Origin of the sequence: Bacillus mesophilum (assembly GCF_008923265.1) — a bacterium.
Taxonomy (GTDB): Bacteria; Bacillota; Bacilli; order Bacillales; family Cytobacillaceae; genus Cytobacillus; species Cytobacillus mesophilum.
The window spans coordinates 57,672-173,014 of sequence record NZ_WBOT01000006.1; the positions used below are offsets into that span (position 1 = coordinate 57,672).

Consider the following 115,343-nt stretch of genomic DNA (forward strand, 5'->3'; position numbering starts at 1 on the left):
ATAGTCTACATCATTCAGCATGGTGCTTTCTGTCAATTCCAATGTTAAGTATTTGGCTTCGAGCTCAGAATTCAATAATGCCTGTTTTACTTGTTCTACAAAATTTGGCTGCTGAAATTGATTTGCTGATACATTCACAGAAATAGAGAGCATGCCTAAGCCTTGCCGCTGCCATTGTTTATTTTGAACACAAGCCGTTCGTAAAACCCAAGCTCCAATTTCTTCAATTAGACCTGTTTCTTCTGCAAGCGGAATAAAGTCGGCTGGTGACACTACTCCTAAAATGGGGTGATTCCACCTGATCAGTGCTTCACTTCCATATACATTCCCTGTTTCAAGATTGATCAAAGGCTGATAGCATAAGTGAAATTCATTCTTCTGCAATGCTTTCCGCAAATAACTTTCCAGTTCAAGTCTTGCCATTGCATGACTGTCCATTTCCATCGAAAAAAAAGTGATGCGATTGCCTCCTTGCTTTTTTGAACGATTCATCGCAATGTCGGCATTTTTTATTAAAGAATTTTGATCTTCCCCATCATTCGGATATAAGCTGACACCAATGCTTGCCGTCAGGAAAAATTCTTTTCCCTTATAATAAGCTGGCTTTGCAATTTCTTGAAGGATGTATTTCGCTTTTTTCATTACATCTTCCATATCCTTTGTCCGCGAGAAAACAAGAGTAAATTTATCCCCGCCAAAGCTGCTTAGATAAGTGCCGGCAGTTAACACTTTCTCAATTCTTTCTGATAGTTCTTTTAAAATCAAATCTCCTGCATCATGTCCAAATCCGTCATTAATAAATTTGAAGCGGTCAATATCAACAGATAGTACTGCAAGCATTCGATTTTGATTTTCCGCTTTTCGCGTAAATTCCTCCAGCTGTTCAATAAACTTCACTCTGTTCGGAAGACCGGTGAGTGTATCAAAGTATGATAATTCAGTCACTTTTTCTTCAATTTTCTTTAACTCTGTGATATTTTTCCCGATTCCATATACACCAACGGTCTGACCATTCACTTTAACCGGTATATTCTTAATTTGATATAAGTTATTTTCACCAGATTTAGTTGTTAATTCAATATTATAATGCTGATGCTGACCTTTTAGCGCACGTGCATAGTGTATTCGAATTCTTGGAATATCAGCAGGAGTTATATAGTTTAAAGCAGATGTTCCTACTACCTCATCTTTACTGTATTCAAAGGTTTTTTCAAATGCTGTGTTCACACTCGTAAAAACGCCGTTTAAATCTGTAGAATAAACGATATCTGCATTATGATCGAACAACGAGCGATAATGCTGTTCTGACAGGGATAAACTGTTATTTAACTCCTCAATATCCTTAAGTGATGCGCGCATTAAATGTGTTAAAGAATCAATCGTTTTAATGTAGTGAGGAATCTCATAAACAAACGATTTTTTTTCTGCCCTTTTAATAATTCCTTCTGAAAGTGCTAAGCAGGAAAAGGAATGACCAAGCATTTTAGGCTGCCGGCCATTTGTATACCCAATTTCACCATGCAGGAAAACCCCGTTTGAAGGAGCAATACTTTGCAGCATGGCAAGCTCTATCTCAGCAAAATCATGAGAGTAATTCTTTTTTGCAATACAATTGTATACAAAAATGGATTGAGGATTTTGCTGGCTCAGTTTCTCCATACAGTCTGATGTATGATGAATCATATTTTGGATATTTGTATAAGCAAAACTTAGCTGATCGCCTTCCTTTACTGGCCGGCTAACTTTAATGCTGCCATCCTTCTGAATCGAAGTAATAAAGACAGGCAATTTTTCTCCCTTATATTCGTGCAGAAAAGGAAATTCCATGCTTGCTTCACTTAAATGGGAAGCGTTTTCTTCACCAAGATAATGCTTTATTAGCTGCAGAGGATCTTTCCCATCAATTTCGTAAATCGATGTTTCTTCCGCCCTGGTTACAGTAAATGGCCTGCCAATTTCCTCAAGCTGATAATTTACGTAAGAGTGGACATTTAAATACTCGCCCTGTAAGGCGACAGCCGTAACGCCATTTGATATAATACGATCTTGGTTAAAAACCAATGAATCATCTGCCGTTTTTAAACAACCAGCCATCCCTCCTGCTGTGATGATCTCAGGGTGCTTTTCATGCAGCACTTCCAATACAGACTGTACACTCGTTTCATAGCCTGCAAAGAATAAAATCAGTGCTTTCGTCCTTTCTTCTGCAAACTCACTTAGAGCTCGGCCGATTTCTATACTATTATTATTTTGATCTGTTTCTATATAGATGGATTTAATTTGTGATTTTTCAAAAATGGTGAACGTTAGAATAATGTTATATTCCGATAGTTCCCCTTGAAATATCTCACCGGATGCAGTGCAGCCTGTAACTATTGCAAGAGGAACATACTTACGCAAAGCAGGCAGCAGCTGCTCCAGTTTTTCCTTATCAGTAGTGCCTGAAAAGACTTGAACAAGTACATTTGGATATGTAGTTAATTCATGATCTTCTATAAAACTATACAGCTGGTCATCGTTTGTATACATGCAAGAATATGTTTTAGCCATCATAACCCACCACTAATAAAGTATTATTCTAGTTAATAAGAGCAGGAAAAGTTATTATAAGCTTTTCCCTTATCTTTTTAAAAATACCATATTTATAGGACTATTGATATGAAAAAAATAAAAAAGCTGTCGATTTGACAGCTTTTTAACAGCGATTTACATAAAAGGAGTAAAACCTAGTGGAAGCTTTAATCCTAAATAAATGACAAGAACCAAGGAAATACCAAGCTGCGCCCAGAGAATACCTGTTTTCTTGCCTTTAGCAGTGCGAACAAGAACCATCTCAACCGCAGCAATTACCCAAATGCCTACTAACGATTTCAAAATGTACATCATATCAATATTGCTTATTGATGTTAACATCCAAATGCCTGTCCCAATGATCAGCAAATAAAAGAGTCTTAATACCATATGTACAATTTTTGCACCTTTTGCTTTGCCGCTCTTTTGAAGACTAAGCACAACAAAAAATAGGATTAATGCAACTACCCATGTTGTAATATGAACATGTGTCATTCCTAACTGCCCCCTCTACTCAAGTTCGTTTACATCATATCATATTGACATTGAAAATCCTAAGGTTAAGATAGCCGCTGGAATTTCGCCGATACAATATGTGTCAAATTTTTGACAAATTAATAAAATAATAGACGCAGCAAAGTGAACATGGTTAATGTTTGTTTAACTTTTTGATTTTAAATACCCCATATCCCTTTTAACATGCAGGAATAACTTTATCCTACTGTATTTTTTAACGTCCCAATTCCTTCAATCTCAATTTCAACTGTATCACCCTTCTTTAAGAAACGAGGCGGTTTGAATCCTTTTCCGACACCAGCCGGCGTTCCTGTAGCGATCAAATCGCCTGGCTCTAGTGTCATCCCGGATGAAAGAACCGAAATTAATTCATCTATCGGAAAAATCAGCTGATCTGTTGTGGAATCCTGCCTAACATCTCCGTTTACACGAGTTTGAATCCTCAATTGAGACGGGTCTTCCACATAAGATGCAGGAACAATCCAAGGACCGACTGGACATGTGCTATCCAGACTTTTGCCTAAGAAAAACTGTTTATGCTGCTTTTGAAGATCCCTTGCTGTAACATCATTGATAATGGTGTATCCAAACACATAATCCATTGCCTCTTCTCTGGGAATTGCTTTTCCTGTTTTCCCAATTACTATAGCAAACTCTCCTTCATAATCCAGTTCAGATGTTATCGATTCGTGTGCTTCAATTGGTTGCTCATGGCCAATGACTGTTGTCGGTGCTTTTGTAAACACCATGATATGCTCTGGAATATCATCCTTGCTTCCCATTTCAATAGCATGCTCTGCATAATTTTTGCCGATACAAAATACATTTTTTAGCGGTCTTGGGATCGGGGCAAGCAGTTGAACTTCTTTAAGTTCATATATGGCTTCCCTTGCGTTTTCCTCATTGGCTGCTGCCCACTCTGTTAATGTCTCAATATCATCTATAATTTGATTTCCGGTCTTAATACAGTCCAAAAGTGTCTTTGGAAAAGGGTCTTGTCCGCTTAATTCAGCAGCTTTAGCCAGATCTAATACAAAATGTTCGTCTTCCATTAAAACGCCGGCTAAGATTTGATTCTCTTTTTTAAAGGTAAGTAGTTTCATAATGCCACTCCTATTTTTTCATTTTTGGAATTTCCCAGTACGTAAACGATCTCCATACCCATTCAACAGGACCATACAAAAACCTTTTAGCATAAAACCTGCTAAACAATAGCTGGATGAAAAAAATAATGATTACGAGCACAGTACCTGTCACTACGGATATCTCGCCAAATAATCCAAAACCATAACCATAAAAAAGAATACTGCAAAGCAAAGATTGAAATAAATAATTGCTTAAAGACATTTTGCCTATATAAGCAAGTGGTTTTAAAAGTTTAAGCAAATGCATGCTGCCCACCGCCCAGGCAATAAAACTTCCATATGCAACCGCGAGCAATGGGCCGCCAAACGTATCCTGAACATAATCAAGAGCCAATGATCTATTCATGATGTAAGGAAGAAGTTTTATAACCAGACCAAGAACGAAAGTAATGATGGCCATATTTCGAAATAATGACCGCCGCTGACCTGCATTCTCAAGCAGCTTCAGCTTTGCAGCACCTCCGCCAATAAGAAATAATGGCAAAATGGAAATAAGCATAACCGGAAATCCGCCTACATTATTTGCATACCAATCTTTTATTCTTTCAGAAGTTATTTCTGTGAAAGTACCTGTATGATACACAGCCGCTGCTTCTTCGGCTAAGCTGTTATCATACAATGTAAGATCATCCGGCGGAAAGATTAATTCAGCAGCAAATAATAAAAGACAAAGAAGCAGATTCGGAATAATATAAATCACCAAACCTGTAATAAGCATGTTTTTTCCATTCATTTTGACAAATAAAAGAAAGATAAAGGCCAAAACAGCATACATTGCCAAAATATCCCCAAACCATAGAAAAAAGGCGTGTCCTAAACCCAATAACAATAAAAACGAAAACCTTCTTACTGCAATAACATTGAAGGACAATTCCTTCTTTAATACTCTCTCCCTCAGCATGATTACACTATAGCCAAAAAGGAGAGCAAATAAAGGATAAAAGCTTGCTTGCACAAGAACATCAATCACACTGTAAACGGTTTGATCGCTGCTGTCTGTCCACCAGCTGAGCGGATCAATATAGAGAAATGGCGAATGAAAAGAGAGCATATTGACGAGGAAGATGCCTAATATCGCAAAACCTCTCATAATATCCAATGATATAATTCTTTCTTTTTCTGTAACTGAACTCATCCCTATCTCCCTTCATGTTTATCTCCTTTCATCATAGAAGATTTTGGATATGTTTGTCTATTGAAAAACTAATAAATTTAGGCGAATGTATCACACAATATACTCTGTCACATAGGATGATATTATTAACTACCCGCCTACTTTCTTAAGGCGGAGAAAAACGATTAAAGGGTGTCTTATATGCCAGCAATAGTCGGTGTTGTGCAGGTCATTTCGGTTGGAAGCAGTTCTATCTTTAATATAGGGGACGTATACAAAATGATGCCTATTTCTACAGCTAAAACTTTTTCTGGATCAGGCTCTTTTAACACCGGAGACGGTTTAAAGGTCACCAATCATTATAGTACAACAAACACCTATGATTCCGATGGCATCGATCAGGCAAATATAATGAATTTATAAAGTAATAGGTGATGTTAATGAATTTTTATATTCAACAATCCATACACATTAATATGATAAAAATCGGAGGAGTTTCAAACTCTTCTGTTCTGCAGATTGGCAGTGCAGGGATTATTAAGCCCGCTTCCTACTTGTATAATACAGGCGGCTTTACAGAGCCTGCCCCAGAAGTGATTGATGAAGATGAAAATATGCCAGTCACGGATCCTTTAATAAATTCACCAGCTGTTCCTCTTGTCGCTCCTTCTAATGCTTAAGGCCACATTACATGCTGCAGCTTCCATTAAAATTTTTTAGAAATGAGGTGGAGCCGTTGAGCCAAGATCTTTATTCCTATCTGCAAGGTTTGCAAGGCTATATTCAAACGCTCGAAAAGCGGATCTCCAAACTTGAGAAAAAAGTTGCGGAGCTTGAAGATGAAACACGTCAGCTGCAAAAACGCCCACCTGTGCATATTGATACAATTGAATATAAGTTTGACCAATTAAAGGTGGAAACATTGGAAGGAACGTTAAATATCGGATTAAACCCAACAGACCTGCAGGAAGAGATTGAAGAATTTTCTATCGATAACAAGGATGTTTACGCACCTAATATTAAAGACACCTACGCTCCACCTTCTCCAAAAGATTTCATGTATCATAGCATGGGCGTGGAAAATGAAATGTACCGCTATTTAGAACAAGACCTTCCAGAAGTGATCGAAGACGTTCAAGCCGAAACAAATGTTTCATTAGATGAATCTTATATCAATTTTATCAAGGAAGATATTTTAAAACAGCTGCCGAAACGGATTGACTATTACTTAAAAAAGGAACACGCAGCGATTGCTGAAGGAGAACTGCAAGATCATGTAACCAGTATGCTAAAACAAGAAATACGCAATGGTGTCTCCATTTTTGCCAATAACTTGCCCGAAAACATGAGAGGAGATAAAAGAGAATGATCTTTCAAGTCTATAATCGCGATTTAAACGTTGGAAATATTAGAGTAATTGGTGTTTCCAGCTCCTCCATTTTATTGGTTGGTGACGCTGAAACTATACAGCTGGCATCTACTTTTGATACTCCGGCTGAATCACTAATTATTGGGCCGTTTGTGCCTTTGTCGCCGGAGTAAGCTTATGCTGCATAGAACATCCATAGTAGATCATATCCGTATAAATACACTATCCTTTTCTTCCATTTTTGAAATTGGTGATGTTTCATATATTCAAGGTTTTTCAAGGGCAATTGCCGATCAGCGGCAAAAACCGATTTTCCGAAGTGATGAAGGCAGTTTTAGAAGATATCCAATCTTTAGAGAACCCATTCCTTTGCCTTCCATTGATGAAGCAGTCACAATGGAGGTTACACAATTAAATCCTGGCATTAAAGTTCATGATATTGATGTCCTTGGTGCATCCTCATCGTCGATCGTTCAGCTCGGGAACACAAAAAAAATATTCATGGAATCCAGAATTAAACATATTCGCCACGTTACCTCAAACGGTAATCCGCAAAATTCGGATGTAAGCAGTTAATAAAATAAATTCATTTATTCAGGAGGTTGCCACATGCCAGCCATCGTAGGTCCTGTGCAGGTTGTTAATAACTCTGATGGAATTGTACAATTTGGAGACTCATTGATCATTTCTCCAAAAAGCACAGGTAAATCAAATTCGGGTTCAGGCGCAGCTAATACAGGCGCTTTTGTTATCACTAATAATGGTTTAAGTGCAAGTAATGTGCTTGATACCAACCTAGTTGACCAGCCAATGATCGGGAATAATTAAAACAAACCTATAAAAAAAGCCGGCAATCGAATGTTTATCGAGCCGGCTTCTTTTCTATATCATCTTTATAGTTTAATCGTAAACCGGCCATCAAATAAATATAAATACCTCTCATTGACCGTCCGATTCCATATATGTTCTATAGCAGCTGTATACAAATTGAGCTGTGTTTCATAACGTTTGGCAAGCTCGGTGATTGCTTGTTCCTGACCCCCAGGGAACCGCCCATCAACAGCATCAGATTTATAATCTACCAGCACAAGACCATCTTCATCCTCAAATAAACAATCGACAATTCCCTGTACGATAACGTTTTCGTCACTAGCATCCCAGTTCGGATATACCTCACTAGCAGGAAGGGCAAGACTAAACGGAACTTCCCTGTAAATGTTTCTAGCCTGCTGCATCCTTTGCGCAATATCACTATCAAAAAAAGGCAAAATCTGCTCTGGATCAATTCCATCACTCTGTTCGGCTGTCAAAAGTTCTCTTTGCACGAGATCATCTATTAAAACTTGAATACTTTGAATGGTCGGTTTTGTCCTTAAATCTATATGCTGCATCAGCATATGCATGGCCGTTCCTCGTTCAGCAGGCGAGAGCTTTTTCTCCTGCATAAATTTTGGACGGTTAAAAATCGGTTTGCTAAGCTTGCGGACAAGTTCGATTCCGCTTTCCTCAGCAGCAAAAATTTCCTTCTGACGTTTAATTTCTGAAACAGACTGCTTTGATCTATGCTGTGCTGCTTCTTTGTATTCATAAGTCCAGTCCAGCTGTGCCTGAAGCTGCTGCTTATATGGCGATTGGACCGGCACCCGTCTTTTGGCATATACATCATCGAGGAAGGATTCTCCTTGGTCAGTTTCATTCTCTCCAAGAATAACGACCTCGGACTGATTGATCACATCGATCTTCCAGCTTGAAGGATGGTTCAGCAGCTCTTCAGAAACAGTATCATCGTGTTTTAGCGGACCGCTATCTCGATGCCTGACCATTGCCGGAGCAATCCAGTCCATATATCCAGAAGCTGCAGCACGGTCATACTCACGTAACAGCCAATCTCCGTCTGAAGCAGCCTGCTGCCAAACCTTTATTTTCTTCTCTGCATTTTTAACAGATCCAATCAAATAAAGCTTTTCTTTAGCACGTGTTAATGCCACATATAAAACACGCATTTCTTCAGCAAGCATCTCCATCTTCTTTTTCCTCTTTAGTGCGAGCTGCGGCAATGATGGGTAGGTAATGCGTTTTTCCGCATGAACATATTTTGCTGCAAAGCCATAATCCTTATCAAAAAGGTAAGATTTCTTAAGATCCATTGTATTAAAATTTCGCGCTAGTCCAGCGATAAATACAAACGGAAATTCGAGTCCTTTGCTGCTGTGAATGGTCATAATGCGGACAACATCCTCTTGTTCTCCCAACGCTCTGGCCGCACCTAAATCATCGCCTCTTTCGCGCATTCTATCAATAAATCTCAAGAAACGGAAAAGCCCTCTAAAAGAGGTAGCTTCATATTGACGGGCACGATCATAGAGCGCGCGAAGATTTGCCTGGCGCTGCTTCCCGCCTGGCATCCCTCCTACAAAGTCGTAAAACCTTGTTTCACGGTACAAATGCCAGACAAGGTCGGACAATGATCCTTGCCGGGCCATGGTTCTCCAGCCTGTTAATTTTTCTAGAAAAGGAGCGATTTTTTCATATAATTCTTCCAATTCACCAGCAGGTTTTTGAAGACAGATTGCGGTTAACGCTTCATAAAAAGACCCTTTTTTATGATGTATCCTGATCTTCGCAAGCTCTCCTTCTGTTAATCGGACAATTGGAGAACGCAGCACAGCAGCAAGCGGAATATCCTGGTATGGATTATCAATTACTTTTAAAAGAGACATCATAATCGATACTTCTGTTGCTTCAAAGTAACCTGATGATAAATTCGCATATACTGGAATTCCCTGCTGCTTGAACTCTTCCATAATTTGCGGAGCCCATGTCATTGAACGCAGTAAAATTACTATGTCACGGTACATCGCTGGACGATTTGCCTTAAGCTTTGGATTGTACACTTCTTTGCGATTTTCAATTAGGTCTTTGATTTTTGCCGCCATAAATCTGGCTTCTACTTGCGATTGTGCGAGCTCAGCCTGATCAAATTCATCTTCTTCCGTTTCAGTCGGCTCATCACCTCCAGATTCCATATCAATAAGAGCTACCTCAATTGGATGTTCCTCATCTGTTGGGTAAGGAGCACCATTCACAAGCTCTGCATCCTCATCATATTCAATTTCGCCGACTTTTTCACCCATAATCTGCTTGAAGATATAGTTGGTTCCATCCAGCACTTCTTTTCTGCTTCTAAAATTCCGCGCTAAGTCAATCCTTAAGCCGCTTCCTTCTCCAGCAGACAGAAACCGATTATATTTTGTCAAAAACAGGTTTGGTTCTGCCAGCCTAAAACGATAGATTGATTGTTTTACATCTCCGACCATAAACAGGTTGCCCTCTTGCTCAGAATCCTTTGTGACAAGCTGAAGGATTGCTTCCTGCACCATGTTTGTGTCCTGATATTCATCTACTAATACTTCTTTAAATTGCTTTCGGTATGCTAAGGCAGCGTTAGAGGGCTGCAATCTTCCTGCCTCATCCTTCACAGCTAATATTTGAAGACAGTAATGTTCAAGATCCGCAAAATCTACGATTCCTTTTTCTGCTTTTACTAAGGTAAAGCGCTCTTCAAACTGTTTGACGAGGTACGTCAGAAGCTCCATATGATGCTTCATTTCACGAATATCCTTTAAGAAGCTTTCTGGTTTTCTGGAGAATAGTTCAGTCTGAAGATCCTGCAGAATTTTCTTAGTTTTGTCTCTGAGCTTTTTCGCCTGATCTACTAATGCTGTGTCATACTCATCGCCTTTAACCGTTTTGGCACGTCCAAATTTCCAGGAGTTCATGGCCTCATAAAGAGTTGCCCATGAATCATTTTTTGCGGCTATCAGCATATCAACCACTTGAATATCATCAATAAAGTTTTCCGCCAGCGGAGCAGGTCCTCCTGGCTCCTTGGCTAATTTCAGCGCCTGTTCCAGCATTTTTTTCGCGCCATTCAGCTGCAGTTCAATGTCTTGCAGCAAAAAGTGCGTGAAAGGCAAATCCTCTATGACTCCATCTTCTTCCATGCTATACATGTCAACAATTGAATTCAGATAGGATTCTGGCGAAGGATTGGCCATAGCAAAATCGTATAAATGACGAATGATATCCTGCAGTCCTGTATCACTCCGGTCGTTGGAGTAAATATCGACAAGCTCAAAAAACTGCTCGTTTCCTTCCTTGCCATATTCATCTTCGAACAGTTCTTCGAGCACTTCATCTCTTAACAGCTGTGCCTCCGTTTCATCTGCAATCCGAAAACCAGGATCAATATTAATTTCGTAATAGTTCTTACGAATCGTATCCAAGCAAAAGGAATGCAAAGTAGAAATGGATGCTTTATTTAGCGTGCTAATCTGTTTTCTTAAGTGAAGAGAAGCAGGATCAGCCGTAATTGCCTTTTCAAGTGCTTCTCCGATTCGGTGTCTCATTTCTGCTGCTGATGCATTTGTAAACGTCACAACCAGGAGTTCATCCACATTTAGCGGTTCATTCTCATCAAGGATTTTATTGATAATTCGTTCTACCAGGACAGCCGTTTTCCCCGACCCGGCAGCCGCTGCAACGAGAATATCCTGGCCCTTTGCCATAATGGCTTTCCATTGATCATCCGTCCAGGTCGCTTCTGCTGGTTTAGGCGGTATCATTGTTTTCATGCTCCTCCACCTCCTTTTTAATACGATTCAGTACTTCTTCTTTTGACTGTGTGTTTAAAAGTCTGAAACTATTACTTTCAATTGAGTCGTCAAATTGGCACACCGACTTATATTCACAGAAGGTACATGGTGTTTGCTCTTTTAATTTATAAGGAGAAATATGGACATTTCCGCTCATAATTTCATTGCCTGAGTGAATATACTTCTGCCGGACGAAGGTTCTTAAAGAATCAAAATCCTGCTTGCTGGCAATTTTGGACCTTTTCGAAATAGAACCATCTGTCTTAAAGCCAGCGGATACAATGGAAGAATCCCCTTTTTCAAGCGATTGGTCCATCAGGCGAATTACATTTTCTTCACCGAGCATAAGACCTTGCATTTTAAACTTCTTCATGAATTCCTGTTCCAGATCTTCTTCTTTGAGCATTTTACTGACTGCCAACATTGGGTTATGCACATGGAAATATAACACCCCTGCAGGGAATGCCTTATTTCCGACCAGTGTTTCAGAATGAGCAATGATGATATCTAAATAAGTGAGCATTTGCATGGCAAGCCCATAATACACTTCATTGACATTTAAATCTTTACTGCTTGATTTATAGTCTATAACTCTTAAAAAGAGGCCCTGATCATCCTCTGCTTTATCAACACGGTCAATTCGGCCGACAAGCTCCATCTTCACTCCGTTTTTAAGCGGGAAGGTCATGGATGGCAGTTCAGCCTTTGGACCAAATCCTAATTCCAATCCAACAGGCGCAAAGCCGCTTACCTTCGCATGTTCTCCTAAGATAAAGGAAGCTCTAGTAATAATCTGTTCTAGCTTTCTTTTTATATAGTAATGGCGGTTGGAGCTTAAGAGAATTTCATTCTGAAGTTTTGGAGCAAGGAGCTCGACTGCTTCCTTGGCCAAAATTTCGAATTGATCCCGAGTCAGCTTGTCCCATGCCATCTTTTTCACACTGATGGTTTCAGCAATATATTTAAGTGCAGCATGAAATAGCTCCCCAATATCTGGCGCATCCAGACGGAAGATCTGACGTTCTCTCAGCTTTAAACCATGCTGCGCAAAATGAGAGAATGGACAGCTATGATACAGCTCCATTCGTGAGACACTTGCGAGAATATGATCTCCATAAAGCTCTTTCGTCATATCCTCATTTAAATTTTGTGTCCTATTTTCATAGGTTAAACTCTCTAATACATGTCCTGCTGTTTCTCTCCATTGGTCATTTTCCATATAGAGATTATAAACATCCCACCATAAATCATAGATATGGTAGCTTCTTTTCTTCAGCTGAAGCTGTGATGTTAAAAAGGTTAATGCGGTTTGATAGCCTGCCGCATATTCAGCCTGCTTCTCTTCAGGCAATTCAAACGGATCTGCCATGTAAAAATCTTCCTGCATCTCCGGAAATGTATCATTGAATTTTTTAATATAAGGAGATGGCAGCAGTGCTTTTCCTTCTTCTGTTGCTAATGGATAACTGATATAGAGCTCTTCTGAAGAAGATACAAACGCTTTATACGCAATAAATTCCTCATCCAGCAGCTTCGTTCTTGTGCTTGGAGCTATTTTCATGCCAGCTGCAAGCAGTGCTTCACGGTCTTGATCAGCTAAAACGCCATCTTCAGGAAACTTGGCAGGAAGAACTCCTTCATTTAGACCAATCACAAAAGAAGTTTTTATATTGGATAAGCGCGAACGTTCCATATCTGCGACTATTACCTGATCAATAGCAGGCGGAACAAGTGAAAATTGGAGTGATTCCATTCCTGCTTCTAAAATAGAAGCAAATTTTTGCAGCGCCACTTCCTCATTACCAAGCATCTCAACAAATTGATCCAGCAGTTCAATGACCGCACTCCATGCTTGATTATGTTCTCTTGCTTTTATTAAATTCCCTTTTTCTTCTTCAATGGCTGCCCATTTTTCCAGCTTTTCTGGAACAGCTAGTTCTTCAAGATATAAATAGATTGCCTCACAATAACCGCGGCCATCTGCTGCCTTCTTCATTCTCTTTCCCATTCTAGCTATTGGCTGTGCGATATAATCACGCAGCTCATTCAATTCCCGTTCTATTTGCTTTTCAGCGTCTGTCTGGGCAATATTTTCAAGTTCAAGGCCGCGGAATCTGCGGTAGGTCCAGTCTGATTTGCCTGTCCATTTAGAGCCTTGAATTCCATATGCCAGCACATAGTTTTCTAGCCGGTCCATTTGTTCACGCAGCTTTTGCTGGTTCAACTTAGCCGGGAACAGCAGCTCTGTTTTAACGGCTCTAAAAACGGGTTCATACCGCCAGTTCCCATACAGAACCTCTAAGCTTGAGCGGATCAGCTCAATAAGAGGATGATTTAACATCGTTCTTTTTTGATCAATAAAAAAAGGAATTTCATAATCAGTAAAAACGGTTTCCATGATATCGTGATAATCATTTCCGTTTCGGACAAGAACCGCCATATCTTTGTAACGCTGGCCTTTTCTTGCCAACTGCTTCATGCGGCGTGCAACACCTTCGATTTCTGCTCTCCTATTGACAGCTTGAGCAAGGTGCACATCAGAAGACCCCGAGAAGGGCATGTTTGGCCGGGTTTCAAATTGAGCTTCTACATGCTGAATTGCTGGTGAAATCCAGCGTTTTTGCTGGGATAGCACTACTTTCTCAACATCCAGCCCTAAACGATTCGATATATCCTCAATGGTTTCATACGTTTCATTGCTCATTCGGAATAAACTAAGCTCCGAACGAAAATGGGATTGATGATTGTCCATTGTCATTGTGATTGTTACCTTTTTACAATGCTTCATCAGCTGTTCAAGCACTAAATATTCCTGAGGTGTAAAACGATAGAAACCATCAACATATACTTCACTATTTTTTAGATAGTCTGATTGTGCAGCCTTCTCTGACAGCAAAGAAAAATAATCCTCTGAATCAACGTATTTTCCGCTCAATGATTCTTCAAAACTTCTATAGATTACTTCCAGATCGTGAAGTTTATCATTTAAAGCCTTGTTAATTTCATTATTTTCCTGCAAATGCTGCCTTCTTGAGGATAATTCTTCAGCATTGATGCAATAGCGTTTAAACTCTGTCATCATCGTTTCCATTTGTTTAATAAATCCATTTTTATCAGCAGCTTTTTGGAAAATATGAAGCTCCTCTTTATGATCTTCAATCAGCTTTCGAATCAGCATGCTTATGCCCGTGCTGTTTAAATGCTGACGGCTGATTCCTCCGGTCTCCTGCAGAATTCTCCAGGCCAGCCGTGTAAATGAATACACTTGTGTACGGATCATTCCGTTAATGTTAGGGTTTGCTAATATATTATATTCAGATTGAAATGTCATTTGTTCTGGCACTAAATAAATGATCGGATTTCCTTCTGGATTACTCTCCAACTTTTGACGGATTTCACTCAGACATAATTCTGTTTTTCCGCTGCCTGAACGTCCCATTATCATACGTACGGACATTTATTCTACCGCCTTTCATTCGAAACTAGCATATTTTATTATTTTATCATAGAAATTCAAGAGCATAGCACTTCAGAACTTGTAAAATTCTTGAAGTCATCATTTTTTCATACTGTCTTTCCCTCTGCTGATTTTTTTAAAAATAAGTTGTTGTTTCCTTAAGCGACCATCAATTACGAAAGCTGGTTTTATTCCACTCATAGCTCTTTTGCCCAGAAAAAAAGCACACTGCCAAACTTCGGCAGTGTGCTTCATAACTCATCTTATAGTGATGCATCCATTTCATTTAAAGGCCAATATTTCACATCAACCTTCCCGACCACCTGCTCAATTGCAATAAAGCCAAAATGCCTGCCATCCCAGCTGCCGGCACGGTTGTCTCCCAGCACAAACAATTTACCTTCAGGCACAACTTTAGAGCCAGTTACTTCTTCTAATGTGAAATCACCTGTTAAATGGCCAAAAGGATCGACTTCCTTGTAGCTTTCCAGAAAGGGCTCGTCTATTTTTTGGTCGTTGACATAAAGAAGATCATCCTGATATTCAATCTTATCACCTGGAAGGCCAATTACTCGTTTAACAAAATCTTCTTTGTCATTATGATGAAAAACAATTACATCAAATCGATCAAAATCACTAATCTGATAACCGATTTTATTGACAATTAATTTGTTGCCGTCTTTGAGGGTTGGCATCATTGATTCCCCTTCAACCACGTAATTGGATAAAAAGAATGTCCGTATGAATGCAAAAATAATAACCCCAATCAGAAGTGCTTTAAGCCATTCTGCACTTTCTTTCTTAAGTTCCTCTTTCAAGACAGTCCCCTCCAAAGGCTGAAGTATATTTGCAGCAGCTGTAATTTCGCTAAAAAGAAAACGGGGATGAACCGAGAAACCACAGCCCCAGCAGACATTTTATTTCTGCTGCTGGTTATCTACTCTCGTATTTAACTTAAGCTCAATTCTTTTTCCAACATACCATAAAATAAAGATAACCACCGCCACGATGGCTGTCCTGATTGGCTGTGTTATGAGAGCGCGAATATCATAGCCTACAAAACTCATTGTAAAAATCATAACAATTTTTCCGGCACCGACTGCCAGCATATATTGATAAACGCTGATTTTGGACAATCCAGCAACAATATTGACAATAGCAGATGGCGTAAAAGGAAAACATAATAGAATAAATAAAGGTCCAAATCCATGGCGTTCTACCCAGCTTACAAGCTTTTGGACTTTTTGGTGTCTATTAATAAATCCCAACACTCTTTTTTGCCCAAATTTCCGTATAAGTAAGAACACCAGCAGTGCACCTGCCGTCGCTCCCACCCATGAAAAAAGGAAACCAAACCATAAACCAAATGCATTTGCATTTGCCATAACAAATAAGAAAAGCGGCAGGAATGGAAGGAAGGCTTCCAGTAATGGCAATAGAATGCCCGGAAGCGGACCAAGTGACCGATACTCTTCAATTAAATCCATAACATTTTCCATTGTAAACCAATCTCTAAATAATTCTAGATCCAAATGAAATCACCTTTTCTCTCCTAAAAAAACAGCATAATACTCTCTATTCTTTCTCTTTACCTCATTTTCTGCCCTTCTACACTCTGCTTATTCTGTTTGAGATAAAAACTCGCGAATCGCTGTTTTATTCTGCTCTAAATCCACTGTAAGAACTTGTGCCCCATTGATTGTCGTTTCTTCAAATGCCCCATCAACAGGAACCCGCATAGTTTTGATATCAGGCGCACCGCCTGTCAAAACATCTTTTCCCATGTATAACATATTGCCTGTCCCCATATTCGTATTAATATAAGGCGTTACCACACCAACTAATTTTGGAAGCTTTGTTAGTGTCTGCAGGCTCGTAAACTGATTCGCAACCTCTTTAAGAACCGTTTGCTGGCGTTCGACACGGTTAAAATCACCTCTGGCATCATGACGGAAACGAACATAACCAAGTAAATGCTTTCCATCCAATCGCTGCAAGCCCGGCTCAAGTGTAACACCGATTTTTTCACTCATCGCTTTTTCTACTTCTATTTCCACTCCGTTCGGAAAAGCTTCATCAATAACATGAACAAAACCATCAAAATCGATAATGGCATAGTATTGTAAATCGATATCGAAATTTTCTTTAATGGTTTGTCTTAATAACTCGGGACCGCCTTGAGCTAGTGCTGTATTAATTCTGCTTTCACCATAACCCGGAATATTTACATACATATCCCGCATAAAAGACATCAGCTTATATGTACCGTTGTCAGGATGATATTGAGCCACCATAATGGTATCTGCTCTTGCATTTTCTTCCCCGCGTGAATCACTTCCAAGCAGTAATATATTTGTTCCGCCGTATTGGTCCTCTTCACCATTAAATTCATATTCTTCTTCCTGCACTTCTGATTGCTCTTGCGCTGCTGACATACCTTGCTTAAATTGATAATAGGAATAAATAAGTACAGCGGCAATAATCAGCAATAGTATTGCAACGATGGATTTCCATCTTCTCTTTTTTCTTTTCTTCACCATTTGGTGTCTTTCAGATCTCATGATATAAAATCCTTTCTGAATACAAAATACAACAATCTGATTAATCTATAAGAAGAGAAATCAATTTCTCTCGAATAGTAAGACTGCATTTTTATATAAAAAGTTTCCTTAAAAATGTGGTATTTTCTGCCTTCCTCTTCTATTTTGCCTCTATTATCATTTTTTTGCAATTCACATACTTCTAATAATGATATATGTGCTTATTAACTTTATTAGTAATATCGGAATGTTGACCTACCTTTATAAAGCCGGTTCTGCTTGTCCTTTAAAGAGGCCGGGACAAAACGATATATTTCTAAACACGAATATATCTTAGCTTGGTATTTAAACAAGTCCGTTCCACTGCGCTGCGGACCCTCGCTTTCCGTGGGGAGGAAGCTGAGCCTTCTCGGCACGCCTGCGGGGTCTCACCTTTTCCTCTATTTCCTTCCGGAGCCTGAGGGCCCTCCGCTCCATTTCACGCATGTTAATAAAATAATTTTATAATTATAAATAAAAAAACGATTACTTATTAAAATATTCTTCCTAAACATTCGCTTGGTGTGTTAAATACTTATGTACCAGCGTTTTTATTCATTTACCAAAAATGACTTTAATTTCTACAGTATCGGCATTAACCATTTAATACTATGCTTTCTGGAATTATAAAAGATTAACATCCACTTCATATAATGCAAAATCATCTATACTACACACACTGTAGCAAAAGAAGACCGGGTTACGGTAACGACATTAGTCACAGTTATGCTAACTGGTGGTTTCTCAAAAGGTACAAATATTCTAGATAGACTAATAAAGATTTATAAAAAGAAAGGTACTACGGGACTAAGAAGGTTTATAAAAAATTTATATTTTAAAGGGTGGGTCATTTGATAGGTAGCATAATTGCTTATTCTATAGGTGCATTTATACTGATCTTTGGTATTTTATTTACCAAAGATCAATATGATAGATATATTGATAATGCAGATCAATCACTTAGTTCAACAGGCTCAATAATAGTTGATATTTTATCAAGTATCATAGTTTTTTTGTTTGGATTTCTCCCATGGTATGTTATGAAGATATTGCTAATTCTATTGGGCTTAACTTTAATTATTTTAGTTTATTTATATTAATATAAATAGTTCCTAAGTTTTAAAAACACAAATTGATTTAAAAGTACCGTTATTTTGCTTGGTCAAGTGTAGAAAAAATGGAGGTTGGAAAGGCACCATTCAGTTTAGTACTCCCATTCAATCGTTATTGTATCTCAAACTTTGGCCGCCTGAGTCATTTACCCTGCTGCTAGTTTATCTTATCCATTAGAAAAAAAGAAAACACCGCAGTGCCAGTTTATTAAGGCAACACGGTGTTTTTTTAGTTTTTTTATAAGTGGTCATTAAACCAGCCTGTAATATAGTTTAATCTGTCTATTCTCAAGTTTGGCTTTCCGCTTCTTGATAGTTCATGATTGGCTTCTGGGAACCTTACGAATTTAGTCTCCTTTTTCCGGTGCTTCAGTGCAATAAATAATTGCTCAGCCTGCTCAATTGGGCAGCGATAATCCTTTTCGCCATGCAAAATAAGCAGAGGTGTTTCTATGTTATTTACATAAGCAAGCGGAGAATGCTTCCATAGTTTCTCAATATCATTCAAGTCGGCTTGAATTTGCCAGTCAGTGAAATAGTAGCCGATATCACTTACACCATAGAAGCTGATCCAATTGGATATGGATCTTTGTGTTACAGCTGCTTTAAAGCGATTCGTATGACCAACAATCCAGTTTGTCATAAATCCGCCATAGCTGCCCCCAGTAACACCAAGTCGATTTTCGTCAATAAACTCATAGTTAGCCAGGACATGGTCGACTGCTTCCATAATATCCTCGTAGTCCTTGCCGCCATAATCTCCTCTTACTGCATCAACAAACTTCTGTCCATATCCATGACTTCCCCGCGGGTTGATAAATAGAACTGCATTTCCTTCTGCTGTAAGGCATTGGAACTCATGAAAATAAGAATTAGCGTACATTGCATGTGGCCCGCCATGAATCTCCACAACTAGAGGGAGCTTATCTCCTTCTTGATATCCAGCCGGCTTCATGAGCCAGCCATGAATATCCCACTGATCGGAAGACTTGAACTGCAGCGGCTCTGCGTCAGCTAAAATAACTTCCTGTAAGAACTCAGCATTGACACTTGTAAGTCTTTTTAATTCACCTGTTGTGATTGTTAAATGATATAGGTCACCAGGCTCTGACGGTTTACTGATTGCAACCACGGCTTTGTTAAGACTTCCTCCGGTTGTCAGTCCATATACATGCTGACGTTCATGAAGGGCTGGATACATTTCTCCATCAACAGAACCATAGTAAACAGCTGTACTGCCATGATCCGTTGTAATGAAATAAAAGCTGCGGCTGTCTTCTCCCCAAAGAATGCCCGGATTAACCGCCCCCTGCTGAAAATCACCAATGGCAAAATCGCCAACAAGAGTATCCCATTCTTCAGTCAGACATGTTAAGGATCCTTCTTCCAGTTGATAGAGCCAGACTTTTGTTAATGTGGCATTTTCATATTCACGCGTATGTCCTGTCATTCCTAAATATTTACCATCTGGAGAATAAGATATGTTTCCAAAAAAACCTGTACCATTGGTTAGATTTTTCAGTTCTTTGGAAGATACATCTAATAAAAAGACATCATTCTGAAAAGAGAAATCTTGATCCTCTGCTAAATCTGCAGTCACAATTAGTTTTTCTCCATCAGGCGACCAGCAATGTACATGATAATCATGCTGCCCTGACGTGACCAATTCAACTTCTCCTGTATTCACATAAACAATAGCAGCATACTTGTATTTGCCATCCCAAAAGCCTGCAGCATCCGACTTATGCTTCATCTTATCAATTTCTAAAGGAGCCGGCTTTTCCTTTTTATCTTTTTCAGGCTGATCTGAAACCGTCTCTCCCTCTTTTAAAGAGGTGTTAAAAGCAATTTTTGTTCCGTCTGGTGACCAAATTGGATTTGACGCACCATGAAGGCATGATGTTACCTGACGAGCTTCACCACCATCTTTATTCATTATGTATATTTGTGATTTTTCATCACGGTCAGACACAAAAGCAATCCTCTTTCCATCAGGCGACCAGCGCGGAGAATGGTTTCTTGCCTTTCCGAATGTCCATTGTATTTCTTGTCCTTGCTCTGTATTCATATAATAAATATTGGAGCTATACCCGTTTTTCTCTTCGCTGGCAATCGTTTGAGTATAAACTAGGTCACTGCCGTTAGCAGCAAGCTGAGGATCCACAACCGACTTTAAGTTATATAAGTCCTCAGCCTTTATATTGCGCAATTGCTTCTTTTCCATCTTTTCATCCCCTTATTTAATATCCACCCCCAATATTTCGACATCTGAAATAAATCCCCTTCTTATTTCTACAATTTTTTTTATTGAGATAGACATATTAAGAATAGGAGCATTTGGCGCATCATCACTAAATAAGAAAAAATGATTTTTTGGAAACAGTTGCGATGTTAAGAAAACCATTGTAGAATAAAAACAAGAACAAGTGTTCTATTTTAAGTGAGGGAGCAGGAAATCATGACGAGAATTCCAGAAGCAGATCGGGACATCATGGAGCAAGCCATCTATTTGCCGATGGTCTTAACAATATTAAACCGCGATCTTCAAGTCATCCAAAAGAGCCCTTTTAAATTGAAGCAGCCTTATTTAAATTTAGTGGAAGAAACACTGAAGGTTATCCAGAGGGAACTGGCTGAGGTGAAACAGTATATGAACAAAAATCGCCTGAAAGTACAGCAGATCAAGAGTGATGATGCGTTCACCATGTTTATGTTTCTATACAAAGGATATGAAGAGCATCATAATTACTTTAATCCGCGGATCCGCAATAAAGTTCAGGAGCTTCTTGAATATTATTTATTCAAGAGATACATGATCCAGCTAAAAATTTCTGAACGGAAACGCTCTGAAGCATAAACATTTAAAAAGTGAGGAAATAGAATTTGTCACATCAGCAAACTAGCAGTTCCAGGTGTCTTTCCATGACCTCACCTGCTCAGGTAACACTATTGGCTGCCTTTGGTTCTCATCCTTTTTTAGCCGCCGACATTCTTGGTCTATTTTCACTTACAAAATAAATGGTTTTTCTTTCTGATTCTTCAATTCTGCTCATTAAGGTTGTTTTTAATAGTGCCGTACGCAGGAGCTGATTTGTAAATGTATTGTATGAAACAGGCAGCCTGAGACTAAGCTTATTTCTGAACGTGATCTCTGTTTCCCCGCCTTCAATACGCTTATGTGAAAAAATATGCTCAGCTGAAATCCAAGTACAATCAATATTATGGGCAGATGCGGTAGGGAAAAAGTAAATATAGTTTGTGGAGTCAATGGTGATTGGTGCCTTATGAGTAATTCCAGTCAATTGCTTTGTGCCTTCTTTACGGCCTTCATAGCTTGATCCAAAGAACCTGCAGCCTTCCTTTATAATATCCAATGGTTTAAACGGGGAAGTCACTTCCTCATCTAATTCAAAAATTTGGGAGTATGTTTTACTGCCATATTGAATAGGGCGAATTAGCATGGTGTTAGGATTGATTTCATATTCCTCAATAATTGATTTACCCATTCCTTTCAGCTCCTTTTACATAATATCCCTTCAAGTATAACGAATTGTACAAGGCATGAGGCTGAATTGTGCCAATATTCCTAAAATGTTCACATTTCCATCCTTATAATATTTATTTTCTAAAAATTCAAAAATCTAATGATAGCACATGCTCTCCGTACATACACTATTAAAAAGCAGCTGAGGTGATTTTCTTGAAAGATCAATCCAACACCGAACTGATGAAGGCTCGCGCGATGAAGAGAAAAAGATTGAAAGAAGATTTTATTTTAGAGCTGTATATTGACATGCTCGTGTATGAAGCTGAATTGCTGCATAAAAAAGAATTACTGGTGAAAAAGATTGATCGTGCCATCGATCAGCGTGACAAGTCCCAGTTTATGACGCTGGCAAAGGAATACGCAGGGCTCACCAAACAATTTGGAACGTAAAAGAAAAACCTCTCCTGCTAACGATAGCGGAGAGGTTTTTCTTTTACAGAGGAACGGGCATGGTTTATTGACTCTGCTCGTTTTTTTCTTGATTTCTTTTTTCGATTTCGAATTCCTCGAGCATGGAAATCCGCTCAAGCATGGATGGATGTCCATATCGGAAGATCTTTACTAGAAGCGGCGGGTTCACTTGACTTCGTCCTGCACGAGTCAGCTCTTGAAAAGTGGCAATGGCTGCATCCGTATTTTCAGTCATCTCAATCGCATAAGTATCTGCCCGTGTTTCCTGATATCGGGACACCAGATTTTCAAAAGGACTTGCAGCAAATAGCAGCATTGAGATAATCATCAAAAATAATGGAAAAGAGCGAATATCATGAACCGCTGGAATTCTCAGCGCTCTGCCAAAACGGGCAACAACCGCTTCCATTATTTTCGCAGCTAAAAACAAGCCAATTAAGGTGAGCAGCAAATAACCAGCAATGCCAATATAAATATGCTTTTCGACATAATGAGCCATTTCATGTGCCATGATGAAGAGAATTTGCTCATCATCCAGTCTGTTTAACGTCGTATCCCAAAGCACGATTCTTGAATTAGAACCGATGCCCGTCACATAAGCATTCAGAGCATTTGTTTTCTCAGCCATATTTACTTCAAAAACGTGCTCAGCAGGAATATTCGCCTGATCAGCAAGCTGTAAGATTTTCTCTTCAAGTTCTTGATTTTTTAACGGGTAAAAGTCATTGTACAGTGGATCAATAATCACTGGCTGCAAAAACATAATAAATAGTGAAAATGGTACAGATAGAAGCCAGGCGTACAGCCACCATCGTTTGAGACTTTTTTTCATGAGCCAATAGAGGACGGCTGCAATGACAGCCATTGTGCCAAAATTAATCCAAAAATCGATTAGCTCATCCTTCATCCAGCTGCTGAAGCTTTGTGTTGAAATATTATAGGTTTTAGATAAGGAATAGCTGATATAGCTTAAAGGCAATGTTGCTGCAAATGCGATAAATGAAAGCCATGCCACATATATAATGGTTTGCACAAATTTATATGTTGAAGATTGCTCTGCCCATTTTTTAAAAACGCCTGAAAGGCCAAATAATAAGATAAAAAGGTAAAGGAGCCATTCAAATGGCGTTGACAAAAAGAAAAGCAGATTTCTAATTTTCGAATATTCCTCACTCAGCATCAGCTCTCTGCCATTTAAAAACGTGGCAGGGTCTGCGCGCGAACCTTCATATTCAAACGGAAGACTTGCATCCGCAAAATAAAATAAATACCAATAAAAAAATAACCCATATAAACAATAGGCTAAAATTCCATATAAGCCAATTTTCCTTGCCATCTCATCCCCCCTTGTACAAACTTGTCATTATTAGTGTAGTATAAAACACAAAAATTAGAACTGTTAATTTGGACAATCTGAAGATGAGGTTACATTTAAAAAATAAAAAAGACTAAATCAAATATGAATAGACTGCTAAACAAGCAATTGATCCAAGAACCACAAAAATGACATTCACCCCTAAATACGCCAATAAAAAGGCTGCACTGGCTCCAAGCAGACCAAACCAAAGGTCTTCCCCGATAAATAAAACGCCAGGAAAAATTAATGCGCCTAAGGTTGCATAGGGAACATTTTGCAGAACACCTTGAACAAAGGAAGGCAGCTCTGCACCTTTAAAAAGAAGAAAAGGAAGCAGGCGCGGAAGATATGTAACAACACCCATTCCAATGATCATCCACATGATTTCACTGCTCATTGTACTTCCTGCCTCCTTCTTTAATATATTGTACAGCCTCAACCACTACTGCAGAGATAAGTGTAGCTGCAACAATCGACCACCCTGTAGATAAACTCTCAGTAACTGTGAAAATACTATTCAAGCAGGCTGAGGTTGCCGCAAGAATGACCACTTTCACACCTTTTTTCATAGAAGGCACAAGCAGTCCAATAAACATGGCATAAAGAGCGACAGACATGCTGTCTTGTAAAACACCTGGGATGCTCGCACCAATCACATGGCCAACTCCTGAGAAGACAACCCAGCTTGCATAGGCAATCAGATTAACACCCAGCATATAGCCTGCCGTAATCTTTCCTTCCTTTACAGCAGCTATAGAGAAAGTTTCATCCGTAATGCCAAACGAATAAACAGCTTTCAATAAGGTTGAATCATCCTCTGCTTTTTCATTTAGAGCTGCTGACATTAGAAAATGTCTGATATTCACAATAAACGTTGTCGTAATGATCTCAAAAATACTCGTTCCTAATGTAAGCATGGTCAGCGACATATATTGAGAAGCACCAGCAAACACAATCAAACTCATCATAACCGTTTCCACAAGCGTTAAACCTGTCGACTTAGCTAATAGACCAAACGTTAACGCGATCGGTGCATAGCCGATTGCGATCGACAGCCCTGAATGCAGCCCTTTTTTAAAATCAGAAGGAGAAGTCTGTTCTTTCATTGCAATTTCAGTCATACTGTAACCACCTTACTAAAAGTGTATACAAAGCGTAATGCTTTTTTCACTGAATCTTCTATAACACATATACATATTCTAACATTTCTATTATATTATACATATGTGCGTTATACCATACAACTGTCTTGGGGGTAAAAATGGAAAATATTCAAAAAAACATTGGCAGTAATTTAAAGGATATCAGAAGATTACGCGGACTTTCATTAGATGGCTGTTCAGCACTCACAGGAGTCAGCAAAGCGATGTTAGGACAAATTGAGCGTGGAGAATCGAACCCGACAGTTACAACATTATGGAAAATTGCCAAAGGGCTGCAAGTATCTTTTTCCTCTCTCATAACAGAAGATCCATCTGAGATCCAGCTGATTGAATTAAAGACAATCGAACCAGTGGTGGAAGCAGATGGAAAGTATCGGGTTTATACGGTGTTTCCTTTTGATCCACGCAGGAAGTTTGAAGTCTTTACAATTGAACTAGAGCCTGGATACACACATTGCTCCCAGGAACATTCAAAAGGTGTGGAAGAGTATATAACCGTCATGTCCGGAAGGCTTGAACTAGAAGTAAACGGGCAGATATTAACCATAGAATCAGGAAACTCTATTAAATTTGCTGGAGATCAGCACCATGCATATAAAAGTGCAGGTCATAAAGTTACTCGCTTTCAAGCCATTATGTATTATCCATAAGCACTATTTATTCATGCAAAGGCAGGATCATTCAAGTAGCTGATCCTGCCTTTGCACGAAAATATCATTAAATTAAAATAGCTTGGTCATTTGTTAACTGTTCACCGCGAATACGCTGGAATTCTTCTAGAAGACTTGTGACAGTCAGCCCTTGCTTTTGCTCTTCATTTGCTTCCATGATAATTTGGCCTTTATCCATCATGATCAGTTTATTCCCAAGATCAAGTGCCTGCTGCATATTATGGGTCACCATTAAGGTTGTAAGTCCAAAATTAGCTACGATGGTTTTCGTCAGGTCTGTAATCAGCTCGGCTCTTGAAGGATCAAGTGCAGCCGTATGCTCATCCAGCAGTAAAATTTTCGGTTCAGTAAAAGTCGCCATTAATAAGGACAATGCTTGACGTTCTCCTCCTGATAAAAGACCAACCTTTGCCTGAAGGCGGTTCTCCAATCCTAAGTGAAGCATTTCAAGCTTTTCCTGAAAGAAACTGCGTCTGTTCTTTGCTACTCCCATTTTCAATCCGCGCCGGCGTGTTCTACTGTATGCAATAGCCAGGTTTTCTTCAATTGTCATGGAAGGAGCCGTACCTGCCATAGGGTCCTGAAAGACTCTTCCGATAAGCTCTGAACGTTTATGTTCTTTCCAAAACGTTACATCACTTTCAGCGATCCTGACTTCCCCAACATCGGGTATCATTTTTCCAGAGATTACATTCATCAATGTAGACTTGCCTGCACCATTGCTGCCAATGACGGTCATAAAGTCACCAGGTGCAAGATGAAGATTGAGATTTTTGAGAGCCGCCTTCTCGTCCGCGGTTCCCTCATTAAACACTTTATGAATCTGTTTTAGCTGCAGCAAGCTGTTCACCACTCTTTTCCATCAGGTTTCTGCTTACCTCTGCCATTCTTCTTTTTCGCCGCTTCCTTTCACGCTGATTTTCAATCAGCTTCGGAACGACAAGGGCACCAATGACAATTAAAGCAGTAATAAGCTTCATATCTCCTGTATCAAGAAACTCAACACGAAGTGCCAGTGTTACAATAATTCGATATAGAATTGCTCCGCCGATGATGGCAAGTGTTGCTCTGATAATTGTTTTTGCCCCAAAGACGGCTTCACCTATAATAACCGAAGCAAGCCCAATTACAATCATTCCTATTCCCATGCCTACATCACTAAAACCATTATATTGGGCGATTAATCCTCCTGAAAGAGCAACGAGTGCATTGGATAATCCAAGGCCAAGCACCTTCAATAAATCAGTATTGGCTGAGAAGCTTCGAATCATTGTTTCATTATCTCCTGCCGCGCGAATGGCCAACCCGATATCTGTTTTTAAGAACCAGTCAATCAGGAATTTAAACAAAAAGGCAAGCAGCAGCATCAGGACAATAATTCCCCATGTTTTTGGGATAAATCCTGGCATCATGCTCTCCAAAAACTCATCTATCCCTAAGCTTTTCCAGAATGAAGTAAGCTTTGTCATCATCGTTTCTTCAGATAGTAAAGGTATATTTGATTTCCCCATTATTCGTAAGTTAATTGAATATAAGGCAATCATCATAAGAATCCCTGATAATAAAGGATTAATTTTTCCTTTTGTATGAAGCAGACCTGTTAAGCATCCTGCCAGAAAACCGCTGAGCATTGCGGCGGCAGTGGCGATAAATGGATTTACTCCTTCGACGATCAGCACCGCAGCCACAGCTGCACCAGTCACAAAGCTGCCATCGACCGTTAAATCAGGAAAATCAAGGATTCTAAATGATAAATACACGCCCAATGCCATCAAAGCATATATCGCACCTGCCTCTATAGAGTTAAAAATTGCAATAGGCATACAAGCTCTTCCTTTCTAATTGCCGCTATTATTCTTCAAACTCCGCAATCTCTTCCCATTCTGTTTTTAGTTCTACACCCATTTCAGCTGCAGCGTTTTTATTGATTAATAGCTTTAGATTTTGAGGATATTGAACGGGAAGCTCTGAAGGCTGTTTTTCTCCCTTCAATACTTGTGCTGCCATGACGCCTGCTTCATAGCCAATATCATCATAATTAAATCCATATGCTGCAAAGCCCCCGCGGCTGACAGAATCCAGTTCCCCAACAAACAGCGGAAGGTCCTCATCATTTGCAACTTGAATAACAGACTCAAGCGCAGAAACAACGGTATTATCTGTAATAATATAGAACATATCTGCTTTTCCAATTAGAGATTCGGCAGCCTGCTTTACTTCTGATGAATTTGAAACCGTCGCTTCTACAAGTGATAAATCTGTAGACTTCATTGCCTCTTTTACCAGATTGATTTGCGCAACAGAATTTTGTTCACCAGCATTATAAACCACTCCAACACTGTCACCATCCATCTCTTCGTCCATAAACTTAACCGTGTTAGGAATAGCATCTGGATGATTATCGATCGTACCAGTAATATTTTCACCTGGCTCATCCACTGACTTTACCAGCTCAGCGCCGACAGGATCTGTTACAGATGTAAAGATAATCGGAATATCCTTTGTCGCATTCAGAGCACTTAATGCGCTTGGAGTTGAATTAGCAAAAATCAGATCCACACCATCTCCAACAAAATTGTTTGCAATGGTTTGGTTATTATTTTGATCTCCCTGTGCAATTTGCACATCATATTCAACTTCAAGACCTTCCTCTTCAAGCGCCTTTTTAAAACCTTCAAACGCGGCATCTAAAGATGGATGTTCAACCAATTGTGTTACACCTATCTTATAAGCATCCTCACCACCGCTATTACTGTTTGCATTATCACCGCTTGCAGAACTTCCGCAGCCGCTGAGCAGCAGCATACTTAAAAACCCTGCACCATAAATTAATTTTTTCATTTCTTGCTCCCCCTCCACTTTAACGCTTTTATGCTTTTATTCACTAAATTATAAATCCGAAGCAAAACAAACACAAGAGATTTTTTGAAATTGGGAGATAATTTTGAAATTTTTATGTCATGAGTTATACATTTAAAAATGAGGCTGAGAAGTACTGAAGATTAAAGCTTAGTTAAATTGGTGGTTTATCAGGTGAAATTCTATTACTTTATGATTGAATTTGCATTTTTCCATTCTAAAAATAAGGTATATTCCCTTTTAATCGAAGTTTTCAAAGCATATTTATGGAGATCCTATCAAAATTTTCAAGTTTCCTATCAAAATTATTGCTTTTCCTATCAAACTTCCGCGCTTTCCTATCAAAATAAAAGCTTTTCCTATCAAATCTGCAAATTTTCCTATCAAATACTATCTCCCCCTCTTTCCGAACTGGCTAGACAGAATATTCTCCTCTTCTCCTATCTTTATCTTTTAAACAGAAAGAAGCTGGGACAAAACGAAATTAATATTTCTAAAACACGAATATTCAATATCTTGGTTTCGGTATTTAATCAAGACCGTTCCATTGCGCTGCGCACCCTCGGTTTCCGCGGGGAGCAAGCTGAGCCTCCTCGTCACTTCGTCCTGCGGGGTCTCACCCTTTGCTCTGCAGCTCGCAGGAGTCGAGGGCCCTCCGCTCCATTTCACTCATGTAAATAAATATATTTTATAGTTATAAATAAAAAACCGAATGATTAGAAAGACGATCTTCCTAACCATTCGGTTCAATAGGTGTGTTAAATACTTATGTCCCAGCCTCTAACGTCATTGACTGTATTATTCCCCTATAAAAACAGGTGCTCTTTTTTCCGAAAAGGCAGCCAGTGCTTCTATCCTGTCTTTCGTCGGAATTGTTACTTCATATGCTTTTCTCTCTATCTGTAATCCTGTTTGCAGGTCTGTATTCATGCCTTGTTTAATCGCAAATTTCGCCTGCTGAAGGGCAATAGGGCCGTTTTTGAGTAAGAGCTCAGCAAACGCATGGCATTCATCTAATAACTGCTGCGGCTTTTCGGATACCCCTGTCACTAGTCCCCATTCCAGTGCTTCTTCTGCTAAGAATCGCTTCGCCGTTAAAATGAGTTCTAGTGCTTTTGGTTCTCCAATAATCCGCGGAAGCCTTTGTGTCCCGCCGGCCCCTGGAATAATCCCGAGACTTGTCTCCGTTAATCCCATTTTGGCCTCTCTCACAGCAAATCGAAAATCACATGATAAAGCCATTTCCATGCCGCCTCCAAAGGCAAAACCATTAATCGCCGCAATGGTAGGCTGGGGAAGTGTGTCTATTGCTGTAAACACCTCTCCAATTTTATAAATATTGCGGCGTACTTCCTCCTGAGACAATGTTTTGCGTTCTTTAAGATCAGCACCCACACTAAATGACTTTTCACCCACTCCCGTAAAAATAACGGCTCTGACATCCTTATCTATCCGGATTCCTTCTATTACGCTTTGAAGTTCATTTAGCATTTCATAATTAAAGGCATTTAAAGCATCTGGGCGATTTAGACGGATCACACTGATAAAATCAAACTTCTCTACTAAGATACAACTCATGACTGCCCCTCCTCTATTATCTATATAAATACTATTCAAGAACAAACATTGTAAACCCTTTCAATCTTCTGAATAAAAAAAAACCGCTATACAGCTCATGTAGGAATCACATAAACCTTCAAGCGGTCTGCTCGGCATATTATTTTGCTGCCAGTTTATTTCGTAATGCTCTGCGCAATATTTTTCCAGTTGTATTTTTCGGGAGCTCATCAATAAATTCAATTGAAGTTGGAACTTTGTATTTTGCCAGATGCGCACTGCAATAACTTAACAAGTCTGTTTCCGTCAGCTGCGGATTTCTGCTGACAATAAAACAGTGCACCGCTTCTCCTAAATTAGCATCTGGAACTCCAAGCACAGCTGTTTCAATCACATCTGGATGATCATATAAAACTTCCTCTACTTCCCGCGGATATACATTGTAGCCGCCGACAATGATCATGTCCTTCTTTCGATCCACAATATAAAAATACCCTTCATCATCCTGTCTGGCTAAATCTCCCGTATACAGCCATCCTTCTCGCAGAGCTGCTGCTGTATCCTCCGGTGCTTTGTAATAGCCCTTCATCACATTCGGACCGCGGACAATTAATTCACCGACTTCACCGAGCTTGACTTCTTCACCAAGTTCATTCACAATTTTATTCTCAACATCAATGATGGACTTTCCTATAGATCCGGGCTTTCTCGGGGAATCTAACGGATTAAAACAGGTCACTGGAGAAGCCTCAGACAATCCGTAACCCTCCGAGATTACAACATTAAACTTCTTTTCAAAGCTGGTTAAAAGGGCTACAGGCATAGATGCACCGCCAGAAATACAGAGACGCAGGCTTTCTAGTGCAGCAGCTTCACCTTCTTCATATTGAAGAAGAAAATTATACATCGTTGGTACCCCTGCGAAAACAGTCGGCTTATATTCCTTAGCCAGCTTAAAGATTTCTTTTGGACTAAACTTCGGATCAATTAGAATGGTTGCTCCATTCAAAAGGGGAGCATTTAAGGCAACTGTTAAACAAAACACATGAAACATCGGCAGTGTGGTAATCACAATATCATTTTCATTCATATGAAGAAAATCGCTGACACTTTTGGCATTGCTGTATAAATTCCCATGTGTCAGTATGGCACCTTTAGGTTTTCCAGTTGTTCCTGACGTATACAGAATTACAGCCGCATCATGATCTGCTGTATCAGGACCTTGATAGTGAGGACTTCCTTCAGAAAGCAAACGTGTAAACGATTTCATTTTACTAGACTGTGATATGGAAGAATCACCCTGTTGGGCTGCCTGTCCATTCAATGTTTCACATACGATAAAATGTTCAACTGTCGGCAGCGACTGATGCATTTTTTCGGCAAGCGGCACAAGTAAATCAAGCATAATTACAACCTTCGCATCGCCATTATTCACAATATAAGCAATTTCATCCGGTGTGTAAATTGGATTAATGGGGACTACAGTAGCCCCAAGTCTAAGAGCACCATGCAGGGAGATCACAAAATGCGGTGAGTTCCCAAGCAGCAAAGCAATATGATCGCCTTGCTTTACCCCTAAATCAGCCAGTGCAGACGCAAACTTTGTAACAGCTCCATCTAATTCACCATATGTGCAGCTTTCTCCCATAAAATAATACGCCGTTCTGCTTCCATTTTTTAAAGCTGTCTCATGCAATTGCTTTGTCAGATTCATCCTTTCATCCCCTTTGTATGACGAAATGAATGAATAGTCATTCATTTCATAATTAAAAATTTTCTAAATTTATTATATTAAAAGATCTTTCCTGCCGCAATAGATGAAGCAAAAAAGAAGTGCAAAATACGCACTTCTCTCTGTCTTCCCTCAATATATTAATTGTAAAAAGTCTTCCATCGTAATATTTCCAAAATAATGCTTGATGTCTGTATCTTTTAAAGCTTCTTCAATCGCAGCTCTTTCATAGCGCTGACCAGTCAGTTTTTCTTCAATTTCACCAACATCACCTACACCAAAAAAGTCACCATATATTTTGCATTCTTCAATGATGCCTTTATTGACATTTAGTCTGATATCAATTGAACCAACTGGAAAGCGGTGAGAATGCTGCAAATCAAATTTTGGAGATTTTCCATAATTCCAATCCCAGTTCTGGTATCTTTCTTTAGAAAGCTGATGAATTTTTTCCCAATCTTCCTCTGTCAGGACATATTCAGGGATATCCTCAATATCACCAAAGATATTTTTTAATAGAAGTGTACGGAATTCCTCAATTGTTACCTTTTCATGCAGGAATTCTGAGATATTTGCCACTCTGCTTCGAATTGATTTAATTCCTTTAGATTCAATTTTATCCTTCTTAACTCTTAAGGAAGATACAACATGATCAATCTCAGAATCAAACATTAACGTGCCATGACTAAACATTCTGCCTCTAGTCGAAAATTGTGCGTTGCCGGAAATCTTGCGGCGCTCAACCGTTAAGTCATTGCGGCCGCTAAGCTCTGCATTAACACCAAGCTTTTTCAATGCGTTAACAACAGGCTCGGTAAATTTACGGAAGTTATGAAAGCTTTCACCATCGTCTTTTGTAATAAAACTAAAATTTAAATTTCCAAGATCATGGTAAACCGCTCCGCCGCCAGAGAGTCTGCGCACAACTGTAATCCCATTCTTTTCAACATACTCCGTGCTGATTTCTTCAATCGTATTTTGGTTTTTACCGATGATGATGGAAGGAGCATTAATGTAAAACAATAAATATGTTTCATTGATGTCCAAGTTTTTTAATGCGTATTCTTCAATCGCAAGGTTAATTTGCGGATCGTTAATGCCTTTGTTATCTATAAACAACATTTCAATTCACTCCTCAAATATGTAAGCATTCACCTGTTTTTGCAAGCGATATAGGGCCTTCGAACACTTGTCCAGCCTCTTCAATCAGCATCTCAAGTTTACCATAATGGGGTAAATGAGTTAAGACTAAGTGCCCAGCATTCGCACTATTCGCGAGCTTCCCTCCATCAAAACTATTCATGTGCCCTGCATTTCTGCCATCCTGATCTCCATAAAAATTACACTCAGCTACTAACAAATCAGCACCTTGACTAAAGCCGGCCAATTCATCCTTGTAGGCAGTATCTGCCGTGTATACCAGCACTTTTCCGCCAGCTTCAAAACGCATGGCATAACAAAGCACAGGATGAACCGTTTCCATAAAGGTAATTTTAAATGGTCCTACTGTTAACGGCTGATTAGGATTATACTTTATGCCTTTTGTAATATTTTTATAAGTTAACTTTTTAAATTCAGTTCCATCTCCATCATGAGCGTATATAGGCAGTTCCGGCATGTCTTTTCCTAGGAATCCCTGAATTAATCTGGCATGCTGCAGAACACCGATATCTGCATTATGATCAGGATGATAATGTGAAAGAATAACAGCATCCAGTTGTTCCGGCTGAATATACTCCTGCATTTTCGAAAGCACACCGCTGCCGCAATCTACAAGCATTTGAAAACCTTCATGTTCTAAAAGATAGCCAGAACTTGCTTCGTTCATCTTTGGATAGCCGCCCCAGCAGCCAATAATCGTTAGTTTCATCCGATAACCTCCAAATTAAATTTCTTAATTCCAATATACTTTATCATGTCCATAAATTCACTGTTTTGATATTGGCATATTAAATAAATACTATAGTGTTCTGGAAATTGGCACCTCTCTCTATTAAAACATTTTTTTCAGCAACTTGAAGTGTGTATTCTCACTGCTATAGGCAGCAAAAAAACCAAACAATCCTGCAGAGCATCAATGAAAGGATCTGCTAATTGCTTGGGCTTTCCTTGGCTTACAATTTTTGATTCAGCCTCACTATATCTCAAAAAAAAATAGTGGGTAAAGTCATCCGTCAATGACCTTCCCCACTAATTCTTAGTATGTTAATTACAATCAATGTGTTAAGGATTCTGAACCCCCGTGCAATCGTTTATATAATAATTGAAAATACAGCATGCTTCCCATTATGAAAACAATCATATATCCTGCTAAGAAGCTTGCATTATGCCACATGAAGCTGAAGTCTCCGCTAGAAATGACTGCTCTAAAGCCAGCAACAGAATAAGTCATTGGCAGAAGGGCGTGAATTGGCTGTAAAACATCTGGAATTAACTCGAGCGGGAATGTCCCTGCACTAGTTGTGAGCTGCAGAATTAAGATGATTATGGCGATAAAACGGCCAGGATCTCCTAAACTTGTAACCAGGAACTGGATGATTGCTATATAGGTTAAGCTTGTGATGATCGCAAAAAGAATAAACAAGCCTACATTTTGCACCTCAAGGTTTAATCCTGCCAGCATCACAAACGAAGCAATCAGTGCTTGAATCACACCTACACCTGCAATCACGCCAAATTTGCCGATAAACCAACTGAATGCATTTTTAGGCTCTGCAGCAGGTTCTTTCACCGGAAAAACAATTGTAAGCAATAAGGCACCGACAAACAATCCCAGTGATAAAAAGTAAGGCGTTAAGCCAGTTCCGTAATTTGGTACATCACTGATGCCATCAGAGTCGAGTTCTACTGGACTCGCCATCATATTAACTGTTTGGTCTGTAGCGTGAACGGAACTAGCTTGATCTGCACCTTCAGCTAAACTGTCTGCAAGCTGGCCAGAACCGTCAGACATTTTGGCGTTTCCATCTGCAAGCTTTGTTGAACCGTCCGATAATTTTTTGGTACCATCTGCAAAACTAGCAGATCCATTCGTAAGCTCACCAACACCTCCAGATAATACACCTGCTCCTTTAGCAAGCTCAGCTGCTCCTGTCTTTGCTTCTGTAAATTTAGCAGCAAATTGCTCCATGCCTGCTTGAAAGTCTGAATGTCCTTGCACAAGTGAGTCAGATCCGCTTTTTAAAGCGGAAGCCCCTTCTGCAAGTTTTTGTATTCCTTGCTGTAATCCTGTTTGACCTTCATGTAAGCCCGTTAGTCCAGCAGCAAGCTCGGTCGCACCAGCAGACAAATCGGAAGCAGAGTCTGCAAGCTGTGTTGTTCCAGCTATAAGACTTTCTAAACTTGATTCTAAAGCAACTCTTTCAGGTGAATCTTCTGGAAGCTGGGAGATCATTGCCTGCAGATTAGCCTTTAAATCTTTAATACCATTACTTACCTTTTCAGCACTAGATTCCCACTGTACTAAAGATGATGATAGTGTTTTTGCACCAGACTCTAATTCTTCTGTGCCGCCTGTTAAAGCAGGAAGTTTTTCGTCAACAGCATGGATCCCTTCCTCAGTCTGCTGAATGCCTGATGCTAAATCACTTTGACCGGCTGCTAGCTGTCCTGCTGCTCCTTCAAGCTGTTTATGTCCTTCCTCCAGCTGCTGCATGCCGCTGGCCAAATTTCCGGCACCATTTGCAATCTCTTTTGAACCACTATTGATTTCACCTACTCCATTATTAAATGCAATGGATTTTTCTGCTAATGTGACTAGATTCTTATGCAGTTCTCCTGACCCCGTTTTTAAATCTTTGGCAGCTGCATCAAGCTCAGCAGCACCATCACTTGCCTCGCCAAGACCGTCAGCAACCTCTGTCATTTTATCAAACATCTTTTCAGCGTAAGTTTCCGTAATTTTTTCTGATAGAGATGATTTAATCTTTTCGATTGCTGAATCTCCTATTTTTCCGGATAAAAAGTTGTAGCCTTCGTTCGTAACATACTTTAAATCTAATTTTTCCGGGTGATCTTTCAGCAAAGTTGTCGCGTTTTCAGAAAAATTTTGAGGAATCTCAACGAGCAAATAATATTGTTCATTTTTAAGATCCTCATAAGCTTTGTCTTTCGCTAGAAAATGAAAGGAAAAATCAGCGCTTTCCTTTAAGTTTTCCACCAGATCATTTCCCAGCTGCAGTTCTTCACCTTCAAAATCAGCACCTTTGTCGTCGTTTACAATCGCAACAGGCAATTGATCTAAATGTCCATATGGATCCCAAAATGCCCAAAGAAACATGCCCGCATATAAGATGGGGATAAATAAAATAGCCATAATTGGAATCAGCACTTTTTTATTGCCGAAAATGGATTTAAGTTCTGCTTTTAGTAAACTTCCCTTCATAGATGTCCTTCCTCCAGTACTGTTGACCATAATGTTCAATTGGTCATTTTAATGAAAAAATGGAGGATTATCTACACAGATAATCCTTTAAATACGTATTGCTCAAATATTTTTGCTATCCTCTCCTTTTCGAGAGGTTCGTGCCCTTTCTCCCAATCAAATATGAGTGAGACATACAGTTTTAACATAATAAAGGCGGTCAATTCTGGATCACATGCTTGTATCTCACCTTTTTTAATTGCCTCAATCACCTTTTCCCTCACATAATGGATAATGGCAGCCTCCAGCCTCGTCATCACCTCTAATACAGCAGGTGTGCCCATTTCCTTTTCTTCCTGAAAGAGCTTGATTGTCAGCTGATGCTGTTTGCGGAATTCCAGGATTTTGTAAAGTGCCCGATGGACATTTTCGTGAAAAGGCAGCTCAGGATCAATCGCCTCGTCGGCTTCCCTTTTCATTTCAGAAATTAATGTTGAAATGATTTCATCAAAGAGCTCCTCTTTGTTTTTAAAAAAAGTATAAATTGTTCCTTTACCTACATTTGCAATTTTTGCTACCTGATCCATCGTTGTTGCTTTGTAGCCAAATAAAGAAAAGCTCTTTGTTGCTGCCTCAATGATTAATCTTTTACGATCAACAGACATTCCTTCACCTCATAACTGACCAAATGAACAAATCGGTCAATTTTCATAAAAATAATTTAGCATGATTCTTATCGGTTTGCAACCATCAAATATTTTCCTGCATAATCTCACCAAAACAAAGAAAAGCTGCCTTAATTAAAAGGCAGCCTGCTTCTCTCTATATTGTAAAAACTCTAACACCTTATCTACCGCTTCTTCTCCCTGATCTATACAATCAGGCATGCCCAAGCCATCATAAGAGCTTCCCGCAAAGAATACACCTGGCATTTTTGCTGACAGCTGTTCTTGTGTACTGCTTACTCGCTTTTTATGACCAACTGTGTATTGCGGCATTGAATCCTTCCATCTTGAAACAACCGAAAATTCAGGTTCCATCGTGATATCCATTGTTTTTCTTAAGTCTTCTAAAACACTTGCAATAATGGCATCATCTGATAAGTCGACGATTGTCTCATCGTTTGCGCGGCCAACATAACACCTGAGCAGCACTTTTCCTTTTGGAGCTGAATGCGGCCATTTTTTATGTGTCCATGTACAAGCTGTTATGGTGTAATCACTATTTCTTGAAACGACAAATCCGCTGCCATCTATATCTTTAACAATGGCTTTTTCCGGAAATGCTAATGCAACTGTAGCAACGGATGTGGAAGGCATTTCTTTAAACTCATCCATTATCTTTGTTTCATTAAGTATTGATGCAGCAGCGTGATGCGGAACAGCCAGGACAACGCTATCAGCGATAATCTCCACTCCGCCATTCATTGATATTTTGTAGCCTTTTGAGAGTTTAGTTACGCTCTCTGTTCGGAGACCTTTATAGACAGAACCACTTTCAAGCTTTGATTCTATAGCATGAATAAAAGATTCTAACCCGGATTTAAATGTTAAAAATGCACCTTGTTTCTCTTCTTTATGCTGCTCCTTTTTTGGAGCTGCTGGCGCTGCTTTTTTCATTCCGAGAATTAAGCTGCGATGTTTCTGCTCTACTTGGTAAAACTGAGGGAATGTTGACATTAAGCTTAATTGATCAATGTCCCCAGCATAAATTCCTGATAATAAAGGCTCTATCAGATTTTCTACAACTTCATTCCCAAGCCTTCTGCGGAAAAATCCGCCGAGAGACTGATCTGAAACTGGAGCTGACCGAGGCAGCAGAAAATCTGCTGCTGCCCGCAGTTTGCCTCCTGGCGAAAAGAGGGCTGTTGTGATAAATGGAGCAATCTCAGTAGGGATACCCATAATAGAGCCGCCTGGCATAGGATGCAGGCGCTCCCGTGCAAGAACAAATGATTTGCCTGATGTGCTTGTAACAAGTTCTTTTTTCATTCCAACTTCCTCTGCAAGCCGATAAGCGCTTCTCTTACGGGCGAGGAAGGAATCCGGACCTCTTTCAATTACATAGCCATCTCTCTTTACGGTATGTACCTTCCCTCCAAGGCGATGTGTTGCTTCAATCAGCTTTACATCAAGGGACTTTCCTGATTCCTTTGCAGACTTCTGCAAATAGTAAGCAGTTGCCAAACCAGTTATGCCGCCTCCAATAATTACCACCTTGTAATTGTCTCCTTGCACGATTCTCGCCTTCTTTTCTTTTCCTATTATTTTTCTTTCAGTTTATTTAAAACAACAGCTGCCATTGCATCAATAAATTCTGGTTTCGCATTTGGCATTGCTGGACGATAATAGCTCGCACCAACTTCATCCGTGACTACCTTGCACTCATAGTCATTGTCATATAATACTTCAAGATGCTCAGCAACGAAGCCAACAGGAGCATATACAAATGCTTTATAGCCTTTTTGTTCGTATAAATCTCTCGTTAAATCTTGAACATCAGGTCCTAACCAAGGCTCTGGCGTATTGCCGGCACTTTGCCAGCCAATTTCATAGCTCTTGATTTGCGCAGCTTCTGCAATTAAGTCAGCCGTTTCTTTGAGCTGATCTGGATATGGATCTCCCATTTGTATAATTTTTTCTGGCAGGCTATGTGCAGATACAACTAGCACAAAGTCATTCTTTTCATCCTCTGGCATTGAATCTACAACCGTTTTTAGAGCGTCTGACCAATATTGAATAAATTTCGGCTCCTTATACCAGCTTTCAACGGATGTTATCGTTAAACCGCCAAGTTTCTCTGCTTCCTCTTTTGCTCTGCCATTGTAAGACTTTATGCTAAAAGTCGAAAAATGTGGTGCAAGCACAATGCTAACAGCTTCTGTAATGCCATCTGCATGCATCTGCTGTACAGCATCCTCAACAAAAGGTTCAATATGCTTTAATCCGATATACATTTTAAATTCATATTCGTCTTGGATGGCATTTAAATGCTGCTCTAATCCCTCAGCCTGTTCTTTTGTAATTTGTGCAAGCGGTGATATGCCGCCAATTGCCTCATATCTGCTGCGCAAATCCTCAAGCATTTCGTCAGAAGGCTTTCGTCCGTGACGAATATGTGTATAGTACCTTTCAATATCTTCCTCACGATACGGTGTTCCATATGCCATAACTAATAATCCAAGTTTCTTTCTTTCCATGATGTTCACCTCTAAGTTTCTTATCTTACTTGCTTAATTTTTCTGCAGAATATTCATGAACAAATGCTGTAAGTTTTCTTAATGTTTCCGGATTAACTTCAGGAAACACACCATGCCCTAAATTAAAGATATAACCTGGAGTTTGCAGTCCCTGATCAAGAATTTCAATCGTTCTTTTCTCGATTTCGCTCCAAGGAGCGAGTAAGATGGCCGGATCCAGATTTCCTTGCACCGCTTTTGTGATTCCGAGCTCTCTCGCTTCTTTAATTGGAAGCCGCCAATCAAGACCCACTACATCAAGCGGCAAATCATGCCATTCTAATGCAAGATGGCTCGCACCGACACCAAACATAATTAATGGCACATTTTCTCCCTTTAATTCCGTAAAGATTCTTGTCATGACTGGCTTAATAAAATGACGGTAATCCGCTACATTTAATGCACCAACCCATGAATCAAAAATCTGAATAGCTCTTGCTCCAGCTGAAATCTGAGATTTCACATATGTAATGGTCATGTCAGCAAGCTTGTCCATCAATGCAAACCAAGCAGCTGGCTCAGAATACATAAATGCTTTTGTTTTGTTGTAATTTTTTGAAGGGCCGCCCTCAATCATATAGCTTGCAAGAGTAAATGGTGCCCCCGCAAAACCGATTAGCGGAACTGACAGCTGTTCTTGTGTCAGGAGCTTAATGGTATCAAGCACATAAGGCACATCTTCTTCTGGATGGATTTCCCCCAATTTATCAACATCTGCTTTGGATCGAATAGGGTTATCAATCACAGGGCCGATTCCAGATTTGATTTCAACATCAACACCGATGGCCGGCAATGGTGACATGATGTCTTTATATAAAATAGCTGCATCATTGTTGTACTGATCCACCGGCAGCTTTGTTACATAAGCACAAAGCTCAGGCTGATGCGTAATTTCAAATAAAGAGTATTTCTCCTTAATCGCTCGGTATTCCGGCTGAGATCTGCCAGCCTGGCGCATATACCAAACAGGCGTATAGTCTGTCTTTTCCCCTTTTGCTGCTTTTAGAAATGTTTCATTGATTAGTTTTGTCATTTACATTATATCCACCTTTCAAAACCTGTCTGCCTTACATTGTAATATATATAATTTAAAAATAGAAATTTGAAGGTTAGCTTCTTTGTGATTGCTTACAATATATCGTTTTTCCTCGTATTTTGTATAGAAAATCAGACAAAATGTCAAAAAATATTCTTTTTTAGCGACACAAATGAAAGCGTTCTATATTATTAGGAGATTCATTTTTCAGCATGTATAATAGTACTGTACATTTGAATTTGAAAGGAGTGTTGAAGAATGTTTATGTATTTTACTTCCGGCACCTATGATTTCTTAAAGAATATTAAAGAAAAACATACAAATGAACAGCTCGTCCTGCTGGAGAATGAAAACAATGCACTGCTAATCCATGAATCTTCTGGCAGCACCTTTTTTAGTGCACCAAGATCCTATGAAATCTTTGAAAGTGCTGGCGAGTTCTCAGAACCAGGCTTTGCCGTATTAAACAATATCCCTGTTACAGATGAAGGGAGACCGCTTTTTGAATATCGGTTTAAGAATCGGAAAGGCAAAATTGAAAATGAACCAGGTTTTATCGGTCTGCGCGTTTTGCGTCCCCAAAAAGATCATACATATATCGTTTTAACCTTTTGGAAAGATGAAAAATCGTTCAACAACTGGCAAAACTCAAACAGTTTTAAACAGGCGCACAGCAAACCAGACGGACAAAAAGAAGAACAGAGCAAACCGCCTCAGATTTTTGCCGGTGCTTCCTACATTACCAAATACTATCGTGCAAATGAAGATGAATAAATGATGTAAAGCGGAATCACGAGGGGTTTTATTCCTTTGTCATTCCGCTTTTTATTTTGTTCTCTATTTACATTTTTCAATAGTCGTCACTCATTGCAGACCTTTCATTATTCAGCTATTCCAGCACCCTCTTACAGCTATGCCACCTTTCTCTTGCTTCGTGTTATGAATCTAGTAACTCCATTTATTCATTTAATTTCGCCAGTCTATTAGCCCGATTTTAATTTCATTCACACCTGCTCTCCTTTTTCATAATCTGTATAACAGGCGATAGCCTAATGTTTTATGAAAGGGGAATTTCCTTATGGGGGTTGAACTTACTTTACTTCATTGGATTTATGTCCTGTTTATCATAGCAATAATCGGATTTATGGTGATGAGAAGAGATACAACCATAGTTTGTATCGTTGGCATATTCCTAATTGCTATTGCAGCCTCTGGTTCCTTAAGTGCATCCGTCAGCAGTATTTTTTCCAGTTTTATTTATGCCATCACTGAGCTATTGCCAACCATTCTCATTATTTCTATTATCGTTGCCATGAGTAAAACACTGACAAAAACAGGCATTAATGATGTGATGATTTCTCCTTTTGCGAAATTTATTAAAACACCTGCATTAGCTTATTGGACAATTGGAATATTAATGATGGTTATTTCTTACTTTTTCTGGCCATCTCCCGCTGTTGCTCTGCTTGGAGCTGTCCTGCTTCCAGTAGCTATTCGTGTCGGTTTACCGGCATTAGGCGTTGCTATGGCAATGAACCTATTCGGCCATGGAATTGCACTTTCAGGAGATTTTATTATTCAAGCTGCACCAAAGCTTACAGCCGATGCGGCAGGGCTGCCTGTTTCTGAGGTCGTTTCCGCAAGCATACCACTTGTCATTGTCATGGGTGCAGTGACAACGATCACTGCGTTTTACTTTATTAGAAGAGACATGAAAACCGGCAAATTAACTGCACAAACCGGCAAGTCAAAAGAAGAAGTTTCAGAAAAAGAAGATCGTGTTCAAGAATCACTGCTAACACTTGGCCAGAAGCGATTTTTCGCCTTGTTCATTCCCCTCCTGCTTATTGCCGACGTGGCAGCGATGTTTGCATTAAATCTTCAAGGCGGAGATGCTACGGCACTGGTTGGCGGGACCTCAATCTTTATCCTTCTGATCATTTCCATTGTCGCTCATAAAAACAAAGGGCTTGAAAAAACAACAAGCTATTTAATCGAAGGCTTTCAATTTGGGTTTAAAGTATTTGGTGCTGTCATCCCGATTGCTGCGTTTTTCTATCTGGGCGATGCTGGATTCACTGCCATTATCGGAGAATATTTACCAGAGGCTTCATCTGGCATTGTCAATGACCTCGGGCTTGCACTTGCCTCAATTGTTCCATTATCCGCAGAGGTTGGAGCCATTACTTTAACAGTTGTTGGTGCCATCACCGGTTTAGATGGTTCTGGCTTTTCAGGTATTTCTCTCGCTGGATCAATTGCCAGCTTATTTGCAGCTGCCATCGGGTCAGGTGCAGCTGTATTAACAGCTCTTGGGCAAATAGCTGCCATTTGGGTAGGCGGAGGAACTCTTGTCCCTTGGGCGCTCATTCCTGCTGCAGCCATTTGTAATGTCGACCCTTTTGAATTGGCACGCAGAAACTTGATTCCAGTAATAATAGGACTTACAGTGACAACCATTGTTGCAATGTTTTTAATTTGAAGCAATAATGGATCAGGTAGTTTTCCAGATAGAGATTTGTTGATTTCATCCAGTGAGGTTAATGTCTTTTCGTGGTATTTACTTAGCTGAGTCTCCTCGATGCTCTGTACCTTTTGGGTCTCACCCTTTTCACTATTCTCCACAGGCGTCGAGTGTTCTCCTCTCCATTTCTATGTGAATTTTAAAATAACAGTTAAAAAAGAACCGAATGGTTAAGAAGATTTACTTCCTAATCATTCGGTTCTATGGTCTTGTTAAATTCTTATGTTCCAGCCTCAATTCCCTTTTCGGTAACCTTGAGGAAGCAAAGATTTGATTATTATCGCCTGCTGCTTACCCTTTCAATTTCCTCCGCTCTCCTAAAACGCCATGCAAAAGCTCATACAAGATAATGCACAGAAACACCCATATAAAACCAAATGTGTAGCCTGCAGCAACATCTGTTGGGTAGTGGACACCTAATACAATTCTGCTGATGCCCATGAGAAGGATCATCGTTGCTGCCAATACTCCAACAAGCCACCGAGTTGCACTTTTCTGAAGAGACATAATGATTAAATAGGCCATCATAAAATATAAGATCATGCTGATCATCGCATGCCCGCTCGGAAAACTCAAACTGTTGACCTCTACTAAATGTTCAGCATCGGGGCGTTCTCTGCCGATCGTGTTTTTCAGCCACTTATTGACTTCATTTCCTACTGCCACTGCAAATACAAAAACAGCAATTCCCACAAAGTCCTTTTTGAAGAAACCAAGCCAGAGAATAAATATAATGGCAACTACGCCTACTCCCATTGTATTGCCCAGCCAATTCAGACCAATAAACAACTGATGAAGCAGCTCGCCCCCAAAAAGCTCGCTTGAAACTGATGTAATCTGGACGTCGAACCTCAAGCGCTCACCTGTTTGGACAGCCATGACAAGCAATATAGTAAAAATAATGGCAGTGGCTAAAAAAACATAAGATAATTTAGACTTTCGTAGACTCATAACCTCTTCTCCCTCTAAATAAAGGCTTCATTTAAAAACTTCTTCACAATGACAAATGCCGATACTTATTTTACCATCATTTTCATATTCTTTTTTGTACTCTTAAAAAATTTTTCTACTGAGTAAACCCTATTGTGCACTTAAATAATTCTTGTATGAGGAGGTGTATCCAGCAATTTATTTCGGAAACAGAAAAAAATTCTCTTATATAATTTTAAAAATGTTCATAATATTATATAATATAGTACAAAAAAGAAGTTAGGGGAGATTTTTTTGCTAGAACAGCTCTTTAGCTCTTTAGAAAAATATTATGATGAGATGGTTTCCATTCGCAGGTATCTTCATCAGCATCCAGAACTATCATTTAAAGAAGAGAAAACAGCATTATATATTAAAAACTATTATGAAAACCTTGGCATTGATGTGCGCGCTAATGTCGGCGGCAATGGTGTGGTTGCAACCATTAAAGGACAAAAGCCTGGCAAAACAGTTGCTTTGCGTGCCGATTTTGATGCACTTCCCATTCAAGATGAAAAGGATGTACCTTACAAATCTCTTGTACCAGGTGTGATGCATGCTTGCGGTCATGATGGCCATACTGCAACTTTACTTGTATTAGCTAAGGCGCTTCATGAAATGAAAAATGATTTGCACGGTACATATGTCATGATTCATCAGCATGCAGAGGAATATGCCCCAGGCGGTGCAATTTCCATGATCGAGGATGGCTGTCTGGATGGTGTTGATGTTATTTTCGGAACACATTTGTGGGCATCTGAACCAGTTGGAAAGATTCAATACAGAGTCGGGCCAATTATGGCAGCTGCTGACCGCTTTGAAATAACAATTCAAGGGAAAGGCGGCCATGGTGCACAGCCTCATCGCACAAAAGATGCTATAGTTACTGCTTCTTCTCTCGTTGGGCAGCTTCAGCAAATTGTCAGCCGTAAAGTGAACCCTATTGACTCGGCCGTTGTAACAGTTGGCTCATTTGTTGCCGAAAATGCGTTTAATGTCATCGCAGACAAAGCAAAGCTGACTGGAACAGTTAGAACTTTTAATGAAGAAGTGAGAAGTTCAATTGAACAAGAAATAGAAAGAATTGTTAAAGGCATTTGCTATACTTCCGACAGCTCGTACAGCTATGAATTTGAAAGAGGCTATCCTGCTGTCGTGAATCATGAGGAAGAAACAGATTACCTTGTTAATTGCGCACGCAATATCGCAGAAGTAACAGCCGTTGAGGAAACAGAACCGCAAATGGGCGGAGAAGATTTTGCCTACTATTTGCAGCATGTGAAAGGAAGCTTCTTCTTCACTGGAGCAAAACCAGATGGCAATGAAAACTACCCCCATCACCACCCTATGTTTGATATCGATGAGAAGTCCATGCTGATTGCGGCCAAAACATTAGGCTGTGCAGCCCTAAATGTTCATAACCAGGAAAATGCTTTGGAAACGGAAAGTGCTCAAGTATAAGATCAATAAAATAAAAAAGCGTTCCTCTCGTTATTGAACGGGAGGAACGCTTTTTATTAACCTTAACCTGTAGGCATTTTTTGCGGTAATTCCTAACGCATCCAGCAGATTATAATTTGCATAGGCTCCTATTGCAGCACCTACTCCAGGGACAAGCTGCAGCATTTTCACAAAATCAATGTGATCGCGGTACTCCTGCTGGAAATCCCGCCAATCCATATCCTGCAGTTCGCCTTTATACTGATCCCAATTTTCAATGATCGGCAGCACCTGCCTTCTTTTTTCATCACTTGAAAAAGCCAGCTGGAATATATGAAGAATAAAGAGCCGTTCTTCATACTTGGATGTGTCATAACCATAAATAGATGCTGCCTCAAACAACAGTTTCATTTTAATCGAGAGCAGAAGCGGAAAATCAGCAAGTCCTAAAAGAATTCCTCCCGCACCAGTTCCTGCCCCCTCCACTGTTGCTGTTCTTCTATAAAAGGTCATTTTCTCTGCGAATACGGCGTCACGTTCCTTTAGACTTAAACCAGTTGACTGAGAACGTTTCGTTGTAAAGTCAGAACCAGTTAATGTTGCTTTGACCATTTGCTTAATGCTGCTGGTAATCACTTCGTGCGCTTTCTCAGGAATTAACGAATTAACTCTTGTTTGAGCTTTTTTCGATAATCGGCTGATCAGACTTGAGCGCTTTAGCAAACCTCTTTTCCACTCAACAATCTCTTCATATACCTGCAGTTCATATTCATTCATAGAAAACATTCCTTTCGTCTTGCTATTTTATACGAGACAATAACGAAAAATGTTTCCTTTTTTTAATCCTTCGTCTGCAATCGCTTCGGCATATAGAGAAAAACATAAAGATAAGAAAAAAGGAGACCAGCTGTCAGTGTTAAGATAGCAGTTGTAAACTCTCCTTTTAATAGGACTGTCAATGCCAATAGAAACGCCTGCAATGAAAGAATACTTCCCATCAATTGTTTAAAAGATGTTTCCTTATTTGCATCCCCAGTTGGATATAGTTTCACCCATAATTTGTTTTCATGGTGATAGAACAGTGGAAGAAGCTGAAAGGCCGTTAAATACATGAATAGGATCGCCAGCAGAATTTGACCATACCCATATGAAATAAAATAAATAACAGCTGCACCAATAAGCGTTAAACGAACAAATAGCCCTAAATAATCACCTGATCTTGAAAATGTCCGAATATACAAATGAGCATATATTTTTTCCTGTAAATAGGGAACACCTGAGTACAGAGGGTCCAGCCACTTTCTTCTTTTGACTGCATTTTTTAATTTTGGAACATCTGTAAACATATTGGCAATCCGATAGAATGCTGTCATTCTTCGTTCTTCTTGTTCAATTAAATATTCCCATTTCAAACCTTTCGTTTTGATTTTGCCATTAAAAAAGATGAGCAGCAAAACGAAGAGCAAGCCAACAGGAACGATATATAAATAAGAAGCACTAGAAAAAAGCAAGTACAAAAAGCCGACATTAACAGCAAACCTTACGGCAGAATCAGATCTCAGCACATTTTGCTCTGTGTAATACTGAATTCTCCAGCGGATCTCCAGATTCAGCCATTTTACTAAAAGCAAAACGGCTAATAAGGGGAAGAAGCCCTGAAAGCTTCCTCCATTCACCTTTGCATACATCGGCATAAACAATGCCAGCAGCATCAGAAGTAAATATGCCTGAAGAAAAAAACTGATCATTAAGGATTTTCGGAAATACCCGTGTAATTTTGTTTCAAGCGGCAAAAGAAAAATTCGATCAGCCTCCGTTAAAAACGTAAAAATCGGGCTATATGTAAGCAATATTCCCAAAAATACAGCCATGATGGCTGGGACAGGATAATCAAGCGGCATCTCTTTTACCCAGCCTTGATAATAATAAGCTCCAGTTCCAAGGAGAAAAACGAGCACGATCACTAGATGGCCGTTAAATATGTACCGCAGATAAGAACTTAGCTCTTTGCTGGTGCGCGCCAGTCTTTCTTTCCATAGTATATTCTCATTAAACATAATCTTCTTCCTTTGTGAGCTGTATATATAGATCATCAAGAGTCGCATCCGGCATATTAAATTGCTGCTGAAGCTCCTGTAATGTCCCCTTCGCCCTTACCTTTCCTTCATGTAAAATCACAAAACGATCGCAATACCGTTCAGCGGTAGCAAGAATATGAGTTGACATTAAAATGCCTGCTCCCTCTTCCTTCATTTTTTTCATTAAATCAAGCAGAGATTGAATCCCAAGCGGATCTAAACCAACAAAAGGTTCATCTACAATATAAAGGGATGGCTGCACCAAGAATGCACACATAATCATGACCTTCTGCTTCATCCCTTTTGAAAAGTGAGCAGGAAACCATTTTAAGCGCTTTTCCATCCGGAATTCTTTTAACAGCTTTCCTTTTCTTTCTTTAAAATCCTCACTGCTGATTCCATATGCCATCGCTGTCATCTGAAGGTGCTCGTCTAAGGTCAATTCATCATATAAGATCGGAGTTTCTGGAACAAACGTGAATTGTTTCCGATACTCTTCCTTATTTTCAAGGAAAGATTTTCCAGCAATCGAAATTTCCCCCTTATGAGGCTCCATTAAACCAATCACATGTTTGATGGTAGTACTTTTACCTGCCCCATTTAGTCCAATTAAACCAACAATTTCATTTGCTTTTACGTCAAAACTCACATCTTTTAATACAGGATTTCTTGTGTAGCCGCCTGTGACATTCTTTATCTCCAATAGAGCCATCTTAAAACGTCCTCTCTATATATCATGATTTCATTGTAAAAAAGGGTGAGTGCATTGTCCAGTGTCGTCATTTTTCGCAAACATTGCTTGATATAAACAGTTCTCTATTTAAAGAATTTTTTCTCCAAAAAAAAATGTATATAAGCTACTTATGCGGGCATTCTAATTCTTGAAGGGGAAACAAATCATTAATTGAACATCTAACCGATATTCAAAATTTGAAATGAGGTGCTTGTCGCAGACAGCAATCTTTCAATAAACGTGATTTAACCTGAAACGTTCCTAAGATAAGGGGATGGTTGCATTGCACGAAAGTAATGAAAACCGCAGATCTTAAACACTAAGGCCGTATCAACCGTATATTGCCTTCCATCATTTACTTTAAAATGAGGTGTTTATCAAAGACTAACATCACTTTCTTTATAAGTTGTGAAACATATAAAGACAAATAGGGGATGGTTAGCTTGAACAAAGATCGAATGTCTCTATTGTAAACACAATTCATTAACAAATGAGGTGTTTGTTAAAGAGTACTTCCCGTTTTAGAACAGTATTCAGAAGTTTCTCCTTCACGAGGCAGGATTCCCAAGCGGGATCCTGCCTTTCCTGTGTTCTAATGATCGACAAATTTCGTGGTGTTTCGGGGCGTTTCGTGTCGTTTCGGGGCGTCACTGTGACGTGTCGAATTTCTAGCACCCCGAATTTGACTCCCATCGCATCGAATTTTCATCCATTATATGATAAAATTCAAACAACATAAAAATTTGATTGGAGCTGTTTAAATGAGTAATTGTATTTTCTGCAGCATTGTTAATGGAGATATTCCAGCTGCTAAGGTGTTTGAAAATGAGCATTGTTTGGCATTTTTAGATATCAGTCAGGTAACAAAGGGACATACACTTGTGATCCCAAAGGTACATAGCGAAAATGTTTATGAATTAGATGAGGAAACAGCCGCCAATTACTTTAAGGCAATTCCAGAAATTACCCGTGCCATTAAAGCTGCCTATAATCCCATTGGATTAAACCTGCTGAATAATAACGGAGAAGCTGCTGGACAATCTGTATTCCATTATCATATGCACCTCATCCCCCGTTATGGTCAAGGAGATGGAATGGGTGTCGTATGGAAATCCAATCAATCAGCTTACACGCCAGCAGATTTGCAGGAGATTGCCTCTTCTATTAAAGACCAATTATAAAGAAAAAATGCTTCTCATTTAGAGAGGCGTTTTTTCTTTTTAATTTTTCTAAATATTCTCGTTTAGCCTCTGTACAAATCCACAAAGTCTGTTAACATATATGTATCTTTAGCTCTTTACAGTAAGATCGTATTACAGCATAACGGAGGTTATTGAAATGAAGCGAGCGCTAAACTTTAATGCTGGCCCAGCTGCAATGCCAGCAGAAGTCTTGCAAAAAGCCGAAAAGAATTGGCTTAACATAGCTGATACCGGCATGGCTGTCATGGAATTAAGCCATAGAAGCAAAGAATATGAACAAATTCACGAGAACGCCATACAAGGACTGAGAAAGCTGCTTTCCATTCCAAATGACTATGAAGTTTTATTTATTCAAGGCGGTGCAAGTCTCCAATTTTCAATGATCCCCATGAACTTCTTACATGAGAACACTTCAGGAAATTATGTTTTAACAGGATCATGGTCTGAAAAAGCGTTAAAGGAAGCTCAAAAAATCGGCATCACCGCTCCAATAGCTTCCACTAAAAAAAACTCCTATCGTTCAATCCCGCAACTATCAGATATCAACACAACTGAGAATGCAGCCTATTTGCATATTACGAGCAATAACACTATTTACGGCACACAATGGCATACTTTTCCTACACAGCTGCCTATGCCCTTAATCGCTGACATGTCCAGTGATATTTTAAGCAAGCAAATTGACATTCGTCAGTTTGGGATGATCTATGCTGGCGCACAAAAGAATCTTGGACCATCTGGAGTAACAGTTGTGATTATTCATAAAGATCTCATTTTACAGGATAATGATCACTTGCCGACTATGCTTCAATATAAAACCTATGCTAATAACAGTTCTTTATATAATACACCACCTACTCTTGCGATCTACCTGCTGTCTCTTGTTCTGGAATGGGCAGAGGAAAAAGGAGGACTGCAAATCATTGAAAAAACAAATGAAAACAAAGCGAAATATTTATATGATGCCATAGACGAAAGTGACGGTTTCTATTTAGGACATGCAGAAAAAAACAGCCGTTCATTGATGAATGTTACCTTTAATCTAGCTGATAAAGAGAAAGAAGCTTTATTTTTACAATCGGCATCTGATGCAGGTTTTATTGGGCTAAATGGCCATAGATCAATTGGTGGCTGCCGCGCCTCTATTTACAATGCAGTACCTGAAGATCATGTATATAAGCTTGCTCAATTTATGAAAAGCTTTAAGCAAAATTCTTAAAAAGCAAAAAAACATGCTGACAAAAATCATTCTGTGGTATAATGAGTGAAAGTTTTTCGCTGCAGGCAAAGAGTGCACTGCAGGAGAGACAAAGAACAAAAAAGAGAACAGCAGAGCAGAGGAGAGATTAGAAATGAATAGTAAGAATCTTGTAGCATTGGCGCTACTCGTTGGAATGGGTGCCGTTTTGCACACAGTTGTACCTGGATTTGTATTTGGCATGAAACCTGATATGATGTTAACCATGATGTTTCTTGGAATTTTATTATTCCCTGATGTAAGAAGCGTTTTATTATTAGGCATTGCCACTGGGGTAATTTCTGCTTTAACTACATCATTTCCATTAGGGCAGATCCCAAATATGATCGATAAACCGATTACAGCCTTTTTATTTTTCGGTATCTACTTAATCATTAAAAAATTCAATAAACCTACCTTATCTGTTGCAATATTAACAGCAGCTGGCACGCTGATTTCAGGAGTTATTTTCTTAACAGCAGCCTATCTGCTAGTCGGCTTGCCTGGTGCATTTGCTATCTTGTTTACCGGGACTGTACTGCCTGCAATAGCAATCAACACAGTGCTGATGGTCGTGCTTTATCCGGTTGCACAAACAATCGGGAAGCGGACAAAGTTAATACCTGCAAGCAACTAACCACAAACTCCAGGTCCAAATCAACTGATTTGGACCTTTTTATATGGATATTTTTAAATAAGTGCAGCTGTGTCCTCTTTCATTCAAGTTCAGCGACTACTCATTTCACCGATGATTTCAGCCAGTCTTATTAAGCCCTTCTCAAGCTGTGCAGGCTCTGCATATGAATACGATATTCGGATATGTGAAGAATCTTTATGGTCATATATATTGCCTGGATTAATGAGAATCCCTGCTTTTAACGCTCTTTTAAATAATTTATCCATTGATATTGCTTCTTGTAGTTTCAGCCAAATATAAAATCCACCTGCAGGCGTTTTCCATGTCGCAATTCCTCTATAATACTTTTCAAGAATTTGAAGTGCTGTATCTCTCTGGAACATTAATTTTTTCCTCAGCTGAAAGATATGCTCATCATACAAACCGCTTTGAAGCCAGTGTGCAGCAGCAAATTGTGACAGTGTACTTGATCCATAGTCCGTTTGCATCTTAATGTCCGCCAAACGGTCAATTACTTGCTCCGGACCAACGAGCCAGCCTATTCTTAAGCCTGGACCTAATGTTTTTGAGAGGCTGCCCATATATAAAACAAGTCCTTGCCGATCATTTGCTTTTAAAGGTTCAGGCGGCGGTTCCTCAAACCATAAATCTCCATAAACATCATCTTCAAGGATAGGCAGTCTTTCATGGCTGCAGACCTGAAGCAGTTCTTTCCTTCTTTGCTCTGGCATTGTATGACCGGTAGGATTATGGAACGAAGGAATGGTATAAAGCAAGGCTGCATGATGCTGTCGTTTTATTTTCGGTAATAGCTCAGTTTTTAGTCCCTCTTCCCCCATAGGCACACCAAACAAATTCATTCCCGCAGACTGAAAAACATGAATAGAAGTCACGTAGGAAGGAGATTCATGAAAAACGACCGATCCTTTTTGTAACAAGCCCAGAGAAATCAATTGAAGTGCCTGCAGCCCTCCTGAAACGATTAATACAGAGGAAGGACTTGTTTCGATCCCTTTTCTTTTTAAGTAATCACATATAGCTGTTCGTAATGAATAACTTCCTTTTGGCTCAGTGTAGCTGAGAGATAGCTCTTGAGCCGTATTCTGCTGAAAAATGCCTTTCATTTTTTCTGTTGGCAAAAATTTTGGAGAAAGTTCACCTGTTCCGAGACGAATGATATCCGGTCTAAACTCAGATCTATTAATTTCCTGAATAATAGACTGATTTGATTCGTGCACACCTGATTCAACATATGTTTTCCAATCTGGTGCTGCACCTGAAGATATAATGCTCCAGGTATTGTTCGCAACAAATGTCCCATAACCAACCTTTGAGCTGATAAACCCATCTGCAGCTAAATCCTCCAGTGCTGTCACCACCGTACTGCGATTCACATTGAGTTGTTGTGCGAGTATCCTTTGCGGTGGTATTTTAGCTCCAACTGTCCATTCTCCATTTAAAATTTTCTGTTTTAAATATTCGTATATTTGCAGATGCAAGGGATTTTGAGATGAACGATTTGGCTTCCAATCCGGTTGATGCATATGATAAATACTCCTTTTTTTCTCTCTATTATACCGTATTGGTTGGTACAATTCCCAACCAATTGGATGGATACATTTCATAGATCTTTCATTAGAATAATCCTATCAGTATTTAGGAGGACATCATAATGATTGAAGCTTTTATTCATGGAACCGCACTGGCATTCGGCCTAATTTTACCGCTTGGCGTTCAAAACGTCTTTATATTTAACCAAGGAGCCATCCATAAAAATTTCGCCCGCAGTATACCTGCCATTGTAACAGCAGCACTTTGTGATACTCTATTAATTCTTTTAGCAGTCACTGGAGTATCTTTAATCATTTTCCAATTTGAATGGCTAACCACTCTCATTTATGTTATAGGATTTATATTTCTAGTTTATATGGGGTGGACAATACTAAAAAGTGATTCAGCAGCCGACGACCAAAATGTAGAAGCTCATTTTACACCTAAAATGCAAATCACATTCGCAGCTTCCGTTTCGTTACTCAATCCTCATGCCATTATTGATATTATAGGAGTAATCGGTCCAAATTCATTAGCTTATAAAGGGTATGAGCTAGTTGTTTTTACATTTTCCTGTATAGGCATCTCTTGGATTTGGTTTTTCGGTCTGGCCATAGCGGGAAGAATTTTGGGGAAGGTTGATGCAACCGGCAGCTTGGTCAAAAGGTTTAATCAAGTATCAGCCTTTATCATCTGGGGAATTGCCATTTATCTTGCTGTGAAAGCTTTTAGCGGATAAGCTAGGAGCTCATGTAGCGATTAAATTATTTTTGGCAGCTTCACCTTTCTGCCAGCAGGAAGTTAGCTTAAATTCCATGCTGTTCCTAAAAATAGAGTGTGACGATCCCTAATAATAGGAGCACGCCTCCCCCTGCTCCAAGGGTGGCTGCTCTTTTTTTCAACAAATATTTCGGGGGATACATGCCTGGCTTTTTGATTAAAAGAAAACAATAACCTGCACCAGCCAGCATGGTAAAGCCTAAAATAAGTAAAATACCTGTCATCTTTGCCACCACTCCTTCTTAGCCTTGTACCAATATATGCCTGCCTCCGCTCTCTTATGAAACACAAAAACGTTTATAGAAGGCAATATTGTGTTAAATACATAAAAAGGTGTTTATTGATCGTAAAAATTTGTGTAAGATAAAACTATGAAAACGTTTTATCTGGGGAGGTTATCATGATGAAGGCTAAATCATTTCTATTAGGTTTGATTGCTGGAGGAACAGCTGCTGGCATTTCTGCCCTTTTAACAGCACCTGCTTCCGGAAAAGAAACTAGAACCGTTATTCATACGAACGGAAATATTGTTAAACACCGATTAGATTATTTAAAAGAACAGCTTCTTGATATAAAACGGGCAACCACAACAGTTACAACAGAAGGAAAAAATGCTTTTGCTGAACTGTCAAAGGATCTGAAAGGTTCGATTAACGACTGGAAAAACGAAATTCGTCCACATGAACAGAACTTAAAACGAGAAATCCAGGAGATTGAAACAGCTATTCAAGAATTAGAGACCACACTAAATCAAGGGAAAAATTCCAGGTAAGATCAGCATCTTTCCAAGAAATAAATTTCTTTGGAAAGATGCTTTTTATTGCTTTATTATATTTTTAAGTTTTATACATTAGAAAAGAAGGATTTTGCCTCCTTCAGAACGAAAACTAATATATTATAAAAATGGTTTTATAAATAGTAAAGCGTATACAATTTCGTTCTTTTGTTCTGTAAATCGATTAAAACACATAACAAGCAACTTCCTAAGAAATAATTTCTAAAAATTTCGCAAATTAATACCTTTATTAATTTTTGTTTTATTGGCATAATGATAATATGAAATGTGGAAACGGCTTGCTCATCCCCGACAAGCATAAGGCAAGTCATTTAGAAGGTTGTTCTTTAACCTTCTGGATGAATTGACTTATGACCTCGAGGGGCTAGCCGTTGGAACTGGACTTCTTGAAATGTGGAAGGCGCTCGCTCAGGGGCGACAAGCTTAAGACAAGACGGCTGGAAGGTTGCATTTTAACCTTCTGGACGGATTGGCTTAAGACCTCGAGCCCCTAGCGCCAGGAACTGGACTTCTTGAAATGTGGAAACGGCTTGCTCAGCCCTTAAAATCAAAAAATCGAAATCTTAATTTCCTTATAAAGCAGGTGAATAAGTGTATGTCGAATAAAGAATATACAATGAAAGAGGCATTACTTTTCAGTCAGAGAATAGCTCAGTTAAGTAAAGCCTTATGGAAAGCCGTTGAGAAAGATTGGCAGAATTGGATTAAACCGTATGATCTTAATATTAATGAGCACCATATTTTATGGATTTCCTACCATCTGAATGGAGCCTCTATCTCTGATGTTGCAAAATTTGGCGTCATGCATGTTTCTACCGCGTTTAACTTTTCAAAGAAGTTAGAGGAACGAGGCTATTTACGATTTTCAAAAAAGGAAAATGATAAAAGAAATACGTATATTGAACTTACTCAGGAAGGTGAAAATGTTTTACTAAGTATGATGGAGTCCTATAATCCTGAAGAGAACTCCGTGTTTTCAGGAGCCTCCCCATTGAGAGAATTATATGGAAAGTTCCCAGATGTGATCGAGGTAATGACAATTGTTCGAAATATTTATGGCGATGATTTTATGGAGATCTTTGAAAAATCATTTGAGAATATTGAAAATGAATTTACAGATAACAACGGAATCATCGAAAAAAAGGATAAATCAGAAAAAGAACTCGTCTGATACAAACAACGCTTTGACTTCCCTTCACTTCTGTAAAAATTTTATTCTGTCCAGCTGTTGCATAATCAAACAGCAGCTGGACCATTTAAATCTTCCTTCCTTAATCTCCATGTTATTTGTTTACTTTAAAAAATTCCTTTGCATATCCCCAGAATAATCTACATAATAATTCATCAAGATGACTACAAAAACACTTCTCATTTTTTCTAATATTAACCATAAAAATACCTATTGATTTTTCATGTTATTCATCGTAAAGTATCTTAGTAAGTTTTGGATTTAACTAATACTTTCTCCCTTTGGAGGTCTAACATGATGAACTGCTGGAAGACGATTAATTTCACTAAACAATATAGACCCGAGCGGCTTTTTATATTGTCTTCCTTAACAATGCTACTTACTTTTATAATAGTGTATGTACCAGCTACTTATCTTTTTGTTCCGAACTACTTTTATGATAATTATTTTGTTTGGTTTGTGGCAGGAATGTGGATTCTTTATCCGCTTCATAAGATTCTTCACTTTATTCCATTAATACCTTGTGGGAAAAAGGTGAAAAAAACTGCAGAAATAAGATTTGGCATTATGCCGATTCTGCACTTTATTGTAACGGAACCAATTACGCGTTTTACCTTTTTAATTGCCCTTTGCACACCTTTTATTGTGATTAATACGCTGCTGGCTGCTGGATGTTTTCTTTTCCCTCATTATGTTCACTATTTTGTTATTTTAATAGCTTATCATACAGGGATTTGTTTTTTTGACATGATTATCATGAAAGATGTCATGAAAGCTCCTGCTCAGTCCTTTATAGAAGAAAATGAAGATGGTTTTGAAATATTATTGCAAAGAGAAGGTTAATACTGGGGACATGGTACTCCTTTATCAAACTAAATTTTTGACAGATTCTGCTTCATTCAGTTATTCTTTAAAAGACATCTCATAATGGATGTCTTTTTTTCATAAGCTAATTTAATTAGAAAAGAAAATCCTGTTACAATCTTAAATACTATCTTTTTTATTTAAATTTTGTTATTGTAATTAAGTAAGAAAACTTCGCCGATGGGGAGGGAATCTTCGTTGATCTCCATTTTTATTGTGTTTGCTATATTTATTTTATTCTATATTAACAAAATGACATATTCCCTTTGTCTGCAAAAGGAAATACCTGAAGAACGCCAGCCAAAGGTTTATAGGACAATTAATGTTCTGATCACGATTCTTCTTATTTCTTCTTTTGTAGAAATTTCATTTACGTAATGCCAAATAACCAGGCTGTAATTCACAGCTTGGTTATTTTTGTTTCATTTTTTATAAATGATATAAAAATATGAATTGCATATGCAAAGGACGCTTTATGGCGTCCTTCACATTTTCCCGGGTAAAGCCGGGAGATACTCATACTGATTTAGTACCATCAGCATTCCTTATATAAGAAAGTATCCTTCATTTACAAGGTACGGTCTTCTAAATTACAGCCAAGAAGCTCCGATGATAATTAACAGAATGAAAAGAACTACGATTAACGCGAAACCTCCACCATAACCATATCCGTTTGCACCAGACATTCAAATTCCTCCTTTCTCGTTGGGACAAAGGGTTCAGAGAACCCAATGTCTTTTTAAATTAAAGCCATGCTGCACCAACGATGATCAATAAGATGAACAACACAACGATTAAAGCGAATCCGCTGCCGTATGCACCGCCCATGATAACACCTCCCTCATAGGTTGCTACCATATACTATTCAAAGCCTTCTGTTTTCGAGTAGGCATATTCACCAGGAATCTGAAATTTCTTTCCTGGCTGTTTTTCAAAACCGCTTATCGCAGTTTCTATGTATCATATGTAGCAAATCAAATTTCGGGATGGGCAAATACCCAATTTTTTAAATTGACTATGTAGTTTTATTTTTTTTATTAAATACATTATGGTATAGTAATGGATGTGTACAAAAATAGGCTTTTTCTAAATGTTGTTGTTTTTAATAAGTTGAATGCAAGGCAAAGAATATAAGCTTTTGTCATCTGTAAAGTCGGCCATTCATTAGATTCGTGTGGAAGAAACCGTCACCTTATGAACAACTGCGTTTTGAAAGCAGCCAATTGAAATTAACGATTAGGAGTGTTCAACATGAAAAAATGGGTTATTTCCTTCTCCCTTGCTGCCGGAGTTTTAGGATTAAGTGCTTGTAGCAATGGAGGCTCTGACGCTGTTGTTGAAACAGGAAATGGCGATATAACGAAGGACGAGCTATACGAAGCGATGAAGGAAAAATATGGTGAGCAGACACTTCGAGAGCTTGTATACGAAAAAGTTTTATCCGAAAACTATGAAGTTACGGATGAAGAGTTAAATGAACAGATGGATGAATTAAAGCAGCAGCTTGGTGCAAATTTTGAGCTAGCATTGCAGCAATACGGTTATGAAGATGAAGATCAGCTTAGAGAAACACTGCGTGCAACTTTATTGCAGGAAAAAGCTGCAGTTAAAGATGTAGAAGTGTCTGAAGAAGAAGTTCAAGAATACTATGATAATTATCAGCCTCGCATTAAGGCTCGTCATATCCTTGTAGAGGATGAAGAAACAGCTAACGAAGTGAAACAGAAGCTTGATGATGGCGGAAACTTTGAAGAATTAGCTACTGAATATTCCAAAGACCCTGGTTCTGCTGCAAATGGCGGTGACTTAGGCTGGTTTGGACAAGGTCAAATGGTTGCAGAATTCGAAGAAGCAGCATATGCACTTGATGTGGATGAAATCAGTGAGCCTGTTCAGTCTCAGCACGGCTTTCATGTTATCCAAGTGACTGAAAAAGAAGAGAAAAAGTCTTTTGATGAAATGAAAGAAGATATGGAACATGATCTTAAAGTAGCTAAGCTGCAGCAGGATCCAACGATTATACAAGCAGCATTGGACAGAGAACTGAAAGATGCAAATGTAGATGTTAAGGATGAAGATTTGAAAAGCATCATCAGTGACAGCTCTGCAGCAGGTGAAGATGCTGGCACAGAGAACACTGAAGAAGAAAGCACTGAAGAATCAGAAACTGAAACAGAATAAAGAAAAACGGGCTCCTGAAAGGGACCCGTTTTTTTATACTTTAGCCATTCTCATCCAAAGGAGCGTTCGCCTGCCTTCTTCTCGTCTTTCTTCTCCTCTAGCCGCTGCATATATACTTCGCCTTCACGCTCAATCATTTCATTTTCCTCACGTCTTTCATCCCTGCCTGTTTTAATCGCCATAATTGCACAAAAAACGATTCCTGCCGCAATAAAATACACCCATACTGGAATCAAGTTAATCCCCCATCTCTTCTTAGTTTGTCCTATTACCTATTAAAACTTTATGCAGTTTTCATAGATTTATGCTATTTTTATGTAGACTTCGTGACAATGTAGAACTCCAATTTTTTTGAATAGAAAAAGACCAAGATATCAAAAGTCTTGGTCTTTTCATTGTTTTATTTATGAAAGGTTGGCTTATAAAAGGATCGATTATCGAGTGCAAAAACTCGTTCTGTAAATTCACCAGGCTTTGTGCGATCAAGCGCACGGTCTAGCATATTCATTTTTGCGTCTAAATTATCAATATAATGAAGAATTTCAGCTTCTTTAATCATTGGCGGTTTCGGGCTCCCCCACTCTGCCTTTCCATGATGGGACAGAACGAGATGCTGAAGAACCATAACTTCTTCACCGCTAATAGAAAGTTCCTCCGCTGCCTTGCCAATTTCATTCACCATAATTGTGATATGTCCAAGCAAGTTACCTTCAACGGTATACACAGTTGATATAGGACCGGATAGCTCCGTAACCTTACCTAAATCATGCAGAATCACACCTGCATATAAAAGATCTTTATCAAGACTAGGGTAGAGTCCCGCGATCGATTTTGCCAAGTCAAGCATAGATACCACATGATAGGCAAGGCCGGATACAAATTCATGATGATTCTTTGTTGCAGCCGGAAATTCCAGAAACGCTTTTTGATGTTTCTTCAGCAAATGTCTGGTTATTCTTTGCACATTCGGGTTTTTCATTTCAAATATATATTGAGTGATTTTACTCATCATTTCATCTGTACTTACTGGCGCAGTTTCAAGAAAATCTGCTAGTTTTACTGGATCTGTAGGAGACGCTGGTCTAATTTGGCGAATACGAAGCTGATTACGTCCACGGTAATTTAAAATATCACCAGCTACTTTTACAATCGTTTCAGGACTGTAGCTTTTTTCATCTTCATCTGATACATCCCAGAGCTTCGCTTCGATCTCTCCGCTCTGATCCTGAAAAATTAAGGTTAAAAACGGCTTGCCGTTGCTGGCAATCCCTTTTGTTGCGTTTTTGATCAGCAGAAAAACTTCTATTTGTTCTCCAACTTCGTAATATACAATTCCTTTGCTCATACGTGCACCGACGCTCCCTTCTATGAAAATAGTATAACATAGAAAGCGATAGTTTCGAAGTTCAGGCAGGAACTGACAGCCTTATACGTCCAATAGCAATTAGCTTTTAGTCAGCAATGGGGCTGTCAATTCAATAATTTCCTTATCATAAAATTGGGAAAGCAAATGCTGATGACAGGTAAAGAATAGTATTTGCCTGTTTGTCAGTGAACGAAGAAGCTTCATCATTCGCTCTGTCCTGTTATGATCAAAATTAACAAAGCTATCATCGATGATTAGCGGATAGTTCTCTTTTTCATATGCTGTTTCCGCCAGGGCTAATCTAAGAGCAACATATACCTGTTCCTTTGCAGCTTGGCTAAGCTCATAGACTTCAAAAGAGGTTTTTCTTTTATTTTGAATATAAAAGCCGCTTTCTTCCTGCTTTGGCCAAATTCGAACATATTCTCCATCCGTCAATATGCTCAAATGTTCCTCTGCTTTTGCAATGATCTTTGGAAGGCGTTCATCTTTAAAAGCAGCAATCGTTTTTTTCAAGATATGCTGTGCTGCTGCATATTTAGCCCATTCTTTTGCATCCCTATCCAACTCTGCCTTGATTAGCTTATACCGATGCAGTAAATCTGCATGTGTACCGCCTTCTTCAATCAGTTTCGCTTCATATTTCAACTCTGCCAACTTTTTTTGGCAGTCAGGAATTGAATTTTCCAGTGAGTCAACAAGCCCTTTTAAATCTTCAAGCGTTTGTTCTTCTTTTTTTTTACCTGCCAAATATTCCATTTCTTCGGCCGATAACGTTGTCATTTGCAATTGCATCTGTAAGGCATTTTTTCTCGCTTCTATCTGCTCTTTTCGTTCTGCTTGTTTTGCCAGCTCTCGAAAATGCTCTTGATCTGCAGCATTTCCTTGCTTCATTAGCTCTGAAAGCTCCTCTTGATACTGACTGATCTCAAGCAGATAGGTGTGCTCTTCCTCTTCCAGCTTCTTAAGTTCGCGAGCAGCTTCCTCTTCCTCCCCTTTTTTAGCTATTTCATCTTTTAACATTTTTCTTAATTCATAAACCTTCTCTGCATAACTTAACTCATGATGAAGGTTAAATCTTTCTGCCAGTTTATCTATTTTCTCTTGCAGCATTTTTAGACTTTCAGATGTTTGAGCATGCTCTTGAACAATATGTCTTTTTCCTTTTACAGCAGTTTTCAATTGTTCAAGCAAACGATAGGCTTCACCTAATTGCTCAAGCGTCTCTTCATTATGCAAAGGAAGATGAAGATGAGCGCAATGCTCCTGCAGCTTCTTTTTGCATTGCTGAAAGGCAACTTCCCAACGTTCAAATCCCGAAATGATCTTTTCATTTGAGAGAATCTCCTGCTGCAAATAGATCTCCAGCTCTTTAAGTTTCTGTTTTCGTTCGTCGTTTTGTGCTTTTAAAACTGCCATATTATTTATATCGTGCTCTGGAAGCTGTTCAAGGCGCTTTTCTATGTCTATCAGCCGCTGCTCTAAGCCGGCAGTGTCTCCTTCATCCATTTTTGCCTTAGACTTTAATATGAAATGGTATATAACAAATAGGAGACCTGCAGCACCTATAATCCCTATGAGCCATTCTTGCTGAAGCAGCGACCAAACACATAGAACGAGGAACAAACAGGCTAATAAAATGGCTGGCATTGTATCGTTTTTCGGTTTTCTTTGCTGTCTCTTTCCCGTTCGACCCGAATTCTCTGCCTTTTGCTTTTTCCTCATTTCATCAAGTTCTTGCTGCAGCTTGTTTCTTTCCTCAATCTCATCCTGTTTCTTCTGCAATTCATTCTCTTCTTTAGGAGACAGCAGCAGAGCTTTGAGCTCGTTCACTTTTTTCTCGAGCAGATCCAATTCCCTTGTACTCTCATTAAACTGCTCATCCAAATCCGTTTTCTTGGCAACTAATCTTTTATATTCATCTTCAGCTTCTGATACTTGCTTCTTTTTATGAATGCTTGTATCAATAGAGGCAATTTCGTCATCAGATAAGGTTATATTTAACCTTTCGTTTAAATCTTGAATATCACTTTCTATGTTTGCACATTTTAAAGAAAGCGTTTTTTCCTCTTCTCTAAGTTTTTGCATAAGCGGAAGCTGTTCTGAAATACTTGTTATTTCTTTTTCTGCTGATAATATTTCTTTATTTGCCTGGCTTGCTCGAATCTCCTCGGATAATTGTGTAATCTGCTTCTTTAAAGCAGATTGCTTTGCGAGGAGCGGTCGCTGCCCCTCAAGAAGCCGTTCGTAGCGAGCTAAACCATCGATTGGAAATACGAGGTCTTTATACATATACCATTCTTTCTCAAGAAGCTTATTTTCCTTAAAGACTGGCTCTATCTGCTGCCAGGAAGTAAGAGTATGAACATTCTCTTTGCTTTCAGCCAGGTCTTTCTGCATTCTCTTAATCTGTTCCTCAAGCTTTTCTATTTCTTTTATAAAATGCCAATATTCCTCGTTTTTTTGCTCTGCCATTTGAAGCTTTTTGTACAGTTCTTTTACTTCAGAAATTTTTTGATTTAATGCTGGCTTCTTCCCATTCGGTTTAAAACGGGATTCCAGCTCTTTTTGAAGCGTTTGCTCTGCCAGAAGGAGCTGATCTGTGCCAAGTGCCCCAGCAGAAAAGAGAAGCCTGCCAAGATCCTCGCCATTCATCTGGTGGATATTCTGCAATCCATGAACATTAAAAGAAAAGATTGATTGAAACATTTTTTTATCCATGTCATGCAACAATTCTTTTAAGAGCGCTTCAGAACCAGCAGTTCCATCTTCCATTCTGACCGAAACATTCCCGGCTGACTTTCCCTTCACCCGCTCAATAACTGCTTTGCCTCTGCCCGGAAATAAAACGGTCAGCTTGCCTCCATACTTGCTTCCTTCTTTTGGTTCATACCTCGATTCGTTTTGCTGTTTGGGCGGGAAACCAAAGAAGATAGCATGAATAAAGGCCATGATCGTTGATTTCCCTGCTTCATTTTCACCGTAAAAAACTTGAAAATCGCCAATTTGTGAATAGGTCTTATCCACTAGCTTGCCGTAGCCATAGATTTGTATTTCTATAATTTTCAGGATGAGCACCTCCTTAACTTTGATATAGTAACTGCATTAATAGATTTTCCGCTTCTTTTGAAATGGAATCCAGCTCATCTTCACTCTGTTTTTGTAAAAACCTTCTCGCTTCCGGATGCTTATATAAAAGTTCTAAGCTTCCACCAATTCCTTCCAAATCAACAGCCGCATGAAACATTTCTGCAAAAAAAGCTGATTCGGACATCAGTTTCTCTTTGTTCCATTTTTTTCTTTCATTTACAAGAAGGTCAGCAATCCATATAAAGCCATCTTCCCCTTCTGCTTCATGCTCCTTCAGCAAGTCGAGCAGCTCCCCCTCGCGAATAGCAGCAGCATCTTTTGGAGGCAAATCTGTATTTTGCAGAGTCAGGATTAAAATTTTTGCTTGGCCGGTCATTTTTTCTTCATCTATAAGATCCAGGCACTTTGAATAGATTTCCTGAAAAGAATCAGCTTCCTCACAATTTAATTCTCTTTCAGACCACACAACTGGAGCTGTATTTATAAAGGTCATTTCTGCACCTTTTTCTGAAAGCTGAACGAGATAACAGCCTTTATCTCCTGTTTCCTTCACATGCCGGCCTTGGGTATTGCCAGGATAAACAATTGGCGGTTCATTTTGGATCACATTTCTTTTATGTATATGTCCGAGTGCCCAATAATCAAAGTTCTTAACTGCCAGCTCAGAGATGGTAAAAGGAGCATAGGCTCCATGCTCACTTTCTCCTTCAAGCTGACCATGCAGAATACCGATGTCAAAATCCGCTCCATCTCTTTTTTTATAATGCTGAATCATCCGCTCATATACATGCCTGCTATGATAGCTAAATCCATATAAATGAACAGAAGTTTGTGACTCTGTTATAAATTCCACCGTTTCAACTTGGTTTGAGAAGAGATGAACATTCTTCGGGAGAGGCAGATGAACCCAGCTGCCCTCCATGTGATCATGATTCCCATGTACAGCGAAAACAGAAATACCCTTTTCGGCGAGCCGCTCCATTTCTTTTATAAAGATAATCTGGGCACGAATACTGCGGTCTTCTGCATCAAATAAATCACCAGCTAACACGACAAAATCTACACTATGTGCGATCGCTGCATCCACTATGCTTGAGAGCGATTCAAATGTACTCTCTCTCAGTTTTGAAAAAATAGGCTGAGGCAAATGGCGCAGTCCAGCCATTCCGCTGTCTAAATGTAAATCCGCCGCATGAATAAATGTTACTTTCTTCATTCCGATCCCTCTTTAATTAGGTTTTATGCACTTATTGTACATGAATTCAAAAGCGAATGCACGTTCTGCATATATCGTATAATGTAAAAAAACATACAAAAGGCCCCCAGAAGGGAGCCGTGGACATTTTATTTTTTATTGGACAGCTGCAATGCTTTCTTAATGTCTTTAAACGAAGAGGACTTGCCGTATAATAATACGCCGCCTTTGTATACTTTTGCTCCAAAGATCGCAAGTACAATGATTGAAATCAGCAGGATTGCGATTCCTAAAATCGGTTCCCATGCTGGAAGAGTCAGCATTCCTACCCTCATAAACATAATCATTGGAGTGAAAAATGGGATGTAAGATGTGATCGTTACAAATGATGCTTCAGGATCCGTCAATCCAAACATGGCAATTAAAAAGGCCGCAACAATCACCATTGTCATTGGTGTAATCATCTGTTGCACATCTTCAATTTTGCTGACAAGTGATCCTAAAAATGCAGCAAGAGTCGCATACAGGAAATATCCTAAAATAAAGAATACGACAGCATAGGTGATCGTGATTGCCGGAACATCGCCAAAGCCAAAGAATTCAAAAAAGCCTCCCTGCATTGAGTCAAGATTCTGTTTTACAAAATAATATCCAACAGCAAGGATTACCAGCATTTGCGTCAAGCTTAATAGCGCAACACCCAATATTTTGGCAAACATCTGGCGGATCGGAGGCACACTTGAAATCAGAATTTCCATAACTCGGGAGGATTTCTCTGTTGCAACCTCCATCGCAATCATATTTGCGTACATAATCACCGCAAAATAAATAACGAAGAGCAGAACATATACGAGTCCTCGTGCTTGATTCAATTCCTCTGCTGATTTTGCATTATCTTCAAGTGCAGCTGTATTAAACGAAACTGGATCATAAAGCTGATTTAATTGCTCTTGTGTTAAGTTAACTTCTGAGGCTGCCATGACCGTCTTCAATTGCTGAAGTGCACCCTGTAATTCTCCGGAGATTGTTGAATCTGCCACACTTCTTGCTTTATATAATCCTTCCGGCATATTATCACTATTCATCGATAAAAGCAGCAAACCGCTATACTCGCCATTTGTTACTGCTTCCTCTGCCTCTTCTTCTGTTCCAGTGAACTGCTCAACAATCAGTTCACTTTCTGCAAGCTCTAGTTGTTCTGCCAAAGGAGCATATAATCCTGATTCCTGACCCATTACCAGCACTTGATCTGCCGCTTCATCTCCTTCGAAGAAGCTGATGATATTGTTCATATTTGCCAATCCTGCTACAAGCAAAGCTGTTATGATGGTGGTAATAATAAATGATTTCGTTTTCAGCTTAGAAAAGTAGGTATGAGATAATATAATCCAAAAACTATTCATATGCCGCACCTGCTTTCTCAATAAAGATATCGTTTAATGAAGGCTCTTCTAGTTCAAATTTGCGGATAAAGCCTTTCCCGACTATTTCTTTTAAAATTGCTTCCGCATCCTCTTCTTTTGAGATTTGCAGGTGTGCACCCTCTGCGGTTAGCTTCGCCTTTAGAACAAGAGGATGTGTTTTGAAAAACTCCATTGAAAAATCGCCATGAACAATTAAATTTTTGCGGCCAAATGAACGTTTAATTTCTTTAAGCGCTCCATGCACAATCGGCTTTCCCTTTTGCATAATGCAAAGGTGCTCACAAAGCTCTTCAACATGTTCCATTCGGTGTGAAGAAAAGACAATAGTTGTTCCTTTTTCTTTTAGATCGACTACAGCTTCTTTTAATAATTCAACATTAACAGGGTCTAGCCCGCTGAACGGCTCATCTAAGATTAATAGCTCAGGTTTATGTATAACAGCTGTGATAAATTGAATTTTTTGCTGATTGCCTTTAGAAAGCTCTTCCACTTTCTTGTCAGCATATTCTGGCACCTTAAATCGATTCAGCCAATAATCAAGCTCCGACAAAACATCCTGCTTTTGCATTCCCCGCAATCGTGCTAAATAGACAATCTGATCCTTTACCTTCATCTTTGGGTATAGGCCGCGTTCTTCGGGCAGATAACCGATAATATGACTTGTCTTATAATCAATCCTGTTTCCTTTCCATGTAATGGTTCCATCGGTAGGATCAATTAATCCAAGGACCATGCGAAAGGTAGTTGTTTTACCTGCACCGTTTGCACCAAGAAAGCCAAACATCTCTTTTTCCGGGATTTCCAGTGATAAATCATCAACGGCTGTAAATGAACCAAATCTTTTTGTGACTTGGGCCAGCTTTAATACCATATAATCTCCTCCTTTAAACGGCCATATCTTATATACGAATGAGGAAAGAAAAAAGTTCCATTAAAAAAATTGCGTTCATTCTCTTCGTATGATTGAATAGTGGTAACAGTCAGAATTCTTTATGAAAAGGAGAATCCTCATGCAAACATATAAACTGACAGTCTTTGAACAAGACGGTGAAAAAATTCTGGATGAAGCCTTTCAGGCACAAAATGACCAAGAAGCTAAAACAAAAGGAGAGAACCTGCTGCTCGAAAAAGCCATGCATGAAAAGACGCATCGCTGTACCTCTCCTGCTGGCAAACTCATTCTATTCCACCGCTGATTATGTGGATTGATCATCTGGCTCTGTCCAGCCATATTTCATAGCATTTTCTTTTTAATGTAAAACATCCTTTTTACAAATGGATTTATGAAAGAATAACAGTTTACAAAAAGGAAGGCGGGCTATCCATTTTGCGTACAGCAACATTGGACAGTCCCGCCTAACTAGCACTATTTCCCTTGAAAAACTGGCTTTCTTTTTTCGATAAAAGCCTGTATCCCTTCTTTATGATCCTGTGTTTCTCTCATTTTGGCCTGTCCCAGCTTTTCCAGCTCAAGCACCTTTAAAAGCAATGGCCGGTTTTTATCGGATAGTATTTTTTTCGTTTTGATCATAGCTTGTACAGGACTGCTCAGCCATTTATTAATCTTCGCATCAAGGGCCTCTTCCAGCTCTCCAGCAGCTATTTCATGAATGATGTTTTTGGAAAACGCCTCTTCTGCACTTAAGATCTTCCCTTCCCAGATCAGCTGTTTTGCTTTATCTTCACCAATTCTATTTTCAAGGAAGAAATGTGCCCCTCCATCAGGGATCAAGCCGATGCCAATAAAGTTCATCGCCAGCTTGCTAGCAGAATCAGCGATAATATAATCGGTTGCAAGAGCTAAACTAAGCCCTAGACCAGCAGCTGCCCCTCTCACTGCACTAATTGTCAGCATAGGCATACTGTAAAGAGTTACAACCAATTCGTTAATACAGTCCATCACCTGATAGAAATCGCTTTCATTTTTAGCCGACATCATTGTTTTTATATCCCCGCCAGATGAGAACGCTCTGCCTTTACCAAGCAGGACAACAATATCAATTCCATCCGAATTGCTCACATCTTTTAATACACTCAATAATTCTCTCAACATCTCAACATCAAGTGCATTTAACGCATCAGGCCGGTTTAGCTCGACCGTTGCAACTCGGTCGTTTACACTCAGATTTACTTTTCCCATTGTTATTCCCTCCTTTTCCATCTCTCTTCCATTATAAAGAGAACATCATCATTTGAGAAATATTTTCAGAATAATTCATCAAAATAATATTTGACATCATGGATCCCTTGTTAATGATCAAAGCAACAGGCTTTGAAAAAGGGAACATTTGAATAAGCGCTTGGACAAAATATCCCAAGCGCTTAGGTCCACAACTTATATTATTTCAGCTCCGAACTCATTGTTCGAACCTGATCTCTTAATCTCATTTTCAGAAACTTCCCGACAGACGTTTTCGGTATTTCCTCCATGAAAAGAATGTCATCAGGCAGCCACCATTTCGCAAACTGCGGCTGTAAGAAGGTGTATAACTCTTCTTTCGTTACAGTTCCTTTGTATCCTTCCTTTAAAACCACACACGCAATCGGTCGTTCCTGCCATTCTTCATGCGGAACAGAGACAACGGCCGCTTCAAATATGGCTTCATGTGCCATCAGTGCATTTTCAAGATCAACCGAGGAGATCCACTCACCGCCGCTTTTTATTAAGTCCTTTGTACGGTCTACAATTTTCATAAAGCCCTCTTCATCAACAGTCACAACATCACCGGTATAAAGCCAGCCATCCCGAAACGCTTCATCCGATCGTTCATCACGGTAATACCCCGATGCAATCCACGGTCCCCGTATCGCTAATTCGCCCATTTCCTTGCCGTCCCATGATGCTTCTCCATCTTTTCCGACAACCTTCATTTCCAATCCAGGGACGAGAATGCCTTGCATTGCTTTAATATTTAACTTTTCTTCTGAAGAAAGTTCTTCCTGATAGCTTTTTAATGAAGAAATAACAACAAGCGGACTCGTTTCTGTCATTCCATAAGCATGCATAAACGGAATGCCATGCTTTTCTTCAAATGCTTTAATCATCCCGCGCGGTGCTGCTGATCCGCCGCAGAGGACACTTCGCAGTGAACTCATGTCATAGTTGTTTTCATCTAGTTCTTTTAACAATCCAAGCCAAATGGTAGGAACGCCGGCAGTAATGGTCACCTTTTCAGCCTCTATTAGTTCCGCTATTAATTTTGGTGTAAAGTAAGGACCAGGCAATACTAAACTTGTGCCAAACCATACCGCTGCAAAAGGCAGTCCCCAGGCATTGACATGAAACATTGGCACGACTGGCAGTGCAATATCCTTTTCACTGACAGCGGCGCTATCTGCCATTCCAAGCGCCATACTGTGTAAAACAATGCCGCGGTGAGAATAGACAACTCCTTTTGGATTACCTGTTGTTGCTGATGTATAGCACATCCCTGCAGGTGCATTTTCATCTAAATCATCAGGATATTCATAGTTTCCGCTTGCCTCCTGCAGCAATCTTTCATAATTATAAACAGATTCTATTGTTGTTTCAGGCATTTCACCTTCAGCACACATAACAATAAATGCCTTCACAGTTGTCAGCTGGTCCTTTACCTTTTCAATTAGCGGGAAAATGTCAGGATCAATCAGCAGCGCCTGATCTTCTGCATGATTGATAATGTATATAATATGCTGTGGAGAAAGTCGGATATTAATTGTATGCAGAACAGCACCGCTGCACGGAATCGCAAAATAGGCTTCCAAGTGGCGATGATGATTCCATGCTAATGTACCAACTTTATCTCCACGTTTAATGCCAAGCTTCTGCAGACTTTCAGCCAGCCTTTTTGTTCGTTCTGCAATCGTTTTGTACGTAAAGCGCTGAATGCCGCTGCCTGTTCTTGAGACAACCTCTTTTTTTGGAAAAAACTTTTCAGCTCTTCTAATCATCTGCGTCATCGTCAAAGGTGTTTGCATCATCATAAACATTCCCCCTTTTAATAGTAAACGCTTACATTTTACTCTTAGAAGTATATGATTGATTGTCTTTATATCATTCGTCTCCCATGACGATTATCCTGCTTTGATGAAAATATTTTATTCAAAAAGAAAAAATGGCTTTGACACAACTAAATAATGTTACTAAGACTGAGATATAAATGTAATTGGTGTGGTAATTAACCTGAGTGAAATGGAGCGGAGGGCCCTCGACTCCTGCGGGCTGTAGAGGAAAGGGTGAGACCCCGCAGGAGCTTTTAGCTCCGAGGAGGCTCAGCTTCCTCCCCGCGGAAAGCGGGGGTCCGCAGCGCAATGGAACAGGCTTGTTTAAAAAGATACAATTTTAAAAACAAATAAAAAACCGAATGAGTAGAAAGATGAACTTCCTAACCATTCAGTTCTATGTGATGTTAAATACTTATGTCACAGTCTTTTTCTTGAAGGTTTATTCTTGTTTTTGTAAAAATAGATCGTTCAATATATCAATTTTTTCTTGCGTATACGCTTCAAAGCTATCATTGTATGTTTTCGGATCTTTTGGATTGGCAAAGTGGGTAATCTTTCCTGATTGAGGATCAATAAATTTACTTGCTGCTCCACAGCCGATCCCAATGATGGTCTGCAGTTCTTCCATAATCATAATATTATAGATGCTCTCTTGATCTGGAAGAGCATAACCTACATTTTCTAGATTGCCAAGGATATTTTTTTGCCTGTATAAATAATACGGCTCATACCCCTTTTCAACTGTCCACTTTTCAGCCATTTCCATCATCTTCTCGACTTCATCCCGTTCCGCCACTTTATACTTCGCTTTATTTCTCGTCATTTCAGAAGCACGCTTAAACGAAAGTGTATGAACAGTAAGAGATTCAGGCATTAACTTTTCTGTTTCATCAAGAGAATGAGCAAATTCTTTTAAGCCCTCACCTGGTAAACCGATAATTAAGTCCATGTTTATGTTATTCATACCCATATTTCTGGCAAGATGAAATTTTTCAATCGTTTCTTCGACCGTATGATGTCTGCCGATCGCTTTAAGTGTTTCTTGCGTATAGGATTGAGGATTAATGCTGATCCGGTCAATATTCCACTTTTTTAATATATCTAATTTTGCCGGTGTAATGGTATCCGGGCGTCCTGCCTCGACCGTAATTTCACGGATGTTTTCTACATCCGGAAATGAGGTGTACATTTCTTCATAAAGCATGTCCATCTCTTCGGCCGAAATACTCGTCGGTGTACCGCCGCCATAATAAACGGTCGTAATTTTTACGTTATTTTCTTTTAGCCATTCCCCGATTTTTCTAATTTCAAAATGAAGGCCGCCTAAAAATGAATCCACCGAACCTTGTCTGCCATTGATGGCATATGCGGGAAATGTACAGTACGCACATTTCGTCGGGCAAAAGGGAATCCCGATATAAATGCTGACTTCCTTTTGGAGATCATATAGATCCGGTACAACAGCAAGCTGGCGATCGACAATCCTTTGCATTAACTCTATCTTTTCATCTGTAATTAGATAATCTTCTTTTAGCTGCTGATGTGCCGCAGGAAGCGGGTACCCGTTTTGCATGTGGCGGTGCAGCAGTTTAGTTGGCCTTATTCCGGTTAAAATGCCCCACTTTTGTCTTACACCTGTCCAATCCTGCAATACTGTCAGATATACATATGAAACAGCATGCTTCAACTGTTTAAACTCTTCTTTTTCTGTAAGATCCGCTCCAAGAGTACGTTCGTATTGAGCAGAATGGTTTACTCCATTCAGATCCTGCAGCTTTGCAGAAACATGAACCGATGTATCCATAGAAAGTTCAAAAGCGATGTGCACCTCGGCATCCTTTGCTTCATTTTCCATCACAATGTCACTTTCTTCAAAAAACAAATTGGCAATAAGACGGAGCGGACGATGAAAACGCTCATCCTCTAAACCTTTTATCATTAGTTTCATTAGAATCACCTTTTTATAAAAACTATTTCCTTGTAGAAATAGGATCGTATTTAAACAAACTTCTTTAAGTTTACAAAAGAGAGTTTATTAGGTCAATATTAGAGTAACTTCTATGTGTAAACGATCCTTTCTATCATTTAGCTTTATATTCAAAAGGCTAAAGAATTTCTTCTTTAGCCCAGGAAATGCAATATTATTTTAATAAGTTCATTTTGCGCAAAAATTGGATTGGCTGCTGTTTGCGGAAGTGTTCTTTGACCATGTAGGTGACGCCGTGCTGGTCGTTGGTTCTTGTCAGCCAGTCTGCAGCATTTTTAACCTCAGCTGGCGCATTGCCCATCGCCACTCCTAATCCGGCTGCTTCAATCATTTCAAGATCGTCCATACCATCTCCAATGACAACCATTTGGTTACTGCGGATGCCAAGCTGCTCGCCTAAGTATAAGAGACCATTAAGCTTTGAAACGCCAGCACTCACAATTTCAAGGCGAAGGTCATTGAGCTTAAGCATGTCTACCTCCGAAAACATTCCTCTGATCGCAGTTCTTGCGTCTTCAAGATCCTCGCTGTTCTCAAAGTACACCTCGATCTTCGGCGGTGAAACAGGCTCTTCTAAAATGGTCTCACTCACAGATTCAACAAATTGCTGTGAATAGAAAACTGGGTCCCCTGAGGAAAATACCGTCTTTGCCATTAAGTTATGATTGAGCTTATATTTATTGGCTAATGCAAATTTTTCATGCACGATTCTAATTTGACAAGGAAACCCTTCAAGAAATCGAATAATATCATATGTGACTTCTTCTGCAATTCTATTCACATAAACTGGTTTATCGATGTTCTTACCGATAAATGCTCCTCTATGCGTCACAATCTGTGTGTCCAGCTTCAAAGCCTTCGCAACCTTTTTCGCAGATGGAAAACTGCGGGATGTAATTAAGGTTACATAAATGCCTTTTTCCTGCACATACTCGATTGCTTCTTTTGTAGATTTGTGCAGCCTGCCGTTTGACTGCAGCAGTGTACCGTCAATATTTAAAGCGAGCAGTCGATAAATCATATTTTTGCCCCCATTCATGGTGTAAATTGTCCCTATAACACTTGTATGAGAGAGGAAGCAGAAATAGAACAATCACTGCAGCTGAGCTTTTCTAGTAATGCTGATTTATCTTTTCGTGATTTAAAGCAATTCTAGTATCGACGGCACTGCTTCTTTAAGTGAATCTGCTTTTCGATCTGCTTTCGTTTCTTCATTGCCGATAAACACCGTTTTGCAGCCCGCTTTAATCCCTGCTTCTATATCACGTTCATGGTCGCCTACCATGACACTGTTTGCGAGATCAATTTCATATTTTTCAGCGAGCCTTAGAAGCATTCCAGCATTTGGCTTGCGGCATTCACAGCCTTCTTTTGGTTTATGAGGGCAATAGGTAACCTCTGTAATGCTGCCGCCATACTCGCCAACTAACTCTTCCAGCCTGCTATGTATTTCGACCAGCTGTTTTTCCTTCATGAACCCCAAACCAACTCCGCCTTGATTGGTTACGACAAAAATGTCATAGCCGCTTTTTGTAAGTTCTCCAACAGCTTCAGCTGCACCTTCCAGTAAAAAAAGCTGTTCAGGTTTGTTTACAAATTTGACCCGATCTGTCAGAACTTCATTTAAGACACCATCACGATCCAGAAAAATTGCTTGCTTCATATCATCTCTGCTCCTTTCTTTTATCTTATATAGTAACGGCAAATTACATTAAATTCATACACAATCGCACAAGGTTTGTGAATTTAAATAAGCCAGTTCCACCTGCGCTTATGTTTGATAGATATAGTATAAAATTACAAACAAAAAACCGAATGATTAGAGATCACTTCCTAATCATTCGGCTCTATGTTCGTGTTAAATGCTTATTTTCACTCTTACTCGGCAGCTCCGTATAAATCTTCAAGCGGCTTCATAATGATTTTGTTAAGTTCAGCAATGACCATGCTCATGCGCTGTTCTGCTTCCATGAGAGCAGAAATTTTGTCATGCTGCTGTACAAGCGCAACCGCTTTTTGAGCCTGCTCTACTTCTTCCTGACTGATTTCCTGGCCGGACATTTGTTTTTGCTGAAGCTCTAATTGAATGTTGCGGAAGTTATCAAACATTGATTTTGCAGAAGGGTCTGCATTCACTTCATCGTACGCTTTTTTTAATGATGCATATTCTTCGCTCTGACGCACTGTTTTTTCAAGTTCATATGCTGAATCAAATACGTTTACTGCCATAATAGACACTCCTTTTTCTAGCAGCTGGCGCTAATCGGGCGCCTTCCGCTTTTCTTTGTCTAGCTTCAGGCGCTAGGGACTCGAGGTCTTAAGTCATTCCGTCTTGAAGGTTAAAGGACAACCTTCCAGCCGTCTCGCCTTAAGCTTGTCGTCCCTGGGCAAGCGCCTTCCGCTTTTCTTTGTCTAGCTTTAGGCGCTAGGGACTCGAGGTCTTAAGTCATTCCGTCTTGAAGGTTAAAGGACAACCTTCCAGCCGTCTCGCCTTAAGCTTGTCGTCCCTGGGCAAGCGCCTTCCGCTTTTCTGGATACCAAACCACTATAACAGACTGGTTCTTTGAAATCTAATCATATACCTTTAATTCATTAATAGTGCAATAATCCCTTGGACTATTCCAATTATTCCTCCAAGAAGAGCGCCTAAATACGTAATCATTTTCAGCTCGCTCTTAATAATGGAGAAGACCATTTCTTCGAGCCTTGCAACAGAGAATCCGCTTACCTGTTCTTTTACTATTTCTGCTATGCGCAGGCGTTCCATCAGTGTTTCTATTTTTTCTGATAGCTCATTTACACCGAACGCAACCATTTTTGGCGCTATATCATCAACAATAGTGTCATGGTATTTAGCAGTCAGCTCAGAAACAGGTGTATTGTATAGCCTTTCTGCGTTAATAGCTTTCTTTACATATCGTTTGGCCATCCCAACGAGCTTTTCCTTTTCAAATTGATCTTCAAAAAAAGCAGCTTCGCGTTCAAGCAGTTTTTCCCATTCATTTTTTATTAAAGTCGTAATTAGATCTGCCGTTCCTTCACTTTTTAGAAACTTAATGATTTCTGGCTGAATTTTATCAGCAAGATTGATGTTTCCTGCCAGCATTTGCAGCATATTGCCAAACATGCCGTTTCGTTCGCGGACGAAATCATCGACCATGCGCTGAATGCGCGTATACCCATCCATGCTGGAAAAATAAGAAATCCCCTTTTGCAGAATCATTAACGTAATGAGCGGTATTTTGCTGTTTGCTTTTTCAATAATCTCAGCTGGCAAAGCGTCACGCAACGGCTTATCGCGGTATTTGCCCATAAACTGCTCATACTTATTTTCCACGAGTAAGTCGATTTGTGTTTCTGTCTTTTCCACTGCATTTGTAATGCCCATTTTTTCAAAAAGCTGTTCTGGTGTTTGATCTGATGTTAAAAAGCTGCCAAGCTGCTTCTGAACGAGAAGAGTCAATTCAGTTCGAAACTTTTCATTCATAAATTTTTGTTTAATGCTTGCTGGTGTAAGCAAGTGATTGACAACTAGCTTACCCATTTGATCAGCGAGCTCTCCTCTGCGCTTCGGAATTAATCCTGGGGTAAATGGCAGCTGCCATTTTCCAATAAAAACAGGATTATAAGGCTTAAAAAGCATCTTGATCGCCAGATAATTTGTAAAGCCGCCGATTGCAGCTCCAATTCCGGCCATAAGTAAAATGGTTATCGTAATTTGCATTCCCTCTACCTTCTTTCATAAAAGCACAAAAAGTCCACGTAAATCATACGATGCTTTATCAGCTTTTGCCTATTTTTTCATTATACTAACACAATCGAAGACGAGCAAATGAGGAATGTGTATGAGTGTTTCTTTAACCCCTATTACGATTGCAGCACTTAAAACGTTTCAAAATGACCATAAATATATGCATATTAGCCAGTCTCTGGCAAAACACTTGAAAATCAATACTGATCTCCCGCTGAACATAAAGATCGGCAGTACAGTGTTACCTGTACATGTGAGGATTGAAGCGATTGAGACAAATCATATTCACTTTAGCAGTCATATTTTACAGGAGTGGAAAATGGATTCAGCTCCCTTTCAATTGCTTGCCCGTTTTCTGCGGAATCAAAACACGCTTGTGCTAGGTCCTGTGATCGGGATTTTAACCGATTATAAAGAGAAAAATGGAGAAGCGAACTTTCGCTCCATTCATAGCTTTTGTTTAGAATTGCATCAGGCAGCAGCAGATATTGGCGGAATACTGTATGTATTTAAGCTTCAAGACTTCGTAAACGGAGAAGTAAGCGGCTATATTTTTAAAGATGATCAATGGATCAAAACAAGTCTCCCGCTGCCAGGTGTTATTTACAATCGCCTTCACTCCAGAAAACTTGAAGGCAGCCATCATTTTCAAACATTTCGAGAGACCATCAATGAACTGAATATCCCCCTTTTCAATGACCGATTCCTGGCAAAAGATGATGTACATGAGCTGCTTTATCCTGAGGAGCATATGCAGGCCTATATTCCAGAAAGTGCTGTGGCAGATAAGCAAACGATTAAACATTTTCTTGATTTGTATACATGCATTTATCTTAAACCTGTAACAGGAAGTCAAGGGCGCAGTATACTGCGCGTGCATTATTCTGATGGAGTTATTTATAGTGAAGCCTCAACTGCCGGGAAACGGGGAACGGTTAGAGCGTTTAAAGATTATGAACATTTTAGCAGGTTCTTTTCCCACTATTTAACAAAGCAAAGCTATCTTGTTCAAAGAGCTTTATCTCTTAAAACATTCGAAAATCGTCAGCTCGATTTTCGGATCCTTTGCCATAAAAACTATCAAAATATCTGGAAAGCCACTTCTGCCGTTGCCCGGATCTCAGCTGAAGATCAGTTTGTCTCCAATTTAGCGCGCGGAGGAGAAATGGTAAAGCCATTAAAAATTCTTTCAATCTTTACTGAACACAAACAGGCTGTACAGCAGCTCTCACTTATGAAGGAGCTTGCCGTAGAGGTTTCGTCTATCATTGACCAGAAATCTGAAGGGCTCTTTGCTGAACTCGGCATTGATATTGGGTTAGATGAAGAAGGAAAACTGTGGATTATTGAAGCAAATGTGAAACCCTCAAAAAATACAGAGGAGCAGACTAGCAAAGTTCGGCCCTCTGCCCGCGCTGTCATTGAATATTGTTTATCCATGGCGTTTCGCCAAACTGCTAAAGGGGAGGAATAGAAATTGCGATCCATTGGAATTATGACTCTTAGTAAAACGAGTGAAACAACCTATCACACTGAAATGGCAAAGAGAGCATCGGCGTTAAATCTATTATGTTATCGGTTTATTCCGAGCAGCATAAATCCCATGACGGAGAAAGCAGATGGAGAACGATATAATCCTGCGAACGACAGGTGGGAAAGCTGTCAATTTGATATTCCTCCCATACTTTACGACCGCTGTTTTTATTCAGATAGTGTTTATTCAAAGCATAATGCATCGATTGTTAACTGGCTGAAAAAGCGGGAAGATCTAACTTTTATAGGGTATGGCCTGCCGAATAAACTGACATTATACGAACAGCTGCACCATACTGTGCTTAATCCTTATTTACCTGTAACTACAGCATTTATTAGTCCAGATGCATTTATTAAACATTTACAAGATACCGTGCCTGTCGTATTAAAGCCTGCTAACGGCTCTCAGGGACGCGGCATCTATAAAGTAACAAAGCTGAAGGATCATATCTTAATTGAAACAGATAAACAAAATCAGCTTATGACTAAAACCTTTCCTGCCCCGAAAGCAGCATTATGGCTTGAACAGCTCACTGAAAATAATTCTTATTTTTATCAGCCATACTTAGCACTTGTCAATCAGCATCAGGAGCCTTTTGACCTTCGTTTTCTTCTGCAAAAAGATAAAAGTGGAAAGTGGCATCAGGCTGGAAACGGCATTCGAACAGGCAGAAAAAATGGACTCATTTCTAATATGAGTGCAGGCGGATTGGTTTCAAAGACAGATGATTGGCTAAAAACCATACCAGCAAAACAAAGTGCCTTTATCATCGAGGAATTGCAATATATTTTAGAGACCATCCCTGTATTGCTGGAAAAACATTTTCCGCCATTGTTTGAATTGGGCATTGATATAGGGATTGATACAAATGGAGCCATTTGGATCCTCGATATCAATTCAAAGCCCGGCAGAAAAGTAATGCTTACATTGTATCCAGAAAGCTCTGATGATTTATATAAAGCTCCCCTTGTATACGCTAACTATTTAGCTGAAAAGAATCCGCAATCTAAGGAGGACCACCATGAAAAAACAATATCAAATTAGCAGATCTGAGGATTTGCATAATACGATTATTGTACCAAGCAGCCTAAAGCTGCCACAGCAGATGAAAATAACATTTGGCACCCATTCAGCAGAAACCGTAGAAGTAAAATCAGCAGGAAATGAAGGAAGAGTCATCCTTAGCTCTGAGCTTGCGGAACGTTTGTTACTTCCGGATTTAAAGGTGCCTCTTCATTTATTTATTGAAGGAGAGGAAATGGTCATCGGACCGCTAATTGGCATTTTCACTTCCGGATTTACGTCCTTTCCAATGAGACCTATTGGTGATCGGACGATGTTTTTTGCCAAGCTGCTGTCTGTGAAAAGCAACATAGGTGCGATTCCATTTGTTTTTGGAGAACAGCATATCAATTGGGAACAAGGCACGATTAATGGGTACTTTTACTTTAAAGAAGGCTGGATTACAATTGAAGTCCCTTACCCTAATGCCATTTATGATCGCTTGCCGAACCGAAAAACAGAAAGGCAAAAGCAATATCGTGCCGTTAAAGCACGGCTGCAGGAAGAATACTTCATTCCCTGGTATAACCCAGGATTTTTTAACAAACTGGATATCAGTGAACGGCTGCAGCAAACTTCTGTAGAAAAATACTTGCCGGAAACACATCCTTTTACTGCTTTTTCCATCGTTGAAAGAATGCTGGCTGACTATGGTCATGTTTATATGAAGCCAATAAACGGCAGCCTGGGACTGGGAATTCATCAGATTATTTATGATCGCCAGGATGAGGCATATTATTGCCGATATCGAGATAAAAATAAAGAAAATAAACTGCAAAAGTTCAGCAGCCTTGAGGCTTTAAGTAAATACATTTTTAAAAACAGAAATCTTAACAGTATGCTTGTTCAGCAAGGTATTCATTTAATCCGCAAAGAACAGCGGCCCATTGATTTTCGTGTGCATACAAACAAGAATGAACATGGAGAGTGGCAGATTTCTGCTCTGGCAGCTAAGGTTGCCGGCCGGGGAAGTGTGACGACACATGTAAAAAGCGGTGGTGTCATTATGACTGCTGAAGAAATCTTTACAAACAAAGTGGAGCAAAAACAAGCTGTAGATGCATTAAATAAAGCAGCTCTAGAGATCAGCAAAGCCCTAGAAGGAACAGTTGAAGGGCTAATCGGTGAAATCGGTTTTGATCTTGGACTCGACCGTCAGGGAAATGTTTGGCTGTTCGAAGCTAACAGCAAACCTGGCCGTTCTATTTTTAAACACCCTGAACTGAGAGAGTTTGACTTGCTGACCCGGAAGCTCAGCTTATCCTATGCTGTCTTTTTGACTGAAAAGTCCATCACTTCACCTGGGGAAGTTATAAAATGAATGTATTCTATTGCCCTTCTGATAAAAGCTGGTATAGCGATGAAGTCCTGTCATTTGGAAATAGCGGGAAGCCAGTTCAAAGGAGGGAGACAGGGAATCATGAGATGATTCCTTTCTCTCTCTCCTTAAAGGGCAACAATGCTGGCCCCTTAGTCGGCATTTTAACAGGTGAAGATAAACACGGAAACCTTGCCGGCAACGGACCCTTGTTTATGCGGCTGCAGAAAGAGCTCCTGCACCAAGGGGGCGTTTCTATTGTGTTCACCGCAAATCATTTGCAAGAAAACGGTGTAAACGGCTTTCTTTATTTGCCTGCAGAAGATAAATGGATGCCCGTGTCATGTCCATTCCCCCATTTAATTTATAACCGAGCACCATTTCGAAAGCACGAAAATACACAAAGCTTTCATAAAGCTATTACAAATATTCGTAAAATGAATATCCCTTTCTTTAATCCAGGTTTTATTGAAAAAAAAGAACTCTATGAGTTAATCAGTTCCTCAGAGGACTTAGCTCCATATTTGCCGGCCACCTTAACAAACCCTACTGCATCCCAGCTTGAATCACTGCTTCAGCAGTATAAGCGCGTCTATTTAAAACCTTCGCGCGGAGCAAAAGGAAAAGGTATATATGTTGCAGAATGGCGTGAAGACCATGCTATTGCGCTCACATCACACACTGTGCAATCACTCTATCCCTCATTTCAACTATTTTGGAAAGAAACAGAAAGCCAGTTTAAATATAAAGATTATATCGCTCAGGAAGCCATTTCTCCTGCTTTAATACACGGCTCCCGCTATGACTTTCGTATACTCGTGCACTACGCTGATCACAGCTATAAAGTGACAGGAATTGGGCTGAGGGCCTCTAAATCTCAGCAGATTACCACACATATACCGAATGGAGGAAAAATTCTTCCTTATACTCTCATTCAAACAAAGCAACATGATCAATTCATTGAGGATATTGCTGCAAAGCTCGGATACCTCCTGTCTGAATCGTACGGTTTTTTCGGGGAATTCTCTATAGATGCAGGCATTTCAGACACAGGAGATTATTATATTTACGAGGTCAATTCCAAACCAATGAGTTTTGATGAAGAAGAAATTGAATCAAAAAGAATTCAGCAGCTTTGCGCCCTGTTCTTTAAAGAGACTGGATTTAGATCAATTCAAAAAGAATGAAATAAAGCCAGGCGAAACTTCCGCCTGGCTTTTTTGCAGCTTTATCTTTAGGAACGCTTTGAGTTTGTAAAGGATTGAAACTGCTGTTTTAATTTTTGACGAGCGTCTTTATTTCTCATTAAGTAAGCTGCTCCTAATGCTACGGTTGTAAATGCTAATTTATTTTTCATAAAAGAATCCCTCCTGTATATATCGTGTTCTTTATATTCCCTCTATTTTAAAAAACAAACACTTGTTACCCAAAAGCCATGACTATCTGTAAGTTTCCCTGAGAATCCGCCGTTTAATCTGCTTAAAAAGAAAAGTTTATTCCCTTGTATTTAATGGTTGGGATTTCATTTGTAAGCAGTTACAATAAAATAAAAGGGGGAATAATTATGCTTCAGCATTTTCAATTTAAACCTTTATACAATAGTTCACAGCTTCCAGGATGGACCATTCATTTTTATTTTGAAAAACAACGGTATGATGGTGTTTATCATCAGGATGGCACAATTGAATGGACACATTCCGAACCTCCTGCACAGGATCTCGATAAAATTAAATCGCAAATTCATGAATTAATGCTTTTTCATGTATACGAATAGGCTTTATCTTTTTTTCAAAGGCTATGTTTAAGCACTTCTGAGCATATGATGATTGCTCAATGCTAATTTGCCCTTCTAAAAAGGAGTTTTTTTAATGAGCAAACATAAAAAGAAAAATATGCCGCAAGACCTGCAATATGAAGGAAAAGACAAAGTTTATATGGACGTTGATCGTATGATCAATGAAGGTTTATCAGGCGGATCCGTTCATAGAAAAGATGAGTTTGCCAACATTGAGGAAGCTGTTGATTTCCCGGAAGAAACTCCGCCGCATAATTCTGAATTGAATCTATAAGCGAAAAAGGACATTTGAAAAATCTTCAATGTCCTTTTTTTGTATGCTAAAAAGGTACACTAACCTTAAAACGATTTCATACCCAAGGTTATGCTATAATTTTTTAAAAAGGAAAATCGAGGTTTTATCATGCTCTTAAAAATACATCGTCATTATCCAAATTCAATCCTAGCTGATGCTATACAAAATAATAGCCATTATCACTGGTTTCAAGAGGGCGCTCAATGGCTTGGCATTCCTTCTGCCGATCTGACAGCAAATGAGCTTCATTTACTGCAAACCCTCTTTACTCCCCAAATCCCCAATCTGAATCATTCACCTGCTGCCGAGTCTTGGCGACAATTTTTAACCGAGGACGGGGCATTTCCACAGCATTTGAAAGATGCAGACTATCGAATTATTCACTTTGCTGTTACAAAAGGCGACTGGACACCCTACGATTTTGAAACAGCCTTTAAAGGGTTTTTTCACCAAAGTATGATCATGTTTTGGAAAAATGACTTCGAAGGCGCCATTATTGAAGAATATAATCATCACTCACCTCAATCAGATGAATTTGAAGGAATCTGCCATGCGATTGAGAGTGATTTCTTAACAGATCTAGCATTATACATTGGCACACCTCAGCCAGTTACAAAAGATTTACCAAGAAACTTTCAGCATGATCAAAACATATTTGAAACAGCCAAAAAAGGAAACCAAGCTGAAAAGATCTTTACATTTGAGACTCTTCTTCCCGTCCTGCTCATTAATGAAATGCCAGAATACATACGGAACAGTCTGCTGGCTAGATTTTCATTTCTTTTGGATGACCAAGAACTATTAACTACTATAATGGTCTTTTTGAATAATGGATCCAATGCTTCCATGACTGCGAAAAAATTATTTATTCACCGCAACACATTGCAGTACAGACTGGATAAGTTCAGTGAAAAAACAGACATAAATTTAAAAGACTTTAAACAGGCATCTACCGTTTATCTTGCCTGTTTGTACTTAAAGCAAAGCAGCACAGAATAACCTTCACTATTCGGTTTTGGCAATTGTGTATAGCATTTAAAAGTTTTTTCAGCACATTGCATAAAACGCTTTCATATTCTTTGTGCAAGTTTCCCATATGGTTTTAGAAACGAGTGTTTTACAATAAACGTATCTAAGACAGGGAGCTGATTTACATGGCAGAATTGAAATTAGACCATATTTACAAAATTTATGATAACAAGGTAACTGCTGTAGAAGACTTTAACTTGCATATTAAAGATAAGGAATTTATTGTCTTTGTTGGACCATCTGGATGCGGAAAGTCCACTACACTTAGAATGATTGCAGGGCTGGAAGAAATTTCTCAAGGTGATTTTTATATAGATGATAAGCGTGTAAACGATGTTGCTCCTAAGGACCGTGATATCGCAATGGTATTCCAGAACTATGCATTGTATCCGCATATGAGCGTATATGACAATATGGCTTTTGGATTAAAGCTGCGCAAGTTTCCAAAGGAAGAAATTGATCGACGTGTGCAGGATGCAGCAAAAATTCTTGGACTTGAAGCCTATTTAGAACGAAAGCCAAAGGCATTATCAGGCGGTCAGCGCCAGCGTGTAGCACTAGGGCGTGCTATTGTCCGGGATGCTAAGGTATTCTTAATGGATGAGCCGCTTTCAAACCTGGATGCCAAGCTTCGTGTACAAATGAGAGCAGAAATTGCCAAGCTTCACCAGCGTCTGCAAACAACTACAATTTATGTTACACATGACCAAACAGAAGCAATGACGATGGCGACTCGCCTTGTGGTTATGAAGGATGGCATCATTCAGCAAGTCGGAGCACCAAAAGAAGTATACGAAAAGCCTGAAAATGTTTTTGTCGGCGGCTTTATTGGCTCACCTGCTATGAACTTTTTCAACGGCAAGTTACAAGAAGGCAAATTCCATATTGGCGATGTTGCCCTGGCTGTTCCAGAAGGAAAATTAAAGGTTCTCCGTGAACAAGGTTATGAAGGAAAAGACATTATTTTTGGCATTCGCCCTGAGGATATTCATGATGAGCAGCTCATGATTGATTCATTCCCAGAGACTACAATTTCAGCGAAAATTGATGTTTCCGAATTAACAGGAGCTGAAACGATGATTTACGCCAGCCTTGCAGGTCAGGATTATATTGCGCGTGTTGATTCCCGTTCCGATATTAAACCAGGACAGACCCTGCAGCTTGCATTTAATATGAACAAAGGTCATTTCTTTGATGCTGGCACTGAACAGAGAATTCACTAATTTAGATTAATGTAAAAGAAATCCCCGGGTTCATTCATCCGGGGATTTTTTATTTAAAACTTTTTATATTTAGTTCTATTGAAGATTTGCTTTCATCATGCGTGCAGCCGCCGCAGGGTCTTTTGCACCTGTCAGAGAGCTGCCAGCGATGATGATATCCGGCTTGTGCCCGGCAATTTCACGTACGTTATCGAGATTAATTCCACCTGCCACTGCCACTTTAAAATCAAAACCTGACACAAGTGAAAATAGTTCTGTGTTAAACTTTCCAACCGTCTGCTGATCTTTTCCAACATGCAAGCTTACAAGCTGAACACCAAGCTCCTTAAGCTCCTCTATTCTTGCTCTTGAATGAACCTCCAGTAAATCGACCATGACCTGTTTACCCATTTCATGTGCAGCCTGCATGGTGTCTTTTATCGTCACATCTGATGAAAATGCCATCACTGTCGTCATATCTGCACCAGCTTCAAAGGCTTGACGAGCTTCGTGCTTACCTGCATCACATGTCTTCATATCAGCAAGAATTAATTTTTCTGGGAAAAGAGTGCGCAATTCACGAATGAGGGACATTCCATACTCTTTAATAACACCTGTTCCAACCTCAATAATATCAACGCTCTCCACTGTTTCTTTCGCAATGGTGATACACTTTTCTTTTGTTAATCGATCTAATGCCAGCTGTAATTTCAATATAACACCTCGTTTAGCTTCCGTTCCCAACTGTCAGTACCCGAGACTGCTGCAAATCTATTATCTTTCAATCCGTTCCACTTCTCCAAGTCTAGCTTGAACATCATGCAAATACGGCAACCCTTCATTATCACCCTTAACAGAAACAACCATGGAACCAATCGTATTTGCAAAATGAAGGATCTTCTCAAGAGGCCATTGAAATAAAAATCCATATATGAAACCTGCATTGAATCCATCCCCTGCTCCAACTGTGTCAACAACCTTTGCCGCTTTTACTGGGGCTGCATTCACTGTTTTACCCTCCATGTACCCCACAGAGCCTTTATCGCCTCGCTTTATTGCAATCACTGAAATACCTAATGCCTTTACTTTTTCGATAATAATGGCAGGATCCTTTTCGCCGAGAATAATCTCCATTTCTTCATCGCCAGCCAGCAAAATATCAACTTGTGGGAGGATTTCCAATAACACTTTGCGTGCCTCTTCTTTACTCCACATACGAAGGCGAATATTGGGATCAAATGAGACTTTCACGCCATTTCTTTTCGCCAATTCAATCGCCTTCTTAATCACTTCAATATTTCTCTCGCCTATTGCAGGGTAGATTCCTGTAATATGAAGAATTTTTGCCTGGCTGATATACGTTTCATCTAAATCCTGCCCCGTCATTGTCAATGTCGGTGACTTATCACGGTAGAAAAAGGTACGTACATTGCCATCCTCCATAATCTCTTTGAAATTAACGGAAGTCGGATAGCCGTCTACAAATTCTACTTCTGAAACATCGATGCCTTCTCCGCGGGCATAATTTAGAATGTACCTTCCAAATTCATCATTCCCCAGTCTGCTAATGAAGCCAGCTTTTAAGCCAAGACGGGCACAGCCCATTGCTGTGTTAAGCTCTGCACCGCCTATTCTTTTCTCAAAACTGTTTACAAACTTCATCGGACCTGTTGCTGTTGGGTTAAATGCGATCATCGCTTCCCCAATCGTAATAATATCCATCGTTGAAGCCTCCAGACTTTTCTCTCCCGATTCTTTCTCTTAGAGAATACTACTCTTGCTTTTTTTGAAACAATTCGATTTCTCCGCTCCTGGCAACAATTACTTTGTCTGCCATATCTGCAAAAATCCCCGTCTCTACTACTCCAACCAATGTAACTAATTTTCCATGTAATGCAGCAGCATCATCGATCTGGCCAAAAGAACAATCAAGGATGTAGTTTCCATTATCACTGATAAATATTTCCCCATCTTTTCTTCTTAAGACTGGGTCACCGCCTAGATTTTTAATATATTGAGCAGTGACTTCAAAACCAAATGTCAGAACCTCAATCGGGAGCGGAAAACGGCCTAATGCGGAAACCACTTTTGATGAATCGGCAATAATAATCAGCTCATCTGCGCAAGCATCAACCACTTTTTCACGGACGAGTGACCCGCCGCCTCCTTTAATCAAATTCAAAGAGGGATCAATTTCATCAGCTCCGTCAATTGCCAAATCGATATGTGTGGTAACTGAAAAATCTACTAGCGGAATACCCAATTCTGCAGCCAGTTTCTCCGTCTTTTTCGATGAAGGAATTCCTTGTATTTGGAGCCCTTCTTGAACCCGTTTCCCAAGCGCATGAAGCATGAAATCAACGGTTGATCCTGAGCCTAAACCAACAGTCATGCCATTTTTCACATATTTCACAGCTTCCTCTGCAGCTAAGCGTTTATCGTCCATCTTAATCAATCACTCCTCAAACATTTAACTTAGAATAATCCCGGATTAATCGCTTTCGGAATAAAGAATGCAATCTCTGGGAAAAACGCGATAAACAGCAGGACAATCAGAACGATTGCAATATACGGGATGACAGCTACAAATGATCTTTCGATTGACATATCGCCAATTTTTGCTGCCAGTAATAGACAGAGCCCATATGGCGGTGTAATCAGCCCAATTGCTAAGGTGATAACAACAATAAGTCCTAAGTGAACTGGATCCATTCCAAATTCTAATGCTGTCGGCAGAATGACTGGCACAAATAATATCATCGCTGGAATTGCATCCATAAAAGTGCCAATGAAAAGGAAGAATACGATCAGAATAATAATGAACAGCCATTCTGAGCCAACATTATTTGTAAAAAATTCTTGCGCTGCTGTTCCCAGCTGATAATAACTCATCAATTCACCAAGTGCACTCGCACATGCTAAAGCAAATAAAGACAATGAACTTAATGCAAGTGTATCCATTAAAATCTTCGGCAAATCTTTTACTTTTAGCGTTTTATAATAAAACATACAAACAAGTAAAGTATACAGTGAGGCTACTGCAGCAGCCTCTGTAGCTGTAAAGAAGCCCGTTACGATTCCTCCAATAATAATAATTGGCGTCAGCAGGGCCGGAATCGCTTCAAGGAACAGCCTGGCGAATTTTTTAAACTCTACTGCTTTAGAACGTGGATAATTTCTTTTCACAGCAAGTATATAGACAAAAAGCATCATGCCTAAACCAATTAAAATTCCTGGTACAATACCGCCTAAGAATAACGCACCAATACTAGCGTTTGTTAATCCGGCAAAAATAATCATTGGAATACTTGGCGGTATAACAACTCCTACCGTAGAAGATGCAGCTGTTACACCCACAGCAGTTTCTTTGTCATAGCCTTTTTTAAGCATGCTTGGAATGAGAATTTTTCCAACACCTGCTGTATCTGCCTGAGCCGCACCTGAAACACCAGCAAACATCATGGAAACAAGAATATTAGCATGTGCGAGACCTCCGCGGATCGGTCCCACAATCGCGAGTGCCAGATTAATCAGTTTTTCGGAAATTTTTCCTGAGTTCATTAAGTTGGCTGCCAGAATGAATAATGGTACCGCTAACAAAACAAAGGAATCGAGACCATTGACCATTTTCATTGGTACAGTGGCTTCAGGAGTGTATGGGATTCCTGTTATGCCGAGAAGAGCAACGATCCCTATGACAAAAGCAATTGGCACACCAATTAGCATTAAAATAATAAATAAGCCAAGCAGTAAAAATCCCATTACGCTCTTACCTCCTTCTCTTTAAGAGATTGGATGTGATTCAGCAAATGTGAAAGAGAATAAATCAGCATGGTACCTGCCATAACAGGGATGGCAAGCCAAATGTAGCCCATTTGCATTTCAGGGAATGTTGCCCATGTGTAATTCCAAAATTCCCTAACGACAATGATTCCCAAAAAGAAAATACAAACGTTAAAAGCAATTAAGACAAGATCATTAAAGATATTAAGAAAGGCTCTATTTTTTCCTTTTAATTTTCTCTGGAAAAAATCAAAATTAAAGTGTTCACGACGGTTGACCATAACGGCCGCACCCATAAACATGGCCCAAATAAACGAATAATTAGCGACTTCTTCTGTCCATAAAATCGATATGCCTAAATGCCTTGTAACAATTTGCAATAAGATAACCGCAAAGAACACCGTTAAGAAGACGATTCCGAGTGTCATTTGGATTTTTTCAAGTGTCTGAACAAAACGTTTCATCCCGATCCCCCCTTTGGATTATTCCAGGTCAACAATTTTCTGAAGCAGCTCTTCTACTTCAATTTCCTTTGCAAAATCTTCTAGAATTGGTCGAGCGATATTAATAAATGGCTGTGTATCTATTTCATTAACAGTCGCACCTTCAGCGATAGCCTTTTCCTTATACTCAACATCTTGGGCATTCGTAGCATCACGCTCTGCTTTCACCGATTCTTCCGCTGCTTTTAAAATAATTTCTTGTTGTTCTTTTGAATATTGATCAAATTTCTCCCCATTGATTAATAGAAACCTAGTTGTATAGTCATGACCTGTTTCCGTGATATACTTTCCATTTGGTGTCGTATGGTGAGATTGCTGAACAAAAAACGGGTAAGCGTTTTCAGATGAATCAACAACATCCTGCTGCAATCCTTGATATAGTTCTCCCCATGAGATTCCTGATGGAATGGCTCCAGTTGCTTCCCAAAAATCAGAAACGACACCAGACGTTTGCGTTCTTAATGAAACACCTTGCAGGTCCTCAACAGCGTTAAGCGGTTTCTTTCCATAATAATGGCGGACACCAGCAGACCAATAGCCTAACAGTTTAAAAGAATTATTGGATTTTTCATTGATAATATCTCCCATCTCTTTCCCAATCTCACCATCCACGACATTTAGCCAATGATCATAACTGGTAAACAGATATGGAGCAGAGAATAAATCAACTTCCCTAATTCCGGTTTGAGTCATAAATCCAGGAGAAACAAGAACTACATCCGCTGCACCTAACTGAAGCTTCTCAACCAGCTGTGATTCTTCTGTACCAATTGTCCCAGCATGGACTTCAACTTCTATACTTCCGTTTGATTCACGTTCGGCCACTTCTTTGAACTTTAGCATGCCAACCTGATATGGGTTATCTGGAGAGGTTTGATTATGCGCTGCGATAATTTTTATTTTGCCGTCTCCATCGCCATCAACTTCATTGCTGCTGCAAGCAGCCAAAATACCAATGGTCATACTAATAAGTAATAGTAAAGTAAATTTGTGTTTCAGCATGTTTCTTTCCCCCTTGTCGTCATCGTTCATCCAAACTATTCTAAATTTGCATGTTTCTGATTTAAACTATGATGGCTTTTTCCTTCAGGCTGCTGCTCAAGCAGATAAACCACAATCGCATCTAAAAGCAGATGTGCTGCCTGATCGAATTGACTTCCAAGCGGCTGAATCGTCTCTGGCTCTGTGGCAAGACGTTTTTTTGTTGCAGCAGGGATCACAACTGTACACTCGCTGAATTCTCCTATAACGGAATTTTTGTTCGTCGTCACTAACGCTACTTTTGCATCAATTTCTTTTGCTTTTTTAGCATATTGCACTAATGTGCCTGTGCTGCCGGAACCGGAAATTGTCAGCAGCACATCGCCTGTTTCAATACTTGGTGTAATGGTTTCACCGACTACGTAAACAGGATATTCGCTATGCATGAGCCTCATGGCAAATACTTTCCCGACCAGCCCCGAACGGCCTGTGCCTGCAATAAAAATTCTCTTTGCGTTTTGCAGAACATCTGCTAACTGCGTTGCTTCCTTTTCGTCAATCCGTGCTAATACGCCAGAAATTTCACCAGCAACCGTATCAATGATTCTTTTCATCATGTTCACCTCTAATATTTATAATGATTCTCTTTGTATTAACGTTGGTTCAAAACGATAAATTTCTGCTTGATTTGGCTCTTCTTTCTCCTGAATTCTTTTAAATAAAAGCTCTGCAGCCTTCTCACCCATTTCAAAAGCAGGCTGAGCCACAGTCGTCAGACCTGGATTGTAGATATCTGCGAAAGAAACATCATCTATTCCAATCAGTCCGATATCTTTAGGGATACTGAGCTTATTTTTCTTCACATAAGACAGAAGTTCCATTAAACTGCGGTCATTTGTTGCCAAAATTGCTTTTGGCGGATCACTGAGCTGGAATAAATGGTGTATTAGACTCTGCATGTCTGTCGTCTTTCCACTCACAATAAATTCTTCCCGAATAGAAAGCTGATGGTGCTCTAACGCTTTCTTATATCCGCTCAATCGCTCCACCCTTGGTGTAACGTCTGGCTCAATTGGCGGAGATAAAACCGCAATTTTTGAATAGCCGTGCTTTACGAATGAATCTACTGCCAGGAAAGAGGCTTTCTCGTTATCAAGCAATACAGTATCCGTCTGCAATCCATTAATCAGGCGATCAATAAATACGACAGGGTAGTTCTCAGAGATTAACTCTTGATATTGCTCAACATTCTTCCCTGTTGGAAACAATATGAGGCCATCAACTTGCTTGGCTCTTAACATATCAATATACTTCTTTTCTTTTTCTGGCTGATCATCTGCATTGCAGATAATTACGTGAAAATCCTTCTCATTGCAAACATCTTCAATTGCCCGTATTACCTGAGTTGAAAAAACATGCAAGATGTTCGCGACGATCACACCAATCGTGGTAGTCGATTTTTGTTTTAAACTTCTTGCCAAAATATTTGGTTTATAGCCCAGTTCATTAATCGTTTCTTCAATACGAATTTTTGTTTCTTCTCTCATATAATCAAAACGCTGATTTAAATATTGAGATACCGTGCTTTTTGAAACACCTGCATGCTTTGCAACATCTGCAATTGTAACTTTCTTCATTCCAATTTCTCCTAGTTATATGAATTAAATCGGTTTACTAAATCGGTTTAGTGAAATTATAAAATAAATGTAAGCGTTTTACAACCCATAATTTTAAAAAAGTATTTTATTTTCGAAACCGTCACACAATTCTAGATAAGCGCTTACATTCGTGTTATGATGAATCAACTAAATCGATTTAGCTGTAAACTGCCTGGGAGGTTCTATCGTGACAAAAGTTATTTTGCCGACACTCATTTTTAATAAGCAACTTTCAATAGAAGAACAAGTGGCTACGATAAAGAAACTTGGTGCTGATGGCATTGAAATTCGCCGGGAGCGCCTTGAGAATATCTCTGAAGATTTGAGGCTATTTAAACAGGAGCTTGAAATGGCAGTTTTTGATGCTGTCATTTATTCTGTTCCGATAGAGCTATGGCAAGACCCTTTCTCTCTAAATCCAGATGCGATACGTGCATTAAAAGAAGCTGAATTCTTAAATGCAACTCATATAAAGTTTTCACTGGGGAAATTTGACGCAAAACACGCTGATGCAAAAGAGTTTAAAGAATGGATCGCTTCAAATCTGCCAAGTTCGATCAAGATGTTAGTGGAAAATGATCAAACTCCTTATGGAGGAACGCTGGATTCGATTTTATCTTTTTTTCAATGGCAGACAGAAACGTCTGTCTCAATGACTTTTGACGTTGGCAACTGGACTGTGCAAAATGAAAACTGGAGTGCAGCCCATCTGGAGCTGAGCACTTGGATCGAATATCTCCATTTAAAAACAGCAGCAAAAACGATTGATGGCTGGGTTAATAAACCGGTGGATCATGACCTTTTAAAACTCCCTTATCCAGCTTATACCGCGATCGAATTTCCATTAGATAACCCGCAGGTTGAGGCACCGCAGTGGCTCGAAATGATTAGGAAAGAAAATAGTTAAATGCATTATATAGGATCTAATCATCCGATAAATACGGATGTGTTGTGATTTGGAATGCGATCGCGGAGCCAGATAAGGGGAATTGTTGGAGGATATATGCATAAACACGACAGCTTTATCCTAATAAAGGTAATTGATGGCATGAAAAATGCTTAATCACGACTGCATTATCCAGTTAAAGGTAATCTAAGACATGATAATTACAGAAACATGACATCATTATCCAATAAGTAGGAAATGTAGATGTGATTAGACTGGAAATGCTGACTCGAGATCATCATAAAGGAAATAGTTGCGAACTAAAAACTGAAAAACGCAAAATCAAAATCTACACAAAGCTAATGAGGGGTATGAGAAATTCATACGCCTATTTCCCTTCCCCCTAAAAATTCACAGCACATTAATGTATGCCCCACCGGATTCCCTCTCTAAGCTCTCTCTATTTATTCCTCCAAAAGCTTCACGCTTTCACTCCCGCAATGAGAACATGTCAGCAAATGCGGACACAATTGATCTCTATAATCATTTTGGTAGCCATCCTCCATCTTCATAAGATCTGTCGGCATGTACGCACTATAGTCATCATAATAATCCATAATTTTGCCATGATCATTCATCTCTCTGCCGCAGTTATTACATAATTCATGAAGTTCTCTGAAACCATTACATATTGAACAGACTCCCATTGTTCCCATCCTCTCTATAAATATAGCTATTGATAGGTTATGTAAAAAGTATGTTTTTTTAGATGGAAAAAATTACTGTATTTAATTCGCATAAACTTCTAAGAATCAAACATAATAGTTAGTACAAACAGCGGGTCACACACACCGCAGCAACTTATACCGATGGGTTAACCCACTAGATGGAGCAAGCAATCTTGCGCTGGTGCAAATCCAGCTAACCCAACCATCAAACAAAAAAATTCATGAGGAGATGAATCAAAAATGACAAACCAAACATCAAGCAGAAGCAATTCCTCAAACAACCTTTTAGTACCAGGAGTATCTCAAGCACTTGACCAAATGAAGTACGAAATCGCTACAGAATTTGGAGTAAGCTTAGGTGCTGAAACAACTGCTCGTGCTAACGGATCTGTCGGCGGTGAAATCACAAAACGCCTTGTACAAATGGCTGAACAGCAACTTGGCGGCGGTTCATACTAATATCATTTACATTTTGTAAAAATTAAATATTATGGCTTGGCCCCCTGTTAAAGGGGGCCATTTCTTTTGCCTATACCATTTTTTGCGGATCTACCCACTGATTAAATTCTGCTGTATTAACATAACCCGTTTTTAGTGCAGCTTCTCTAAGCGTAGTTCCTTCATTAAATGCCAGCTTCGCAATCTCCGCTGCTTTTTCATACCCAATATGAGGATTTAGAGCTGTGACAAGCATAAGTGAATTCTGGACATGCTCTTGAATCATTTCGACATTTGCTTCCAGACCGACCATGCAATTTTTGTTAAAAGAGGTCATTCCATCCGCTAAAAGAGTGACGGATTGCATAAAGTTATAAATGATTACCGGCTTAAAAACATTTAATTCAAAATTCCCCTGACTTGCAGCAAATCCAATGGTTGCATCGTTTCCAAAGATCTGGCTGGCGATCATGGTCAATGCCTCGCTCTGTGTCGGGTTGACTTTCCCTGGCATAATAGAACTGCCAGGTTCATTGGCAGGAATGGATAATTCACCAATTCCGCTGCGCGGTCCGCTAGACAGCCATCTGACATCATTGGCGATCTTCATGAGATCAGCTGCCAATGCTTTAAGTGATCCATGCGCCAGCACTGTTTCACTATGACTCGTCAAAGCCTGGAATTTATTATCAGAGGACTTAAAAGGAAAACCTGTAAAACTGGAAATTTCTTTGGCTGTTTCTTCTCCAAATTCCTTATGTGCATTAATCCCAGTTCCTACTGCAGTCCCGCCAATCGCAAGGTCTTGTAAGTATTTTAAAGCATCTGAAATCATATGCTGATTTTTCTCAAGACTGCAGCGCCATCCGCTGATTTCTTGTCCCAATGTCAGTGGCGTCGCATCCTGTAAATGTGTCCGGCCAATCTTCACAATCGAATGATATGCTTCTTCTTTTAATTTAATGGTTTGTTTAAGCTCGTGCAGAGCCGGCAGAAGGTTTTCAGAAAGTCCTTTGTATGCAGCAATATGCATCGCAGTCGGAAACGTGTCATTTGAGCTTTGTGACATATTAACATCATCATTCGGATGTATGCGCTCATCCCTGCTCTCAGATTCTAAAATTTCATTTCCCCTCTTCGCAATTACTTCATTCATATTCATATTCGTTTGGGTTCCGCTTCCTGTTTGCCAAACCGATAAAGGGAAATGCGTATCCCATTTTCCTTCCAGGATTTCATCACAAGCTTTTACAATGGCCGAGCTCTTTGCTTTTGACAATCCGCTTAATCTTTCATTCACAATCGCAGCTGATCTCTTTAAAACAGCAAAAGCATAAATAAATTCCAAAGGCATTTTTTCAATGCCGATTTTAAAATTCTCCTTGCTCCTCTGCGTTTGGGCACCCCAATATTTATCCGCTGGAACATTGACTTCTCCAAGTGTATCTCTTTCAATTCTGTATTCACTCATATTTCCTTATTACCTCCTTAAATTTCTACTACCCTAATATATTCAATTCCCCCACATTTAAACGTTCATAAACATATTTGCCAGTTAAAATGAAAAAAGGTGGTGTTAAATTAGCCATGAGTCCTAAAACCTGTCCCTTAAATCTCCCTAATATCCCAACTGGGTCATGGAACCTGTCCCCATAACCCACAAAAAAACTGCCTCACGGAAACCCCGCAGGCAGTTACGCTTTCGCAATAGCATAGCCAATAAAATAACCAAGTACCATAATGCTAGCTATTGCTAATGTTATTGAAAAGTCTTCCATTTATGTTATCCCCCTTTAAAAAGGAATCTTCCTTTTTAACATACCACGCATTAGAAGGGGATTTTCATACATGTCAGTACGATTCTGTGTCCTTTATTTGAACATTTTATGAACGAATACCGAGAGCCGATTCCTTATACAGTGACTTTGCCTGCATTTCGTACATTTGCTGATAAATGCCTCCACTCTCTAAAAGCTCGTCATGAGTGCCTTGTTCTTTTATGACACCTTTTTCAAGTACTATAATTCGGTCGGCATTTTTAATGGTTGAAAGTCGATGTGCAATGATAAATGTCGTACGCCCTTGCTTTAAGACATCCATGGCATGCTGAATGATTTCTTCTGTCTCTGTATCAATATTGGAGGTTGCTTCATCTAAAATAAGAATTGCTGGATCAAAGGCCAATGCTCTTGCAAATGAGATGAGCTGCCGCTGACCGGAAGATAACGTGCTTCCTTTTTCAATAACCGGTTCATCAATGCCTTTTTCCAAGTGTCCCAGCACACGATCGGCACCAACTGCTTTTAATGATGATTCTACTTTTTCTCTCGATATCGCCGGATCATTAAGATTGACATTAGAAGCTATGGTTCCTGTAAAAAGGTATGGATCTTGGAGTACAATCCCCATATGTTTGCGGATGGATTGTCTTGGCATGGTCGTAATATCTATCCCATCGATCATGATCTTCCCTTTTGATGGATCATAAAATCTGAATAGCAGGTTCATTATCGAACTTTTCCCGGATCCCGTATGACCAACAAGTGCTATTGTTTCTCCTTTTTTCGCTTCAAACGATAAATCCTTCAAAACGTAATTGTCAGCTTTATAAGCAAAAGAAACATGCTCGAAAACGACATGGCCGTCGTATCGAGGAATATTCTTTTCAGACACATTTTCTCCTGTCAGCTGCAGAACTTCAAACACACGGTTCCCTGCTACTAATGACCGTTCAAGCTGTGAAAACTGGTTAACGACATTTGTTATAGGATTAAATAGTCGTGTTAAATAGTCAACAAAGGCATACAAGGTTCCGGCCGATGCAACCTCACCAGCTGTAAATGACTGTGTGCCAAAGTAGATAATGAAAATCATAAACATAATCAGACGGATCGTATTCACTAGATTAAACGAAGTAGCTGAATCCAAAAACAGCAGCTTCCGCTGATTTTCATAATGAGATTCATTCATTTCATCAAATTCTTTCGTCATTTGTTTTTCGCGGCGAAATGCCTGAATGATGGTCATTCCTTGTATCGATTCATTAATCATGGCGTTCAAATCAGCAATTTTTGTCCGAATGATATCATTATATTCAGCCGCATATTTGCGATAAAGAATCATCCATAAATAAACAATTGGGATCATAACTAAAGCTATGGCAGCCATTTTCCAGTTCAGTATGAATAACGCTGCATACACACCTACAATCGATATTGCACTAGTTGCAAAATTGGATAACACCTGAACATATAAATTTCGAATCGCTTCCGTATCATTTGTAACACGTGCAACCACCTTTCCAGCCGGAAGGTGATCAAAATATTGAATCGGCAGCTTTTGGATGTGTCCAAAAACGTCTTTGCGCAATTTTTGAATAATCCTATTAGCGCCCATCTGCAAATAAATATACATAAAATATCTGAGCAGTGCTGTTGCCAGTGCTAATACAAAATATAAGGACAGCAGCCAGGCAATAGGTTCAATGTGCAGATCGCCTGCAACCATATGTTCATCAATAATATATTTAGCTATAAAAGGGCCTGCTAGCTCTGTTAAAACAGCGATCGATAAAAAAAACAAGCCTAAAAATATCGGTTTCTTAAAATACATGGCATATTGAAATAATTGTTTACCTGTATTCATTTTATGCCTCGCCTCCTTCTAGCTGCTGGCGGTCATATTGCTCTTTGTACCAGCCTTTTTGCTGCAGGAGCTTTTCATGTGTACCTTGTTCAATAATTTGCCCGTTTTCCAGAACAATGATTAAATCTGCATGCTGTATTCCGGAAAGACGATGTGTGGTGATAATCGTTGTTTTATCACTTCGTTCACTCTGTATATTTTTGATAATACTCGTCTCTGTCTTAGCATCTACTGCAGATAGCGAATCATCAAGGATCAGAATTTCTGGATCCTTTATTAAGGCGCGGGCGATGGAAACACGCTGCTTTTGACCACCAGATAAAGAAACACCTTTTTCTCCTACAAGCGTATTTAATCCATCAGGGAGATTTTCTAAATCTTTGGTAAAATGAGCAAGGTGAATCGCCTTATTAATTTCCTCTTCAGTAGCATTTTCTTTTCCAAAAAGAATATTTTCTCTAATGGTTCTTGAAAATAAAACATGATCCTGCGGCACATAGCCGATCCAATCCAGTATTTGCTCTTTCGTTTGTGAAGCAATATCTACATTATTGATATTTAGTCTGCCTTCTCCAATTGGATATTCACGGAGCAATTGTCTTAAAAACGTTGTTTTTCCAGCACCTGTTTTGCCAACAATTCCTAGTGTTTCACCCTTCTTCAAGGCTAAAGAGATTTCCTGCAGGTTTTTCACCTGACTTGTTGGATACTGGAACATTAAAGATGTAAATCCAATTGAATCAGGGCTTTTCACAGCAATTGGGGATACGCTATCACGAACATCTGCCTGATAATTCAATGTTTCTTGCACTCGATCAAGCGACGCATTTCCCTGCTGCATGACATTAATGAGCTCTCCAATAGCAAATATTGGCCAAACAACGATTCCTAAATAGACATTGAATGTAACAAGCTGGCCGACAGTAAGCTCTCCTGCTGATACGAGAACAGCTCCATAACCAATCGCCACAACATAACTGATACCCGTTCCGATTTTCGTGATTGGGTTAAAAAGTGCATTGATTTTCACAGTATCCATATTCTTTTGGTATACATCCTCCGACATTTCTGCGAAGTTCTTTTCATCCTTCTTTTCCTGCACATATGCACGCACAACCCGGACACCTGCAACAGACTCAAGAACATTGTCATTTAGCACACCAAACGAATCCTGAGCAAGCATATACCTCTCATGTACAAGCTTTCCAAGATACTGAATAAGAACCGCCATAATCGGCACAGGCAGCATCGCGAAAAAAGTCAGCTTCCATGAAATTAAGAAACCCATTGCACAAATAATGGCTCCCATGTAAAGGGTCGAGTCAATTAATGTCATAATGCCGAAGCCTGCTGTCAGAGAAACAGCATTTAAATCATTCGTTGCCCGGGCCATTAAGTCACCAGTCCTGTTTTTTTCATAAAATGTAGGTGTCATCTTCAAAAACTGAAGCATCAGCTTTCGGCGCATAATCTTTTCTAAATCAATAGCACCGCGAAATAAACGGTATTGCCAAATAAAGTTTAGAATATATCCGCCTATAATAATCCCAATAAAAATATAAACATACTGCATTAGATTTGCTCTGGTAAATTCTCCAGACGTAATCTGATCAATAATTTCTCCCAGCAAAAAGGGAGGAATGACTTCTAAGACACTTGCAATGATCAGCAATACAATTGCTACTGTATATTGCTTCCAATACTGCTTAAAAAACCAGCCTAGCTTTCCTAATACATCAAACATATTTTACACCTGCTTTCTTTTCCAGTAAGCCGAAGCTACCCTCCATCCAGCAACACCTTTTTAAAGTTCAGTTGGGTTTGTCTGTTCCAAATCATCATCCGCCAGCTCCTTTTATTTCGAGTCACTAAATATAGGCAAAAATAAAGATGCATACCCAAAAAGAGCATGCATCTCATCTTAGGAGGTATAGCGATTTGCTCATACCTCACGTATAATTGCCAGAAGTTTACGCGAAATTCGGATATGAACAATGTATGAAGTTGGATTTATATACTAGTCTTTTCATTTTCATTGTTCTCTCCTCCTTTTTTGTAAAATTAATAGTGCTCTTGAAGATTACCATTTTTTTCTGATAATTGTCAACAGTCAGAAGTCCATATTTACACTTTTTAAACAATCATCATTCTTCCACATATACAGCAGTTCCATAAGCGATGATTTCAGCAGCATTTTGCATAACCGCTGCTGTCTGCAGACGCATACCAACAATCGCATTTGCGCCTTTGCTGTTTGCATCTTCTACCATTCGCCCAATCGCCTTTTGCCGAGCCTCTTCCATCATTTCAGTGTACTCGGCAATCTCACCGCCTACAATCGTTTTTAATCCCGCAAGAATATCTTTTCCAATATGCTTTGACTGAATGGTACCTCCTCTGACAAATCCTTTCCATTCTTTAATGACCTTGCCGGGTACCGTTTCAGTAGTTGTGATAATCATTTTGATCGTCCTCCTCTTTTTCTTTTTTACGTTCTGCAATTAAAACGATTATTAATATAATGACAGCAGCAAAGTATAGGATATAAAAAATAATGGCAGTCCAAATATTAATAAATAACATGACAAAACAAACCAATTGACCTAAGAGTGCTAACCATAAAAGCCATTGTTTCATTCTCTGCATAGGCATCATTTCCTTTACCTGTTATCGTTCTTCCTCCATTGCTTTTTAATAAAAAATAAATAGACCAGCAAGGGCACTGGAGCTTGGATCATGCCGATAATTCCCCAAAACCAATAATTATGTCCGTTTTTTCTTGCATCTCTAAATAGATAAATGCTTTGACAAATCAATATGACTGCCGCACTGATCATTATGGCAAGAGGATGCTCAACATGAGTGTTCATAACTGTCCACCTCTTTTTAGGGAACTGGAAAATGCGCCATAGATCAGGATGAGCAGGAATACGGCTATTTGAATCAGAATAAAAATCTTTGGACTGCTATACAGCGTGAATAAGACGAAGAAAAGAACTGATAATCCTATGAAGGCAAAGCGCCAGTTGTCCCGATGCTGCTTTTTCTTAATATGCTGTATTTGATGCGCAGTATACCGTTCAAACCAATCTAAACCCCTGTTTTCTTCCTCAACACTGTTATCTAATCCGCTCAAACCCCGAACAAGCTCTTCTTCTATTCTATTCAGTTCCTCATCTTGCCTATTATGATTCTCCTCCATCTGTCTTCAGCTCCTTTCTGATCGCTTCGATCCCATTGTGTACCCTGGACTTTATGGTCCCTTCGGATTTATTCATCATCTCAGCAATATCAGCGTAAGAATAGCCGTAATAGTGCTTTAATATGATCGGTATTCTCATGTTATCTGAAAGAGTGCCAAGTGCCTGCATCGTATCATTCCAGTCTTCATTATGATATTCCATCTGCCATCTCATTTGCCGATGATGCATCTGCTCCTGTCTCCATAGCTGGTGCCGGCTGTTTTTCCGCTTATTGTCTACATATACATTTGTAGCAATGGTAATCAGCCATGAAGAAAACTTTGCTTCACCTTTATATAAGGAAATCTTCTCGATCGACTTTGCCATTGTTTCTTGTGTTAGATCTTCAGCTGTATGCTTGTTCATCGTAAGCTTGATGCAATATTTTAAAAGGAAAGGATAATGTGTATGCAGCAGGACTGCCAGGGAGTGCTGGTCACCATTTTTTGCTTTTTTTATTAATACCTTATCTTCCATCCAGATCCCCCGCTTCTGCTTCACTCTGTGTATATGACGTATAAGTCGGAAAAAAGTTCATTTTAATTTTGAAATTTTTCCACAAACGATTTTTCCCATTACACTTTTGTCTGTTGATTGAAATGAAATACTGCGAAACTCCATCAGGAAAGTGATGGCCTTAAAGTAGAAATCTACCTAGCCTTATAACAAAAAACAGGCAGTGCCATCGTGCAAATCAAAACTAATGTAACACTCATAGTTCTATTATCACATTTTCCTGTGAACGGTTTACTTTGTTTTTTTCACGGGTATTTTTCAGATAACAAAGAAAAATGATCAGATATTACATCATTAAAAGGAGTTTTTATCATGAATAAAATCGAATCAGCATCAGTGATCATAAAAAACAAATTATCTATGAAGACAATCTTAGATCTTTATCAAAAAAGCAAAAGCTTCAATGGCACAGCATTCTTATATAGCGGAAATAAACTGACTCAGGTCAAAAATCTGCCAAAACTAGTATCTTTCTTATTAACTGTTACTCCTGGAAGTATTGTAAAAATTATTGTGGAGGGCAGCAGTTCAGAAAAACACCTGCAAAGCATTGCAGAAATCTGTCAGCAGTCCCACAGTAAACATTCTCTTAAACGCAATACATCTTATAACTCAATCCAGATTTAATTTTTATTAAAATTGCTAAGGAAGGTGATGGCCATGAATGAACAATTTAACTGTATTGTAGTCGCTTATGACGATTCAACTGCAAGCCAAAATGCCCTGAAAATGGCAGGTAATCTTGCAAAAGGAAATCCTGAATGTTCATTATACATCGCTCATGTTTTCGAAGAGAAGGTTGCAAATACAACTTTAGATTCACAGCCTGGTTATCAGCCGCTCAGAGCAAACGGATTTGGTTTAGAAGGCATGCCTATTCCACCTGCAGAAGATCGATATGAAGATATTTATCCTAACACACACGCCCAAGTCAGCAATAGTGCAGATCAGGCACTCTTTAATGCGAAACAAATCACTGCTGGTCTACATGCCAAAACAGACTTTGAAGTGTTAAGCGGAGACCCTGCAGAAAGCGTTTGCGAATTTGCAGCTGAAAAAAATGCAGATCTCATTTTAACTGGAAGCTCTCAAAAAAGCGGGCTAAAAAAAATATTTGTTGGCAGCACAAGTGAAAAAATCTTAAAAAATGCACCATGCTCCGTTTTAGTTGCACAATAAATAGATTGATTAAGGAGAAAGCATCTCTACTGAGGTGTTTTCTTTTTATGGTTTCATGTAATGTAAAACTTTAGGCACCAATAAATTCTTAAAATAAAAAAAAGCAGCCGCAGCCGCTTATCCATTGTTTTCTCATCATCTTTTAGCATCTCTACAATTCTTCTATTCATCTCAACCCGCAATGAATCAGTTATAAGGTTATAAGAACTCTTTCACTGCTTCCTGAAATCGTTCTTTAGAAGATTGTTCATCAAAACTGCTATAAATTCGAAAGTGGTCTTGATCAATAATACGGAAATGCTGACTAATAATGTTTTGCTGAAGAATTAGACCATTTTTCTTCTCCATTTCACGCCACCATATTTTTCCGCCCATTGTTTTTTCTTTTCTGTAGTCAATTCCTTCTCTTGCAATTGTTTCAAGGACTTCCAATGGTTCGTTTCCAAATAAGAATCTAACTGTTTCGGTTTCGCGAAAAAGTGCACATACAGCTACAACTGTAGACCATCCGGCTTCAGCCCTGCCTTTTTCAATTTGCACGAGGGTTTTCTTTGAAACACCGATGATCTCAGCCATTTTGTCTTGGGTGTAGCCAGCCTCAGTTCGAATGAGCCGTAATTTTTCGGATACTTTCATAATAATTTCTTCTCGAGTCAATATCGATTCAGTCCTTTTTGCTTCGTGTAAATTTACACGTGATATCTCTATTATAAAACGAATTCCTATTTTATTTCAAATTCTAAATATCTTTATTCATATGATTCGAAATACCGATTTTATGATTTTTCTATTTCTCCTAAAAAGGAATTTAGTATTTGTAAGCGAATCTATTAAAGTAAATAAACGAAAATCACTAAATTATGGAGGCCTTCATGCAAACTGTCACAAAAGAAACTGTCCTGCGTTGTTTGCAAGCGAATAAACAAGAACTGTTAAGTGATTGGATGAAACAACTTAAAACGAAAACCGATGACCCTCATGCACAGCAGATCTTCATGAACGGAAACGATATGTTTGAATTATTTATTGAGTCACTTTTAGATCAAGAACATGTTCTCAATGAAAAGATCAGCATTTTTGCTTTAAAAATTGCAAATCAGCGCGTAGAAGCCAATATAAACATTGGTGATTTTGTTTTCAATGTGAATTGCGGAAGAGCAGTCATATTAAAATTTGCCTTAACATTACAATTAGAACTTGATGAGCTGCAGCTGTTTGTAGATCGATTAAATTCCTGCTTTGACCAATTCTTATATTATTCCGTATCCCATTATAGTGAAACTCAAAATAACATAATTAAAGAAAAAACACAGTTTATTGATTCTACCCATAAAGATCGGTTGACACTGCTTGGACAAATGACATCAAGCTTTATCCATGAATTCAGAAACCCGCTTACCTCAATTCAAGGCTTTATCCAGCTGCTAAAGGCAGAACATTCTGATATGAAATATTTAGATATCATCTCAAATGAAATCGAGCAGCTGAATTTCCGCATTTCCCAATTCCTGCTGCTGTCCAAAAAAGAACTAATAGGAAAAGAAAAGATCGTTTTTTCTTTAAACGATTTAATAGAAGAAGTACTGATTTTTCTTTATCCGAGTATACTTGATGGCAAGGTAAAAACAATACAGGAGCTTGCTGAAGATATATATCTTGAAGGCTATGAAGATGAAATAAGACAAGTATTTATTAATATTATTTTTAATGCAATTGATGTTTTAAGCCCTGACAGAATAAATCCCATTATTGAAATCAGAACTTTTAAGGTCGATGACAAAGTTAAGGTAGATATTGAGAATAACGGGCCGCAAATCCCAGATAACCTTGTTTCAACTATATTCGAGCCCTTCTTTACAACCAAAACACTTGGAACGGGGCTGGGTCTCTTTGTTTGCCGGGAAATTATTGAAAAGCACCGCGGCACCCTTACATGTACATCAGAAACAAGCAAAACGGTGTTTAGCATTCTGCTTCCGATTGCTAAATAGAATCATAACTGATTAACAGATAAAAAAAGCTTGCCGAGCGGCAAGCTTTTTGACTTTCAAATCATCATATTTAAGATATGTCATGTCTTTTAATCTTTAGGCTTTCTTCTGTAACCTTTTCTCCTCTGTATTAGCTACCACCACCGCACAGGCAGCGTCACCTGTAATGTTTACTGAGGTTCTTACCATATCAAGCAAACGGTCGATCCCTATTATTAAAGCAATTCCTTCAACTGGGAGGTCAACTGATTGCAGAACCATTGCCAGCATGATCAAACCAACTCCTGGAACTCCAGCCGTCCCAATACTTGCTAATACAGCTGTTAATACAACGGTCATCAATTGCGTTAATGACAAATCTGATCCATACACCTGGGCAATAAAAATAGTTGCCACACCTTGCATGATTGCCGTTCCATCCATATTAATGGTAGCTCCAAGCGGCTGCACAAAACTGCTGATGGGTTCAGGAACACCCAATTTTTTCTGAGCCGTTTCCATTGATAGCGGCAATGTTGCATTACTGCTTGATGTACTAAAGCCCACTCCCATTGCGGGTGAGAACCCTTTGAAAAACTTAATAGGATTCATTCCGCCAAGAAAGTAAACGGACGAGCCATATGTTACAAAAGCATGGACAAATAATGCGCCTAAGACTACGATCATGTAAACACCCATTGCCTTCATGGCAGAGAATCCCTGACTGCCTATTGCAGAAGCTATTAAACCAAAGGTTCCATATGGTGCAACTTTCATCGCCAGACCAACTAGATACATCATTACTTCGTTCCCTTGCTCAATCAGGCTTATGATACCTTTAGTTTTTTCACCCAATCTCGTTAAAGCAAAGCCTACTAAGACTGCAAATACAATAATCTGCAGCATATTTCCAGAGGTTAATGCTTCAAAAGGATTGCTCGGGATAATATTAATTAATGTGTCACTAACAGGCGGTGCTTCCTCTGTACTATACTCTGCATCAGCCGTGTTAAATTCCCCAATTAAACCTGGTTTGAAAATTAAGGCCAATCCTATTCCAATGATGATAGCTAAAGCGGTAGTTGATAAGAAATACACCACCGTTTTAATACCAATTCTTCCAAGATTTTTAGGCTCACCTAAACCTGTCACACCTAAAATTATAGAAAAAAGAACAATAGGAACTACCAGCATACTAATAAGGTTAATAAAGATGGTTCCTAAAGGATTAAATAAATACGTATCAAGGGTGGAAAATAAATCTGGCGCAGATAAATTTAATATAATCCCAACAATTGCTCCAGCAATCAACCCAATGATTATTTTAGTTGTTAATTTCATGTATGTCTTCCTCCATCATTCATTTTTCGAGCTGAAAACCATTTAAGGAAAATCCTTCTAATTTTCGTATTTATACCCTTTAATATTATATATGAAACTATACTTACAACAAAATAAAATACACTTTACAATTCTATACAAACTATAACTGTTTGTTTTTTTTAAAAATACAAAAAATTACCTACATTTTTCTTCATATATTCGTTATGATGATGTTAATTCAGGAGGGGGAATCATCATGTTTACGTTAAAAGTTGACGAAGAATTAGAGCTGCAATTATTTCAGCTTCAGCATGCCGAAGAATTATTTGCTTTAGTTGATTTTAACCGGCAGCATTTACGTGTATGGCTTCCGTGGGTAGATAACACCACATCTGCGGTTCAATACAACTCGATTATCCCAATGTGGTTAAAACAATTCGCTGATCATAATGGCTTTAATGCGGGCATTCGATATAAAGGAAAACTAGCTGGCTCGATCGGCCTTCATCAAATCGATTGGCATAATAAACAGACAAGCATTGGATATTTTCTGGGTGAGGGCTTCCAGGGCAAAGGAATTATGACAAGAAGTGTACAGGCATTAGTTAATTACAGCTTTTTTGAACTCAAGTTAAACCGGATTGAAATCCGCTGCGGAATCGGCAACACGAAGAGCAGAGCTATTCCAGAAAGACTTGGATTTACACAAGAGGGAATTGTTCGCGATGCTGAATTTCTTTACGATCATTTCCATGATCTTGCCATATATGGCTTGCTGTATCGTGAATGGTTTGAAAGTTTAAAGTAATAATAAGAATAAGCGATCTTCCCATATGAAAAAGTAAAATATTTCATATGGGAATTATTTATATTTTCATCTGCCACTTATCCCCTCCTCACTCGAAAATCAATCTGTATCCCCATATACTTAACAAATCATACGTTAACCAAAAAATCAGAATATTCGTAATCATTTTCTCGTTCTTAATGTCATATACTTTGATATATCCATTTTTTCCAACTGGAACGTTTGACTGTATGGTTTTTAGTAACGTATAATAATTACAACTAATGATAAGCTGAGGTGGTAAGATGGGGCATTATATCGCATCGGTGAACTAGCAGAAATCGCAAATGTTTCTAAAAGAACAATAGACTACTATACATCTATTGGTTTAATCCAAGCGACGCGTTCAAAGTCTAATTATCGATTTTATTCGGAAGAAGTATTAGTTGATTTACGCTTTATTGAGGAATGCAAGAAAATGCATATTCCTTTAGAGGAGATTAAGAGAAAACTAGAAATGAGGACAAATCAGGAGATTCGCACTGTAGAAGTTGAAATGCAAATCAATGCAGTAACATTGCAAATGAAACAGCTTCAAAATGAAATATCCGTCCTTATGCCGCTCATTAAGAATTTGGATGAGAAAAACAAAAACGGTTTTTCTAAAAAGCTTTCACTGGAAGGATCTGCATTGCTGCAATCACTTGTCAGTCTAACGAGTTAACCTTATTTTTCCATTAATCAGGAGGTGACACCCTGCCCGTTAACACGGGAGAAGGGGAACTTATTTGGACATATTTAATTTGGTTATTTTCGCCACTTTAATTGCTTTGACGGCATTTTTTGTAGTTTCGGAATTTGCCATTGTGAAGATTAGAAGCTCACGAATCGATCAGTTAATTGAAGAAGGCAGTACAAGAGCGATAGCCGCAAAAAAATTAATTACCAATTTAGATGAGTATTTATCAGCATGTCAGTTAGGGATAACCATTACTGCGTTAGCACTCGGATGGCTTGGAGAGCCTACTTTTGAAGTATTGCTTAGTCCAATTATCCAATTTTTCGGTTTATCCGATGATGTTTCACATGTACTCATTATTGCATGTGCATTTTTAATTGTTACATTCCTTCATGTTGTAGTTGGAGAGCTGGCACCGAAAACACTGGCGATTCAAAAGGCTGAAGCAGTGACATTAATTATTGCACATCCGCTTATTTGGTTCTATCGCATCATGTATCCATTTATTTGGTTCTTAAATGGATCTGCACGCTTTTTAACTGGATTATTCGGTTTAAAGCCTGCATCTGAACATGAACTTGCCCATTCCGAGGAAGAGCTTCGCATCATTCTTTCAGAAAGCTATGAGAGCGGGGAAATTAACCAATCAGAGTTCAAGTATGTAAATAAAATATTTGAGTTTGACAATCGAATTGCAAAAGAAATTATGGTTCCGAGAACAGAAATTATTTCCTTATCGAAGGAAGACAATGTAGAAACCGTCCTTCAGACGGCTCAAACAGAAAACTTCACAAGATATCCTATTATCGATGGTGATAAAGATCATATTATAGGCATGATTAATATGAAGGAAGTCATGACCGACTTAATTGCAAAAAAAAATACAGCGGTGAAAACACTTGAGCCTTATATTCGTCCAATTATCCGTGTAATTGACAGTACCCCAATTCATGACCTGCTGTTAAAAATGCAAAAAGAACGGATTCATTTAGCTATTTTAATGGATGAATACGGCGGTACATCAGGTCTTGTAACCGTGGAAGATATTATTGAAGAAATCGTTGGAGAAATTCGCGACGAATTTGACAGTGATGAAATCCCAATGATACAAACGGTTAAGGAAGATCATTTTATCATTGATTCAAAAGTGCTTGTCAGCGAGATCAATGATATGCTTGGAATCGATATTAATGATGAAGATGTTGATACAATTGGCGGCTGGATTTTAACGGAAAATTACGAGGCACAAGAAGGTGACGTGATTACGCACGGTTCATATCGATTTACAGTGATGGAAATGGAAGACCATCACATTAAATACCTGGAAGTAAGCCGTCTTCCTGAAATACTGGAACAGTCGCCTCAAACATTGCCGCAGCAGCAGACAAAACCAGTCGCATTAACAGAGACAGAAGTTATGCCATAATCGAATGAAGCAGAAAATCTCGGCTATTGGCCGAGATTTTTTGTTTTCATTTTAGGTATTCAAGATACATTTGGCAGCTGAATAAAAAATGTTGTACCCTTCCCTTTTTCACTTTTCACTTCAATTTTCCCATTGTGCAGTTCCACCAGCTGTTTGACAATTGATAATCCAATGCCAAATTCTCCGAAAGAATTGCTTGTCCTCGAAACATCCGCTTTATAAAATCTCTCCCAAATCATTTCTACTTCTTCGGGATCAATTCCAATCCCATTGTCTTCGATCATGATATTTGTGGCATGATCGCTTTCCTCGGACCTTAAGTAAATCTCTCCGTTTTCAGTGAATTGAATGCTGTTTTTTAATATATTTACAAGGATTTGCACTAATCGATCATAATCCGCCACAACTGTTGTTTGCGGCTCTGCCTCAATAATAATTGTATTGTTTTTTTCTTCGGCCTGAAGAAGAAGCTGATCAGCTACAACCTCAAAGGTCTCCAGCAGATTCACGTTTATTTTATGAAGCTGTAATTGGTTGGATCGGATTTTTTCATAATCGAGATTCTCATTGACCAGCCGAATCAGCCTTTTGGCCTCGCGATCAATTAAATTCATCCCCTTTTCCATTTCCTGCTCCGGAATGAGATTATTTTGAATTCCTTCAGCTAATCCGCTAATCGTCGTAAGCGGAGTTCTCATTTCGTGTGAAACATCTGCTATGAATTTTCTTCTTCTGTTTTCCAGCCGATCGATTTCTTCATTCGATTTTTTTAACTTTGCTGCCATTTCATTAAAATCCTTTGCCAGCTGTCCAATCTCATCCATGTGGACATGAGGAACATGGACATCATAATTGCCAGAAGAAATCATAGAAGTAGCATCTCTGAGATCACGAATCCGTTTAATTAAATTTTTCGCAAGAAACCAGCTTAACAGAATGGTAGCCGTTAAAGAAATAATGATCGTATAAAGCAGAAATTTATTAAGCTGACTGATCATTTGAATCGCCCCGCTGATCGGGGAAAGAAGAATAACTCCGCCAATGAGCTGATCACCATTCATATAAGGCAGGGCAACAAGTGTTACCTCCTGATCAAAGCGTTTGATATCGTGAAGGACTGATATGCCATTTCCCGCAGAAAGCTCCAGCCATTCTTGCTCAGATAAAAGGACAACTGGCTCCTGCAGTTCTGGATAAAGAACTCTTCCCTTTCGATCAAATAAAATATACTGAATATTACGGGCTTCAAGAATCTCAGTATATTCATTTAAAAACTCTTCTGTTCCTTCTATTCTAACCGTCAGATCAGTCAGAATCTGTTTTCCATAGGCTTCAAGTTCTTCTACCTTATTTTCAAAAATATAGTTCTCCAGGAATTGTGAAAACAGCAGACTAAGCAGCAAAAAAGCTAAAATCAGAATAATAATATGGCTGATCAGCAGCTGATAAAAATATTTAACTTTCATGATCTTCCGCACTTTCATCAAACTTATAGCCTATACCCCATATTGTATGTATAAATGGCTGGCGTGCAGTGCCGATCTTTTTCCTTAATCGTTTAATATGAACATCAACTGTCCGTTCATCTCCGTAAAATTGATAACCCCACACCTTATCGAGCAGCTGCTCTCTTGTAAATACTTGCTTAGGATTTTTCACAAAGTAGTACAAAAGATCAAACTCTTTTGGTGTAAGATTTCCAAGCAAATCATCATTAAAATAAGCTTCTCTTGTTTCTTTGCTGATCTTAAAATGAGCCGTAGTGATGTATTGGCCCTCCTCTTTTTCCTCCGTGTCCATATGAAATCTTCTGGTGACGGCTCTAATTCTCGCCATTAAGGTCAGCGGGCTAAACGGTTTTGTCACATAATCATCAGCCCCCATTTCAAGTCCCAGCACCTGATCTGATTCGCTATCTTTTGCTGTCAGCATAATAATGGGCACTTTACTGAGCTCTCGAATCTTACGGCATAACGTCACACCATCCATTACTGGCAGCATCCAATCCAAAATAATTAGATCCCATGGTTCCTTATTAAAATGCTCAAAACCAGATTGCCCGTCATGTATGAATGTTCCTTCATATCCTTCTTTCATAAAAAACATTTCGAGCATAGAGCAAACACTTTGATTATCTTCCACGACTAGTATTTTCATATCCACCATCCTATGGCACATTCAGTCATTACGTTTAGGTATAGTTACATTAAAGCGAAATAATAGTATTTTTTCAATTCTTATACGCTCATTTCTTCACTTTCTCTCTTTTTCATGTTTACCTTCATGAATTGCCTTTTTTTGGACAAGCTAAGGTTTGAAGTTTATTAATGATAAAGGAGAACAAATATGAAAAAAATTCTTATAGTATTTCTGTCCATTTTTACTCTTCTTTGCCCTTCACTAGGAAGTGCATTTGCTCAGTCAGGCGGAGAAGGACATCATCATGGACATCATTTTATGGATAAGGAATTAGTTGATTCCTTAATGAATAAGGGCTTCAGCAAAGAAGAAATCTATAAAGCATCATTTATAGCAAAATTTTCACAGGCAAAAGTTGAAGATGTATTAGCTTCATATAAAAAGAACGGTTCATCTTGGGATAAAACAGCACAGCAATTCGGTGTTGATTTACAAAAAATGAAGCAGCATTATAAAGCAAAGGGACGATTTCTCAAGAAGCATCAGACGGAGGTTCTTAAAACTTTATCCGTTTATACAGGCAAAAGTGAAGCTGATCTTGAAGCATTAATAAAAAAAGAGAATATGAGCCTGCACTTCATCATTACAGCTGCAGCAATGTCTAAGTCTTCAGGAAAGGATTTCAATGACATCATTCAATTAAAAAAAGACGGAAAAAGCTTTCAAGAAATGAAGGAAAAGCTTAATCTGACAGATGACAAGCTTCACCAGGAAATGAAAACGCTAATGGGCGAAATAAAAAATAGCATTAAAGAAGAATAATTTCTTCTCCATCAAAAAAACCACCTTAACCGGTGGTTTTCTTTGCTGTAAATGCCTAATCAGGATTATAATAGCAGTAATTAGGAGGTGTGTTCTGCAATGACAAATGAACAGCCATACTCTTTACTTGAAGACGATTTTGATGAAGAAACTTTATTTATTGTTTCTCAGACATTTAAAGCATTGTCAGATCCTACTCGCCTGCGAATCCTGCATTTGCTTTCGAAAGGGGAGTTTTCTGTTAATGATATCGCCGAAAAGCTTTCATTACTGCAATCAACGGTCTCACATCAGCTGCGCTTCCTTAAAAACCTGCGCTTAGTGAAGTTCCGGCGAGAGGGAACTACCCTTTATTATAGTCATGATGATGAACACGTCTTAAGCATCTTAAAGCAAACCATCGATCATGCACAGCATTAATTACATGTGCCATGATGACTTGGACATCCCTCTGTCTTCCCTTCAACCTGAATTGTGCTGTGCTCAATGCCATATTCATCATGTAATATGCCTTGAGCCTTTTTCAGCACAGCATCATGCCCCTGATCACCAGTTAAGACGACATGACAGCTTAACGCGGGAAAACCAGATGTAATTGTCCATATATGCAAATCATGCACATCAGCCACCTGGCCAATCTTTAATAGTGCGCTTTTTATTTTTTCGGGATTCAAATCCTCTGGGGTTCCCTCCATTAAAATATGAAAGGAATCCTTCATGACTCGCCATCCACTGATTAATACTAAGATTGCAACAATAATACTTGCAATCGGATCAGCTATTCCCCAGCCAAAAAAATACATAAGCAATGCAGCAGTAATGGCACCAACTGAACCAAGCAAATCACCAATGACATGTAGGAATGCACTGCGGACATTTAAGTTATGGTCCTTATCACCGCTCATCAAAATAAACGCTGCAATAATATTTACCACAAGTCCGATCACAGAGATCGTCAGCATGCCCAGACTTTGAACCTCTGGCGGGTCAAGAAGCCTGTGATATGCCTCAAAAAAAATATAAAGAGAGATAATTAAGAGTGTAACACCGTTAACCCAAGCGGCAATGATTTCAAAGCGTTTATATCCAAATGATTTGCTTATGGTAGCCTTTTTCTCTCCCAGTTTGATGGCTAAAAAGCTCAGCCCTAAAGCCGCCGCGTCACTAAGCATATGTCCTGCATCTGACAAAAGTGCGAGACTATTTGTAACCAGTCCTCCAATCACCTCTACGACCATAAAGCCGGCAATTAGTATAAAGGCAGTAAGCAATGCTTTCTTATTGTTAGTTGAATGATGATGATGTGAATGACCGTGTGAGTGTGAGTGTGAATGTCCCATCGAATTCCCTCCGCTTTTATATATATGAATATATGCTCATATATATTATGTACCACATTACCAGATTGTTCAATCTTTTTTGTGAAAGAATAATAAAATTTGTCTGTTTTCATATGCAAACTTGACTATATTTTTTATCAGTTGTTATTTTTCATGCTTAAAGGGTAAAAAAAGAATACAATTAATGTATCCATTAAATGATGGCAGCACATCCTACAACCTTGGGAGGGATAGAATGTTTATTGTGTATGCAAGTATTGCTGTAATTGTGCTTGCAATTGTGTATTTTATCATTTCGGCATTAAAGACCTTGAAACAGGCACAGCCAAGTATTGAACGACTGAATGAGACAAATAGCCGATTGCAGCATAAAATGAATGTACTAAAGCATGAAACTGATGCACTTAAAATGCAGCAGCAAGAGCTGCAGAAGGATTTTGAATTTAAAAAAGGTGTTTTTACATCGCTTATTTCTACCGTAAAGGAAACACCTAAATCGATCACCAAGTGGTGGAAAATCAAAATTCCTTTTATCCATAAACTATAAAACGTTTATAAATAGAAAAAAGCGAGGAACAGTCCTCGCTTTTTTTATGTGTTCAATTGGCAAAATGGAGCGGTATATGTTTCAAAGTCATTTACATTGCAGCTGTTTTTGCTTTGTTCAATGCTTGTCCTTTTTTCTTTCTGTGAAGCAAGGCGTTAATTTCTCCCCCAAGAACAAAGGTCAAGCCTGTTAAGTAAAACCAAAGCATTAGCACAATAACACCGCCAAGGCTTCCGTATGTCGCTGAATAGTTGGCAAAATTATTAACATAAATGGATAAACCAAATGAAATAATCTGCCAAATAACTGTCGCTGCAAACGCTCCAGGCAATACTTCCTTAAATGGATAATGCTTGTCTGGCGCAAATTTATAAAGACAAGCCAGTACAGTTGCCATGACAACAATAGCAATGACATAGCGTAAAATATTAATCAGCACTTCCATATTATTGGGGATATAGATGAATTGTCCAATAAAATCGACAATGACATTCCCGAATACTGGAAGCAGCATTGCGGTTACAATAGCAATAATTAAACCGAGCGTTAACCCAATTGATATAAGCCTAACAATGATAAAAGATCTGGATTCCTCTACATCAAATGCCGTGTTCATTGCACGAATAAAGGCCATCATTCCATTAGACGCAGACCAAAGTGTACCGATGATCCCGAAGGTCAGCAGCCCTCCATTTGGCACAGTAATGATATTAATGACATTTTCCTCAATCAAGCTGAACGTATCACCAGGCAAAATACTGCTTAAATAAGATTGCACCGTTTGCGGATCAATTGATAAATATGGCAAAATAGAAATCATTAAGATCAACAGCGGAAAAATAGCCAGCATATAATAGTAAGCCTGCTCAGCTGCAAGTCCTGTTGCACGATCTTCTTTTAATTCTGCAGACAGTTTTTTTCCAAAAGTAATTGCACGATTCACTTATATTCACATCCTTTACAGTAGATTTGAGAGTATAGTCTCCTTTTCCCATATAAGGACAGAGATAATCATTTATAATAAGTCATTTTATACAGATGCTGGACAGAATTTTCATTTTATTTTTTGCAGTCATGCTAAAATAGATATCATAGCAAAGGAGGATTGCCGATGGGATTTACTTCTGAAGAATTGAACACACAGCACTTGCACAGAGCAACATCGAAAGGCAAAGTGTTGAAGAGAATGATATTTATTATTATTGGAGCCATTTTTATGGGGATTGGCATTGAAGAGTTTCTAGTGCCTAATCAAATTCTGGATGGCGGGATTGTTGGAATATCGATTATATTGTCTCACTTAACAGATATAAAGCTCGGGATTTTTATCTTTCTCCTGAACATCCCCTTCTTCTATATAGGATATAAACAAATTGGAAAGACCTTTGCTCTTTCTACTCTGCTCGGCATTGGTGTTCTCTCTCTCACCACATTGCTGCTGCATAATGTCCCTGTCTTTACGAGTGATCTTTTATTAGCCACCGTTTTTGGCGGCATTAGTTTAGGAATTGGCGTTGGTATTGTCATTCGTTATGGCGGATCACTGGATGGCACTGAAATTCTCGCGATATTACTTAATAAAAATCTTCCGTTTTCAGTTGGCGAAATAATCATGTTTTTTAATGTCTTTATTTTTGTGACAGCTGGTTTCGTTTTTGGCTGGGATCGGGCGATGTATTCGATTATTACATACTTTATTGCTTTTAAAACAATTGATGTTGTGATTCAAGGTTTAGATGAATCAAAATCGGCATGGATCATTAGTGAGAATCACCAATTTATAGGAGAAGCGATTATAGCCCGGCTTGGCAGAGGAGTCACCTATTTAAAAGGCGAAGGCGCTTTTACCGGGGATGATAAAAAAGTGATCTTTGTTGTAATTACACGGCTTGAGGAAGCCAAATTAAAAACAATTGTAGAAGAATTGGATCCAAATGCGTTTTTAGCTGTTGCAAATATTTCTGAGGTTCGCGGCGGCAGATTTAAGAAAAAGGCGATACATTAAGTAATATTAGTGTTTACTCATTATTAAGCACAAAGATGCCGCAAAACGCACGGAATTTCCATGCATTTTTGCGGCTTTTCATTTCTCGAGAGCTGCCTTTATAAGTACTTGCGATGAATAGACTTTCCATCATAAGAAAACACCATTTCCTTGCCTTCCACCATGCTCTCCATGTGGACATTTCTCCCCCACAGCTGATGGATATAAGGAAGTACTTTTTCCAAATATTTCAGATCAAGTTCAATTCCTTCATACCAATGCTTTATGTACAGCTCGCCATTTTTCAGATAATCACCATCCGTTACCGTTAGATAAGGAAAGCCTCCATTTACTCTCATGCCAACCAGCTGATCGCGCACGTTTTCCCATTGTTTATCAACTACTTTGTAATCCTTGCCCTGCTTTTGGAATAAGTACATATCCTCTCTCATGACAAGGTCTTTTGTTAGATAATTGCGTAAAAATGAAATATCGGATTCAATTTCACGCACCTCAAACATTTTCTCCCGCCCTGAACCTGGCTGAACTCCACGACGTTTCATTTCCTCTGTAGGATGATTGTACCGCTCTTCGATATCCTCAAACACTTTTAAGCCAAGATAATAAGGGTTGATGCCCGTTCTGGATGGCTGCACAACACCAGCATTTAGCTTTGCAAATTCAATTGCTTCTGAGCTTGTTAAATCAAGCTCTCTTAAGATCCGCTGATGCCAATAGGAAGCCCAGCCTTCGTTCATGATTTTCGTTTCCAGCTGCGGCCAGAAATATAACATTTCCTCGCGCATCATAGTTAAGATATCACGCTGCCAATCTGTCAATTCACGGCTATAGTTTTCAATAAAAAGCATTAAATCCTTTTCCGGACGAGGCGGAAATTTGCGTTTTTTCTTTATTTTTTCCTGCTTTGGCCCGCGATCATCTAAACCCCATAGATCATCGTAAGGTGAAGCTGCTATGTTATCTGAGCTTTCAAACTCACTTTCTTCTGTGCTCCACGCAAACTTCGGCCTCATTAAGGAAG

Annotated in this window: 114 protein-coding genes and 1 pseudogene (2 of these 115 cut by a window edge); 43 read left to right on the forward strand and 72 right to left on the reverse strand. The window is 39.1% G+C overall.

Annotation, left to right across the window (positions count from 1 at the left end):
• The 4 genes from F7732_RS17040 to F7732_RS17055 all read right to left on the reverse strand — a co-directional run.
• Positions 1-2,550, reverse strand: partial view of a bifunctional diguanylate cyclase/phosphodiesterase gene (locus tag F7732_RS17040; protein ID WP_151575228.1) — the 5' portion only. 354 nt of this gene lie to the left of the window's left edge; 2,550 of the gene's 2,904 nt are visible here — the first part of the coding sequence; the start codon lies at positions 2,548-2,550; its stop codon lies off the left edge, out of view.
• Positions 2,551-2,706: 156 nt separating this feature from the next.
• On the reverse strand, positions 2,707-3,066 hold the full coding sequence (locus F7732_RS17045) for a YisL family protein (protein WP_151575230.1): 360 nt from the start codon (positions 3,064-3,066) through the stop codon (positions 2,707-2,709).
• Between the two features lie 218 nt (positions 3,067-3,284).
• Positions 3,285-4,190 (reverse strand): fumarylacetoacetate hydrolase family protein, encoded by a 906-nt coding sequence (locus F7732_RS17050; protein WP_151575232.1) that lies wholly within the window; start codon positions 4,188-4,190, stop codon positions 3,285-3,287.
• Positions 4,191-4,200: 10 nt separating this feature from the next.
• Positions 4,201-5,367 carry a DUF418 domain-containing protein gene (locus F7732_RS17055; protein ID WP_151575234.1) on the reverse strand — a complete coding sequence of 389 codons (1,167 nt, stop codon included), beginning with the start codon at positions 5,365-5,367 and terminating at the stop codon, positions 4,201-4,203.
• A 180-nt stretch (positions 5,368-5,547) separates the two neighbouring features.
• Here F7732_RS17055 and F7732_RS17060 point away from each other — a divergent pair, with 180 nt between their 5' ends.
• The 6 genes from F7732_RS17060 to F7732_RS17085 are packed head-to-tail and all read left to right on the forward strand — an operon-like array spanning position 5,548 to position 7,543.
• Positions 5,548-5,769: a spore germination protein gene (locus F7732_RS17060; RefSeq protein ID WP_066447688.1), complete on the forward strand. Its 222-nt coding sequence runs from the start codon at positions 5,548-5,550 to the stop codon at positions 5,767-5,769.
• A 17-nt stretch (positions 5,770-5,786) separates the two neighbouring features.
• Entirely contained in the window at positions 5,787-6,026 is a 240-nt protein-coding gene (locus F7732_RS17065; protein ID WP_151575236.1) for a spore germination protein GerPB, read from the forward strand.
• 56 nt (positions 6,027-6,082) lie between these two features.
• On the forward strand, positions 6,083-6,715 hold the full coding sequence (gerPC, locus tag F7732_RS17070; RefSeq protein WP_151575238.1) for a spore germination protein GerPC: 633 nt from the start codon (positions 6,083-6,085) through the stop codon (positions 6,713-6,715).
• Positions 6,712-6,888: a spore gernimation protein GerPD gene (locus F7732_RS17075; protein ID WP_151575240.1), complete on the forward strand. Its 177-nt coding sequence runs from the start codon at positions 6,712-6,714 to the stop codon at positions 6,886-6,888. The genes gerPC and F7732_RS17075 overlap by 4 nt, the downstream gene beginning before the upstream one ends.
• Positions 6,889-6,892: 4 nt before the next feature.
• Positions 6,893-7,291: a spore germination protein GerPE gene (locus F7732_RS17080; protein WP_151575242.1), complete on the forward strand. Its 399-nt coding sequence runs from the start codon at positions 6,893-6,895 to the stop codon at positions 7,289-7,291.
• Positions 7,292-7,324: 33 nt separating this feature from the next.
• Entirely contained in the window at positions 7,325-7,543 is a 219-nt protein-coding gene (locus F7732_RS17085; protein WP_151575244.1) for a spore germination protein, read from the forward strand.
• Between the two features lie 65 nt (positions 7,544-7,608).
• On the opposite strand, the gene addA is transcribed toward F7732_RS17085, so the two are convergent.
• The 6 genes from addA to F7732_RS17115 form a co-directional block, all read right to left on the reverse strand.
• Positions 7,609-11,349: a helicase-exonuclease AddAB subunit AddA gene (gene addA, locus F7732_RS17090; RefSeq protein WP_151575246.1), complete on the reverse strand. Its 3,741-nt coding sequence runs from the start codon at positions 11,347-11,349 to the stop codon at positions 7,609-7,611.
• On the reverse strand, positions 11,327-14,827 hold the full coding sequence (addB, locus tag F7732_RS17095; RefSeq protein WP_151575248.1) for a helicase-exonuclease AddAB subunit AddB: 3,501 nt from the start codon (positions 14,825-14,827) through the stop codon (positions 11,327-11,329). Before addB ends, addA begins: the two co-directional genes overlap by 23 nt.
• Positions 14,828-15,090: 263 nt before the next feature.
• On the reverse strand, positions 15,091-15,645 hold the full coding sequence (gene lepB, locus F7732_RS17100) for a signal peptidase I (RefSeq protein WP_151575250.1): 555 nt from the start codon (positions 15,643-15,645) through the stop codon (positions 15,091-15,093).
• A 99-nt stretch (positions 15,646-15,744) separates the two neighbouring features.
• Entirely contained in the window at positions 15,745-16,359 is a 615-nt protein-coding gene (locus F7732_RS17105) for a TVP38/TMEM64 family protein (protein ID WP_151575252.1), read from the reverse strand.
• Between the two features lie 87 nt (positions 16,360-16,446).
• Positions 16,447-17,388, reverse strand: coding sequence for an LCP family protein (locus F7732_RS17110; protein WP_151575254.1), 942 nt, complete (start codon positions 17,386-17,388; stop codon positions 16,447-16,449).
• 1,368 nt (positions 17,389-18,756) lie between these two features.
• Positions 18,757-20,742 (reverse strand): S9 family peptidase, encoded by a 1,986-nt coding sequence (locus F7732_RS17115; protein ID WP_151575256.1) that lies wholly within the window; start codon positions 20,740-20,742, stop codon positions 18,757-18,759.
• Between the two features lie 234 nt (positions 20,743-20,976).
• On the opposite strand from F7732_RS17115, the gene F7732_RS17120 reads away from it, so the two are divergent.
• Complete coding sequence (locus tag F7732_RS17120) at positions 20,977-21,375, forward strand: YhjD family protein (RefSeq protein ID WP_066447720.1); 399 nt, start codon at positions 20,977-20,979, stop codon at positions 21,373-21,375.
• Positions 21,376-21,484: 109 nt separating this feature from the next.
• Here the strand turns inward: F7732_RS17120 and F7732_RS17125 are convergent, their stop codons facing one another.
• A complete protein-coding gene (locus F7732_RS17125) occupies positions 21,485-22,024 on the reverse strand; it encodes a competence protein ComK (RefSeq protein WP_151575258.1) in 540 nt (179 codons plus the stop codon).
• Between the two features lie 236 nt (positions 22,025-22,260).
• Here F7732_RS17125 and F7732_RS17130 point away from each other — a divergent pair, with 236 nt between their 5' ends.
• A complete protein-coding gene (locus F7732_RS17130; protein WP_240056673.1) occupies positions 22,261-22,455 on the forward strand; it encodes an IDEAL domain-containing protein in 195 nt (64 codons plus the stop codon).
• 64 nt (positions 22,456-22,519) lie between these two features.
• Here F7732_RS17130 and F7732_RS17135 read toward each other — a convergent pair whose 3' ends face one another.
• From F7732_RS17135 to F7732_RS17145, 3 genes are all read right to left on the reverse strand, one after another.
• On the reverse strand, positions 22,520-23,812 hold the full coding sequence (locus F7732_RS17135; RefSeq protein ID WP_151575262.1) for a M48 family metallopeptidase: 1,293 nt from the start codon (positions 23,810-23,812) through the stop codon (positions 22,520-22,522).
• A gap of 112 nt (positions 23,813-23,924) precedes the next feature.
• The gene (locus F7732_RS17140; protein ID WP_151575264.1) at positions 23,925-24,230 is read right to left on the reverse strand and encodes an AzlD domain-containing protein; all 306 of its coding nucleotides are present in this window, start codon (positions 24,228-24,230) and stop codon (positions 23,925-23,927) included.
• The gene (locus F7732_RS17145; protein ID WP_151575266.1) at positions 24,220-24,954 is read right to left on the reverse strand and encodes an AzlC family ABC transporter permease; all 735 of its coding nucleotides are present in this window, start codon (positions 24,952-24,954) and stop codon (positions 24,220-24,222) included. Before F7732_RS17145 ends, F7732_RS17140 begins: the two co-directional genes overlap by 11 nt.
• A gap of 140 nt (positions 24,955-25,094) precedes the next feature.
• Here F7732_RS17145 and F7732_RS17150 point away from each other — a divergent pair, with 140 nt between their 5' ends.
• The gene (locus F7732_RS17150; protein WP_151575267.1) at positions 25,095-25,646 is read left to right on the forward strand and encodes a helix-turn-helix domain-containing protein; all 552 of its coding nucleotides are present in this window, start codon (positions 25,095-25,097) and stop codon (positions 25,644-25,646) included.
• A 67-nt stretch (positions 25,647-25,713) separates the two neighbouring features.
• On the opposite strand, the gene F7732_RS17155 is transcribed toward F7732_RS17150, so the two are convergent.
• From F7732_RS17155 to hemE, 12 genes are all read right to left on the reverse strand, one after another.
• Positions 25,714-26,508, reverse strand: a complete 795-nt coding sequence (locus F7732_RS17155; protein ID WP_151575269.1) for an ABC transporter ATP-binding protein — start codon at positions 26,506-26,508, stop codon at positions 25,714-25,716.
• Entirely contained in the window at positions 26,483-27,490 is a 1,008-nt protein-coding gene (locus F7732_RS17160) for an ABC transporter permease (protein WP_151575271.1), read from the reverse strand. Before F7732_RS17160 ends, F7732_RS17155 begins: the two co-directional genes overlap by 26 nt.
• Positions 27,491-27,518: 28 nt before the next feature.
• On the reverse strand, positions 27,519-28,508 hold the full coding sequence (locus F7732_RS17165) for an ABC transporter substrate-binding protein (protein WP_151575273.1): 990 nt from the start codon (positions 28,506-28,508) through the stop codon (positions 27,519-27,521).
• Between the two features lie 816 nt (positions 28,509-29,324).
• A complete protein-coding gene (locus F7732_RS17175) occupies positions 29,325-30,104 on the reverse strand; it encodes an enoyl-CoA hydratase-related protein (RefSeq protein ID WP_151575277.1) in 780 nt (259 codons plus the stop codon).
• 139 nt (positions 30,105-30,243) lie between these two features.
• Positions 30,244-31,797, reverse strand: a complete 1,554-nt coding sequence (locus tag F7732_RS17180; protein WP_151575279.1) for a fatty acid--CoA ligase family protein — start codon at positions 31,795-31,797, stop codon at positions 30,244-30,246.
• A 150-nt stretch (positions 31,798-31,947) separates the two neighbouring features.
• Positions 31,948-32,937: a lipoate--protein ligase gene (locus tag F7732_RS17185; RefSeq protein ID WP_151575281.1), complete on the reverse strand. Its 990-nt coding sequence runs from the start codon at positions 32,935-32,937 to the stop codon at positions 31,948-31,950.
• Positions 32,938-32,950: 13 nt separating this feature from the next.
• The gene (locus F7732_RS17190; RefSeq protein WP_151575282.1) at positions 32,951-33,685 is read right to left on the reverse strand and encodes an MBL fold metallo-hydrolase; all 735 of its coding nucleotides are present in this window, start codon (positions 33,683-33,685) and stop codon (positions 32,951-32,953) included.
• A 345-nt stretch (positions 33,686-34,030) separates the two neighbouring features.
• Positions 34,031-36,199: a YhgE/Pip domain-containing protein gene (locus F7732_RS17195; protein ID WP_151575283.1), complete on the reverse strand. Its 2,169-nt coding sequence runs from the start codon at positions 36,197-36,199 to the stop codon at positions 34,031-34,033.
• Between the two features lie 71 nt (positions 36,200-36,270).
• A complete protein-coding gene (locus F7732_RS17200; RefSeq protein ID WP_151575284.1) occupies positions 36,271-36,843 on the reverse strand; it encodes a TetR/AcrR family transcriptional regulator in 573 nt (190 codons plus the stop codon).
• A gap of 135 nt (positions 36,844-36,978) precedes the next feature.
• Positions 36,979-38,415 (reverse strand): protoporphyrinogen oxidase, encoded by a 1,437-nt coding sequence (gene hemY / locus F7732_RS17205; protein WP_151575286.1) that lies wholly within the window; start codon positions 38,413-38,415, stop codon positions 36,979-36,981.
• A gap of 26 nt (positions 38,416-38,441) precedes the next feature.
• Complete coding sequence (gene hemH, locus F7732_RS17210; protein ID WP_066447764.1) at positions 38,442-39,377, reverse strand: ferrochelatase; 936 nt, start codon at positions 39,375-39,377, stop codon at positions 38,442-38,444.
• Positions 39,378-39,402: 25 nt separating this feature from the next.
• The gene (gene hemE / locus F7732_RS17215; RefSeq protein ID WP_151575287.1) at positions 39,403-40,449 is read right to left on the reverse strand and encodes a uroporphyrinogen decarboxylase; all 1,047 of its coding nucleotides are present in this window, start codon (positions 40,447-40,449) and stop codon (positions 39,403-39,405) included.
• A 261-nt stretch (positions 40,450-40,710) separates the two neighbouring features.
• Between hemE and F7732_RS17220 the strand changes: the two genes are divergently transcribed.
• Together F7732_RS17220 and F7732_RS17225 are read left to right on the forward strand one after the other, a co-directional pair.
• Positions 40,711-41,226, forward strand: coding sequence for an antibiotic biosynthesis monooxygenase family protein (locus F7732_RS17220; RefSeq protein ID WP_151575288.1), 516 nt, complete (start codon positions 40,711-40,713; stop codon positions 41,224-41,226).
• A gap of 304 nt (positions 41,227-41,530) precedes the next feature.
• The gene (locus tag F7732_RS17225; RefSeq protein WP_151575289.1) at positions 41,531-42,934 is read left to right on the forward strand and encodes a hypothetical protein; all 1,404 of its coding nucleotides are present in this window, start codon (positions 41,531-41,533) and stop codon (positions 42,932-42,934) included.
• Between the two features lie 333 nt (positions 42,935-43,267).
• Here F7732_RS17225 and F7732_RS17230 read toward each other — a convergent pair whose 3' ends face one another.
• Positions 43,268-43,927, reverse strand: a complete 660-nt coding sequence (locus F7732_RS17230; RefSeq protein ID WP_151575291.1) for a phosphatase PAP2 family protein — start codon at positions 43,925-43,927, stop codon at positions 43,268-43,270.
• 318 nt (positions 43,928-44,245) lie between these two features.
• Between F7732_RS17230 and F7732_RS17235 the strand changes: the two genes are divergently transcribed.
• On the forward strand, positions 44,246-45,406 hold the full coding sequence (locus F7732_RS17235) for a M20 family metallopeptidase (protein ID WP_192913049.1): 1,161 nt from the start codon (positions 44,246-44,248) through the stop codon (positions 45,404-45,406).
• A gap of 30 nt (positions 45,407-45,436) precedes the next feature.
• Here the strand turns inward: F7732_RS17235 and F7732_RS17240 are convergent, their stop codons facing one another.
• From F7732_RS17240 to F7732_RS17250, 3 genes are all read right to left on the reverse strand, one after another.
• The gene (locus F7732_RS17240) at positions 45,437-46,162 is read right to left on the reverse strand and encodes an EcsC family protein (protein ID WP_151575295.1); all 726 of its coding nucleotides are present in this window, start codon (positions 46,160-46,162) and stop codon (positions 45,437-45,439) included.
• Between the two features lie 62 nt (positions 46,163-46,224).
• Positions 46,225-47,442, reverse strand: coding sequence for an ABC transporter permease (locus tag F7732_RS17245; protein ID WP_151575297.1), 1,218 nt, complete (start codon positions 47,440-47,442; stop codon positions 46,225-46,227).
• Positions 47,435-48,175, reverse strand: coding sequence for an ABC transporter ATP-binding protein (locus F7732_RS17250; RefSeq protein WP_151575299.1), 741 nt, complete (start codon positions 48,173-48,175; stop codon positions 47,435-47,437). The genes F7732_RS17245 and F7732_RS17250 overlap by 8 nt, the downstream gene beginning before the upstream one ends.
• A 782-nt stretch (positions 48,176-48,957) precedes the next feature.
• Between F7732_RS17250 and F7732_RS17255 the strand changes: the two genes are divergently transcribed.
• The 3 genes from F7732_RS17255 (at position 48,958) to F7732_RS17265 (ending at position 51,272) form a co-directional block, all read left to right on the forward strand.
• Complete coding sequence (locus F7732_RS17255) at positions 48,958-49,377, forward strand: HIT family protein (protein ID WP_151575301.1); 420 nt, start codon at positions 48,958-48,960, stop codon at positions 49,375-49,377.
• A 157-nt stretch (positions 49,378-49,534) separates the two neighbouring features.
• Positions 49,535-50,617 (forward strand): 3-phosphoserine/phosphohydroxythreonine transaminase, encoded by a 1,083-nt coding sequence (gene serC / locus F7732_RS17260; protein ID WP_151575303.1) that lies wholly within the window; start codon positions 49,535-49,537, stop codon positions 50,615-50,617.
• Positions 50,618-50,750: 133 nt separating this feature from the next.
• Positions 50,751-51,272 (forward strand): tryptophan transporter, encoded by a 522-nt coding sequence (locus tag F7732_RS17265; RefSeq protein WP_151575305.1) that lies wholly within the window; start codon positions 50,751-50,753, stop codon positions 51,270-51,272.
• 89 nt (positions 51,273-51,361) lie between these two features.
• On the opposite strand, the gene pdxR is transcribed toward F7732_RS17265, so the two are convergent.
• Positions 51,362-52,816 (reverse strand): MocR-like pyridoxine biosynthesis transcription factor PdxR, encoded by a 1,455-nt coding sequence (pdxR, locus tag F7732_RS17270; RefSeq protein ID WP_151575307.1) that lies wholly within the window; start codon positions 52,814-52,816, stop codon positions 51,362-51,364.
• 128 nt (positions 52,817-52,944) lie between these two features.
• Here pdxR and F7732_RS17275 point away from each other — a divergent pair, with 128 nt between their 5' ends.
• Positions 52,945-53,562, forward strand: coding sequence for a LysE/ArgO family amino acid transporter (locus F7732_RS17275; RefSeq protein WP_192913047.1), 618 nt, complete (start codon positions 52,945-52,947; stop codon positions 53,560-53,562).
• Between the two features lie 85 nt (positions 53,563-53,647).
• Here F7732_RS17275 and yhzF read toward each other — a convergent pair whose 3' ends face one another.
• Complete coding sequence (gene yhzF / locus F7732_RS17280; protein ID WP_151575309.1) at positions 53,648-53,827, reverse strand: membrane protein YhzF; 180 nt, start codon at positions 53,825-53,827, stop codon at positions 53,648-53,650.
• Positions 53,828-54,006: 179 nt separating this feature from the next.
• Between yhzF and F7732_RS17285 the strand changes: the two genes are divergently transcribed.
• From F7732_RS17285 to F7732_RS17300, 4 genes are all read left to right on the forward strand, one after another.
• Entirely contained in the window at positions 54,007-54,375 is a 369-nt protein-coding gene (locus F7732_RS17285; RefSeq protein WP_151575311.1) for a YtxH domain-containing protein, read from the forward strand.
• Positions 54,376-54,994: 619 nt separating this feature from the next.
• Positions 54,995-55,570 carry an HTH-type transcriptional regulator Hpr gene (locus F7732_RS17290; protein ID WP_151575313.1) on the forward strand — a complete coding sequence of 192 codons (576 nt, stop codon included), beginning with the start codon at positions 54,995-54,997 and terminating at the stop codon, positions 55,568-55,570.
• 312 nt (positions 55,571-55,882) lie between these two features.
• The gene (locus F7732_RS17295) at positions 55,883-56,431 is read left to right on the forward strand and encodes a DUF3267 domain-containing protein (RefSeq protein ID WP_151575315.1); all 549 of its coding nucleotides are present in this window, start codon (positions 55,883-55,885) and stop codon (positions 56,429-56,431) included.
• Between the two features lie 219 nt (positions 56,432-56,650).
• Entirely contained in the window at positions 56,651-56,830 is a 180-nt protein-coding gene (locus tag F7732_RS17300; protein ID WP_066447810.1) for a hypothetical protein, read from the forward strand.
• Positions 56,831-57,042: 212 nt separating this feature from the next.
• On the opposite strand, the gene F7732_RS17305 is transcribed toward F7732_RS17300, so the two are convergent.
• Positions 57,043-57,138: a YjcZ family sporulation protein gene (locus F7732_RS17305; RefSeq protein WP_151575317.1), complete on the reverse strand. Its 96-nt coding sequence runs from the start codon at positions 57,136-57,138 to the stop codon at positions 57,043-57,045.
• A gap of 58 nt (positions 57,139-57,196) precedes the next feature.
• The gene (locus F7732_RS17310; protein WP_139785739.1) at positions 57,197-57,280 is read right to left on the reverse strand and encodes a YjcZ family sporulation protein; all 84 of its coding nucleotides are present in this window, start codon (positions 57,278-57,280) and stop codon (positions 57,197-57,199) included.
• A gap of 423 nt (positions 57,281-57,703) precedes the next feature.
• On the opposite strand from F7732_RS17310, the gene F7732_RS17315 reads away from it, so the two are divergent.
• The gene (locus tag F7732_RS17315; RefSeq protein WP_151575319.1) at positions 57,704-58,633 is read left to right on the forward strand and encodes a peptidylprolyl isomerase; all 930 of its coding nucleotides are present in this window, start codon (positions 57,704-57,706) and stop codon (positions 58,631-58,633) included.
• Between the two features lie 50 nt (positions 58,634-58,683).
• Here F7732_RS17315 and F7732_RS17320 read toward each other — a convergent pair whose 3' ends face one another.
• From F7732_RS17320 to F7732_RS17345, 6 genes are all read right to left on the reverse strand, one after another.
• Positions 58,684-58,869: a sporulation YhaL family protein gene (locus F7732_RS17320; protein ID WP_151575321.1), complete on the reverse strand. Its 186-nt coding sequence runs from the start codon at positions 58,867-58,869 to the stop codon at positions 58,684-58,686.
• A gap of 164 nt (positions 58,870-59,033) precedes the next feature.
• The gene (gene yhaM / locus F7732_RS17325) at positions 59,034-59,978 is read right to left on the reverse strand and encodes a 3'-5' exoribonuclease YhaM (RefSeq protein WP_151575324.1); all 945 of its coding nucleotides are present in this window, start codon (positions 59,976-59,978) and stop codon (positions 59,034-59,036) included.
• A gap of 99 nt (positions 59,979-60,077) precedes the next feature.
• On the reverse strand, positions 60,078-63,077 hold the full coding sequence (locus tag F7732_RS17330) for an ATP-binding protein (RefSeq protein ID WP_161598907.1): 3,000 nt from the start codon (positions 63,075-63,077) through the stop codon (positions 60,078-60,080).
• A gap of 4 nt (positions 63,078-63,081) precedes the next feature.
• Positions 63,082-64,305, reverse strand: a complete 1,224-nt coding sequence (locus tag F7732_RS17335) for a metallophosphoesterase family protein (protein WP_151575328.1) — start codon at positions 64,303-64,305, stop codon at positions 63,082-63,084.
• A gap of 128 nt (positions 64,306-64,433) precedes the next feature.
• Positions 64,434-65,687, reverse strand: a complete 1,254-nt coding sequence (locus F7732_RS17340; protein ID WP_151575330.1) for an ABC transporter permease — start codon at positions 65,685-65,687, stop codon at positions 64,434-64,436.
• On the reverse strand, positions 65,680-66,579 hold the full coding sequence (locus F7732_RS17345) for an ABC transporter ATP-binding protein (protein WP_151575332.1): 900 nt from the start codon (positions 66,577-66,579) through the stop codon (positions 65,680-65,682). Before F7732_RS17345 ends, F7732_RS17340 begins: the two co-directional genes overlap by 8 nt.
• Positions 66,580-66,718: 139 nt before the next feature.
• On the opposite strand from F7732_RS17345, the gene F7732_RS17350 reads away from it, so the two are divergent.
• Positions 66,719-66,904, forward strand: coding sequence for a YhzD family protein (locus F7732_RS17350; RefSeq protein WP_151575334.1), 186 nt, complete (start codon positions 66,719-66,721; stop codon positions 66,902-66,904).
• A 170-nt stretch (positions 66,905-67,074) separates the two neighbouring features.
• Here F7732_RS17350 and F7732_RS17355 read toward each other — a convergent pair whose 3' ends face one another.
• The 7 genes from F7732_RS17355 to F7732_RS17385 form a co-directional block, all read right to left on the reverse strand.
• Positions 67,075-67,848 carry an enoyl-CoA hydratase gene (locus F7732_RS17355; RefSeq protein ID WP_151575336.1) on the reverse strand — a complete coding sequence of 258 codons (774 nt, stop codon included), beginning with the start codon at positions 67,846-67,848 and terminating at the stop codon, positions 67,075-67,077.
• 200 nt (positions 67,849-68,048) lie between these two features.
• On the reverse strand, positions 68,049-69,671 hold the full coding sequence (locus tag F7732_RS17360) for a long-chain fatty acid--CoA ligase (protein WP_151575338.1): 1,623 nt from the start codon (positions 69,669-69,671) through the stop codon (positions 68,049-68,051).
• 460 nt (positions 69,672-70,131) lie between these two features.
• Complete coding sequence (locus F7732_RS17365; RefSeq protein ID WP_151575340.1) at positions 70,132-71,640, reverse strand: coproporphyrinogen III oxidase; 1,509 nt, start codon at positions 71,638-71,640, stop codon at positions 70,132-70,134.
• A gap of 193 nt (positions 71,641-71,833) precedes the next feature.
• Complete coding sequence (locus F7732_RS17370; protein ID WP_151575342.1) at positions 71,834-72,700, reverse strand: Cof-type HAD-IIB family hydrolase; 867 nt, start codon at positions 72,698-72,700, stop codon at positions 71,834-71,836.
• A gap of 120 nt (positions 72,701-72,820) precedes the next feature.
• On the reverse strand, positions 72,821-73,342 hold the full coding sequence (locus tag F7732_RS17375; protein ID WP_151575344.1) for a D-glycero-alpha-D-manno-heptose-1,7-bisphosphate 7-phosphatase: 522 nt from the start codon (positions 73,340-73,342) through the stop codon (positions 72,821-72,823).
• Positions 73,343-73,557: 215 nt separating this feature from the next.
• A complete protein-coding gene (locus F7732_RS17380) occupies positions 73,558-73,908 on the reverse strand; it encodes a YlbF/YmcA family competence regulator (RefSeq protein WP_151575346.1) in 351 nt (116 codons plus the stop codon).
• Between the two features lie 355 nt (positions 73,909-74,263).
• Positions 74,264-75,403 carry a DUF445 domain-containing protein gene (locus F7732_RS17385; protein WP_151575348.1) on the reverse strand — a complete coding sequence of 380 codons (1,140 nt, stop codon included), beginning with the start codon at positions 75,401-75,403 and terminating at the stop codon, positions 74,264-74,266.
• Positions 75,404-75,524: 121 nt separating this feature from the next.
• Between F7732_RS17385 and F7732_RS17390 the strand changes: the two genes are divergently transcribed.
• Genes F7732_RS17390 through F7732_RS17405 form a run of 4 tightly spaced genes read left to right on the forward strand, consistent with a single transcriptional unit; the run spans position 75,525 to position 80,531 of the window.
• Positions 75,525-76,904 (forward strand): YheC/YheD family endospore coat-associated protein, encoded by a 1,380-nt coding sequence (locus F7732_RS17390; RefSeq protein WP_151575350.1) that lies wholly within the window; start codon positions 75,525-75,527, stop codon positions 76,902-76,904.
• A 3-nt stretch (positions 76,905-76,907) separates the two neighbouring features.
• On the forward strand, positions 76,908-78,008 hold the full coding sequence (locus F7732_RS17395; protein ID WP_151575352.1) for a YheC/YheD family endospore coat-associated protein: 1,101 nt from the start codon (positions 76,908-76,910) through the stop codon (positions 78,006-78,008).
• Entirely contained in the window at positions 77,986-79,347 is a 1,362-nt protein-coding gene (locus F7732_RS17400; RefSeq protein WP_151575354.1) for a YheC/YheD family endospore coat-associated protein, read from the forward strand. The genes F7732_RS17395 and F7732_RS17400 overlap by 23 nt, the downstream gene beginning before the upstream one ends.
• The gene (locus F7732_RS17405; RefSeq protein ID WP_151575356.1) at positions 79,344-80,531 is read left to right on the forward strand and encodes a YheC/YheD family endospore coat-associated protein; all 1,188 of its coding nucleotides are present in this window, start codon (positions 79,344-79,346) and stop codon (positions 80,529-80,531) included. Before F7732_RS17400 ends, F7732_RS17405 begins: the two co-directional genes overlap by 4 nt.
• Before the next feature lie 47 nt (positions 80,532-80,578).
• Here the strand turns inward: F7732_RS17405 and F7732_RS23290 are convergent, their stop codons facing one another.
• Entirely contained in the window at positions 80,579-80,701 is a 123-nt protein-coding gene (locus F7732_RS23290; RefSeq protein WP_257298207.1) for a hypothetical protein, read from the reverse strand.
• Positions 80,702-80,908: 207 nt separating this feature from the next.
• Here F7732_RS23290 and F7732_RS17410 point away from each other — a divergent pair, with 207 nt between their 5' ends.
• From F7732_RS17410 to F7732_RS17425, 4 genes are all read left to right on the forward strand, one after another.
• The gene (locus F7732_RS17410; RefSeq protein ID WP_151575358.1) at positions 80,909-81,118 is read left to right on the forward strand and encodes a YheE family protein; all 210 of its coding nucleotides are present in this window, start codon (positions 80,909-80,911) and stop codon (positions 81,116-81,118) included.
• Positions 81,119-81,212: 94 nt separating this feature from the next.
• Complete coding sequence (locus F7732_RS17415) at positions 81,213-81,413, forward strand: hypothetical protein (RefSeq protein ID WP_151575360.1); 201 nt, start codon at positions 81,213-81,215, stop codon at positions 81,411-81,413.
• A gap of 129 nt (positions 81,414-81,542) precedes the next feature.
• Positions 81,543-82,433, forward strand: a complete 891-nt coding sequence (locus tag F7732_RS17420) for a PucR family transcriptional regulator (protein WP_151575361.1) — start codon at positions 81,543-81,545, stop codon at positions 82,431-82,433.
• A gap of 155 nt (positions 82,434-82,588) precedes the next feature.
• Positions 82,589-83,686, forward strand: a complete 1,098-nt coding sequence (locus F7732_RS17425; RefSeq protein WP_151575363.1) for an ABC transporter ATP-binding protein — start codon at positions 82,589-82,591, stop codon at positions 83,684-83,686.
• Between the two features lie 75 nt (positions 83,687-83,761).
• On the opposite strand, the gene hxlA is transcribed toward F7732_RS17425, so the two are convergent.
• Genes hxlA through F7732_RS17465 form a run of 8 tightly spaced genes read right to left on the reverse strand, consistent with a single transcriptional unit; the run spans position 83,762 to position 90,569 of the window.
• On the reverse strand, positions 83,762-84,379 hold the full coding sequence (gene hxlA / locus F7732_RS17430; RefSeq protein WP_151575364.1) for a 3-hexulose-6-phosphate synthase: 618 nt from the start codon (positions 84,377-84,379) through the stop codon (positions 83,762-83,764).
• A 60-nt stretch (positions 84,380-84,439) separates the two neighbouring features.
• Entirely contained in the window at positions 84,440-85,387 is a 948-nt protein-coding gene (locus tag F7732_RS17435) for a sugar kinase (protein ID WP_151575366.1), read from the reverse strand.
• Between the two features lie 49 nt (positions 85,388-85,436).
• Positions 85,437-86,111, reverse strand: a complete 675-nt coding sequence (rpiA, locus tag F7732_RS17440; protein ID WP_151575367.1) for a ribose-5-phosphate isomerase RpiA — start codon at positions 86,109-86,111, stop codon at positions 85,437-85,439.
• A 29-nt stretch (positions 86,112-86,140) separates the two neighbouring features.
• A complete protein-coding gene (locus F7732_RS17445; RefSeq protein ID WP_151575369.1) occupies positions 86,141-87,427 on the reverse strand; it encodes a TRAP transporter large permease in 1,287 nt (428 codons plus the stop codon).
• The gene (locus F7732_RS17450) at positions 87,427-87,912 is read right to left on the reverse strand and encodes a TRAP transporter small permease (RefSeq protein WP_151575370.1); all 486 of its coding nucleotides are present in this window, start codon (positions 87,910-87,912) and stop codon (positions 87,427-87,429) included. Before F7732_RS17450 ends, F7732_RS17445 begins: the two co-directional genes overlap by 1 nt.
• A gap of 18 nt (positions 87,913-87,930) precedes the next feature.
• Complete coding sequence (locus tag F7732_RS17455) at positions 87,931-88,953, reverse strand: TRAP transporter substrate-binding protein (protein ID WP_151575372.1); 1,023 nt, start codon at positions 88,951-88,953, stop codon at positions 87,931-87,933.
• A 35-nt stretch (positions 88,954-88,988) separates the two neighbouring features.
• Positions 88,989-89,546: a 6-phospho-3-hexuloisomerase gene (gene hxlB, locus F7732_RS17460; protein ID WP_151575373.1), complete on the reverse strand. Its 558-nt coding sequence runs from the start codon at positions 89,544-89,546 to the stop codon at positions 88,989-88,991.
• A gap of 18 nt (positions 89,547-89,564) precedes the next feature.
• Positions 89,565-90,569 (reverse strand): LacI family DNA-binding transcriptional regulator, encoded by a 1,005-nt coding sequence (locus tag F7732_RS17465; protein ID WP_151575374.1) that lies wholly within the window; start codon positions 90,567-90,569, stop codon positions 89,565-89,567.
• A gap of 208 nt (positions 90,570-90,777) precedes the next feature.
• Here F7732_RS17465 and F7732_RS17470 point away from each other — a divergent pair, with 208 nt between their 5' ends.
• A complete protein-coding gene (locus F7732_RS17470; protein ID WP_151575376.1) occupies positions 90,778-91,497 on the forward strand; it encodes a sugar phosphate isomerase/epimerase family protein in 720 nt (239 codons plus the stop codon).
• Between the two features lie 443 nt (positions 91,498-91,940).
• On the opposite strand, the gene F7732_RS17475 is transcribed toward F7732_RS17470, so the two are convergent.
• The gene (locus F7732_RS17475; RefSeq protein ID WP_151575377.1) at positions 91,941-92,183 is read right to left on the reverse strand and encodes a hypothetical protein; all 243 of its coding nucleotides are present in this window, start codon (positions 92,181-92,183) and stop codon (positions 91,941-91,943) included.
• A gap of 261 nt (positions 92,184-92,444) precedes the next feature.
• On the opposite strand from F7732_RS17475, the gene F7732_RS17480 reads away from it, so the two are divergent.
• A complete protein-coding gene (locus F7732_RS17480) occupies positions 92,445-92,663 on the forward strand; it encodes an alpha/beta-type small acid-soluble spore protein (RefSeq protein WP_151575379.1) in 219 nt (72 codons plus the stop codon).
• 70 nt (positions 92,664-92,733) lie between these two features.
• Here the strand turns inward: F7732_RS17480 and fumC are convergent, their stop codons facing one another.
• The 8 genes from fumC to sigY form a co-directional block, all read right to left on the reverse strand.
• Complete coding sequence (fumC, locus tag F7732_RS17485; RefSeq protein ID WP_151575381.1) at positions 92,734-94,113, reverse strand: class II fumarate hydratase; 1,380 nt, start codon at positions 94,111-94,113, stop codon at positions 92,734-92,736.
• 413 nt (positions 94,114-94,526) lie between these two features.
• Positions 94,527-96,287, reverse strand: coding sequence for an ABC transporter ATP-binding protein (locus tag F7732_RS17490; RefSeq protein ID WP_151575382.1), 1,761 nt, complete (start codon positions 96,285-96,287; stop codon positions 94,527-94,529).
• A gap of 1 nt (position 96,288) precedes the next feature.
• Positions 96,289-98,031 (reverse strand): ABC transporter ATP-binding protein, encoded by a 1,743-nt coding sequence (locus tag F7732_RS17495; RefSeq protein ID WP_151575383.1) that lies wholly within the window; start codon positions 98,029-98,031, stop codon positions 96,289-96,291.
• A 400-nt stretch (positions 98,032-98,431) separates the two neighbouring features.
• Complete coding sequence (locus F7732_RS17500) at positions 98,432-98,749, reverse strand: heavy metal-binding domain-containing protein (protein WP_151575385.1); 318 nt, start codon at positions 98,747-98,749, stop codon at positions 98,432-98,434.
• A complete protein-coding gene (locus tag F7732_RS17505) occupies positions 98,730-98,933 on the reverse strand; it encodes a hypothetical protein (RefSeq protein ID WP_151575386.1) in 204 nt (67 codons plus the stop codon). Before F7732_RS17505 ends, F7732_RS17500 begins: the two co-directional genes overlap by 20 nt.
• A 14-nt stretch (positions 98,934-98,947) precedes the next feature.
• On the reverse strand, positions 98,948-99,157 hold the full coding sequence (locus F7732_RS17510; protein WP_151575388.1) for a sigma-Y antisigma factor component: 210 nt from the start codon (positions 99,155-99,157) through the stop codon (positions 98,948-98,950).
• Positions 99,154-99,489: a YxlC family protein gene (locus F7732_RS17515; protein ID WP_151575389.1), complete on the reverse strand. Its 336-nt coding sequence runs from the start codon at positions 99,487-99,489 to the stop codon at positions 99,154-99,156. The genes F7732_RS17510 and F7732_RS17515 overlap by 4 nt, the downstream gene beginning before the upstream one ends.
• Positions 99,473-100,006 carry an RNA polymerase sigma factor SigY gene (sigY, locus tag F7732_RS17520; protein WP_151575391.1) on the reverse strand — a complete coding sequence of 178 codons (534 nt, stop codon included), beginning with the start codon at positions 100,004-100,006 and terminating at the stop codon, positions 99,473-99,475. The genes F7732_RS17515 and sigY overlap by 17 nt, the downstream gene beginning before the upstream one ends.
• Positions 100,007-100,357: 351 nt before the next feature.
• Between sigY and F7732_RS17525 the strand changes: the two genes are divergently transcribed.
• Positions 100,358-100,672: an HPr family phosphocarrier protein gene (locus F7732_RS17525; protein ID WP_151575393.1), complete on the forward strand. Its 315-nt coding sequence runs from the start codon at positions 100,358-100,360 to the stop codon at positions 100,670-100,672.
• A gap of 33 nt (positions 100,673-100,705) precedes the next feature.
• Entirely contained in the window at positions 100,706-101,224 is a 519-nt protein-coding gene (locus F7732_RS17530; RefSeq protein ID WP_161598908.1) for a universal stress protein, read from the forward strand.
• 198 nt (positions 101,225-101,422) lie between these two features.
• On the opposite strand, the gene F7732_RS17535 is transcribed toward F7732_RS17530, so the two are convergent.
• On the reverse strand, positions 101,423-101,881 hold the full coding sequence (locus F7732_RS17535) for a helix-turn-helix transcriptional regulator (RefSeq protein ID WP_151575396.1): 459 nt from the start codon (positions 101,879-101,881) through the stop codon (positions 101,423-101,425).
• Positions 101,882-102,096: 215 nt separating this feature from the next.
• Here F7732_RS17535 and F7732_RS17540 point away from each other — a divergent pair, with 215 nt between their 5' ends.
• Complete coding sequence (locus F7732_RS17540) at positions 102,097-103,215, forward strand: histidine kinase N-terminal domain-containing protein (RefSeq protein WP_151575397.1); 1,119 nt, start codon at positions 102,097-102,099, stop codon at positions 103,213-103,215.
• 96 nt (positions 103,216-103,311) lie between these two features.
• Here the strand turns inward: F7732_RS17540 and F7732_RS17545 are convergent, their stop codons facing one another.
• Positions 103,312-104,535: a dicarboxylate/amino acid:cation symporter gene (locus F7732_RS17545; RefSeq protein ID WP_151575398.1), complete on the reverse strand. Its 1,224-nt coding sequence runs from the start codon at positions 104,533-104,535 to the stop codon at positions 103,312-103,314.
• 238 nt (positions 104,536-104,773) lie between these two features.
• Here F7732_RS17545 and F7732_RS17550 point away from each other — a divergent pair, with 238 nt between their 5' ends.
• The 4 genes and pseudogenes from F7732_RS17550 (at position 104,774) to F7732_RS17560 (ending at position 107,469) form a co-directional block, all read left to right on the forward strand.
• Positions 104,774-105,325 (forward strand): GNAT family N-acetyltransferase, encoded by a 552-nt coding sequence (locus F7732_RS17550; protein WP_151575399.1) that lies wholly within the window; start codon positions 104,774-104,776, stop codon positions 105,323-105,325.
• A gap of 301 nt (positions 105,326-105,626) precedes the next feature.
• Positions 105,627-105,809 (forward strand): annotated as a pseudogene (locus tag F7732_RS23295) (MerR family transcriptional regulator); the annotation flags it as partial.
• Between the two features lie 12 nt (positions 105,810-105,821).
• On the forward strand, positions 105,822-106,028 hold the full coding sequence (locus F7732_RS23140; RefSeq protein WP_240056674.1) for a MerR family transcriptional regulator: 207 nt from the start codon (positions 105,822-105,824) through the stop codon (positions 106,026-106,028).
• A 64-nt stretch (positions 106,029-106,092) separates the two neighbouring features.
• On the forward strand, positions 106,093-107,469 hold the full coding sequence (locus F7732_RS17560) for a hemolysin family protein (protein WP_151575401.1): 1,377 nt from the start codon (positions 106,093-106,095) through the stop codon (positions 107,467-107,469).
• 59 nt (positions 107,470-107,528) lie between these two features.
• On the opposite strand, the gene F7732_RS17565 is transcribed toward F7732_RS17560, so the two are convergent.
• Both F7732_RS17565 and F7732_RS17570 read right to left on the reverse strand, forming a co-directional pair.
• Entirely contained in the window at positions 107,529-108,935 is a 1,407-nt protein-coding gene (locus F7732_RS17565) for a sensor histidine kinase (RefSeq protein WP_151575402.1), read from the reverse strand.
• A complete protein-coding gene (locus F7732_RS17570) occupies positions 108,925-109,626 on the reverse strand; it encodes a response regulator transcription factor (RefSeq protein ID WP_151575403.1) in 702 nt (233 codons plus the stop codon). Before F7732_RS17570 ends, F7732_RS17565 begins: the two co-directional genes overlap by 11 nt.
• Positions 109,627-109,815: 189 nt before the next feature.
• Between F7732_RS17570 and F7732_RS17575 the strand changes: the two genes are divergently transcribed.
• The gene (locus tag F7732_RS17575; protein WP_151575404.1) at positions 109,816-110,430 is read left to right on the forward strand and encodes a hypothetical protein; all 615 of its coding nucleotides are present in this window, start codon (positions 109,816-109,818) and stop codon (positions 110,428-110,430) included.
• Between the two features lie 99 nt (positions 110,431-110,529).
• Entirely contained in the window at positions 110,530-110,850 is a 321-nt protein-coding gene (locus F7732_RS17580; RefSeq protein WP_151575405.1) for an ArsR/SmtB family transcription factor, read from the forward strand.
• Here F7732_RS17580 and F7732_RS17585 read toward each other — a convergent pair.
• A complete protein-coding gene (locus F7732_RS17585; RefSeq protein WP_151575406.1) occupies positions 110,847-111,770 on the reverse strand; it encodes a cation diffusion facilitator family transporter in 924 nt (307 codons plus the stop codon). The two genes, F7732_RS17580 and F7732_RS17585, sit on opposite strands and share 4 nt — an antisense overlap.
• A 235-nt stretch (positions 111,771-112,005) precedes the next feature.
• Between F7732_RS17585 and F7732_RS17590 the strand changes: the two genes are divergently transcribed.
• Positions 112,006-112,317, forward strand: a complete 312-nt coding sequence (locus F7732_RS17590) for a DUF948 domain-containing protein (RefSeq protein WP_151575407.1) — start codon at positions 112,006-112,008, stop codon at positions 112,315-112,317.
• A 91-nt stretch (positions 112,318-112,408) separates the two neighbouring features.
• Here F7732_RS17590 and F7732_RS17595 read toward each other — a convergent pair whose 3' ends face one another.
• Positions 112,409-113,260 (reverse strand): YihY/virulence factor BrkB family protein, encoded by an 852-nt coding sequence (locus tag F7732_RS17595; RefSeq protein WP_151575408.1) that lies wholly within the window; start codon positions 113,258-113,260, stop codon positions 112,409-112,411.
• A gap of 168 nt (positions 113,261-113,428) precedes the next feature.
• Between F7732_RS17595 and F7732_RS17600 the strand changes: the two genes are divergently transcribed.
• On the forward strand, positions 113,429-114,322 hold the full coding sequence (locus F7732_RS17600; RefSeq protein WP_151575409.1) for a YitT family protein: 894 nt from the start codon (positions 113,429-113,431) through the stop codon (positions 114,320-114,322).
• A 98-nt stretch (positions 114,323-114,420) separates the two neighbouring features.
• Here the strand turns inward: F7732_RS17600 and F7732_RS17605 are convergent, their stop codons facing one another.
• Positions 114,421-115,343: the 3' portion of a SpoVR family protein gene (locus F7732_RS17605; protein ID WP_151575410.1), read on the reverse strand. The gene runs 490 nt beyond the window's last position; 923 of the gene's 1,413 nt are visible here — the last part of the coding sequence; the start codon falls outside the window, past its right edge — the gene reads right to left on this strand; it ends in the stop codon at positions 114,421-114,423.

Coding starts and splice junctions, on each gene's coding strand:
- F7732_RS17045 (WP_151575230.1), bottom strand. CDS start 3,066: ATGACACATGTTCATATTACAACATGGGTAGTTGCATTAATCCTATTT.
- F7732_RS17050 (WP_151575232.1), bottom strand. CDS start 4,190: ATGAAACTACTTACCTTTAAAAAAGAGAATCAAATCTTAGCCGGCGTT.
- F7732_RS17055 (WP_151575234.1), bottom strand. CDS start 5,367: ATGAGTTCAGTTACAGAAAAAGAAAGAATTATATCATTGGATATTATG.
- F7732_RS17060 (WP_066447688.1), top strand. CDS start 5,548: ATGCCAGCAATAGTCGGTGTTGTGCAGGTCATTTCGGTTGGAAGCAGT.
- F7732_RS17065 (WP_151575236.1), top strand. CDS start 5,787: ATGAATTTTTATATTCAACAATCCATACACATTAATATGATAAAAATC.
- F7732_RS17075 (WP_151575240.1), top strand. CDS start 6,712: ATGATCTTTCAAGTCTATAATCGCGATTTAAACGTTGGAAATATTAGA.
- F7732_RS17080 (WP_151575242.1), top strand. CDS start 6,893: ATGCTGCATAGAACATCCATAGTAGATCATATCCGTATAAATACACTA.
- F7732_RS17085 (WP_151575244.1), top strand. CDS start 7,325: ATGCCAGCCATCGTAGGTCCTGTGCAGGTTGTTAATAACTCTGATGGA.
- addA (WP_151575246.1), bottom strand. CDS start 11,349: ATGAAAACAATGATACCGCCTAAACCAGCAGAAGCGACCTGGACGGAT.
- addB (WP_151575248.1), bottom strand. CDS start 14,827: ATGTCCGTACGTATGATAATGGGACGTTCAGGCAGCGGAAAAACAGAA.
- F7732_RS17110 (WP_151575254.1), bottom strand. CDS start 17,388: ATGAGATCTGAAAGACACCAAATGGTGAAGAAAAGAAAAAAGAGAAGA.
- F7732_RS17115 (WP_151575256.1), bottom strand. CDS start 20,742: ATGGAAAAGAAGCAATTGCGCAATATAAAGGCTGAGGACTTATATAAC.
- F7732_RS17120 (WP_066447720.1), top strand. CDS start 20,977: ATGACGAGAATTCCAGAAGCAGATCGGGACATCATGGAGCAAGCCATC.
- F7732_RS17125 (WP_151575258.1), bottom strand. CDS start 22,024: ATGGGTAAATCAATTATTGAGGAATATGAAATCAATCCTAACACCATG.
- F7732_RS17130 (WP_240056673.1), top strand. CDS start 22,261: ATGAAGAGAAAAAGATTGAAAGAAGATTTTATTTTAGAGCTGTATATT.
- F7732_RS17135 (WP_151575262.1), bottom strand. CDS start 23,812: ATGGCAAGGAAAATTGGCTTATATGGAATTTTAGCCTATTGTTTATAT.
- F7732_RS17140 (WP_151575264.1), bottom strand. CDS start 24,230: ATGAGCAGTGAAATCATGTGGATGATCATTGGAATGGGTGTTGTTACA.
- F7732_RS17145 (WP_151575266.1), bottom strand. CDS start 24,954: ATGACTGAAATTGCAATGAAAGAACAGACTTCTCCTTCTGATTTTAAA.
- F7732_RS17150 (WP_151575267.1), top strand. CDS start 25,095: ATGGAAAATATTCAAAAAAACATTGGCAGTAATTTAAAGGATATCAGA.
- F7732_RS17160 (WP_151575271.1), bottom strand. CDS start 27,490: ATGCCTATTGCAATTTTTAACTCTATAGAGGCAGGTGCGATATATGCT.
- F7732_RS17165 (WP_151575273.1), bottom strand. CDS start 28,508: ATGAAAAAATTAATTTATGGTGCAGGGTTTTTAAGTATGCTGCTGCTC.
- F7732_RS17175 (WP_151575277.1), bottom strand. CDS start 30,104: ATGAGTTGTATCTTAGTAGAGAAGTTTGATTTTATCAGTGTGATCCGT.
- F7732_RS17180 (WP_151575279.1), bottom strand. CDS start 31,797: ATGAATCTGACAAAGCAATTGCATGAGACAGCTTTAAAAAATGGAAGC.
- F7732_RS17185 (WP_151575281.1), bottom strand. CDS start 32,937: ATGTTGTTTATAGATAACAAAGGCATTAACGATCCGCAAATTAACCTT.
- F7732_RS17190 (WP_151575282.1), bottom strand. CDS start 33,685: ATGAAACTAACGATTATTGGCTGCTGGGGCGGCTATCCAAAGATGAAC.
- F7732_RS17195 (WP_151575283.1), bottom strand. CDS start 36,199: ATGAAGGGAAGTTTACTAAAAGCAGAACTTAAATCCATTTTCGGCAAT.
- F7732_RS17200 (WP_151575284.1), bottom strand. CDS start 36,843: ATGTCTGTTGATCGTAAAAGATTAATCATTGAGGCAGCAACAAAGAGC.
- hemH (WP_066447764.1), bottom strand. CDS start 39,377: ATGGAAAGAAAGAAACTTGGATTATTAGTTATGGCATATGGAACACCG.
- hemE (WP_151575287.1), bottom strand. CDS start 40,449: ATGACAAAACTAATCAATGAAACATTTCTAAAAGCAGCAAAAGGGGAA.
- F7732_RS17220 (WP_151575288.1), top strand. CDS start 40,711: ATGTTTATGTATTTTACTTCCGGCACCTATGATTTCTTAAAGAATATT.
- F7732_RS17225 (WP_151575289.1), top strand. CDS start 41,531: ATGGGGGTTGAACTTACTTTACTTCATTGGATTTATGTCCTGTTTATC.
- F7732_RS17230 (WP_151575291.1), bottom strand. CDS start 43,927: ATGAGTCTACGAAAGTCTAAATTATCTTATGTTTTTTTAGCCACTGCC.
- F7732_RS17235 (WP_192913049.1), top strand. CDS start 44,246: ATGGTTTCCATTCGCAGGTATCTTCATCAGCATCCAGAACTATCATTT.
- F7732_RS17240 (WP_151575295.1), bottom strand. CDS start 46,162: ATGAATGAATATGAACTGCAGGTATATGAAGAGATTGTTGAGTGGAAA.
- F7732_RS17245 (WP_151575297.1), bottom strand. CDS start 47,442: ATGTTTAATGAGAATATACTATGGAAAGAAAGACTGGCGCGCACCAGC.
- F7732_RS17250 (WP_151575299.1), bottom strand. CDS start 48,175: ATGGCTCTATTGGAGATAAAGAATGTCACAGGCGGCTACACAAGAAAT.
- F7732_RS17255 (WP_151575301.1), top strand. CDS start 48,958: ATGAGTAATTGTATTTTCTGCAGCATTGTTAATGGAGATATTCCAGCT.
- serC (WP_151575303.1), top strand. CDS start 49,535: ATGAAGCGAGCGCTAAACTTTAATGCTGGCCCAGCTGCAATGCCAGCA.
- F7732_RS17265 (WP_151575305.1), top strand. CDS start 50,751: ATGAATAGTAAGAATCTTGTAGCATTGGCGCTACTCGTTGGAATGGGT.
- pdxR (WP_151575307.1), bottom strand. CDS start 52,816: ATGCATCAACCGGATTGGAAGCCAAATCGTTCATCTCAAAATCCCTTG.
- F7732_RS17275 (WP_192913047.1), top strand. CDS start 52,945: ATGATTGAAGCTTTTATTCATGGAACCGCACTGGCATTCGGCCTAATT.
- yhzF (WP_151575309.1), bottom strand. CDS start 53,827: ATGACAGGTATTTTACTTATTTTAGGCTTTACCATGCTGGCTGGTGCA.
- F7732_RS17285 (WP_151575311.1), top strand. CDS start 54,007: ATGAAGGCTAAATCATTTCTATTAGGTTTGATTGCTGGAGGAACAGCT.
- F7732_RS17290 (WP_151575313.1), top strand. CDS start 54,995: ATGTCGAATAAAGAATATACAATGAAAGAGGCATTACTTTTCAGTCAG.
- F7732_RS17295 (WP_151575315.1), top strand. CDS start 55,883: ATGATGAACTGCTGGAAGACGATTAATTTCACTAAACAATATAGACCC.
- F7732_RS17305 (WP_151575317.1), bottom strand. CDS start 57,138: ATGTCTGGTGCAAACGGATATGGTTATGGTGGAGGTTTCGCGTTAATC.
- F7732_RS17310 (WP_139785739.1), bottom strand. CDS start 57,280: ATGGGCGGTGCATACGGCAGCGGATTCGCTTTAATCGTTGTGTTGTTC.
- F7732_RS17315 (WP_151575319.1), top strand. CDS start 57,704: ATGAAAAAATGGGTTATTTCCTTCTCCCTTGCTGCCGGAGTTTTAGGA.
- yhaM (WP_151575324.1), bottom strand. CDS start 59,978: ATGAGCAAAGGAATTGTATATTACGAAGTTGGAGAACAAATAGAAGTT.
- F7732_RS17335 (WP_151575328.1), bottom strand. CDS start 64,305: ATGAAGAAAGTAACATTTATTCATGCGGCGGATTTACATTTAGACAGC.
- F7732_RS17340 (WP_151575330.1), bottom strand. CDS start 65,687: ATGAATAGTTTTTGGATTATATTATCTCATACCTACTTTTCTAAGCTG.
- F7732_RS17345 (WP_151575332.1), bottom strand. CDS start 66,579: ATGGTATTAAAGCTGGCCCAAGTCACAAAAAGATTTGGTTCATTTACA.
- F7732_RS17350 (WP_151575334.1), top strand. CDS start 66,719: ATGCAAACATATAAACTGACAGTCTTTGAACAAGACGGTGAAAAAATT.
- F7732_RS17355 (WP_151575336.1), bottom strand. CDS start 67,848: ATGGGAAAAGTAAATCTGAGTGTAAACGACCGAGTTGCAACGGTCGAG.
- F7732_RS17360 (WP_151575338.1), bottom strand. CDS start 69,671: ATGATGATGCAAACACCTTTGACGATGACGCAGATGATTAGAAGAGCT.
- F7732_RS17365 (WP_151575340.1), bottom strand. CDS start 71,640: ATGAAACTAATGATAAAAGGTTTAGAGGATGAGCGTTTTCATCGTCCG.
- F7732_RS17370 (WP_151575342.1), bottom strand. CDS start 72,700: ATGATTTATCGACTGCTCGCTTTAAATATTGACGGTACACTGCTGCAG.
- F7732_RS17375 (WP_151575344.1), bottom strand. CDS start 73,342: ATGAAGCAAGCAATTTTTCTGGATCGTGATGGTGTCTTAAATGAAGTT.
- F7732_RS17380 (WP_151575346.1), bottom strand. CDS start 73,908: ATGGCAGTAAACGTATTTGATTCAGCATATGAACTTGAAAAAACAGTG.
- F7732_RS17385 (WP_151575348.1), bottom strand. CDS start 75,403: ATGCAAATTACGATAACCATTTTACTTATGGCCGGAATTGGAGCTGCA.
- F7732_RS17390 (WP_151575350.1), top strand. CDS start 75,525: ATGAGTGTTTCTTTAACCCCTATTACGATTGCAGCACTTAAAACGTTT.
- F7732_RS17400 (WP_151575354.1), top strand. CDS start 77,986: ATGAAAAAACAATATCAAATTAGCAGATCTGAGGATTTGCATAATACG.
- F7732_RS17405 (WP_151575356.1), top strand. CDS start 79,344: ATGAATGTATTCTATTGCCCTTCTGATAAAAGCTGGTATAGCGATGAA.
- F7732_RS23290 (WP_257298207.1), bottom strand. CDS start 80,701: ATGAAAAATAAATTAGCATTTACAACCGTAGCATTAGGAGCAGCTTAC.
- F7732_RS17410 (WP_151575358.1), top strand. CDS start 80,909: ATGCTTCAGCATTTTCAATTTAAACCTTTATACAATAGTTCACAGCTT.
- F7732_RS17415 (WP_151575360.1), top strand. CDS start 81,213: ATGAGCAAACATAAAAAGAAAAATATGCCGCAAGACCTGCAATATGAA.
- F7732_RS17420 (WP_151575361.1), top strand. CDS start 81,543: ATGCTCTTAAAAATACATCGTCATTATCCAAATTCAATCCTAGCTGAT.
- F7732_RS17425 (WP_151575363.1), top strand. CDS start 82,589: ATGGCAGAATTGAAATTAGACCATATTTACAAAATTTATGATAACAAG.
- F7732_RS17435 (WP_151575366.1), bottom strand. CDS start 85,387: ATGGATATTATTACGATTGGGGAAGCGATGATCGCATTTAACCCAACA.
- rpiA (WP_151575367.1), bottom strand. CDS start 86,111: ATGGACGATAAACGCTTAGCTGCAGAGGAAGCTGTGAAATATGTGAAA.
- F7732_RS17445 (WP_151575369.1), bottom strand. CDS start 87,427: ATGGGATTTTTACTGCTTGGCTTATTTATTATTTTAATGCTAATTGGT.
- F7732_RS17450 (WP_151575370.1), bottom strand. CDS start 87,912: ATGAAACGTTTTGTTCAGACACTTGAAAAAATCCAAATGACACTCGGA.
- F7732_RS17455 (WP_151575372.1), bottom strand. CDS start 88,953: ATGCTGAAACACAAATTTACTTTACTATTACTTATTAGTATGACCATT.
- hxlB (WP_151575373.1), bottom strand. CDS start 89,546: ATGAAAAGAATCATTGATACGGTTGCTGGTGAAATTTCTGGCGTATTA.
- F7732_RS17465 (WP_151575374.1), bottom strand. CDS start 90,569: ATGAAGAAAGTTACAATTGCAGATGTTGCAAAGCATGCAGGTGTTTCA.
- F7732_RS17475 (WP_151575377.1), bottom strand. CDS start 92,183: ATGGGAGTCTGTTCAATATGTAATGGTTTCAGAGAACTTCATGAATTA.
- F7732_RS17480 (WP_151575379.1), top strand. CDS start 92,445: ATGACAAACCAAACATCAAGCAGAAGCAATTCCTCAAACAACCTTTTA.
- fumC (WP_151575381.1), bottom strand. CDS start 94,113: ATGAGTGAATACAGAATTGAAAGAGATACACTTGGAGAAGTCAATGTT.
- F7732_RS17490 (WP_151575382.1), bottom strand. CDS start 96,287: ATGAATACAGGTAAACAATTATTTCAATATGCCATGTATTTTAAGAAA.
- F7732_RS17495 (WP_151575383.1), bottom strand. CDS start 98,031: ATGTTTGATGTATTAGGAAAGCTAGGCTGGTTTTTTAAGCAGTATTGG.
- F7732_RS17500 (WP_151575385.1), bottom strand. CDS start 98,749: ATGATTATCACAACTACTGAAACGGTACCCGGCAAGGTCATTAAAGAA.
- F7732_RS17505 (WP_151575386.1), bottom strand. CDS start 98,933: ATGCAGAGAATGAAACAATGGCTTTTATGGTTAGCACTCTTAGGTCAA.
- F7732_RS17510 (WP_151575388.1), bottom strand. CDS start 99,157: ATGAACACTCATGTTGAGCATCCTCTTGCCATAATGATCAGTGCGGCA.
- F7732_RS17515 (WP_151575389.1), bottom strand. CDS start 99,489: ATGGAGGAGAATCATAATAGGCAAGATGAGGAACTGAATAGAATAGAA.
- sigY (WP_151575391.1), bottom strand. CDS start 100,006: ATGGAAGATAAGGTATTAATAAAAAAAGCAAAAAATGGTGACCAGCAC.
- F7732_RS17525 (WP_151575393.1), top strand. CDS start 100,358: ATGAATAAAATCGAATCAGCATCAGTGATCATAAAAAACAAATTATCT.
- F7732_RS17530 (WP_161598908.1), top strand. CDS start 100,706: ATGAATGAACAATTTAACTGTATTGTAGTCGCTTATGACGATTCAACT.
- F7732_RS17540 (WP_151575397.1), top strand. CDS start 102,097: ATGCAAACTGTCACAAAAGAAACTGTCCTGCGTTGTTTGCAAGCGAAT.
- F7732_RS17545 (WP_151575398.1), bottom strand. CDS start 104,535: ATGAAATTAACAACTAAAATAATCATTGGGTTGATTGCTGGAGCAATT.
- F7732_RS17550 (WP_151575399.1), top strand. CDS start 104,774: ATGTTTACGTTAAAAGTTGACGAAGAATTAGAGCTGCAATTATTTCAG.
- F7732_RS23140 (WP_240056674.1), top strand. CDS start 105,822: ATGAGGACAAATCAGGAGATTCGCACTGTAGAAGTTGAAATGCAAATC.
- F7732_RS17565 (WP_151575402.1), bottom strand. CDS start 108,935: ATGAAAGTTAAATATTTTTATCAGCTGCTGATCAGCCATATTATTATT.
- F7732_RS17570 (WP_151575403.1), bottom strand. CDS start 109,626: ATGAAAATACTAGTCGTGGAAGATAATCAAAGTGTTTGCTCTATGCTC.
- F7732_RS17575 (WP_151575404.1), top strand. CDS start 109,816: ATGAAAAAAATTCTTATAGTATTTCTGTCCATTTTTACTCTTCTTTGC.
- F7732_RS17580 (WP_151575405.1), top strand. CDS start 110,530: ATGACAAATGAACAGCCATACTCTTTACTTGAAGACGATTTTGATGAA.
- F7732_RS17585 (WP_151575406.1), bottom strand. CDS start 111,770: ATGGGACATTCACACTCACACTCACACGGTCATTCACATCATCATCAT.
- F7732_RS17590 (WP_151575407.1), top strand. CDS start 112,006: ATGTTTATTGTGTATGCAAGTATTGCTGTAATTGTGCTTGCAATTGTG.
- F7732_RS17600 (WP_151575409.1), top strand. CDS start 113,429: ATGGGATTTACTTCTGAAGAATTGAACACACAGCACTTGCACAGAGCA.